Source organism: Streptomyces sp. NPDC091289 (assembly GCF_044757365.1).
Classification (GTDB): Bacteria; Actinomycetota; Actinomycetes; order Streptomycetales; family Streptomycetaceae; genus Streptomyces.
The window spans coordinates 115344-224451 of record NZ_JBIVUT010000014.1 but is presented as its reverse complement, the minus strand read 5'-3'; the positions used below and the strand labels follow the sequence as shown (position 1 = coordinate 224451).

Below are 109108 nucleotides of genomic sequence, written 5' to 3'. Positions count from 1 at the left end.
CCGCACCGCCCGCGTAGGGTCGATGACCATGACGACCAGCGCGGATACGGCTACGCACACGGAAGACTTCGGTGTTCTCGCGGACGGGTCGCCCGTGCGCCGGTGGACGTTGGAGCGGGACGGGGTCCGGGTGCGGGTCCTGACGTACGGCGCGATCGTGCAGTCGGTGGAGGCGCCCGGGCGGGACGGGTCCCGGGCCCCGGTGGCGCTCGGGCTGCCGGAGGTCGCGGGCTACGAGGAGTTTCCGGCCCCCTACTTCGGCGCGGTGGTCGGGCGGTACGCGAACCGGATCGGGGGCGCGTCGTTCGTCCTGGACGGGCGTACGCACCGGCTGACCGCCAATGAGGGCGGCACCCATCTGCACGGCGGGGCCCGGGGCTTCGACAAGCGGGTGTGGGACGCGGAGGCCGTGGCGGACGGGGTGCGGCTGTCCCTGGTGTCGGAGGACGGCGACGAGGGATATCCGGGGCGGCTCGACTTCTCGGTGACGTACACCCTGGGGCCGGGCGGGGAGCTGCGGATCGGCTACCGCGCGGTGACCGACGCGCCGACCGTGCTGAACCCGACGAGCCATCTGTACTGGAACCTGGCGGGCGCGGACAGCGGGAGCGCGCTGGGGCAGCAGTTGCGGATCGCGGCGAGGCACTTCACCCCGGTGGATGCGGAGTCGGTGCCGACCGGGGAGTTCGCGCCGGTGGCCGGGACCCGGTTCGACTTCCGGCGGATGCGGGCCGTGGGCGCGGGGTACGACCAGAACTTCGTCCTGGAGGAGCGGGCCCAGGGGGCGGAGGGTGTCGCCGCCGAGCTGTACGACGCCTGGTCCGGGCGGGTGCTGACCGTACGGACCACCGAGCCGGGGCTCCAGCTGTACACGGCCGACCACTTCGACGGGCGGCCGTTCGGGCCGTGCGCCGGGATCGCCCTGGAGACCCAGCACTTCCCCGACTCCCCGAACCGGCCGGAGTTCCCGTCCACGGTGCTGCGGCCGGGCGAGGAGTTCGTCTCGCGCACCGCGTACGCGTTCTCGGTGCGCTGAGGCCCTACCTCCCGCGGCGCTCCGTTCAGCGGGCCAGGCCCAGGGTGACACCGAGGCCGACCAGGACCGAGCCGATCGACCGGTTCAGCGCCTTCTGGCGGCGGAGCATCGCGCCGCGCAGCCGGGAGTGCGAGAAGAACAACGCGACCAGCGCGAACCAGCCGAGGTGGGCGAGGGACATGAACAGGCCGTAACCCGCCTGCTGCCAGAGGGCGGTGCCGGGACCGACGACCTGGGTGAAGGTCGCGACGACGAACAGGGTCGTCTTCGGGTTGAGGGCGTTGGTGAGGAACCCGCTGCGCAGCGCCCCGAACCTGGAGAGCCCCGGCCGGTCCGTCAGGTCGATGTCGAGGTCGGCGCGGGCCAGGAAGGTGCGCACCCCGATGTAGATCAGATAGGCGGCGCCCGCCAGTTTGACCGCGGTGAACAGGGCGGTCGAGGAGGCGATGAGCAGCCCGACGCCGAGCATCGTGTACGTGACGTGGACCAGGACGCCCGCGGCGACCCCGGCGGCCGCGAGGACGCCAGTGGTACGCCCGTACAGATAGCTGTTGCGGACGACCATCGCGAAGTCGGCGCCCGGGGAGACGACCGCGAGGACGGTGATGGCGGCGACCGCCAGCAGTTCGGTCATGCGGCCCGTACCTCCGTGCTGGCGGGCCCGGCGGGGCCGGTGGCGGGGCCCGCGTCCGGATCGACCAGCTCGCGGGCGAGGAGCGTGGCTCCGGCGACCGCTCCGGGCATCAGGAACACCGCGACGAACGGGACCAGGAAGGAGAGGGCGATCGGGACGCCGAAGCCGAGCACCAGCGACCGGCGGCGGCGCAGCAGGCCGAGCCGCTTCTTCAGGACCAGTCCCCGGCGCTGGAGCGCCACGCCGGTCAGTTCCTCGGCCAGGAAGTAGCCGGAGACGCAGATGCCGATCGCGGGCACGACGGTCTGGCCGACGACCGGGATGAAGCCGCAGGCGAAGAGGACGATCCCGAAGAGGGCGACGCGCAGCAGGATGCGTACGGAGTCGCGGGCGGAGATCCACAGCTCCTGCCAGAGCGGCAGTCCGGATTCGTGGACCTCGCCGCCTTCGCCGCGCTCGACCTCCTCGGAGAGCGACTCGTAGAACGGCTGGCCGACCAGGAGGGTCACGGCGGTGAAAGTGATGACGGCGAGGAACAGGCCGAAGACGAAGACGAGCGCGGTCAGTCCGGTGCGCAGCAGGCCCTGCCAGGGCGAGGACCAGTCGTCGGCGAACGGGGTCGCCCAGCCGGCGAGGTCGTCGGCGCCGTAACCGAGTCCGATGAGGGCACCGGCGTAGATGACCAGGGTGATGAGTCCGGGCAGCAGCCCGAAGCCGAACCACCGTCCGTGCTGGAGGACCCAGCGTTGCCCCTTCATCAAGTAGCCGAAGCCTGCGCCGAGATCGCTCATGGGCGTCAGCGTACTGGCGTGCGGAAAGCGGAGAGGACCGCACCCCGGGAAGGGGTACGGTCCTCGCGCAGAGGCGCCTGCCCGGTCAGGCGACCGAGAGCTCGACGCTGATGTTGCCGCGGGTGGCGTTCGAGTACGGGCAGACCTGGTGGGCCTTCTCGATGAGCGCCTGCGCGGTGGCGGCGTCGACGTTCGGGATGGAGGCGCTGATCGCGACCTCCAGGCCGAAGCCGCCGGCCTCGGTCTTGCCGATGGAGACCGAGGCGGTCACCGTCGAGCCGGAGATGTCGGCCTTCTCCTGGCGGGCGACGACGCCCAGCGCACCCTGGAAGCAGGCGCTGTAGCCGGCCGCGAAGAGCTGCTCGGGGTTGGTGCCCGCGCCGCTGCCGCCCATGGCCTTCGGCGGGTTCACGACGACGTCGAGCTGACCGTCGTCGGAGGAGACCCGGCCGTCGCGGCCGTTCTCGGCGGTGGCGACGGCGGTGTAGGCGACATCGATCTTCTGGATGGTCATGGTGTGACGATTCCTCCGGTTGGTGCGCCGCGACTCGCGCCCACGATCGCGACGGCCTGTGGATGAGCCTAACGCGTGGCCGGTGAGGGCAGGAGGTGGGTCAGACCAGGGAAACGATCATCTTGCCGGTGTTCTCGCCGCGCAGCAGGCCGACGAAGGCGTCGTAGCCCTGCTCGATGCCCTCGACCGTCGTCTCCCCGTACTTCAGCTCGCCCGAGGCCAGCCAGCCGGCGACCTCCTGGACGAACCGCGGCTGGAGGTCGGCGTGGTCGCTCACGAGGACGCCCTGGAGGCGCAGCCGCTTGCCGATGATCATCGCCATGTTGTTCGGGCCGGGGGTCGGCTCGGTGGCGTTGTACTGGGCGATCATGCCGCAGATGGTGGCGCGGCCGTGCACGTTGAGCGAGGAGATCGCGGCTTCGAGGTGCTCGCCGCCGACGTTGTCGAAGTAGACGTCGATGCCGTCGGGGGCGGCTTCCTTGAGCTGGTCGCGGACGGGCCCGTTCTTGTAGTTGAACGCGGCGTCGAAGCCGTACTCCTCGGTGAGGAGCTTGACCTTCTCGTCGGAGCCGGCGGAGCCGATGACCCGGGAGGCGCCCTTGAGCTTGGCCATCTGGCCGACCTGGCTGCCGACGGCGCCGGCCGCGCCGGAGACGAAGACCGCGTCGCCCTCCTTGAAGGAGGCGACCTCGAACAGGCCCGCGTAGGCGGTGAGTCCGGGCATGCCGAGCACGCCGAGGTAGGCGGAGAGCGGGGCGATGTCGGGGTCGACCTTGACCGCGTGCTTGGCGGGCAGGTCGGCGATCTCGCGCCAGCCGAGGCCGTGCAGGACGTGGTCGCCGACGGCGAAGCCCTCGGCGTTCGAGGCGATGACCTCGCCGACCGCGCCGCCGTCCATGGGGTGGTCGAGCTTGAAGGGCGGGGTGTAGGACTTCACGTCGTTCATCCGGCCGCGCATGTACGGGTCGACCGAGAAGTGCTTGTTGCGGACGAGGATGCGGCCTTCGGCCGGAGCGGCGACCGCGGCCTCACGCAGCGCGAAGTCCTCGGCCTTGGGCCAGCCGTGCGGGCGGGCGACCAGGTGCCATTCACGGCTGGACGTGGGAAGTGCTGCAGACATGGGCTCGGGTTCTCCTCAATGTCCTACGGGGGGGGAGCTTCCGCGCCGTACTGGCTACGGCACGAAAAGCTTCATGACATGAAACAACCATGCTCCTGAATATTTCATGATGTCAAGTAAATCGGTACGCTGTCGTCCATGGCCACTCGCACAGACACCCTGACCCTCGAGGTCGTCGAGCTCATCGGCACCGTCGTGGCGCGCTACCACGAGGAGTACGACCGGGCCGCCGCCGAGCACTCCCTCACGGGCGCACAGGCACGGGTGCTCGGGCTGCTCTCGCTGGAGCCCCTGCCGATGCGGAAAATCGCCCTCAGGCTGAAGTGCGAGCCGTCGAACGTGACCGGGATCATCGACCGGCTGGAGACCCGGGAGCTGGTCGAGCGCAGGCCCGATCCGGCGGACCGGCGGGTGAAGCTGGCCGCCGCGACGGAGAAGGGCCGGCGCACGGCCCGCGAGCTGCGGGACGCGCTGGACTTCGCCCGGGAGCCGCTGGCCGGGCTCTCCGACGCCGAGCGCACGGTGCTGCGGGATCTGCTGCGCCGGATGCTGGGCGAGGAGACCCCGTAGGCGTCGCGCCTAAGTGCACCACCACAGGAACCACGTGCAGGTCGGGGACGGTGTCGGGGTGGGCGTCGGCTCGGCCGGGGGCGGCGGGGGCGCGGGCGCGGTCGTCGGCTCCTCCGGGTCGCCCGGTCCCGGCGGGTCGGCGGGCGGGGTGTCGGGGGCGTCGGACGGGTCCGCGTCGTCGGGGTCCGGGGAGGCGGTGGGCTCGTCCGTGGCGGAGGGGCCGGGGCTCGGCGACCCGGTCGGATCCGTGGGGCTCCCGCTGCGGTCGTCCGCCGGTGAGGCGTCCGTGCCGGGGCCCGTGGTCGCGCCGGCCCGGGAGCCGACCGGGCCGGGGTCGCGGGGTGCTTCGGCGGACGGCTGCTTCGGCGCGGCGTCGGTGGGGCCGCCCGGCGTCTCGCGTACGTAGTCGGCGGCGGTGTCGTCCCGCCCGGGCTCCAGGGCCAGTTCCGCGAGGCTCAGCGCACCGGCCGCGAGGAGCAGCCCGAGGGCGGCGAGCAGGACGGTGCGGCCGCGCCGACGATGGCTGCCGCGGGCGGACCGTCCCGCTCGCCGCCGCGAACCGGGGCGGGTTTCGGGCCGCCCTCCGGCCCGGGCGCCCCGGCGGGCATCCCGCCGGGCATCCCGCCGCGCATCCCGTCGCGTGCCGCGTCGGGCTTCGGGCGCGTCGGCCGGGGCGGCCGTCCCGGCAAGCCCGTCCGGCCCGTCCGGAGCGGGCCCGGCGGACGCGGGTGCGGGCACGGCGTAGGGGCCCAGTGCCTCGGCGGGAGTTCCGCACCCGGCGCAGGCCAGGGCTCCGTTGAGATGCCGTCGGCACGGGTGGCAGTAATCCATGGCGCCCGCAGGTTAGGCGTGCACAGAACAACCGGGGAAGCCGCACAGGTGAGGATCCTGTGAGGAAGCTCGAATTCCAGGTACGCCCGGTCCGATACGTCGGGCACGCGGGAGGATGGGCCACATGACCGCTCCCGCCCCCTTCGGCCCCCTCCAGTTCCAGCTCGTCCTGCTGCGCCGGATGGCCGACCACCAGCCCGACCTGGTCGAGGAGGCCCGGCACGAACTGAGCGCCTCCCTCGCCGATATGCGGGAGGCCAACCGCCGCTGGCAGGCCATGGTGCGGGCGCCCCGGGGACGCGGATCGCTGCGGCGCTACCGCTCGGTCCTCGGCGAACCGGAGCTGACCCTGCCGCGCCGGGTCGGGGACCTGGAGTGCGAGGCGCTGCTGTGGCCGGTGCCGCTCTGGCCGGACCTGCGGTTCGAGGTGATGGCCGGTCCCGGCGGGGCCGTGTGGAACGAGTGGCTGGTCCGGGCCCCCGGCGCGGCGGGCCCGGAGCTCACCTCCGTAACGGATCTGCTCCCCTGGTCGTGCACCGTGGACGAGGCCGCCCGTGCCTTTCCCCCGGCCCGGCCGATGGAGGGCAGCGCCCCGACCCGGTGGGCGCTGGCCGTCACCGACCCGGCCGGCGGGCAGGAACGCGTCGCCGAGTTCACCTGGGGTCTGTTCCAGCGGCTGCTGCCGACCGGGTGAGCTGAGGAGCCGTCAGCTCCCGCTCCCCTTACGGCGCAGCTCAACGCGCGCGACGGGCCGGACGGCGCGACCATGCAAGGAGAGACCGGCTGCCGCCGGTGCCCACCGTCCGCGCGCTCGGGAGAATCGCCGTGACCGTCAGCCTTGAGCAGTTGCAGCGTTGCCATGTCGCCGTCGATCTCGGGGCCGCGAGGACCCGGGTGTACGTCAAGGGGCTCGGGCTCGTCGTCGACGAACCGAGCGTCGCCGCCGTCAACACCCGTACCGGCTCCCTCATCGCCGTCGGCGCGCTCGCCGAGCAGATGACCGGCCGCACCCCCGACTACATCCGGGTGGCCCGCCCCGTCTCCGGCGGCACCGTCGTCGACATCGAGATGGCCCAGCGGATGCTGCGTCATCTGCTGGGCGACAAGCTCCGCCGCCAGTTGCGCCGCAAGCCCCGGCTGCGCGCCGCCGCCTGCACCCCGCACGACGCCGATCCGCTGGCCCAGCGCGCGACGGTGGAGACCCTGGTCGGGCTCGGCGCCCGCCGGGTCGAGCTGGTGGACACCCTGATCGCGGCGGCCGTGGGCTGCGGGCTGCCGGTCGAGCAGCCGACCGCCACCATGATCATGGTGTGCGGGGCCGCCACCACCCAGATCGCGGTGCTCTCGCTCGGCTCGATCGTGACCGCCGTCCGGATCCCGGTGGGCGGCAACGCGATCGACGAGGCGATCATCCAGCATCTGCGCCAGCACCACGAGCTGCTGCTGCCGAGCCAGTCCGTGCGCCCGCTCCAGCTGGCGCTGCACGGCAACGGCCTCCAGCTCACCGGCCCCGCCCTCACCGAGATCCACGGCCGCGACGTGGCGACCGGGCTCGCCCGCTCGGTGCAGGTCGACACCGCCGCCGTACGGCAGGCCATCCACACCCCGCTCACCGCGGTGCTCGACGGCGTGGGCCGGGTGCTCCGCGACTGCCCGCCCGATCTGGTGGCCGACCTCGCGGACCGCGGGATCATGATGGTGGGCGGCAGCGCGCTGCTCCCGGGCCTCGACCAGATGCTGCGCGACGCGACGGGGATGCCGGTGCACATCGCGGAGCGCCCCGACGTCTGCTCGGTGCTCGGCCTGGGCGCGATGCTGGACGGCAAGGTGCAGCCGATGGTCCTCAACCCGCTGGCGGGGTGAGCCCGTCGGTACGGACCCGGCGGTGGCACGGCCGATGCGGACGGCGCGGGTGAAGGGGCCCCTGGAGCCCGGTCCGGCCGCGGCCGGGCGGCTGCCGATGCTGCTGGAGGCGGTCCTCAACGTCGGCAGCGACCTGGAGCTGGGCTCCACCCTCCAGCAGATCGTGGACACCGCCGCCGCCCTCACCGGGGCCCGCCACGGTGCGCTCGGGGTGCTGGACCCGGACCGGGACCGGATCGACGCGCTGTACACCGCCGGGATGACGGAGGCGGAGCGGCGCCACCTCGACCTCTTCCCGGACGGCCCCTCCGGGGAACCGGCCGCCCTGATCGAGGAGCCCCGGCAAGGCCGCACGCCGGGCCGCGCACCGGGCCGGACACGGGGCTGCCCGCCGGTGCGGAGCTTCCTGCGCGCCCCGATCCGGGTGCACACCGAGGTGTTCGGCCACCTCTACCTCGGCGGGAAACCGTCCGGGCCGTTCACCGACACCGACCTGGCCCTGCTGCGGGTCCTCGCGGCCCAGGCGGGCATCGCGATCGGCAACGCCCGGCTGTACGAGAGCGCCCGGCAGCGCGAGCGCTGGATCGAGGGGGCGGCGGCCGTCACCACGGCCCTGCTGACCGGTACCGACGCGGCCGACGCGCTGATGACGGTGGCCGAGCGGGCCCGGGCGCTGGCGGGCGCGTCGGCCGGGGTGATCCTCCAGCCGACGGAGGAGGGCGGGATGGAGATCGTCACCGCCTCCACGCCGGACGATCCGGCGGGCATCGTCGGCACGGTGATCGAGCCCGGCTCCCCCGTGCTGGTGCAGTTGCTCGGCGGCGAACCGGTCTTCATCGACGACTCGGCCACCGACCCCCGGATGACCACCGGCGTACGCTCCCGGTTCGGGCCGAGCATGATGCTGCCGCTGCAGAGCGGCGGGCGGCTCATCGGCACCCTCGCTCTGCCCCGGCGGCGCGGCGAGCGCCCCTACACGGACGTGGACCGGCTGCTGGCGACCCAGTTCGCCTCGCAGGCGGCGCTGGCCCTGGTGCTGGCGGACGCGCAGGCCGACCGGGAGCAGCTCGCGGTGTACGAGGACCGCGACCGGATCGCCCGTGACCTGCACGATCTGGTGGTCCAGCGGCTCTTCGCCACGGAGATGATGCTGGAGTCGACCCGGCGGCGGGCCACGTCGGAGTCTGAGGAGCCGGAGGAGCCCCAGGGCGCCGGCGACGGCGGGGAGGCGGAGGCCGGTGTGCTGCTGGGCCGGGCCGTGGACGAGCTGGACTCCACCATCCAGGAGGTCCGCACCGCGATCTTCGCCCTCCAGCAGCCGCCCGCCGAGGCCCCGAGCACCTTCCGGGGCCGGGTGCTGCGCGAGACCGGGGGCGCGGCGGCCCTGCTGGGCTTCCCGCCGTCGGTGCGGTTCACCGGGGCGGTGGACGCGCTGGTGGGCGAGGAGACGGGCCGGGAGCTGCTGGCCGCCCTGCGCGGGGCGCTGGCCGCCGCGCACCGCAGGCCCGGGGTCTCGGCCATCGAGGTGGAGGTGGACGCCACGGTCCGGCTGCCGGACGGGCGGACCGGGGTGCGGCTGGTGGTCTCGGACGACGGGCGCGGCGAGGACGGCCGGCCGACGACGGTGACCTGGCAGGCCCCGGTCTGAGAACGGGCGGGCCCCGGCCTCAGTGCTTCGGGGCCGCCCGCAGCGCGATCCGGGTGTTGGAGTGGGCGATGCCCGCCTCCCGCTTCAGCCGGCGCAGCAGGGTGTCCAGTGCTCCCGGGTCGGCGGCGGTGGCCCGTACGAGGTAGTCGTGGCCGCCCGTCACGTGCACCACCTCCGTGATCCCGGGCAGCATCAGCACCGAGCGCTCGAACTCCTCGTTCGTCGTGTCGAGGCGCAGCGTCACATCGATGAAGACGACCAGGCCCGAACGGGTGTCGGCCGCCGGGTCGACGATGACGGTGAAGCCGCGGATGACCCCGTCACGGCGCATCCGGCGGACCCGGTCGCCCGCCGCGTTGGCGCTGAGCCCCACGCGTACGCCCAGATCCCGGTACGAGATCCGGGCGTCCTCCTGGAGAATGCCGAGGATTTCCCTGTCCAGCCGATCCATACCGCGATTGTCCCAGCTTGCGGCGATATCGGCTGAGGGAAGCCGAGCGGACCCGAGGGGCGACCGCCGTCCCCCGGTCGGAGCAGTCCGGCGGGCCGTGCGGTGCCCCGCGCTCTTGACTTGCTGCTGTGGACACCTCCGTCAAGCAGCCCCCCGAGCCGCCCGCCCCGGCGGCAGCCGCGCCGTCCCCGGCCGCGTACCGCAATCTCGTCATGGCGACGGTCGGCTTCGCGCTGACCTTCTGGGCGTGGAACCTGATCGCGCCGATGTCCGGGGACTACAAGGACCGGCTCGGGCTCAGCTCGTTCCAGCAGTCGTTCCTGGTGGCCGTGCCGGTGCTCGTCGGGTCGCTCGGCCGGATCCCGGTGGGGGCGCTGACCGACAAGTACGGCGCGAAGCTGATGTTCCCGCTGGTGTCCGCGCTGACGGTCGTTCCGGTGCTGCTGCTGATCCCGGCGAAGAACTCCTACGGGGCGATGCTCGCGGTCGGCTTCCTCCTCGGGCTCGGCGGGACGACGTTCGCGATCGGTGTTCCGCTGGTCAACTCGTGGTTCCCGCCCGCCAAGCGGGGCTTCGCGCTGGGCGTGTTCGGGATGGGCATGGGCGGGGTGGCGCTGTCGGGCTTCTTCACGCCGCGCATCGCGAAGCACGGCGACAATCTGCCCTTCCTCGTGGTCGCGGGGGCGCTGGTGGTGTTCGCGCTGCTGGCCGCCGTGCTGGTCAGTGACCACCCCGGCCGGAAGATCCCCACGGACACCCTGGTGCACCGGCTCGGCGAGGCCGGGAAGCTGCGGGTGACCTGGGAGCTGTCCGCGCTGTACGCGATCGGCTTCGGCGGCATCGTGGCGTTCGGGGTCTATCTGCCGACGTATCTGAAGACCTGGTACGAGATGTCGCCGACCGAGGCGGGCACCAAGGCGGCCGGGTTCGCCCTGGTCACGGTCGTCTTCCGGCCGATCGGCGGCTGGCTGTCGGACCGGATCCATCCGGCGCTGGTGACGTCGGTGGCGCTGCTGCTGGCCGCGCTGATGGCGATCGTGCAGGCCTTCGAGCCGCCGCTGAACCCGGTCGGCACGATCGCGCTGCTGGCGATGGCGGCCGGGCTCGGCACCGCGAGCGGCAGTGTGTTCGCCCTGGTCTCGCAGGTGACGCCGCAGCCGAAGGTGGGCAGTGTGACGGGCATCGTCGGCGCGATGGGCGGACTGGGCGGCTTCGTGCCGCCGCTGGTGATGGGCGCGATCTACAGCGCCAAGGACAGTTACGCGATCGGCTTCATGCTGCTGTCCGATCTGGCGCTGGCGGGGTGCGTGTACGCGTACGGGCGGATGCGGAACATCCAGCGCGACGGGTAGGCCCCGGGGACGGGAGAACGGCCGCGTTCCCGCCGGAACGCGGCCGTTCGTGTGCGTGCGCCGGTGTGCGTGCCCCGGTGCGTGTCTCGGCGCGTGTCCCCGTGGGGCTACCGGCGCTGCCTCAGCTGCTGCTCGAACCGGTCCGCCCAGTACGCGGTCCGGTCGAGGTAGGCCGTCTCGGCGGCCTCCCCGGTCTTTCCGTAGGCGCCGTCGAAGGTCTCGTAACCGTGGCCCGGGGGCGGGCTGGAGGAGGCCGGTTCGATGGAGCTGCCCTCGTGCCACTCGTTGAACGAGGTGACGGAGACCCAGGTGGGGTCGCCGCCGATGGCCGGGTCGAGGGCGTTGGTCCACTCCAGGTCGTAGGAGGCGCCGTCCTCGCGGCCCAGGGTGGGGGTGGTGTTGCCGGGGACGGCTCGGTCGTCGACGTAGCCGGGGGCGACCGAGGGGGCCCAGACCAGGCCGTTGGCCTTGGCGTACTCCCCCGCCTGCTTCCAGCCCGGGGCGGTGGCCCCGGCGATGCCGTCGTAGGTGTAGATCCCGCCGAAGTGGTCGACCTTGGTGGTGTCGGTGGTCTGGGCGAGCACGATGGCGGTGTCCTTGACGGCGTCCAGCGCCGACCAGTCCTGGATCTTCAGGCTCTCGAAGATGTAGTAGGCGTTGCGGTCGCCGTTGGCCGCGTCCCGGTAGAACGCGGGGTGGTCGCCGAACTTCCCTTCCAGATAGGCGATGTCGTCGACGACGGAGGCGGCGGTGCGGTCCCCGTACGGCTCGATGTGCCAGGCGACCTCGATGCCGTGGCGGGCAGCGGCGTCCAGGACGTCACCGGCCAGGCCGTCCTCGTAACCGCCTTGGCCCCACCAGCTGTAGACGATGACGCCCGCGCCGGAGCGCTCGACCCACTCCATGTGCTGGTCGACGGCTCCGGCGATGTCACCGGAGTCGTACGGGCCGAGCTTGGGGTAGAGGTCGGCGCCGATGGAGTCGGGCGGGGTGTGACCGCCCTGCTGCCAGTGCCGCCAGCTCCCCGATTCCTCGGGGGTGCCGTACCAGGGGTAGTAGAAGAGGTGCACGTTGGACGAGCCCTCGGCCTCGGTGGCCGGGGTGCGGGTCAGGGTGAAGCGGTCCACGTCGAAGAGGGCGCCCGCTCCCCCGGTGAACCGCAGGAACAGCGGGCCCGTCCCGGCGGCGGCCAGGGAGGTGGTGACGTCGGTGAACGTCTCCCAGCCGCCGGTCGGGGCGACGTCCGCCGAGCCGAGGAGCGGCCCGGTGGCGGAGCCGGAGCGGACCTCGATGGTGCCACCCGCGCCGGCCGAGGAGACGGTGGCGGTGAAGGCGGTGGCCCCGGTGGTGTCGAGGGAGGCGTAGCCCGCCCAGTCGCCGTCGTCGATGTAGCCGAGGGTGGCTCCCCCGCTGGCGGCCGCGTGCGGGGCCGCCTCGACACCGGAGCCGGAGGTGTACGCCTCCGCCTCCGCGCTGTCGCCGCCCGGGTCCGGGCCCGGGTCGTCGGCGGAGCAGTCGGCCTCGACGGCTCCGGCCGCGTACTGGACGCCGCCGAGGAGCAGTTGGCGGAAGTCCGGGTCGGCGAAGGACTCGATGGTGTGGCCGAGTCCGGTGTAGAAGGAGCGGCCCTCCTGCTGCTGGTGGCACCAGGTGATGGGGTGGTCGCCGCCCATCTCGCCGCCGCTGTAGCTGGATTCGTCCAGGGACTGGAGTACGTGGACGCTGTCGCGGGGGTTGGAGCGGTAGTTGTACCACTCGTCGGTCCGCGTCCAGGTGTCGTCCAGGTGCGCGGTCGCCGGGTGGACGTGGTCCTCGGTGGTGAGGCGGGCCTCCTGGATCGCCGGGTGGCTCTGGAACCAGGCTCCGACGAGGTCCTCGTACTCCGGCCAGTCGTATTCGGTGTCGGCGGCCGCGTGGACGCCGACGAATCCGCCGCCGCCGTCCACGTATCCCTTGAGCGCGCTCTGCTGGGTGTCGTCGAGGACGTCGCCGGTGGTGGAGAGGAAGACGACGGCCTCGTACGTTGCGAGGTTCTGCGGGGTGAAGGCGGTCGCGTCCTCGGTGGCGGTGACGGTGAACTCGTTGTCCGCGCCCAGCTCTTGGAGCGCGGCGATGCCCGCCGGGATGGAGTCGTGGCGGAATCCGGCGGTCTTGGAGAAGACCAGGACCTGGTACGGATCGGCGGCGGCCGCCGCGCTCTGCACGCCGGGGCTCAGGAAGGCCGCCCCGAGGGCGAGGGCCACGGCGCAGGCGAGGCGGCGGATGCGGGATCGTCTCATCGGTCGCTCACCCCCGTCGCTCCTGTCGCCGTGCTCGACGTGCTCGACGTGCTCGACGTGCTCGACGTGCTGAACGTGAAGGCGTCCAGGTCGAAGAGGCTGCCCTGGCCCGTCGGGCCCGTGAAGACGAGGAACAGCTCGGTGGATCCGGCCGGGGCGTTGTTCACGTCCGCCGTGACGTCCACGTAGTTCTCCCAGCCTCCGGTCGGGGCGACGGCGAGGGACGACAGGAGCGTGCCGGTCGCCGATCCCGCCCTCACCTCCAGGGTGCCCCCGGCGCCGCCCGAGGCAACCCGTGCGGTGATGGAGGTGGCGTTGGACAGGACGTACGGCTCGAAGGAGACCCAGTCGCCGTCGTCCGTGTAGCCGACGCTCGCGCCGCCCTCGGCCGCGCCGTGCGGGGCGACCTCGATGCCGTTCTGGGCGGCGAAGTGCTCGCCCTGGCGGTGGCGGGGCTGGAGGATGGAGTCGCTGTGCGTGGTGAGCCCGCCCGCGTCGGTGTACTCGGCGTCGAAGACCCCGTAGATGTTGGCGGCGCTGTCGTGCTCCCCGTCGACGGGGACGTCGATGGTGCCGGAGCAGCCGTTCTTCGAGGTGATCTGGTGGCGGTGGCTGTCATGGCCGAGGAGGTAGGTGACCTTGACCTTGGAGCAGTCGATCGTGCCGTCCTCGGGGTCGCTGACGGTCACGGTGAAGGGGACGGAGTCGCCGAAGGAGAACAGCGAGCCGTCCGCCGGGGTGTCGAGGGTGACGGTGGGGGCGCTGTTGCCCGCCGTGACGACGAGGCTCGCGGTGCCGGTGAGCCCTTCGGGGTCGGTGACGGTCAGGGTCGGGTTGAAGGTCCCGGCGGTGGTGTAGGTGTGGCTCGGGTTCGCGTCGGTGGAGGTGGTCCCGTCGCCGAAGTCCCAGGCGTGGGTGAGGTTTCCGCCCTCGGGGTCGGCGCTGCCGGCCGAGGAGAAGGAGACCGCGAGCGGGGTGGGCCCGGAGGTCTTGTCGGCGGCGGCCTTGGCGACCGGGGAGCGGTTGCTGCCCGCGAGGTACTCGACGCGGTAGAGCGCCTGGTTGTTCGCGCCGGTGCCGTAGTCGAGGACGTACAGCGCGCCGTCGGGTCCGAACGCGGAGTCCATCACCTGGGTGCCGGTCCACGGGAAGGTGTCGATGGTCCCGGGTGATCCGTCGGCCTTCACCTCGACCGGCTTGATCCACTGGCGGCCGTACTCGGTGGCGAAGAAGCGGCCGTCGAGGGAGGCGGGGAACTTCACGGCCGAGTCGAGATCGGCGTCGAAGTTGTATACGGGTCCGGCCATCGGGGACTCGGAGCCGCCGCCGAACTCCGGCGGGGAGCCCGCGTCACCGGCGTACCGGATCCAGGCGGGCTGGGCGGGAGGCAGGGTGTCCTGGCCGGTGTTGCGGAAGGAGTTGTTGGCCGGGCCGGCGGCGCAGTCGTACTTCGCTCCGGCGGGGCCGCTGGGGAAGGTGTATTCGCCGTACGTCTCCGTGGGCGTGTTGGTGCCCGTGCAGTACGGCCAGCCGAAGTTGCCGGGCTCGGTGACGCGGTTGAACTCGACCTGGCCGCTGGGGCCCCGGTTCGGGTCGGTGGTTCCGGCGTCGGGGCCGTAGTCGCCGATGTAGACGGCTCCGGACTTCTGGTCGACGGACATCCGGAAGGGATTGCGGAAGCCCATCGCGTAGATCTCGGGGCGGGTGTTCGCGGTGCCGGGGGCGAAGAGGTTGCCCGCCGGGACGGTGTAGCCGCCGTCCGCCGTGGGGGTGATCCGCAGCAGCTTGCCGCGCAGGTCGTTGGTGTTGCCGGAGGACCGCTGGGCGTCGAACTGCGGGTTGCGGTCGGTGCGTTCGTCGATGGGGGCGTAGCCGGCCGACTCGAAGGGGTTGGTGTCGTCGCCGGTGGTGAGGTAGAGGTTCCCCTCGGCGTCGAAGTCGATGTCCCCGCCGACGTGGCAGCACTGGCCACGGTCGCTCTCGACTTCGAGGACGACCTTCTCACTGGCGGTGTCGAGGGTGCCGTCGGCCTTGAGGACGAAGCGGGAGAGGTTGAGGTGCCCCTTCCACGCCTCGAAGTCGGCCGCGGACCCGGTGGTGGGGGCGTCGCCGGGCGGGGTGTTCAGGAGCGGCGAGTAGTAGAGGTAGACATAGCGGTTCGCCGAGAAGTCCGGGTCGACGGCGATGCCCTGGAGACCCTCCTCGTCATGGGTGTAGACGTCGAGCTTTCCCGCTGTTTTCGTGGACCCCGCGGCGTCGGTCAGCCGGACCGTGCCGTCGCGGGCGGTGTGCAGCACGGACCGGTCCGGCAGCACGGCGAGCGACATGGCCTCGCCCAGTTCGGCGGCGCCGAGGGCGAGTTGGACCTGCTGGTAGTCGGCGGCGGGTATGTCGGCCGCGATGCGCGGGGCGCGGGCCTCGGGATCGGCGGCCAGGGCCGGTCCTGCGGCGGGGACGGCGAGCGTGGCCGCGAGGAGAGCGGCGAGGGCGGTGGCGTATCTGGACCACCGTGGGGGTGCGGGTGACATGGTCGTTCCTTCCTGACGGTACGTGGGGTCTGTCAGGCAAGGCGCTGTCGCGCTTTGCGACGTACGGGCCCCCGGCGGGCGGGGGCGTACGGCGTGCGGGGTCCCTGTGGACGGGCGTGCGGCGTGCGGGGTGCAGACGTGCGAGGACTGCGCCGGTGCACGGGCGCAGGCAGCTTTTTTCTCCTGGAGAGCGCTCCACTGCTCCCGCCAGGAAGGCTTTTTGCATGCTGGCAACGCACATTTAATTTGTCAAGGTCGTGTCAAAATTGCGATTGGGTGCTCCGTGCAGCGAGTTGGAAGGGCCCGAACCGGGCCCGGCCCACCCCGAAGCCCTAGGCTTTCCGGCGTGACCCTCCTTCTTCCCGCGCTCCAGTCCCCCACCGGCCCGGCAGCCTCCCAGGAGGCCGTCCGCTTCGGTGACCTCTCCCTGACCTACGGCCGGCTGGCCGGGGCCTCCGCCGCGCTGGCCGCCCGCATCGCGGACGCCGGCCGGGTCGCCGTCTGGGCCACCCCGACACCGGAGACGGTGATCGCGGTGGTGGCGGCGTTGCGGGCCGGAGTCCCGGCCGTGCCGCTCAACCCCCGCACGGGCGCGAGCGAGTTGGCGCACATCCTGGCCGACAGTGAGCCCACGGTCGTGCTGGCGGGGCCGGACGACGTACTGCCGGCCGCGCTGGAGAAGCTGCGGCGGGTGACGGTGGACGCGCGGGTGGAGACCGAGAATCCGACGGGACACGTGGAGCATGGGGGTGTCGAGCCGGGCCCCGAGTCACCCGCCCTGATCGTCTACACCTCCGGCACCACCGGCCCGCCCAAGGGAGCCGTCCTGCCCCGCCGGGCCATCGCCGCCTCGCTGGACGCCCTGGAGGATGCCTGGGGGTGGACCGGCGACGACGTCCTGGTCCACGCGCTGCCGCTGTTCCACGTCCACGGGCTGATCCTGGGCGTCCTCGGCCCGCTGCGCCGGGGCGGCTCCCTGCGCCACCTGGGGAAGTTCTCGCCCGACGGTGTGGCCCGCGAGCTGGGCTCCGGGGGCACCATGCTGTTCGGCGTGCCGACGATGTACCACCGGTTGGCGGAGGTGCTGGACGCACCCGCGGGTTCCGCGGGCTCCGCCGAACGGGACGTGCTGGCCGGGGCGTTGGCAGGGGCCCGGCTGCTGGTCTCCGGGTCGGCGGCGCTGCCCGTGCACGACCACGAGCGCATCGCGGCGGCGACCGGGCGGCGGGTGATCGAGCGGTACGGGATGACGGAGACCCTGATGAACACGGGGATCCGGGCGGACGGCGCCCCGCGCCCCGGCACGGTGGGCCCGCCGCTCGCCGGGGTGGAGCTGCGCCTGGCGGAGGAGGACGGCACGGTGCTCGACCCGGCCGGGGCGATCGGCGAGGTCGGCGAGATCCAGGTGCGGGGGCCGAATCTGTTCACCGGTTACCTCAACCGGCCCGACGCCACCGCCGCCGCGCACACGGCGGACGGCTGGTTCCGTACGGGGGACGTCGGCACGGTGGACGCGGACGGATACGTCACGATCGTCGGGCGCAAGGCCACCGACCTGATCAAGAGCGGCGGATACAAGATCGGCGCGGGCGAGATCGAGAACGTGCTCCTCGGCCACCCCGGGGTCCGGGAAGCGGCCGTGACCGGCGAGGAGGACCCCGACCTCGGCGAACGGGTCGTGGCCTGGGTGGTCGCGGCCGACCCCGACTCTCCGCCCCCGGCCGAGGAGTTGGCGGACCATGTGGCGGCTCAGCTGGCCCCGCACAAGCGCCCGCGCACCGTGCGCTATCTGGACGCCCTGCCCCGCAACGACCTGGGCAAGATCATGAAGAGGTCGCTCCATGCCTGACGAGAACCGTGCCCGCGCGACGGCTCGCGAGGCGATCGCGCTGCTCGTCGGTACCGCGGGCTTCACCGAGCACCGCCCGCCGCCGCGCCCCCTGCCGCCGGACGGTCCGCTCGGCTGGGCGGGGTACGACGCGGCGCGGGAGCGGGCCGCGGCCCGGACCGGCGAGGAGGAGTCCGTGGTGTACGGCAGCGGGGTCGTCGGGGACCGGGCATGCGTCCTGCTCTCCTTCGAATTCGGCTTCCTGGGCGGCTCGTTGGGCCGGTCGACCGGAGACCGGCTGGCGGCCGCGTACGAGCTGGCCCTGACCCGCCGGCTGCCCCTGCTCGCGCTCGTCGCCACCGGCGGCAGCCGCATGCAGGAGGGCATGGTCGCGCTCACCCAGCTCCAGCGGGTGGCCGCCGCCTCCACCCGGCTGCGGGCGGCCGGGCTCCCGCAGATCGCGGTGGTCCGCGACCCGACGACCGGCGGCGGCTGGGCCACGGTGGGGGCGGGCGCGGATGTGGTGCTGGCGCTGCCGGGCGCGCAGGTCGGCTTCGCCGGTTCCCGGGTGCGGCCGCCGGACGCGGATCCGTACGCGTACAGCGCCGAGGGGCAGTTGGCGGCGGGCCAGGTGGACGCGGTCGTACCGCGCGAGGAGCTGGCAACTACGGTGACGCACTGGCTGCGCGCGCTGGGCCCGCACGCGGCGACCGACGCACAGCCACCGTCCGACACCGGCCCGCACACGGTGGCCGGCGCACAACCCCCGCCCGACACCGGCCCGCACACGGTGGCCGGCGCGCACCACGCGGTCCCCGCCGCTCCCGTGCCCCGCGCCCTGTCCTCCGCACCGTCGGCCCCCGCCCGGCTCCCGGAGACCGGCCGGGAGGCGGTGGCGCGGGCCCGCGATCCGCGTCGGCCGCGCGCGGAGGCGTATCTGGCCGACTACTTCGCCGTACGGCTCCCCCTCCACGGGGACCGGAGCGGCTCCACGGACCCGGGGCTGCTGTGCGGCTTCGGGCTGCGCGCGGACGGCCGGCCGGTGGCGTACGTCGCCCAGTGCGGGACGCCGACCCGTCCGGCCGGATACCGCGCGGCGGCCCGGACCATCCGACTGGCGGACCGGCTCGGCATCCCCGTCCTCACCCTCGTCGACACCCCGGGCGCGGCCAACGACGCCGAGGCGGAGCGGGCCGGCGCGGGCGCGGCCATCGCGGACACCTTCGCGGCGATCGCGGCGGCCCGGGTGCCGGTGACCACTCTGGTGATCGGCGAGGGCGGCTCGGGCGGGGCGCTGGCTCTCGCGGCTCCAGACAACACCCATGTCACGGCGGACAGTTACTTCTCGGTCATCGCGCCCGAACTGGCCGCCGCGATCCTCAAGCGGCCGCCGGCCGAGACCGGCACCACCGCCGACCAGTTGCGGCTACGCCCGCAGGACCTCCTGGAGCTGGGCTTCGCCCGCTCGATCGTCGGGTGAGCCGGAGGCGTGGTCACGGCTGTGGGTCGCGGGCGTCGTACCGGGCGAAGGCGCGCCACTTCAGCGCGAGCAGGGCCACTCCGGTCACGCACAGGATGCCGCCGCCGGTGACGGCGACGGCGGGCGAGAGGAGGTCGGCGACGGAGCCCGCCAGGAAGTCGCCGAGGCGGGGGCCGCCCGCCACGACGACGATGAAGACGCCCTGGAGCCGGCCGCGCATCTCGTCGGGCACGGCCGCCTGGAGCATGGTGTTGCGGAAGACCATGGAGACGGTGTCGGCGCATCCGGCGAGGGCCAGGAACAGCAGCCCGAGCCAGAGGTTGCGGGTGAGCCCGAAGACGGCGATGGCGATGCCCCAGGAGCCGACGGCCAGCAGGATCGCGAGTCCGTGCCGCCGGATCCGGCCGAACCAGCCGGAGAACACCCCGCCGAGCAGCGCTCCGAGGGCCGGGGCGGCGACGAGCAGTCCGGTGGTCCGCGCGTCACCCCCGTACCAGAGGACGGCGACGACCGGGAAGAGGGCGCGGGGGTGGGCGAGAACCATCGCGCACAGGTCGGTGAAGAAAGTCATCCGCAGGTTCGGCCGGGTGCCGAGGAAGCGCAGCCCGTCCAGTACGGAGGCACGCTTACCCGTCTCGCCCTCCTTGCGGTCGGGCAGCATCGAAGGCAGCCGCCACATCGCGTACAGGGACGCGGTGAAGCAGACGGCGTCCACGGTGTACGCGGCCCGGTAGCCCCACCAGCCGACGATCAGGCCGCCCAGCATCGGGCCGACGAGCATGCCCGTCGTGCTGGTCATGGTGGTCAGCGCGTTGGCGGCGGGCAGTTGTTCGGCCGGGAGCAGCCGGGCGATCATCGAGGAGCGGGCCGGTGCGTTGAGGGCGAAGCAGACGGCCTGGAGGGCGACGATCGCGTACAGCAGGCCGACCCGTTCGATGCCCGCGACGGCCGCCGCCACCAGGACGACGGACAGGACGAACGACCCGGTGGCGCTGAAGAGTCCGAGCTTGCGCCGGTCGACGGTGTCGGCGACGGCCCCGCCGTAGAGCCCGAAGACGATGAGCGGCACGAGCGAGCAGAACCCGATGAGCCCCACGGAGAACGCGGACCCGGTGATGTCGTAGACCTGGAGCGAGACCGCCAGCGCCGTCATGCCCTGGCCGACCCAGGAGACGGTGTTCCCGAACCAGAGCCGCCGGTAGTCGGGCGAGGTCCGCAGGGGCGTCAGGTCGGCGAATATATGAGTGCGGTGTACAGGTGGTTCGCTCGTTTCGGTCACAGGGGATAGTAGCCAGCCCCTTCCCGGCGGGCCGGGGTCACCCCACCGGCTGCCGCACCAGCGAGTCCCACAGGGCCACGGCGTGGTCGACGGTGGAGCGGAGCCGCTCCAGGGGGACGCCGTCACGGGCCTCGATGGACAGGCCGTGCAGGATCGTGGCGTAGAAGGCGGCGACCGAGCGGACGTCCGTGTCCGGGGCCAGCTCCCCCTCCTCGACGGCCCGTTCGAGCCGCTTCTCCAGCTCCGTGACCGAGGCCCGCCGCCACCGGGCCAGATGCTCGGCGACCTGCTCGTTCTGCTGCGAACAGCTGGTGGCCGACAGGACGATCATGCAGCCGCTGGGCGTCGCCGGATCGGTGAAGGTGTCGATGTTGCCGCGCAGCATGGCCTCCACGGCGGCCCGCGCCGTCGGCGCCTCGCGCAGCGCCCGGTTGGTCGCCGAGCCCGTGGTGCTGTCGTAGAGCGCGACGGCCTCGCGGAACAACTGCTCTTTCGAGCCAAAGGTGTTGTACAGGCTGGCGGAGTTGATGCCCATGGCGGCGGTCAGGTCCGTGAGCTTCGTGCCCTCGTACCCGAACTCCCAGAACGTCTCCATCGCACGCCGCAGTGCGGCGGCGCGGTCGAACGCGCGCGGTCGGCCTCTTTCGGCCATCTCTGCCTCCTCGGGGAAGGGTTGCCCCTCGGGCATCCTGCCTGTTTAGTATTTCTGGATCGTCCGACCTAGATATACACCTCAGCATGAATGGAGCGAGATGCCTCAGCTTGCGGGCAAGGTGGCACTGGTGACCGGAGGAAGCCGCGGGATCGGTGCCGCGACCGCCCTCCGACTGGCGGAGGAGGGCGCGGACGTCGCCCTGACGTATGTGAGCGCGGCCGACAAGGCGCAGGAGGTCGTCAAGTCGATCGAGGCGTTCGGACGCAAGGGCCTGGCCATCCGGGCCGACAGCGCGGATCCGGCGGCCGTCGTCCGGTCCGTCGAGCAGACCGCGACCGCGCTCGGCCGGCTCGACATCCTGGTGAACAACGCCGGGATCTTCCCGTACGGCCCGATCGAGGGCGTGACGCTGGAGGAGATCGACCGCACGCTGGCCGTCCATGTGCGGGCCGTCTTCCTGGCCGCCCAGGCCGCCATCCCGCACCTGGGACACGGCGGACGCATCATCAGCATCGGCAGCTGCTGGGCCAACCGCGTGCCGGTGCCGGACGTGACGCTGTACGCCATGAGCAAGTCGGCGCTGATCGGCTTCACCAAGGGACTGGCCCACGATGTGGCGCCCAAGGGGATCACCGCGAACATCGTGGACCCCGGGCCCACCGTCACCGACATGAACCCGGACGGCACGGACGAGGCCGAGGAGGAGCGTCTGAGGACGGCGGCGAAGGTGCTGGGCGCGGGGGCCGACACCGCGAAGGCCGTGGCCTTCCTCGCCGGTCCGGACGCCCAGTGGATCACCGGCACCTCGCTGGCGGTCGACGGTGGCTACACGGCCTGACCGCGCGGCCGGCCCTCTGGAGTCCGTACGGGCCCTGGTCACCCCGTCCCACGAACCGCCGGGGTCGGTACAGCGGCGCCCGCCGCGGTCGGGGCCCGGCTCCGGCCCGCGTGCGTACACGGGCCGGAGCATGGTTCCGGGTGAGCGGGGCGGCGCTACCGCCAGGGCGCGGTCACTCGGCCGGGCGGGTGCCGGGCGGCATCTGCTCCGGAGGGTCCGGGTGCTTCCTCAGCCGGAGGATGGCGGCGATCAGTCCACCCCAGACGATGAGCATGGCGATGATCATCATGATGATGGCGCTGGTGGACATCAGCGGTCCTTCCGGTCGGCTGGCGACTCCATGTCCAGGTCGATGTCCTCACCACCGGCCGGCCATGGCATCAGAGTGAGGATCACCCCCACCAGCAGTGCTCCGATGGCGACGCTCCAGCCGGCGGAGAGCAGGAACCCGGTCGAGTAGCCCTCGTAGTTCTCTTCGAACTCGGTCCGCAGACTGTCGACCATCATCCAGCCCAGCACCAGCGGCGTGATGACACCGAGGCAGATTCGCCACCAGTGGCCGAGCCGGACGGCGGAGGTGGCGTCGGCGTTCTCCTGGAGGCCGGGGAGCTGCCGCAGCACCCAGACGATGACGATCAGTGCGACCAGGGCGGCCAGGGCGATGCCGTACTGGTTGATGAAGTGGTCGGACGCGTCGAGCAGATAGATGCCGGACTCGGTCGGGAAGAGCAGGACCGACACCAGCGCGATCAGACCGCCGATGCCCAGGACCGCCGGCATGCGGCGCATACCGGTCCGGTCCTGCACGGCGGAGACGACCACCTGCACGATGGAGATCAGTGAGGAGAGTCCCGCGATCACCAGGGAGCTGAAGAACAGCACGCCGAAGAAGCCGCCGAGCGGCATCTCCGAGATCACCGCGGGGAAGGCGACGAACGCCAGGCCGATGCCCGCGCTGGCGACGTCGTCGACGCCTACCCCCGAAGCGGTCGCCAGATAGCCCAGTGTCGCGAAGACCCCGATGCCCGCGAGGATCTCGAACGAGCTGTTGGCGAAGCCCGCCACCATCGCGGAGCCCGACAGGTCGGCCCGGCGGCCCAGGTACGACGCGTACGTGACCATGATGCCGAAGCCGATGGACAGCGAGAAGAAGATCTGCCCGTAGGCGGCGACCCAGACGCTGCCGTTGGCGAGCTCCGACCAGTTCGGCTTGAAGAGGGCGTCGAGTCCGGCAGCCGCCCCGTCCAGCATGAGCGCTCGGATCACCAGCGCGGCGAACAGAACGAAGAGCAAGGGAATGAAGATCCTGTTGGCCCGCTCGATGCCACGCCGGATCCCGAACGCCAGGATGACGAGCACGACCACCCACACGATGATGAGCGGCCAGAACACCCCGGGTACGAAGCCGTCCAGGAAGCCTGGTGTCTCCGGTGCCCGCAGGAAGTCGCCGAAGAGGAATGCCTCCGGGTCGTCACCCCACTGCCGACCGACGGAGAAACCCACATAGCGCACGGCCCAGGCGATGATGACGGCGTAGTAGGTGGCGATCACGAAGGAGATCGCGACCTGCCACCATCCGATGACCTCTGCCGGCCGGGACATCCTGCGCAGCGCGGCGGGGGGCGACAGGCGGTACTTCCGCCCGATGGTGTACTCCATGATCAGCAGCGGGATGCCCGCGGTGAGGAGTGCGATGAGATACGGCAGCAGGAAGGCGCCGCCACCGTTGTCGTAGGCGATGGCGGGGAACCGCCAGATATTGCCGAGCCCGATGGCCGAACCGATGGCAGCCAGCAGAAAGCCGGTGCGGTTGGACCATTGCTCACGTGGCTGCTCTGTCATATGCAGTCCTCGGGTCTCCTCATGACGCTGCGGGTCGAGCTGATGGCACGTTAGCGCGGAGAGGGCCCGTCGGCGCCGTGACCGGGCCCGGCAGACGAGAGCTGCAAGGACAGGGCTGCGGGCGAACTGTTGTCTCCGGAGGCCGAGGCCCGGCGCATACCCCGCGCGGAACTGCCGGAGGGTCCCCGACAAGGAATCAATCGGCCCACCCGCCTATTCACTCGCTGCCGACTCCATGGAAATGTTCCAGAATTCGGCGTAGCGGCCGCTTCCGCTCAGGAGCTCGTCGTGGCTGCCCTCCTCCACGATGTGACCGCCCTCCAGGAAGAGGACGCGGTCGGCCCGCTGCACGGTCCGCATCCGGTGGGCGACCATCACCACGGTCCGCCCGGCCATCAGACTCTCGATGCCCTCGTGCACGGCTGTCTCGTTGGCCGGATCGAGGGCAGAGGTCACCTCGTCCAGCAGGACGACGGGCACGTTCTTCAGTAACGCCCGGGCGATCGACACGCGTTGGCGCTCACCGCCCGACAGCAGCGCACCACCCTCGCCGACCTTCGCCGCCCATCCACCGGGCAGCCGCTCGATGACCTCGTCGAGCCGGGCCGCGGCCGCCGCCGCCCGGACGTCGGCCTCGTCGGCGTCGGGACGGCCGAGGCGTACGTTCTCCTCGATGGTGCCGTCGAAGAGATGGACGTCCTGGAAGACGATGGCGATCTGCGACATCAGCACCTCCGTGTCGATCTCGCGCACATCCACGCCGCCCACGCGTACCGCGCCGGAGTCCACGTCGTAGAACCGGGCGAGCAACTGCAGCAAGGTGCTCTTGCCCGCGCCCGACAGTCCGACCACGGCGAGCCGCTGCCCCTGGGGCACGGAGAAGGACACCTCGTCGAACACCGTGCGTTCGCCGTGCCGGAAGGTGACGGACTCGAACGCCAGGTCGTGGTCGACCGGCCGGACAGGCTCACGGGGTTCCGGCAGCGGCGCGATGCTCAGAACCTTGTCGAGCCGCTCCAGCTCGGACTGCGCGCCCCGGAGCCCGGCGCCGATATCCGACAGCGACAGCAGCGGATCGGCGCAGCGGGCCGCGAGCACCAGGATCGTCAGGACCTCCGCCGCACCGATGCTCCCGCCGAGGGCGAGGGAGGTGCCCAGCGCCAGCACCGCGGTGAAGGCCACCTGCACCGCGACCGTCAGGCCCACCGCGCCGGGCAGCATCGCCAGCACGGTACGCCGGGAGGAGCGCTGGACCTCCTGGAGCGAGTCGTCGAGCAGCCCGAAGCGCTCTCCGGTGCGGCCGCCGGCACGCAGCACCGGCTGGGCCTGGAGGTACTCGATGACGCGGTCCGAGGCCTCCTTGTCCCGTTCGTGGCGGTCCGCGTCGGTGCCGGCCATGGAGCGCGCGGTCCACTTCTGGATCGCCGCCACGGCGGGTGCGGCGATCAACGCGGCCACGCCCAGCTGCCAGTTGAAGGCGATCATCACGGCGACGATCGTCAGGGGGGTCACCAGGGCGGAGATGTACGGGGCCAGCAGGTGCGCGGCCACGCCCATCGCCCGAAGCAGGCCGCGGCCGGCCATGACGGAGACCTCGCCGACCCGTCCGGTGTTGTACCAGCCGATGGGCAGCCGGGCCAGGTGCTCGCCCAGCCGGTAGTACATGCCGTGCAGCATCGTGGTGCCGACGCGCATGCCGGAGAGGTCGCTGACGTAGCGCAGCACGGCGTAGACCGCGACCGCCGCCCCGAACGCGATCAGCCACGGCACGGCGTCGTCCGGCGTGCTGCCGAACAGTTCCCGCACCACCGGGACCAGCAGCGCGTAGGAGAGACCCTCGACCATCGCGGTGATCGTCATCAGGAGCACGGTGCGGCGCATCGCCCGGGCGTACTCGGGTCCGAGCACGCGCAGCAGGGTTCGAATCATCGGGGCTGTCCTCCTTGGGAACGCCAGAACTCGGCGAACTTTCCGTCCTGCGCCAGCAGTTCGGCGGGTCTGCCTCGCTCGACGATCGACCCGTTCTCCAGCATCACGACGGTGTCGGCGTCGGCGACCGTCTCCGGGCGATGGGCGATGACCAGGATCGTCCGCTCGCCGCCGAGGGTCGCCAGGGCCTGGCGGATCGCCTGTTCGGTCTGCGGGTCGGCGAAGGCGGTCGCCTCGTCGAGCACCAGGACGGGTGTGCCGGCCAGCAGCGCGCGAGCGAGGGAGATCCGCTGGGCCTCGCCGCCCGACAGCCTGACGTCTTCGCCGATCACCGTCTCGTAGCCGCCCGGCATGTCGAGGATGCGGTCGTGGATGTGGGCCAGTTGGGCGGCGCGCACCACATCGTCGCGCTCGGCGTGCGGCACCGCGAGCGCGATGTTGTCCGCGACCGAGGCGCGCAGCAGGCGGACGTCCTGGAAGACGAAGGAGACCGTGCGGTAGAGCTGCCGGCTGCCGATCTCCCGCAGATCGACGCCGCCCACCAGGACCGAGCCCCGGCTCGGGTCGAAGAACCTCGGCAGCAGTTGGACCAGGGTCGACTTCCCGCTTCCCGACGGCCCGACGAGCGCGGTGAAGGTCCCCGGCTCCAGCACCAGGTCGATCCCGCGCAGCACCTCGTGGTCCTCTTCGTAGCCGAAGCGGACGTCACGCAGTTCCACCCGGTGTCCCTGGGGCGCGACCGGGTGCGCGGGCTCCGGGAGCGACTCGACGTCGAGGACGTCCTTGATCCTGCCGACCGCGCGGCCCGCGGCCTGCATGTCGTCGAAGCCGTGGCCCAGGGCCGCCACGGGTGCGGTCAGCCCCAGGCCCAGCAGCAGGAAGGGCAGCAGGTCGGCGGGGGCCAGGCTCCCGGACGTGATCAGCGACGTACCGCCGATCAGGACGACCAGCAGCACGAACGGTGGCGACAGCGCCAGTTGCATCCCGGCGGCGACCAGGGACATGCCGCGCACCCACCGGAAGAACGTACCGACGAAGTCGTCGACGGCGGTGAGGAACTTCCCGTGGGCGCGCGCGGATCCGCCGAACGCCTTGACCACCGAGATGCCCTGCACGAACTCGACGACGGAGCTCGCGATCCGCCCCATGGCCTCGTCGAACTCCTCCTGCTCGCGTGTCCGGGCGGGAAGCATCAGCAGCGGGACCAGGAGGACGGCCATCGCCACGGGGATCAGCGTGATCAGCGTGAGGCGCCAGTCGATGGTGAACAGATAGACCAGCGACACCAGCGGCACCACGAACGCGGAGACGAGCTCGCCGGGCGCATGGGCGATGAGGGGGTGCACGGCGCTCACGTCCTCCCCCACCACCTTGGCCAGCTCACCGGTCTTGCGGCGGGAGTACCAGCCGATCGGCACGCGGCCGAGCCGGTCGGCGAGCTGCCGGCGGAGCGTCAGCTGCACCTGGCCGTCCAGCACATGACCGAGCCCCGAGGACGCGGCGGTGCACAGCAGTCGTACGAACAGGCCGGCCGCGCCCAGGATCACGACCGTCCAGACGTGCCCCTCGTCGATCGGGCCCGGCGCCAGCAGGGTGCGACCCAGCTCGACGACCGCCAGCAGCGGCGCGAGTCCCGCGAGAGCGCCGATCACCTGAAGGATCGCGACGGCCACGAACGTACGGACATGAGGACGCAGCAGCCCGGACAGGCCCCGCTCCTCCACGGAGTCGGAATCCGATGTCGGCGTGGACCGCTCCCCCGCCCCAACAGCGTCGATCGCGTTCATCACTCTCCAGTCGTACGCGTACGGATATCTCGGTATTCGGCTGTGGGGCGCCGTGGGCCCGGAGGTCGGGACTTGACGTTCGGCAGGGCCAGCGCGATCAGGGAGGCGACCACCATGACGCCCGCGCAGATCAGGAAGGCGACGCTGTACCCGTGAACGAGCGCCTCTACGGGATCGGAGTCGCCGACCGCGTCGGTGGTCGCGGTGGCGGCGATGGTGGTCAGCACGGCGAGGCCGACGGCTCCGCCGACCTGGCGGGAGGTGTTGAGCAGCCCGGAGGCCGCGCCGGCGTCCTCGGGGTCGACGTCGGAGGTGCCGGTGAGCGTGATCGACAGGAGCAGGAAGCCCAGGCCGATGCCGACGATCAGGGTCGGCCCGAGGATATGGGCCAGGAAGACCGGGGGACGGGCGGGCACCGCGGCCAGCCAGGCCATACCGGCCGCGACCACGAGCCCACCCATGATGATCAGGTTCCGGGGGCCGAGGACGAGGACGAGCTTGCGGGAGACGAAGCCGCCGACGATGACGACGAGGGTCACCGGAACCATGGCCATACCGGCTCGCAGGGCGCTGTAGCCGATGGCCTGCTGCAGGTACAGGGAGATGAAGAAGAAGGACGCGTTGAGGACCACTCCCAGCATGAGCATGATCAGGTTTCCGAGCACCAGACCGCGCAGTCGGAGCAGCGCCCGGGGGATGAGCGGCTGGGGGCTGGTCAGCTGCACGACCACGAAGCCCGCGATGAGGACCGCCGCCGCGCCGAGGGCGACCAGGACGCCGGCGGCCCCCCACCCGTCGGCCGACGCCTGCGAGAGCCCGTAGGTGAGCGTCCCGATGCCCAGCGTCACGCAGAGGCTGCCGGGGAGATCGAGCCGGACCGGCTTGGTGCCGACCCGGGCGGGGAGCAGGCACCAGAGCGCCGCGGCGAACAGCGCGATGCCGGGGGGAATGTTGATGAAGAGCACCCACCGCCAGCTCAGCTCGCTGGTGAGCACGCCGCCGAGGAGTACGCCGGCCGTGCCGGCGAACGCGATGGTGATGCTCCACAGGGCCAGGGCGCGCTGCCGCTGGGTCTCGTCGGTGTGACTCGTGGTGATGAGGCTCAGGCTGGTGGGCGTGAGCGCGGCGGCGCCGACACCCTGGATGAACCGGGACACGATCAGCATGGCCGGGTCGGCCGCCAGGCCGCCCGTGAGGCTGGCGGCGGTGAAGACGATCATGCCGAAAAGGAACACCCGTTTATGGCCGAACAGATCGCCCGCCCTGGCGGCCAGCAGTAGCAGACCGCCGAGAGTGACCAGATAGCCGGTGACGACCCACTGCTGCTGACCGACCGACATGTCCAGTGCGTCGTGCATCTGCGGCAGGGCCAGCGTGACGATCGTGGTGTCGAGCACCACCATGAAGAGCGCCACGCACGAGATGGCCACCACGACGCCGAGCGGCAGATTCGGCCGCAGGACCGCGGGGGTGGGTGGTAACGCTGAGGATGCAGACATGGCGCCTCCTGGTGAACATCGTTCACCGTGAACGTTGTTTACTGTGAACGGCGTTCACGCTAGCTATATGATTCGGGGGTTGTCAACGATGGAGCGACGCATGCTGCTGCGAAAAGCCGACGTGGTCGAAGGCGCCCTGGATTTCCTCGACACCGAAGGGCTCGACGGACTGACGATGCGCAAGCTCGGTGCTGCGCTCAACGTGCACGGAGGAGCCCTCTACCGGCACTTCCCGAACAAGGCGGCCCTGCTGGAGGCGATGGCCAACAAGCTCACCGAGGGGGTCGGGGCCCCCTTGCCCGAGGCTCCCTGGCGCGATCAGATCTATGTCCTGGGCCAGCGGTTCCGGACGGCCATGCTGGCGCACCGGGACGGGGCGCGCCTGGTCAGCGGCACCCATGCCACCGGCGCCAATTCGATCACCGCCGGGAGTCTCGTCGTCGACGTCCTCTGCGGCGCGGGCCTGGCCCCCGCCCAGGCCGGATCGCTGGCCTTCTCCCTCTACTACTACGTACTCGGTCACACCATCGACGAACAGAACCAGGCCCTCGCGCCGGACGAGGGGTGGCAGAGCGGTGAGAACCAGCTCGCGAGCGCGCTGCCGCCCCAGTACGCGGAGGCCTTCCACTCCCTCATGAACACCGACCCGGCGGAACGGTTCGCGTACGGGCTCAACACCTTCATCGAGGGCGTCGCGAGCCGGATCCCGTCGGCGCCCGCTACCGCGCCCCGGACACCCGCCCCCCACGCGTCCGATACCGGGCCACGATGACCTGGGCCTAGGCGGGGGCGGACCGGAGGCGGGGCATCAGGTCGAGGTGTCGGTGTTGGTCGGAGCCGAGCTGACGGCGCTCGTGACCTGGGTCAGCCCGAACCCGTCGGCCAGTGAGGGCTGCTGGGACGAGGCGTGTGCGGCGGGAGCGGTGAGCGACAGCAGGACGGCCGCGACCAGCACGCTCAGGACGCGCCTGAGGGACTCGGCCACGGTCAGGCTCCGGGGGTGACGGACTGGGCCGTCTCGAAGGCGGCCTGCTCCTGGTCGCCGAAGTTCGTCCCGGCCATGTAGGGGCTGGGGGCACGGGACTCGGCTTCGGCGATCGCGTCGAGGCCGCCGGTGCTGGACTGGGCGAAGTGCGAGGTGACACCGACCAGGACGCCCTCGCCGACAACCGGGTCGAAGTCCTTGAACCAGGGGCCGCCGCTGGCGCCGGGGCTGAGCTGGGTCTTCATCAGGTCGCTGTTGGTGTCCCACCACCACTCGCGGTTGATCCAGGACGGCCCCTGGCTGAACAGCAGCGAGCGTCCGTCGTAGATGCGCTGCTGTGCGGCGGGGACGTTGTTGACGTTCGGGGAGCCGTTGATCACCGCCGCGCCGGTGGTGGTGGAGAAGTTGGGGCCGCTGTAGCTCTTGAAGTTGACGGTGGGGTAGCCGAAGTTGGTGCGCGGCGTCTTGCGGACCGGGTTGAAGCCGATCGGCTGGCCGCCGCCCACGACCTCTTCGATCGGGCGGTCGTCGGCCGGGTTGTCGACGACCATCGCGGCCATGTCGTTGTTGTTGAAGTGGTTGGCCTGGGCCGCCCAGCCTTCGGTCCACCAGGCCCGGGTGGCCGCCCACACGCCGTACGGGGCGACGTCGGGGCCGATCGCCGGTCCGCTGTTCAGGTCGGTGCCCGGGGCGACGCGCGGCAGGTTCTCGCCCCGGAAGCCGGGGATGAACACCACGTTCGTCGCGATCTGGTTCAGCGGGCCGTTCAGGCCCCAGTTGACGCGCAGGCAGTGTGCCGCGGTGACCACGACGCTCTTGTTCCGGCTCTTGACCACGGTGGCGGTGCAGGCCGCGAGGCCATCGGCCGCACCCGCGCCGTCGACGTTGCGCATCCGCATCACCAGCTTGCCCGTCGTACGGGTGACCTTCCCGCCGCCGGCCCAGGGCCGGGCGGTGTCGTCCCATCCGGCCGCCGGAGCGACGGCCTCGGCCCCGTCGCCGTTGAGTGCGGCGGCCGACAGCCGGTTCAGGTTCCAGTACCCGACCTGCTCCTGGAGCCCGGTTCGGTAGTCGTCGCCGAGCGGAACGAGGCGAAGTTCGGCGGGGCCGGCGGCCTGCGCGGCCGGGGCACTGCCCAGGGCGGCCGCGGTTAACGCGGCGACCGTGACGGCCCGAACGGATATCCGCCGGCGGGTCAACTGACGTCTCCTCATGGCGTACTCCCCAGTAGGATTTACTGTCGGGCCGAAGCTAGCAGCCGGAACCGCTCCACATCAGGACAGAGTTTCAGGACACCGGCGTCACCCGGTTCGACCGGCGGGGCCGGAAGGGGGTTGCCAGCCGAGGACCGTGTCCAGGGCCCTCCGCGTGACCACCCGCGGCGTGGCGCGTACGGCGAGGTTCCGGATGGACGCGGCCAGGGGGTGGGAGAGCCGGGCGAGTTCTCCCATGCGTCGGGAGCGGCGGCTGATACGGGTGGTTCGCCGGTGTCTGGCCTGGGTGTAGGCGGCGAGCGCGGCCGGTACGTCGGTGTCGCGTGCCAGGAGGTGCGCCACGACGACCGCGTCCTCGATGGCCTGGCAGCCGCCCTGGCCCATGTTGGGCGTCATCGCGTGGGCGGCGTCACCGAGCAGGGCCACCCGGCCGGCGTGGAACCGGGGCAGGGGCGGGCGCAGTTCGTGGAAGTCGTGGTGGAGTATGCCGACCGGGTCGGGGTTCCGCCGGTTCAGCCGGTCCAGCAGCGCGGGTATCGGATCGTGCCACGCGCCGAAGCGTCGGGTCAGTTCCGCGTGGTGGTCGGCCGGGCGCGCGCCGGGGCCGGTGACGGCGGTGGCGTAGACGTAGATCCGGCCGTCGGCCAGGGGAACGACACCGAACCGCTCACCTCGCCCCCAGGTTTCGGTCGCCTGCTGAGGAGGCAGGCCGGCACCGGGCACCACCGCTCGCCATCCGGCCTCACCGGCGTGGGACAGCCCGGGGTGCCGGGGGAAGAGCTGTCCGCGGAGGGCGCTGCGCATGCCGTCGGCCGCCACGACGACGTCGGCTCGCAGGTCGCCCGCCGACGTACGCACGACCACGGCGCCCCCGGTGTCGTCCACACCGGTCACCGCTACGCCGAGGCGTACGACGCCGGGCGGCAGCGCGGAGGCGAGGGCGTCGACCAGGAAGCCGCGGTGCACGGCGCGCATCGAGAGCCCGTAACGGGTGGACACAGCGCCGCTGTCGGATCGGCTCAGCCACGCGCCGTCGGGCGTACGCAGCCCGATCGAACCGGGCAGTGCCTCACCCGCCCACACCTCGGGGCCCAGGCCGATCGAGTCCAGGGCGCGCAGTGCGTTGGGGGCGAGGACGATGCCGGCGCCGATACCCGTGAGGGCGGGAGCCCGTTCGCACACGGTCACGCGCCATCCGTGGCGCCCCAGGGCCACCGCCGCGGCCAGGCCCCCGATTCCGCCTCCGGCCACGACGGCATGACGAACCCCCATGTCGGCTCCCTTCCCCACCCATCCAGGCGCTTCCTCTACAGCCGTAGAGGCGAATGTCCCGCACTCTACACCTGTAGAGTGCGGGGTGTGCCCCTCCCTGATCGCCGAGACCTGATCGCCGACGCCGCCATCACCACGGTGGCCACCGCCGGGCTGCGCGGCTTGACCCATCGCGCGGTCGACGCCGCCGCGGGGCTGCCGTCCGGCAGCACGTCGTACTACTTCCGCACGCGTAGCGCCCTGATCAGCGCCTGCTATCTCCGCCTGGCCGAACTGTCGGTCGCCGACGTGGGCCGGTGGGAGGCGGAGCACGGGCCCACGGACCCGGACTCCGCCGCGGAGGCGCTGGCCGCGCTGCTGCACCACTGGCTGACGGTGGAACGAGACCGCCAGCTCGCCCGGTTCGAACTCAGCCTGGAGGCGACCCGTCGCCCGGAGCTGCGCGCCGACCTGCTGACCGCCGGCCTCGCCGCACGGTCCAAGGCCGCCTCCGTACTGGCGGCGCTCGGCGCTCCCCATCCAGCGTCGGCGGCGGACCTGCTCGTCGCCTGGACCGACGGCCTGTTGTACGACTGGCTCGCCGGCGCGACGGCCGGGACCCGCCCGGTGCCCGACGTGACCGAGCTGACCCCGGTCGTCCGGCGGATGCTTGCGGCCGTGCTCTCCACCTGACCGACGCCGACGCCCGCCTCCCGCGAGAACGGAAAAGCCCAGGTCACAGCCGTACGGAAGACGCCCCCGGAAATGCGTTTCCCCAGGCCAGAACGATTCTGCCTGGGGACGCTCGGTGGGGCGGGTGGGACTCGAACCCACGGCCGACGGATTATGAGTCCGCTGCTCTAACCGGCTGAGCTACCGCCCCGTTTCGGCGTGGCGCGTACAAGTGTGCGCACCGTCTGCCGCAGCATAGCCGGTCATACGATCTCTCGCTTCGGATGGCCGACTTCGCCTGATCTTGAGGACGGCGCTGCGTGCTGCCCGGTTGCAGGAGAGATCGAGGAGACCCGAAAGAGTTGCTCCGGAGCCCCTCGGGCGCCCCGGGAGGGCAGCGGCCGGGGACGCGAAAAAGGACCCCTAAGGGCCCTCTTCCGTTCCGCTCCCCCGACTGGACTCGAACCAGTAACCCTCCGGTTAACAGCCGAATGCTCTGCCAATTGAGCTACAGGGGATCGCGCTCCCCCGACTGGACTCGAACCAGTAACCTGCCGGTTAACAGCCGGCTGCTCTGCCAATTGAGCTACAGGGGATTGCTGCGTTGCTGCGAAATCTTACCTGCCTGGCGGCTGCCGGGCGGCGCGCGTTCGCTGCGACACATACATTAGCGCAAGCAGGGGGGTGCTCCGCCAATCGGTATCGCCCGGGGTGATCTCGGGTGCTCGCGGGTAGGCGGGCTGCACACGTCGCACCAAGCGTAGGAAGGGTGGCAGCCATGCGGTACCGGCTCACGTTCATCGCCGGAGTGGCCCTCGGTTACGTGCTCGGCACGCGAGCCGGGCGCGAGCGATACGAGCAGTTGAAGAAGTCGGCCCGGCAGTTCACGGAGAACCCCGCCGTGCGCAACGCCGCCGAGAGTGCCGCGCACAGCGGGCGGGACATCGCGGGCAAGGCGTACCACTCGGTCAGCGACAAGGTCGGGGACAAGGTGCCCGCCTCCGTCGCCGAGCGGGTCCGGTCGCTGCGGGAGCGCAGCAGCCACAACGGCGGCGCCGAGGACGACTGGGGGACCACGAACACCTGAGCGACGGGGGCCCGGCGGCCGAAGGCATCGGTTACGGGAAAGTCGCGGGGTGCGGCAGAATCTCCGTATGGGCATAGTCGCGGGGTTGGACAGTTCTTCCGCCTTCACTCACATCGTCGTCTGCGACACGGATACGGGCGCCGTGCTCCGGGAGGGGTACGCCGCCCACCCGGTCGAGGCCAAGGCCAGCGAGGTCGATCCGCAGGCCTGGCTGCTCTCGCTCGGTGAGGCGGCCTCCGGCGGGCTGCTCGAAGGCGTGCAGGCCATCGGGGTCTCCGCGCAGCAGCACGGGCTCGTACCGCTGGACCGGCAGGGCAATCTCGTGCGTCCCGCGCTGCTCGGCAACGACCGGCGGGCGCAGGTCGCCGCGGCCGATCTCGTCGACGCGCTGGGCGGGCGGCAGGCCTGGGCGGAAGCCGTCGGGGCCGTGCCGGGGGCCGCGCAGCCGGTGGCGAAGCTGCGCTGGCTGGCGCGGACCGAGCCGGAGAACGCCCAGCGGGTGGCCGCCGTGCTCCAGCCGCACGACTGGCTCGTCTGGCAGTTGCTGGGCCGGCCCGCCCGGCGGACCACGGACCGGGGCGCGGCCTCGGGCACCGGCTACTGGTCGGCCGGGTCCGCCTCCTACCGGCCCGATCTGGTCGAGCTGGCGCTCGGGCACTCCGCCGGGCTGCCCGAGGTGCTCGGCCCGGCCGACTCCGCCGGGATGACGCCCGAGGGGCTGCTGATCTCCGCGGGGACCGGCGAGACCATGGCCGCGGCCTTCGGGCTCGGGGTCGCGGTGGGCGACGCGGTGGTGTCGCTGGGGGCCTCCGGGTCCGTGATGGCGGTGCACCACGAGGCGCTCGCCGATCAGAGCGGCATGATCACCTCGTTCGCCGACGCCACCGGGATGCATCTGCCGGTCGTCCATCTCTCCAATGCTGTGCGTGCGTTGCGGGGGACCGCCGAGATGCTGGGGCTGGACGGGCTGGAGGAGCTGTCCGCGCTGGCGCTGAAGTCCACCCCGGGGGCGTCGGGGCTGGTTCTGCTCCCCTACCTGGAAGGCGAGCGCACCCCGCAGCTTCCGCACACCGCGGGCACCCTGAGCGGACTGCGGCGCGAGTCGATGAAGCCGGAGCACCTGGCGCGCGCCTCGTTCGAGGGGATGCTCTGCTCGCTGGCCGACGCCCTCGACGTACTGCGCGGGCGGGGTGTCGAGGTGCGGCGCGTCTTTCTGCTCGGCGCCGCCGCCGAGCTGCCCGCCGTGCAGGCGCTGGCTCCGGCGGTGTTCGGCACCCAGGTCGTGGTGCCGCAGCCCGCCCAGTACGCGGCGATCGGCGCGGCCCGGCAGGCGGCCTGGGCGCTCGGGGTCTCGCAGGGCTCCCTCGACCCGCGCACTCCCCCGGCCTGGCAGGGCGCGGCGGCCCAGGTGCTGGAGCCCGGCGACGAGCTGGCGGTCGGCGGTGCGGTGCGTCAGCAGTACGCGGCGACCCGGGACCAGATTCACCCCGGGGCCTTCGGCGGCGTCCACCCGGAGTGAGGCCGGGCGACGGTGTGCGACCGGAGCGCGTGGGGTTTCCCCGCGCGCTCCAGGTTTGACCCGGGCTTGGTGAAAAGGGTTCGCTCTCGGAGTACGGCGTACGCGAAACTGGGTCGGCCTCTGCCTTCCGCCGATTCCGAGAGACCCGCGTGCTCATAAAACTCCTGCGGACCCATCTGGGCCCGTACAAGAAACCCATCGTGCTGCTGGTGTTCCTCCAGCTGCTCCAGACCTGCGCCACTCTGTATCTGCCCAGCCTGAACGCCGACATCATTGACAACGGTGTCGTCACGGGCGACACCGGCTACATCCTGGAGTTCGGCGGTCTCATGATCGCCGTCAGTGTTCTCCAGGTGCTGTGCAATGTGGGGGCCGTCTATTACGGGGCACGGACCGCCTCCGCCCTCGGGCGTGATGTGCGGGCCGCCGTCTTCGACCGGGTGCAGTCCTTCTCCGCCCGTGAGCTGGGGCGCTTCGGGGCGCCCTCCCTGATCACCCGGACCACCAACGACGTCCAGCAGGTCCAGATGCTGGTCCTGCTGGCGTTCACGCTGATGGTGTCGGCCCCGATCATGTGCGTCGGCGGCATCATCATGGCGCTCGGCCAGGACGTGCCGCTCTCCGCGGTGCTGCTGGCGGTCGTGCCGGTGCTCGGTGTCTCGGTCGGCCTCATCGTGAAGAGGATGCGGCCGCTGTTCCGCACCATGCAGGAGCGGCTGGACGGTGTGAACCGGGTGCTGCGCGAGCAGATCACCGGCAACCGGGTCATCCGGGCCTTCGTCCGGGACGGGTACGAGGAGAAGCGGTTCCGGGGTGCGAACACCGAGCTGACCGATGTGTCGGTGGCGACCGGGCGGCTGATGGCGCTGATGTTCCCGACCGTGATGACGGTGGTCAACCTGTCGTCGGTCGCGGTGGTGTGGTTCGGCGCGCACCGGATCGACAGCGGCGGGATGCAGATCGGTGCGCTGACCGCGTTCCTCGCCTATCTGATGCAGATCGTGATGGCCGTGATGATGGCCACCTTCATGTTCATGATGGTGCCGCGCGCCGAGGTGTGCGCCGAGCGCATCGAGGAGGTGCTCGGCACCGATTCGAGCGTCGTGCCGCCGCTCGCGCCGGTCACCGAGCTGCGGCGGCACGGGCATCTGGAGGTGCGCGGGGCCGAGTTCCGGTATCCGGGTGCGGAGGAGCCGGTGCTGCGGGCGGTCGATCTGGTGGCGCGGCCCGGGGAGACCACCGCGGTCATCGGGTCGACGGGCAGCGGGAAGTCCACGCTGCTCGGCCTCGTACCCCGGCTGTTCGATGTGACGGACGGCGAGGTGCTGGTCGACGGCGAGGACGTGCGGACGCTGGAGCCGGTGCTGCTGGCGAAGACGGTGTCCCTGGTGCCGCAGAAGCCGTACCTCTTCTCGGGGACGGTCGCGACGAACCTGCGGTACGGGAACCCGGACGCGACGGACGAGGAGCTGTGGCACGCGCTGGAGGTGGCGCAGGCCAAGGAGTTCGTCGAGGCGCTGGAGCACGGGCTCGACGCGCCGATCGCGCAGGGCGGCACCAATGTGTCCGGCGGTCAGCGGCAGCGGCTCGCGATCGCGCGGACGCTGGTGCAGCGCCCGGAGATCTATCTGTTCGACGACTCGTTCTCCGCGCTGGACTACGCGACCGACGCGGCGCTGCGGGCGGCGCTCGGGCGGGAGACGGCCGGGGCGACCGTGGTGATCGTGGCGCAGCGGGTGTCCACCATCCGTGACGCGGACCGGATCCTGGTGCTGGACGAGGGCCGGGTCGTGGGGTCCGGAACCCATCACGAGTTGATGGACGGCAATGAAACGTACCGGGAGATCGTGCTCTCCCAGCTGACAGAAGCGGAGGCCGCGTAATGGCCGGTCCGGGCGGACGGATGATGGCCGGGGGCGCGCCCACCGATCGGTCGATGGACTTCAAGGGGTCGAGCAAGCGGCTGCTGAAGCGGTTCGGCCGGGAGAAGTCCTCGCTGTGGCTGATGCTGGCCGCGGTGACGGTGAGCGTCGGTCTCTCGGTGGCCGGGCCGAAGATCCTCGGCAAGGCGACCGACCTGATCTTCGCCGGTGTGGTCGGGCGCGATATGCCCGAGGGCACGACGAAGGCGCAGGCGATCGAGGGGCTGCGCGAGGAGGGCCGCGGCTCCATGGCCGACATGCTCTCGGGGGTGAACTTCACCCCGGGCGAGGGCATCGACTTCGGGGCGGTGGGGAACGTCCTGCTGGTGGCCCTGGTGATCTATGTCGGGGCCGGGCTGCTGATGCTGGTGTCGACGCGGCTGTCGATCCGGGTGATCAACCGGACCGTGTTCCAGCTGCGCGAGGACCTCCAGACGAAGCTGGCGCGGCTGCCGCTGTCGTACTTCGACCGGGCCAAGCGCGGTGAGGTGCTGAGCCGGGCGACGAACGACATCGACAACATCTCGCAGACGCTGCAGCAGACGATGGGCCAGCTCATCAACTCGCTGCTGACGATCGTCGGCGTGCTGGTGATGATGTTCTGGATCTCACCGCTGCTGGCCCTGGTCGCGCTGGTGACGGTCCCGCTGTCGGTGGTCGTGGCGACGCAGGTCGGCAAGCGGTCGCAGCCGCAGTTCGTGCAGCAGTGGCGGGTGACGGGGAAGCTCAACGCCCATATCGAGGAGATGTACACCGGGCACAACCTGGTGAAGGTCTTCGGCCGGCAGGAGGAGTCCGCGCGGGACTTCGCCGAGCAGAACGACGCGCTGTACGAGGCGGGCTTCAAGGCCCAGTTCGCCAGCGGTCTCATGCAGCCGCTGATGTTCTTCATCTCGAACATCAACTATGTGCTGGTCGCGGTGGTCGGCGGGCTCCGGGTCGCCTCGGGAACGCTGTCGATCGGTGACGTCCAGGCGTTCATCCAGTACTCGCGGCAGTTCTCGATGCCGCTGACGCAGGTCGCCTCGATGGCGAACCTGCTGCAGTCCGGCATCGCTTCGGCGGAGCGGGTCTTCGAGCTGCTGGACGCCGAGGAGCAGGACGCGGATCCGGAGGACGGCGAGCGCCCGAAGCGTCTTGACGGCCGGGTCTCGCTGGAGAAGGTCTCCTTCCGCTACGAGCCGGAGAAGCCGCTGATCGAGGATCTGTCGCTGAGCGTGGAGCCGGGGCAGACCGTCGCGATCGTCGGTCCGACCGGGGCGGGCAAGACGACGCTGGTCAACCTGCTGATGCGGTTCTACGAGGTGACCGGCGGGCGGATCGCGCTCGACGGGGTCGACGTGGCGAAGATGTCCCGGGACGATCTGCGGTCCTCCATAGGCATGGTGCTCCAGGACACCTGGCTGTTCGGCGGGTCGATAGCCGAGAACATCGCGTACGGCGCTTCGCGCGAGGTCACCCGGGAGGAGATCGAGGAGGCGGCCCGGGCGGCGCACGCGGACCGGTTCATCCGGACGCTGCCCGACGGGTACGACTCGGTGATCGACGACGAGGGCTCCGGGGTCAGCGCGGGCGAGAAGCAGCTGATCACCATCGCGCGGGCGTTCCTGTCCGACCCGGTGATCCTGGTCCTCGACGAGGCGACCAGTTCGGTGGACACCCGGACCGAGGTGCTGATCCAGAAGGCGATGGCGCGCCTGGCCCACGGGCGTACGTCGTTCGTGATCGCACACCGGCTCTCCACGATCCGGGACGCGGACGTGATCCTGGTGATGGAGAGCGGCTCGATCGTCGAACAGGGCACGCACGAGGCGCTGTTGGCGGCCAAGGGCGCGTACGCACGGCTGTACGCGGCCCAGTTCGCGGAGGCGCTGGCCGAGGTGGACTGAGGGTCGTACGGCCGGTGGATCAGTCGAGGTAGCCGCGGAGTTGGTCGGCGAAGGCGTGGTCCCGCAGCCTGCTGAGGGTCTTGGACTCGATCTGGCGGATACGTTCGCGTGTCACGCCGAAGATCCGGCCGATCTCCTCCAGGGTGCGGGGCCGCCCGTCCTCCAGGCCGTACCGCAGTTGGACGACCTTGCGTTCGCGTTCGCCGAGGGTGGAGAGCACCGCCTCCAGGTGTTCGCGCAGCAGCAGGAAGGCGGCGGACTCGACGGGCGAGGTGGCGTCGCCGTCCTCGATGAGGTCGCCGAAGGAGACGTCGTCCTCCTCGCCGACGGGGGCGTGCAGGGAGACGGGCTCCTGGGCCAGGCGGAGGACTTCGGTGACCCGCTCGGGCGTCAGGTCCAGCTCTACGGCGATGTCCTCGGCGGTCGGCTCGATGCCGCGTTCCTGGAGGAGCCGGCGCTGGACCCGCACGACGCGGTTGATCAGTTCCACGACGTGGACCGGGACGCGGATGGTGCGGGCCTGGTCGGCCAGCGCGCGGGACATGGCCTGGCGGATCCACCAGGTCGCGTACGTGGAGAACTTGTAGCCCCGGGCGTAGTCGAACTTCTCCACGGCCCGGATCAGTCCGAGGTTTCCCTCCTGGACCAGGTCGAGCATGGTCAGCCCGCGGCCCACGTAGCGCTTGGCGACGGAGACGACGAGGCGGAGGTTGGCCTCGATGAGGCGGCGTTTGGCCGTGCGGCCCAGCACCACCAGGCGGTCCAGGTCCCCGGCGAGGCGGGAGTCGAGGTCCGGGGTGCCCGCGAGGCGTTCCTCGGCGAAGAGCCCGGCCTCGACGCGGCGGGCGAGTTCGACCTCCTCGACGGCGGTGAGCAGCGGGATGCGGCCGATCTCGCGCAGATACTGCCGGAACAGGTCGGAGGTGGGGCCGCCGGAGTCCGCCCGGTTCCGCGGCTCCGGGGGGTCGGGGAGGTGCGTCGCTTCCACCATGACTGCCTCGGGTGCGTGTCCGGGCGGGCCGGCCGGGGTCTCCGGGTGGTGCAGAGCCCTGTTCTGCGCGGGAATGGCTGGGACGGCCGCGAGGGGCTCGGTCGTGGTCGTCACGGTCCGGGTCTGCACGGGGGCGACCTCCAGGTGATCGCTGCCGGATGACGGGGTGGAGGTCTGCCCGGCCCCCGGGGTGCTCCCCTGCGGACCGGCGTGCTCCGATGACTCAGACATTCCCCAGTGTGGGGTACGACACACGACTGTCACGAGGGGCGTGCGAGGACTTTCTGATTCCGGTCCGTCACCGGGTGGTTACCGGGCCATGGCGGGGCGCGGGTGGCTCAGAGCGCGGCGGCGCCGTGGGCGCGCAGGGACTGGGCGTACTGCTGGAGCACCCAGACCTCGTTCTGTGCGGCGGCCAGGTCCTGGGGGGCGACGTTGCTGCCGAGGCGGGCGAGGCTGCCCTGTACGTCGTCGATGCGGCGGTCCACGGCGCGCAGCCGGACGTGGACGAGCTGCATGCCGGCGTAGGTCTCGTCGATGGTCTTGCCGATGAAGACCTCGACGGCGAGCTCCGTGACGAGGCTGCGGACGGTGTTGTCGGGGGCCGCGTCCATGACGGCGACCAGATATTCGCGGTTGTCGGCGAGGCCCTGCTCGGCTCCGCCCGCCTCCTCGATGCACCGGCGCACGGCGGCGTAGGGCGGGGCGGTGAACTCGTCCACGCCGTAGGCGTCGAAGGCCGGGGAGACCAGGGCGGGCTTCTGGAGGGCCAGCTTGAGCAGCTCGCGCTCGGTGCGGTGGGCGGGGCTGCGGAGGTTGAGCGCGGGGCCGGAGAAGCCGGGGGCGGGGGCGGCCTGCTGCGGCGCGCCGCCGCGGGTGGACCGGGGGCCCTGGGGCCCGCCGCGGCCGCCGCGCTCCCCGTGGTCGCCGCCCTTGTCGCGGGCCCAGCGGGCGAGCTGGGCGACGCGGTGGACGACGAACTCCTGGTCGAGGATGCCGACGAATCCGGCGAGCTGGACGGCGACCTCGCGCTGCACGCTGCTCGTCTTGATCTTGGCGACGACTGCGGCGGCCTCGTCGAGCGCGGCGGCGCGTCCGGCCGGGGTCTCCAGGTCGTACCGGCCGACGATCTGGCGCAGCGCGAACTCGAAGAGCGGGGTGCGGGGCTCGACCAGGTCGCGCACGGAGTCGTCGCCCTTGGCGAGCCGCAGGTCGCAGGGGTCCATGCCGTCCGGGGCGATGGCGATGTACGTCTCGGCGGCGAACTTCTGGTCGTCCTCGAAGGCGCGCAGGGCGGCCTTCTGGCCGGCCGAGTCGCCGTCGAAGGTGAAGATCACGCGGGCGCTGCCGTTGTCCATGAGGAGGCGGCGCAGGATCTTGATGTGGTCGTTGCCGAAGGCGGTGCCGCAGGTGGCGATGGCGGTGGTGACCCCGGCGAGGTGGCAGGCCATCACGTCGGTGTAGCCCTCGACGACGACCGCGCGGCTGGCCTTGGCGATGTCCTTCTTGGCCAGGTCGATGCCGTAGAGCACCTGGGACTTCTTGTAGATCGGGGTCTCGGGGGTGTTCAGGTACTTCGGGCCGTTGTCGTCGTCGCGGAGCTTGCGCGCGCCGAAGCCGACGATCTCCCCGGCGGTGTCGCTGATCGGCCACATCAGCCGGCCGCGGAAGCGGTCGATGGGGCCGCGGCGGCCGTCCTGCGAGAGCCCGGAGGTGATGAGCTCCTTGTCGCTGAAGCCCTTGCCGCGCAGATAGCGGGTGAGGTGGTCCCAGCCGGCCGGGCTGTAGCCGACGCGGAAGTGGGTGGCGGCGTCCTGGTCGAAGCCGCGCTCGGCGAGGAACTTGCGGCCGATCTCGGCCTCGGGGCTCTCCAGTGCGCGGACGTAGAAGTCGGCGGCGGCCTGGTGGGCCTCGATCAGCCGGATGCGTTCGCCGCGCTGGTGGGAGGGGTTGTAGCCGCCCTCCTCGTACCGCAGGGTGATGCCCGCCTTGGCGGCGAGGCGCTCGACCGTCTCCGAGAAGGAGAGGTGGTCGATCTTCATCACGAAGGCGATCGTGTCGCCGCCCTCCTGGCAGCCGAAGCAGTGGAACAGGCCCTTGCCGGGGCTGACCTGGAAGGAGGGGGACTTCTCGTCGTGGAAGGGGCAGAGACCTTTGAGGTTTCCGCCGCCCGCGTTGCGCAGCTGGAGGTATTCGGACACGACGGAGTCGATCGGGACCGCGTCCCGTACCGCTTTCACGTCGTCGTCATTGATCCTGCCAGCCACGTGTGAAGTCTACGGGTGGGCTCGGACAACCTGGGCCCCGGCGGGCGGTCGGCCGGGGTGCGGGCCGTGCCGCCCACGCCCCGGCCGTGCGTCTCAGAGCAGGGAGTCCAGCGGGACCGACGGGTCGGCGAGGGCTTCCGGGTCGTGCTGCTGGCGGGCGCGGATCAGCTCCTGGATCGTTTCGGTGACATCCCACACGTTGACGTTCATCCCGGCCAGGACGCGGCGGTCCTTCAGCCAGAACGCGATGAACTCCCGCTTTCCGGCGTCGCCCCGGATGATCACCTCGTCGTAGGAGCCGGGCGGGGCCCAGCCGGAGTACTCCAGGCCCAGGTCGTACTGGTCGGAGAAGAAGTACGGGACGCGGTCGTACGTCACCTCCTGGCCGAGCATGGCGCGGGCGGCGGCCGGTCCGCCGTTCAGGGCGTTGGCCCAGTGCTCGACGCGCAGCCGGGTGCCGAGCAGCGGGTGGGCGGCGGCGGCGACGTCCCCGGCGGCGTAGATGTGCGGGTCGGAGGTGCGCATCGAGGCGTCCACGGCGATGCCGCCGCCGTGGGCGCGCTCGGCCATCTCCAGCCCGGCGGCCTCGGCGAGGGCGGAGCGCGGGGCGGCGCCGATCGCGGCGAGGACGTCGTGGGCGAGGTGCTCCTCGCCGTCGTCGGTGCGGGCGGCGAACACCATGCCGTCCTGGCCGGTGATCTCGGTGAGGCGGGCGCCGAAGTGGAAGCGGACGCCGTGCGCGCTGTGCAGTTCGGTGAAGATCTGGCCCAGCTCGGGGCCGATGACCTGGTGCAGCGGGGTGGGCTCGGCCTCGACGACGGTGACCTCGGCGCCGTAACCGCGGGCGGCGGCGGCGACCTCTAGGCCGATCCAGCCGGCTCCGGCGATGACCAGGTGGCCGTTGTCGCGGCCGAGGGCGGCGAGCACATTGCGCAGCCGGTCGGCGTGGGCGAGGCGGCGCAGGTGGTGGACGCCGGCCAGGTCGGTGCCGGGGATGTCCAGGCGGCGCGGTTCGGAGCCGGTGGCCAGCAGCAGCTTGTCGTAGTGGATGACGGTGTTGTCGCCGAGCTGCACGGTCCTGGCGTACCGGTCGAGCGCGGTGACCGGCTGGCCGAGGTGCAGCTCGATGTCGGCGCCCGCGTACCAGGGGCGTTCGTGGGTGAAGACGCTGTCGCGTTCGGCCTTGCCCTCCAGGTAGCCCTTGGAGAGCGGCGGGCGTTCGTAGGGGTGGTCGCGCTCGTCGCCGATGAGGATCACCCGGCCGGTGAACCCTTCGGCGCGCAGTGTTTCGGCCGCCTTCGCCCCTGCGAGTCCTGCTCCGACGATGACGAACGTCTGGTGTGCGTCGACCACGTGATGCCTCCTCAGTGCTGTGCTGCGCGGCGCCCAGCTGCGAGCGTCCCGCACGCAGCGTGATGGCGAAAGAGGGTGTGCCCCGGACAGGTCACACCCAGTGGTCAGATGTCCGGCCCCTTCCAGTCTGCCGGTCAGTCGCGACGGGCGGTGAGCGCGGCGTGCAGGGATCGTGCGGAGGCGTCGGTGAGGGCGGCGATCTGGTCGACGAGGACGCGCTTGCGGGCGTGGTCGTCGGGCGCCTGGTCGAACAGGGCGCGGAAGTGCGGTTCCAGGCCCTCGGGGGCGCGGGCGGTGAGGGCGGCGGCCAGCTCGGCGATGACGATGCGCTGGTCGGCGCGGAGGGTCTCCTGCTCGGCGCGCTGCATCACGTAACGGTCGGCCACCGCCTTGAGCACCGCGCACTCGTGGCGCACGGCGCGCGGGACGACCAGCTCGGCGCCGTACCGGCCGAGGCGGCCGGGGCCGTACACCGCGCGGGTCGCGGTCTCGGCCTCCGTGCAGAAGCGGCCGATGAGCTGGCTGGTGGCGTCCTTCAGGCGGGCCTGGGCCACGGCGGAGCCGTCGTAGCCGTGCGGCCACCAGTCCTGGTCGATCAGCCGGTCCAGGGCCTCGGACAGCTCCTGCGGGTCGGTGCCGGCCGGGACGTACCGGCCGATGGCGACGGCCCAGATCTCCTCGCGCTCCGGCTCGGCGTAGAGGCAGTTGGGGTCGATGTGCCCGGCGTGCAGCCCGTCCTCGAAGTCGTGGACGCTGTACGCCACGTCGTCGGACCAGTCCATCACCTGGGCCTCGAAGCAGGTGCGGTCCTCGGGGGCGCCCTTGCGGGCCCAGGCGAAGACCGGGAGGTCGTCGGCGTACACCCCGAACTTGGCCGAGTGCGGGTCGGTGGGGTGCGCGCCGCGCGGCCAGGGGTACTTGGTGGCGGCGTCCAGGGCGGCCCGGGTGAGGTTGAGGCCGACGCTGACGAGGTCGCCGGTGCGCGGGTCGCGGACGAAGCGCTTGGGTTCCAGGCGGGTGAGCAGCCGCAGCGACTGGGCGTTGCCCTCGAAGCCGCCGCAGTCGGAGGCGAAGTCGTTGAGCGCCTGTTCGCCGTTGTGGCCGAACGGCGGGTGGCCCATGTCGTGGGCGAGGCAGGCGGTCTCGACCAGGTCCGGGTCGCAGCCGAGGACCGCGCCGAGCTCGCGGCCGACCTGGGCGCACTCCAGGGAGTGGGTGAGCCGGGTGCGGGGGCTGGCGTCCCAGACGAGGGAGCGGGTGCCGGGCGTGACCACCTGGGTCTTTCCGGCGAGTCGGCGCAGGGCGGCGGAGTGCAGGACCCGGGCGCGGTCGCGCTGGAAGGCGGTGCGGCCGGGGCGCTTGTCCTCCTCGGTGTCGAAGCGCTCGGTGTCGGCGGAGCCGTAGGGGCCCGCTCCCCGACCGCTCCGGGTGCCGTGTGCACTGTGCGTACCGTGCGTGTCGTGCGCACCTTGCGTGTCGTGCGCACCTTGCGTGTCGTGCGTGCCGTGCGTGCCTTGTGCCGGTTCTGCCCCGTGTGCGCCCTGTGTGCCGTCCATGGTTCCGACAGTAGCGACCGGGACGGACAACGTGGCGTGAGCGGGCCCGGATGTCAGGCGGAAGCGAGCAAGCTCACCGCGTCGGCCGGGGCGCGGACGCCCTCTGCGGCGGACCGTGCCTGGTCGTAGCGGTGCAGCACGAGGCGGGCCATCGCCGGGTGCGCACCGAGCGGGGCGGCGGCCCGGTGCGGTGCGGCTTCGGCGGAAGCACTCGCGAAGCGGCCGGGGGCGGTGAAGTAGGAGGCGACGAAGGCCCGGTGGCGGCCGCGCGCGGCCAGCGCGCGCAGGGCGGTGGAAACGGTGGGCGTGGTGGCGGAGGCGTACGCGGGGACGACGGGGACACCGAGGCGTTCGGCGAGCATGCGGGCGGTGCGCCGGGTGTCCTGGGCCGAGTCGGGGTCGCGCGATCCGGCGGCGGCGAGGACCACGGCGGCGCCCCGCCCGCCCCGGTCGGCGGGGTCCCAGCCGGCCTCGACGAGCCGCCCGTACAGCGCCTCGACGAGCAGCGGGTGCGGCCCGAGGGGCGCGGCGATCCGGGTGCGTACGCCGGGGGCGGCGGCCGTCGCGGCGGGCAGGTCGCGCTTGACGTGGTGGCCGCGTCCCAGGAGCAGCGGTACGAGGACGGCTTCGGCCCCGCGCAGACCGTCGAGGGTGTCCGGGAGCAGCGGCCGGTTCAGCTCGATGTGGCCGAGCCGGACGTCGAGGCCGGGGCGCAGTTCGCGGACCCGGTCCAGGAGGGCCAGCACGGTGCGCGGGGCCTCCGGGTCGCGGCTGCCGTGCGCTACGGCGACCAGGGACGGGGCGGGTGCGCCGCGCCGGTCCTGCGCGGGGCGGTCGTACTGCCGGGTGCGGTGCATGGGCCTGCGGGTTCCGTTCCGGGAGACGAGGCTGAGCTGGGCGCCGAGCCGGTCGGTGATACGGGTGAGGAGCTGCGCGGTGCTGTCGGGCAGCGGGGGCGGCTGGTGAGGCTGTTCCGGGGCCTGCTCCGTCATGGACCGATGGTGCCGGTCGGAGGTTGCCGGGCCGTTGCGCGAGGGTCACGGGTGTTTTCCGCCGCCTCACCGCGGGGGTGGGAGCGGTGTGCGTACGCCGGTGTCGGATGCCACAACCGGCGCGGCGGGCGAACCTTCGCGGCATTCCGGTCGTCAAGGGGGGTGAAGGGGCGAACGGATGAGTGGGGGTTGGTTCGGGTGCGCGGGAAGAGCGGGAAGAGCGGGAAGTCCGCCGGTACCGGGGAGAGACGGACGGCGCTCGGTCGGTGGCGGGAAGGGTTCTGGTGGCCCGCCCTGCGGCTGCCGGGGCGGCCCGCCGTTCTGCGGCTGCCGCGCACCCGGCGGGTCCAGCGGCGGCTGGTGCAGGGGCTGATGGCCGCCTGTGTGCTGGCGCTCGTGCCCGCGACCTGGATGCGTCTGGAGGCCGGCGACCGGGTGGGCACGACGGCCGAGGCTCCGGTTCGGGAGGTGGCCGTGGTGTTCGGCGCCGGGCTGTGGAAGGGCCGGCCGACCCCGTATCTCGCGCACCGGCTGGACGCGGCGGCCGAGCTGTACCGCACCGGGAAGGTGAAGGTCGTCCTGGTCACCGGGGACAACAGCCGGGTGGAGTACGACGAGCCGGACGCGATGCGCACGTATCTCACCGGGCGCGGGGTGCCCGACGAGCGGATCGTGAGCGACTACGCCGGGTTCGACTCCTGGGACTCCTGCGTCCGGGCCAAGAAGATCTTCGGCGTCGACCGGGCGGTGCTGGTGAGCCAGGGCTTCCACATCCACCGGGCGGTCACGCTGTGCCGGTCCGCCGGGATCGACGCGTACGGCGTCGGGGTCGACGAACCACGGGACTCCGTCTGGTACTACGGCGGCGCCCGGGAGCTGGCGGCCTCCGGCAAGGCGGCCCTGGACGCCCTGTTCCGGCCCGACCCGCGCTTCCTGGGGCCGCAGGAGCCGGGCGTGACGGAGGCCCTGGCCGCCGGGGCACGCTGACGGGCCCGGGGCACGCCGACGACCCGCCCGGGCGCGGCGCGGGCCGCTTGCGCCGGGTGGGTGAGGCTCCTAGGGGGTGCGGCCGGTGGTCCACCGCCCTCCGGGGACGAGGACGCCGCCGGTCCGCAGCGAGCGGGTGACGGCGGTCGCGGCGAGGTAGACCCAGGCGCGCACGGACCCGCCGGTTGCCGGCGCCCCCTCGGCCGGCAGCTCGACCTCGCGGACGACCCGTTCGTACAGGTTGCGCGGGTGGCCGGGGCCGAGGTACTCCTCCAGGTGGTCCAGGAGCCCGAGCAGTTCCCCGTACACCCCGGGCGCGGCGACGAGCAGGGTGCCGTGGACGCGGCCGTGGCCGTCGATCGCGTACGGGTAGCCGGGGCCGTCGTAGAGCAGGGCCCGGGGCAGCACGGCCGGCCGCTCCCCCGCCGTACGGCCCCGGAGGAACAGGTCGTGGTTGGGTTCGCCCGGCAGGAGCGTCCCGTACACGAAGAAGGGCAGCTCGGCGGCGACGGGGCCGCCGGGGACGGGTGTGGTCACGGTCGCCGTCACAGGGCTGCCGGGGGCGCCGTCTCCGCCGTCACCCAGCCGAGGTAGCGGGCACTGCCCCGGATCACCGGCAGGGCGATGATCTCCGGTGTGTCGTAGTCGTGCTCCCGCTGGATGTGCTCCTCCAGTTCGTCGTAGCGCTCCGACGTCGTCTTGAGGAGCACCTGCCACTCCTCGGTCGTCTCGATGGCGTTCTGCCACCGGTAGACGGAGGTGACGGGGGCGGAGATCTGCGCGCAGGCCGCCAGCCTGGCCTCCACCGCCGACCGGGCCAGGGCCTGGGCCTTGTCCTCGCTGTCGGTCGTGGTCAGTACGGTCAGCCATGCCGGCGGCGCTGTCATCGTCGGTCTCCTCGGAATGCGGACTACGGCGGGCTCCCTGCCCGTGGGCCTTCGATCCGATTGTCGGCCCACGGGGCGTCAGGCGCCGTACGGACGGAGATTCCGGGCGTCGCGCAGGGCGGTGCCCCACCACACCAGCTGGTCCAGCAGCGTCTTGGCCGCCGCGTCGGCCGGCCCCGGGTCCAGATGGCGTCCCTGGTCGTCGAAGAGGGCGCCGGCGTTGTGGAAGGACACGGTGTCGCGGACGGTGACGGTGTGCAGTTCGGCGAAGACCTGCCGGAGCTGTTCGACGGCCCGCAGCCCGCCGGAGATGCCGCCGTAGCTGACGAAGGCGACGGGCTTGGCCTGCCATTCCGCGTTGTACCAGTCGATGAGGGTCTTCAGCGGTGCGGGGAACGAGTGGTTGTACTCGGGGGTGAGGACGACGAAGGCGTCGGCCGCCGCGAGCCGGGCGGAGACCGCGTCGAGCCGCGCCGCCTCCTCGGGCCCGGGGCTGAAGGTGATCGCGGCGGGCAGGCCGGCCTCGGCGACGTCGATCAGTTCGGTCTCGATGCCGGGGTGGCCCGCCGCGCGGGCCAGGAACCAGTCGGCGATGACGGGTCCGAAGCGGCCGTCGCGGTTGCTGCCGAGGATGACGGCCACCTTGAGGAGGGCGGACGATACGGAAGGCGTGGATGCTGCTGTGGTGTCCATGGCGTTGAGCTTTCTGCCTCAACCTTGGTTGAGGTCAAGCCCCGTCCGTCCGGAGTCCACCCGCCCGCGGACTCGGACAGCGCGCATACGGTGGCCGCATGACGACGTACCCGCCGAGCACACCCCTGCCGTACATCGAGTTCGACGGCCGCCCGGCCACCGAGGAGACCCTGCGGATCCCCGCGCTGTACGGCTACGGCCACTTCACCGCCCTCCAGGTGCGGGACGGGAAGATGCGCGGCCTCGGTCTGCATCTCGCCCGGCTGGACGCCGCGAACCGGGAACTGTTCGAACTGCCGCTGGACGGCGACCGGGTGCGGGAGCTGATCCGGCACGCCCTGGACGGCGCGGGGCTGCGGGACGCCTCGGTGCGGGTGAACGGTTATCTGCTGCCGCCCGGCGGGGCGCGCACGACCCTGATGGTGACGGTCCGGGAGCCCGCCGTCATGCCGGCCGGGGCGCGGAGCCTGATGTCGGTGCCGTACACGCGCACGGCCCCGCACATCAAGCGGCCGGGCGAGTTCGGGCAGACGTACTACGGGTTCCTGGCCGGGCGGGCGGGGTTCGACGAGGCGCTGCTGACCGCGCCGGGCGGCGTGGTGGCCGAGGGGGCGGTCACCAACATCGGCTTCTGGGAAGGGACTTCGGTGGTGTGGCCCGACGCCCCGGCGCTCACCGGCACCACGATGACCCTGCTGGAGCAGGGCCTGGCCCGGGCCGGGCGGCCGTCGGTGCGCCGCCCGGTGACGCTGGAGGGCCCGGACGGGGTGGGCCGCTACCGCGCCGCCTTCGTCTGCAACTCGCAGGGCATCGCGCCGGTGCGGCGGATCGACGGCACCGGGTTCGCGGTCGACGAGGAGCTGATGAGGGAGCTGGGCGCGGTGTACGAGAGCACTCCGGCAGACGCCGTGTGAGGCGCCCCGGGCAGGGGTCGGGCCCGGCCGGCCCGACTGTGCCGGACCATGGGGGCATGCAGATCCATATCGAGGCCTCGACCCTTCCCGGCCGCAGCTGTGGCCCGGACAGCGACTTCCCCGGGTACGAGAACATCCACGTCGGCGTCCAGCGCAAGGACCGGCCGGGCGAGCTGCTCGGCCTGCACCCCGGGGACGCCCCCTCCGCCTCGTGGGTGCTCGACTGCACGGCCACCGCGACGGCGGACGGGATCGAGGTGTCGGGTCCCTACGTCCAGAACCGGCTGGGCGGGCGGTTCGTCTATCTGTCGTGGGGCACGGTGGACGACGCCGGGGTCTTCACCATGTTCCGACGCGCCAAGCTGATGTTCAGCGACATCGATCCGGACGTCCTCGAAGCCGCCGCGCGCTCCGGGCATCTCACCGGGCGGCTCGGGCTCGTCGACGCCAAGGGGCAGCCGCTGTGCGCCCGGGTGCGTCCGCCGCAGATCATCTGGAGCGCCACCGAAGAAGCGTGAGCATCCCGTACGGCAGCGGCCGGAGGCGGATCCGACACCGCCCCCACCGGTCCAGGGGGGGGTTGGACCGGTGGGGGCGGGTGCCGTGGGGGGCGGGGATCCGTCCCGTGGGGGGTGTCTTGCGTGTGCCCGGGGCCCGCGAGGTCACACATGTGACCTGCGTCACATTCACTGTCCCCGCCTCACCCGATCGGCACCAGGACCGGAAGCGCGGACCGAACGGCCCAGTCGCACCGCCGCGACCTGCGGTGATCCATTCCGGCAAGGGTGCCGCGCCGGTCCGTACGGGTGAAAGCTGACCTGGCGTCAGAAGGCGTGGCGGGCCGCGCCCCCGTTGGCTCGGGGTCAGGACACACCCGCTCGCGCCGTCTGCCCGGAGGATCCCCATGCGCAGTCCTGCCCGCCTCGTGACCGGTACCGTCGGTGCCGCGTTCACCGTCATCGCGTTCGGTCTCACCGCCGCCGCTCCGTCCGCGTACGCGGGTGACTTCGGCCGTCTGGAGATCACCCCGGCGACCGCGGCCCCCGGCGCCACCGTCACCGTGAACACCACCGCCTGCGGCAAGAAGGGGTCGGGCATCGGCGACGCGAACTCCCTGGACGCCGGGGACTTCGAGGTACGCCCCGGCACCCACAAGGAGGTCGTGGTCGGCCAGTTCACCGTGCCGCACGACACCCGGCCCGGCACCTACGAGATCGTCGTCTCCTGCGACAACGGCAAGGACGCGGTCGGCGACCTCAAGGTGATCGGCGGCGGCAAGCACGACAAGCCCATCCACGACCGCCCGTCCGGCCATGTGCGGACCGGGGTCGGCGGCAGCGTCGAACCGAACTCCACGCAGGTCGCCCTCGGCGTCGGCGTGATCGGGCTCGCCGCCGTCGGCGGGCTGTGGCTGCTGCGCCGCCGCTCCGAGGGCACCGAAGGAAGCTGAACCCGCCGCTCCGCGGGCATCCGAGGAAGCCGAACCGTCGCTTCCCCTCTGACCGGGCGGGGCGCGTCCCCGAGCGCGCCCCGTCCGCCCCGGACCACCGACCGAGGACGACGCCGTGTCACCGAGCGCGCAGAAGGCCAAGGGCTGGCTGGTGGGCATCGCCGTGCTGTGCGGCATCTGGCTCGTCCAGAACGGCCCCGGCGGCCAGCTGATCCCGCCGCAGCCCTCCAGCGCCCAGGCCTTCGCCGCCGGGCCCCAGCTCCAGCCCGGCTCCCCGGTCGCCGAGCCGCTGGACCCCTCCGAGCCGGTCCGGATCCGTATCCCGAGCATCGAGGTGGACGCGCCGATGACCCGGCTGGGGCTGGCCGCCGACGGCAGCCTCGACGTCCCGCCGGACGAGAACCGCAACCTCGCGGGCTGGTACGGGGGCGGCGTGCCGCCCGGCGCGCGGGGCACCGCGATCGTCGCCGGGCACGTGGACAACGCGGACGGGCCGTCCGTCTTCTACGCCCTGGGGGCGCTGACCAAGGGGACCAAGGTCGAGGTGGTCCGCAAGGACGGGCGCACGGCCGTGTTCTCGATCGACGCCATCGAGGTCTACGACAACGACGACTTCCCCGACCAGCGCGTCTACGGCGACTCCCCGCACGCGTCGCTCCGGCTGATCACCTGCGGCGGCGGCTTCTCGAAGGAGACCGGCTACCAGGGCAACGTGGTGGCGTACGCGCACCTCACCGATGTGCGCTGACCTCGTCGATGTGCGCTGACCTCATCGATGTGCGCTGACCTCACCGGCGTGCGCTGAACACACCGCCCGGAAGCGCTACGCGTTCCACTGGTCGAACCCGAGCTTGGCGACCAGCGAGAACACCACCGTCAGCAGCACCGCCCGGACGAAGCCGCTCCCCCGGCTCAGCGCCATCCGGGCCCCGATCATCCCGCCCGCCAGGTTGAAGACGGCCATCACGGCCGCGAGCTGCCACAGCACCGTGCCCTGGTACGCGAACATCGCGAGCGCCCCCGCGTTGGTGCACACGTTGACGATCTTCGCGGTGGCCGACGCGGTCACGAGGTCCAGGTGGAGCACGGCGGTCAGGGCCAGCACCAGGAAGGTGCCGGTGCCCGGCCCGAACAGCCCGTCGTAGAAGCCGATCCCGCCGCCGACCAGCACGATCGCGGTGACGATCCGGGCCCGGGTGACCGGCCGGTCCGTGCCGTCGCCGGCCGCGGCCGTGCCGAAGGACGGGCGCAGCATCACGAAGGCCGCGACCCCGAGCAGCACGACCATGATCACCGGCCGGAGCGCCTCGCTGCTGATCCCGGCGGCGAAGAACGCCCCGGCCATCGACCCGGCGACCGCCATCAGGCCGACCCGCACCGCCAGCCCCACCCGCACCGGGGCCTTGCGCAGGAAGGTGACCGCGGCGCCCGAGGTGCCCACGATCGCGACGGCCTTGTTGGTGCCGAGGACATGGGCCGCCGAGACGTGCGGCAGGCCGAGCAGCAGCGCGGGCAGGAGCAGCAGTCCGCCGCCGCCCACCACCGCGTCGATCCAGCCCGCGGCGGCCGCGGCGAGGCAGAGAAGGATCAGGGTCGTCAGGGTTATGTCAGGCACGAACCGACATTAGACGCCTGTCGCCCATGCCTCCTCAACCGGTCCCTCACAGGGCCCCTGCCCGGCCGCTGAGCGCAAGGTTCCGCCCGGGAAACAGGCGGGATGCGGCCGGGTAACACCCCTCGCCCAGGCTCGGGGCATGAGGACAACCGACGGAGGCCACTGAGATGCCGGAGCCCACCTTCGAGCCGCGTACCACCGCCGCCGCCTCGAACAGCACCCCGAACTCCCTGGCGCACACCGCCGTTCCGACGATCGTGGTCGTCGGGCACGGCATGGTCGGCCAGCGGTTCCTGGAGGCCCTCGCCGACCGCGGGCTGACCCCGGCGGCCGGCGTCGCCCGGGTCGTCGTGCTCTGCGAGGAGCCCCGGCCCGCCTACGACCGGGTGCGGCTCACCTCGTACTTCGACGGGCGCGGCCCCGAGGAGCTCTCGCTGGTGGAGCCGGACTTCATGGACCGGCACGGCATCGAGCTGTACGTCGGCGACCCGGCGGAGAGCGTCGACCGGGCGGGGCGGACGGTGACCGCGCGGTCCGGGGCGGTGTTCCCGTACGACACGCTGGTGCTGGCGACGGGTTCGTACCCCTTCGTGCCGCCGGTGCCGGGGAAGGACGCCCGGGGCTGCTTCGTGTACCGGACCATCGAGGACCTGCTCGCGATCGAGGAGTACGCGAAGGGCGCGGCGACCGGTGCGGTGGTGGGCGGCGGGCTCCTCGGTCTGGAGGCGGCCGGGGCGCTGAAGGGGCTCGGGCTGTCCACCCATGTGGTGGAGTTCGCACCCCGGCTGATGCCGGTCCAGGTGGACGAGGGCGGCGGCGCGGCGCTGCTCCGCACCATCGAGGACATGGGGCTCGCCGTGCACACGGGGGTCGGTACGCAGGAGGTCCTGGCGGGCGCGGACGGCGCGGTGACCGGGATGGCCCTCTCCGACGGCTCCTCGCTCGACGTCGATCTCGTCGTCTTCTCGGCGGGCGTCCGGCCCCGGGACCAACTGGCCCGGGAGTGCGGTCTGGCGGTCGGGGAACGCGGCGGGATCGTCGTGGACGAGGAGTGCCGGACCTCGGACCCGGCGGTGTTCGCGATCGGCGAGTGCGCACTGGCCGCCGACGGCCGGGTGTACGGGCTGGTCGCGCCGGGCTACGAGATGGCCCTGGCGGCGGCCGAGGTCATCGCGGGCGGGCGCTCCGCGTTCACCGGGGCGGACCTGTCGACGAAGCTGAAGCTGCTCGGTGTGGACGTGGCCTCGTTCGGCGACGCGCACGGGGCGGCCGAGGGGTCGCTCGACGTCGTCTACTCCGACGCCCGGTCGGGCGTCTACAAGAAGCTGGTGATCGGGCCGGACGGGACCCTGCTGGGCGGGGTGCTGGTCGGGGACGCGGACCAGTACGGCATGCTGCGGCCGATGACGGGCACGGTGCTGCCGGTCGCCCCCGAGCAGCTGGTGCTGCCGGCCGGGGCGGGCGGCCCGGTGGCCCTCGGCCCCTCCGCACTGCCCGACGAGGCGGTGATCTGCTCCTGCCACAACGTGACCAAGGGCGCGATCTGCGAGCACAGCGCCCTGCCCGAGGTGAAGAAGTGCACCAAGGCCGGTACGGGCTGCGGCAGTTGCCTGAAGGTGATCGGGCAGCTGATGCCGCCGCCCGAGGACGCGGGGCTGTGCGGCTGCTTCCCGTACAGCCGCAGCGAGCTGTACGAGATCGTCCGCACCCTGGAGGTCACCTCCTTCACCGCCCTGCTCGACTCGCACGGCCGCGAGGAGGCACGCGGCGGGGACGGCTGCGAGGTCTGCAAGCCGACGGTCGGCTCGGTCATCGCCTCGCTGGCCCCCACGGTCGGCGCGAGCGGCTATGTGCTGGACGGCGAGCAGGCCGCGCTCCAGGACACCAACGACCACTTCCTGGCCAACCTCCAGCGCAACGGGTCGTACTCGATCGTGCCGCGCATCCCCGGCGGTGAGATCACCCCGGAGAAGCTCATCGTCATCGGCGAGGTGGCCCGGGACTTCGGCCTCTACACGAAGATCACCGGCGGCCAGCGCATCGACCTCTTCGGCGCCCGCGTCGACCAACTGCCGCTGATCTGGACCCGGCTGGTGGACGCGGGCTTCGAGTCCGGGCACGCGTACGGGAAGTCGCTGCGCACGGTGAAGTCCTGTGTGGGGCAGACCTGGTGCCGCTACGGCGTGCAGGACTCGGTGAAGATGGCGATCGATCTGGAGCTGCGCTACCGGGGCCTGCGCTCCCCGCACAAGCTGAAGTCGGCGGTCTCCGGCTGCGCCCGCGAGTGCGCGGAGGCCCGGGGCAAGGACTTCGGGATCATCGCCACCGCCCAGGGCTGGAATCTGTACGTCGGCGGCAACGGCGGGGCTACCCCGCGCCATGCGGACCTGCTGGCGCAGGATCTCTCGGACGCCGAGCTGGTCCGGCTCATCGACCGGTTCCTGATGTTCTACATCCGCACCGCCGACCGTCTCGAGCGCACCTCGGCGTGGCTGGAGCGGATCGACGGCGGCCTGGACCACGTCCGGGACGTGGTGGTGCACGACTCGCTGGGCCTCTGCGAGGAGCTGGAGCGGCTGATGGCCGACCATGTCGCGGGCTATCGCGACGAGTGGGCGGAGACCATCGACGACCCGGAGCGGCTGCGCCGGTTCGTCACCTTCGTCAATGCCCCCGACGCCCCCGACCCCTCGGTGAGGTTCGTTCCGGAACGGGACCAGATCAAGCCCGATCTGGAACTGCTCGCGGGACCCGTCCTCGCCGTCCGCACCCTCGAAGGGACCGCATCCTGATGGCCATGGCGACGATCACGACAGCGCGGGGCACCGGATCCGTCCGGCTCGCCCACGGAAAGACCTGGCTGACGGTGTGCGAGCGGGGGCTGCTGACCCCCGGGCGGGGGGTGGCGGTGCTGCTGCCGGACGGGGACCAGGCGGCCGTCTTCATGGACCGGGCCGGCCAGGTGTACGCGATCGGCAACCGGGACCCGTTCACGGGGGCGTACGTCCTCTCGCGCGGGCTGCTCGGCTCCGCGGGCGGGCGGCCGTTCGTGGCCTCGCCGCTGCTGAAGCAGCGCTTCGACCTGGCGACGGGGGCGTGCCTGGACGACGAGGAGGCGGCGGTACCGGTGTTCTCCGTACGGGCGGACTGACCGCGGGGGGGGATCTTGAGGGGCGCGCGGCCTGCGCAAGCCCTCCGCCGCCCGTTCACCTTCCCTTGACGCTCCGTCAACTCCGTACTCCTACAGTCCTGACGCGCGACCCGCCGGTCCGTCCGGAGCGGCGGGCCCACTCATGCGTGGAGTGATCGTGGAACGTCGGACCTTCTTGCGCACCGCGGTGATCGGCAGCTCGGCGGCGGCCTTCGGCGGCACGCTGTGGCGGGGCGCCGCCTTCGCCGACCCGGCCCAGCCGGCCCCCGGCCCGTACGGCGCCCTCCAGGCGGCCAACAGCGACGGCATCCAGCTGCCGAGCGGCTTCACCAGCCGTGTCGTCGCCCGTTCCGGGCAGACCGTGCCCGGCACCTCCTACCGCTGGCACAGCGCGCCCGACGGCGGTGCGACGTACGCCGACGGCTCGGGCTGGATCTACGTCTCCAACGCCGAGGTGTCCCCGAGCAGCGGGGGCGGGGCGAGCGCGGTGCGGTTCGACTCCTCGGGGACGGTGACGTCCGCGTACCGGATCCTGGCGGACACGAACAACAACTGCGCGGGCGGCGCCACCCCGTGGAACACCTGGCTGTCCTGCGAGGAGGTCACCCGGGGGTACGTCTACGAGACCGACCCGTGGGGTGTGGACGCGGCGGTGCGGCGGCCGGCGATGGGCCGTTTCAAGCACGAGGCGGCCGCCGCCGACCCGGACCACGGTTACGTGTATCTCACCGAGGACGAGAGCGACGGCCGCTTCTACCGCTTCCGGCCCACGACGTGGGGGGACCTGTCGAGCGGCACGCTGCAGGTGCTGGTGGCGGGCACGGCCACCTCCGGACCGGTGACCTGGGCGAACGTTCCGGACCCGGCCGGCTCCTCCACCCAGACCCGGCACCAGGTGTCCGGGGCGAAGGTGTTCAACGGCGGTGAGGGCTGCTTCTACGCGGCGGGCACCTGCTGGTTCACCACCAAGGGCGACAACCGGGTGTGGGCGTACGACGCGAACGCCTCGTCGATCTCGCTCGCCTACGACGACTCGCTGGTCACGGGCGGCACCGCCCCGCTGACCGGCGTGGACAACGTCACCCGGTCCGGATCCGGGGACCTCTACATCGCGGAGGACGGCGGGAACATGGAGATCTGCCTGATCACGCCGGACGACACGGTGGCCCCGTTCCTGCGGATCACCGGCCAGTCCGGTTCGGAGATCACCGGGCCCGCGTTCTCGCCGGACGGCGGCCGGCTGTACTTCTCCTCGCAGCGCGGGACGAGCGGAAGCTCCTCCGGGGGCATCACGTACGAGGTGAAGGGGCCCTTCCGCAGCTGACGGCGGTTTCGGCAGCGGACCCCTTCGGCCGAGGGCGACTTCCGCCGAGGGCGGTTTTCGGCCAAGGGTCGCGGCCGGGGCGCCTGCGGGCGGCGGGCCGGCCGGCGCGGGATGCCGCGCCGGCCCGGCGTACGGCCGGGGCGCCCCTCGGTCAGGCCTGGCCCTCGACGGCGGACGGGTCCATCCACATGACCTCCCAGATGTGGTGGTCGGGGTCCTGGAACGAGCGGCCGTACATGAAGCCCATGTCCTGCGTCTCGCCGGCCGGGAACCCGCCGGAGGCCAGCGCCGCGTCGGCCAGCTCGTCGACCTTCTCGCGGCTGTCGGCGCTGAGCGCGAGGATGACCTCGGTCGCCTTCGACGCGTCGACCACGTCCTTCTTGGTGAACTCCTTGAAGCGCGGCTCCGTCATCAGCATCGCGAAGATCGTGTCGCTGATGACCAGACACGCGGTCTTGTCGTCGCTGAACTGCGGGTTGGTCGTGAAGCCGAGCTTCCCGAAGAAGCCCACCGTGGTCTCCAGGTCCTTCACCGGCAGGTTCACGAAGATCATCTGAGCCATGGTCGTTTCCTCTTCCTCTGTCCCGGGGCGCCCTCGGTGGTCCGTCCGGCGCTTTCGATGGTTAGACGGCGGGGCCGCACAGAACTCATCGCCGTTCGGCGGACGGATGTGGGGACAGGCCCGGCGGGAGCCCCTCAGGGCAGGGCGAGCGGGGCGCCGCCCCGCAGCAGGGAGCCGCCGAGCGGGGTCAGCGTGTGCAGGACCGAGCTGCCGTGGCGCAGCGTCAGGACCAGGCCCGCCTCGCGCAGCACCGAGGCGTGCTGGCTGGCGGAGGCCAGCGACACTCCGGCCCGGCGGGCGAGCTCGCTGGTGGTGCAGCCGTTGCCGATGGCCTGGAGGACGGCCGAGCGGGTGTGCCCGACGAGCCGGCCGAGCCAGGGGCCCGGCTCGGCGAAGACCGGGGCGCCGGGGTTGGTCACCGGGTAGACGAGCACCGGCGGGAGCGACGGGTCCCGGTAGACGACCGGGGTGCCCCGGCAGAAGAAGGACGGCTGGAGCAGCAGCCCGCGCCCGTCCAAGTGCAGATCGCGGTCGACCGGGTAGTCCGCCTCCAGCACGGGTGAGCGCCACCGGATCATCGGCGGCAGGGTGGCCAGGAGCCCGTCCGCGCCGCCGTCCAGCAGGGCCCGGCCGCGGACGGCGCGCTCCGCCTCGACGCTGGCCCTGATGTGCGGCCAGTAGGGCTCGACGGCCGCGTGGTGGTAGCTGCGGAGGGCCCCGATGAGCCGGGAGAGCGGCTCGGCGCGGTCCTCCATGAGTGCGGCGGGCAGCGCCGCGCTCGTTCTTCCCGATCCCGCCACCCGCTGACCGACCGACCGGTCTGCCCGCTGCCGCACACGCCCGGCGGCCAGCAGCTCCAGCTCCGCCTGGACCCGGTCGGCGGGGGTGTCGCGCAGCGCCTCCATTCCGACGTCGAGCCCGAAAGGTTCGGCGCCTTCCTGGGAGGGCGTCAGGAAATCCGGGAAATAGCCGCGGGGCGGGACGACCGCCGCCAGCAGCTGTGCTTCACCATTCAACCGAGCCCGGGATTCCGTGCGCCATTTCCCGAACACCGACGAAGCACGCCGGTCCCTGAGCCGGTGAAAACTGAGAATGGTTTCCCACAACGCGTCCGGCCTCGTGGCCATCCGCACCCGCGAAAGGTCCAGCCTGGACACATGGATACGCAGCACTACTCCCCCACCTGTTGCATCCGCAATTGCCCCCACCGAAGGGTATGCGGACCGTCACAGGAGGTCACCACGGGGTTTCGGCCAGAAGTGAAAGGTGTCGCCCCGTTCCGCTTCACCCGAAAGGCTGTACGACGTCGGGTACGCATCCGGTGCCCACCGGATGAGCACGTGAAGGCCGTGGGGGGCTTTGTGTGTTCGGCGGCGGTGGGCGACGGTGCGGCTCCGTACCCGACGGGGGTAAGCCGGGTGCGGTCCATGGGTGGGGATCCATGGACCGCACCCCGGTCCCCACTCCGGTCCACCGGGCAGCCACCCGCATTTCTTTGCGCATTAAACGAAGCAATGTGCTCTGCGCCACATTCTTCGCGCGGCATTCGGTGCTCACTCCTGACGGCTTCCCCGTACCGCCGGTCATTTCCACGCACGCCACTTCCGTACCGCCGGTCACTTCCGGGCGCACCGGTCCCCTTACCGCCGGTCACTTGCCCGCCTGTGCAAGGCGAAGCGGCGGCACCCCCGCACAGGGTGCCGCCGCTTCTCGGTGGGCCTTCGAGGCCATGGTCGGTGGGCAGGGCTGTTCGTGCAGCCCTGCCCATGAGGCCCGGGGTGTTCGTGCACCCCGGACCGGTGAGCCCGGGTCAGCGGCTGTCACTGCCCCGGGACTCGGCTGCGGCCCGGCCGGCCTCGAGACGGGCGACCGGGATACGGAACGGCGAGCAGGACACGTAGTCCAGGCCCACCTCGTGGAAGAAGTGCACCGACTCGGGGTCGCCGCCGTGCTCGCCGCAGACGCCGAGCTTGAGGTCGGGGCGGGTGGCCCGGCCGGCCTCGACGGCGCTGCGGACCAGCGCGCCGACGCCGTCCTTGTCGATCGTCTCGAACGGGGAGACCCCGAAGATGCCCTTCTCCAGGTACGCGGTGAAGAACGAGGCCTCCACGTCGTCGCGGGAGAAGCCCCACACCGTCTGGGTCAGGTCGTTCGTGCCGAAGGAGAAGAACTGCGCGGCCTCGGCGATCTGGCCCGCCGTCAGCGCGGCGCGCGGCAGCTCGATCATGGTGCCGATGGTCAGCTTGAGGTCGGTGCCGGTGGCCGCCTGGACCTCGGCGATGACCCGGTCGGCCTCCTCGCGGACGATCTCCAGCTCCTGGACCGTGCCGACGAGCGGAATCATGATCTCGGCGCGCGGGTCGCCCTTGGCGTTCTTGCGCTGGGCGGCCGCCTCGGCGATGGCCCGTACCTGCATGGCGAACAGGCCGGGGATGACGAGCCCGAGGCGCACCCCGCGCAGGCCCAGCATCGGGTTCTGCTCGTGCAGCTTGTGCACCGCCTGGAGGAGGCGCAGGTCGTTCTCGTTGGCGTCCTTGCGGGACTCGGCGAGCGCGACGCGCACCGACAGCTCGGTGATGTCGGGGAGGAACTCGTGCAGCGGCGGGTCCAGGAGGCGGACGGTGACGGGCAGTCCGTCCATCGACTCGAACAGCTCGATGAAGTCGGCCTTCTGGAGCGGGAGGAGAGCGGCGAGAGCGGTCTCGCGCTCCTCGTCGGTGTCCGCCAGGATCAGCTTCTCGACCATCTCGCGGCGCTCGCCGAGGAACATGTGCTCGGTGCGGCAGAGGCCGATGCCCTGGGCGCCGAAGCGGCGGGCGCGCAGCGCGTCCTCGGCGTTGTCGGCGTTGGCCCGCACCCGCAGCCGGCGCACCCGGTCCGCGTACGCCATGATCCGGTGCACGGCGGCGACCAGCTCGTCGGCGTCGTCGGCCCCGGCGTGCATCCGGCCCTCGAAGTACTCGACGACCGGCGACGGTACGACGGGTACCTCACCGAGGTAGACCTTGCCGGTGGAGCCGTCGATGGAGACGAGGTCGCCCTCCTCGATCACCGTGCCGCCGACCGTCATCCGGCGGCGCTTGGTGTCGACCTCCAGGTCCTCGGCGCCGCAGACACAGGTCTTGCCCATGCCGCGCGCCACGACCGCCGCGTGCGAGGTCTTGCCGCCGCGCGAGGTCAGGATGCCCTCGGCGGCGATCATGCCTTCGAGGTCGTCGGGGTTGGTCTCGCGGCGGATCAGGATGACCTTCTCGCCGGAGCGGGACCACTTGATCGCGGTGTACGAGTCGAAGACGGCCTTGCCGACGGCGGCGCCGGGCGAGGCGGCGATGCCGCGGCCGAGCAGCTCGGTCTTCGCCTCGTCGTCGAAGCGCGGGAACATCAGCTGCGCGAGCTGCGCGCCGTTGACCCGCTGGAGGGCCTCGGCCTCGTCGATCAGGCCCTGGTCCACGAGCTGGGTGGCGATGCGGAAGGCGGCGCCGGCGGTGCGCTTGCCGACCCGGGTCTGGAGCATCCAGAGCTGGCCGCGCTCGATGGTGAACTCGATGTCGCAGAGATCCTTGTAGTGGTTCTCCAGCGTCTCCATGATCTGCATGAGCTGGTCGTACGACTTCTTGTCGATCGACTCCAGATCGGCGAGCGGCACCGTGTTGCGGATACCGGCGACGACGTCCTCGCCCTGCGCGTTCTGGAGGTAGTCGCCGTAGACGCCCTGGTGGCCGCTGGCCGGGTCGCGGGTGAAGGCGACGCCCGTACCGGAGTCGGGGCCCAGGTTGCCGAAGACCATCGAGCAGACGTTGACCGCTGTGCCGAGGTCGCCGGGGATGCGCTCCTGGCGGCGGTAGAGCTTGGCGCGGTCGGTGTTCCACGAGTCGAAGACCGCGTTTATGGCCAGGTCCATCTGCTCCCGCGCGTCCTGCGGGAACTCGCGTCCGGCCTGGGTCTCGACGATCTTCTTGAACTGCTTGACGAGCTTCTTGAGGTCGGCCGCGGCGAGGTCGGTGTCGATGCTGACCTTCTTGGCGTGCTTGGCCGCCTCCAGGGCCTCCTCGAAGAGGTCGCCGTCGACGCCGAGGACGGTCTTGCCGAACATCTGGATCAGGCGGCGGTAGGAGTCCCAGGCGAAGCGCTCGTCGCCGGACTGGGTGGCGAGACCGGCCACCGAGGCGTCGGAGAGACCGATGTTCAGGACCGTGTCCATCATGCCGGGCATGGAGAACTTCGCGCCGGAGCGGACGGAGACCAGCAGCGGGTCGTCGGCCTGGCCGAGCTGCTTGCCCATGCGCTCTTCCAGCGCCTTGAGGTGCGCACTCACCTCGTCGCGCAGCGCGGTCGGCGCGTCGCCGCTCTCCAGGTAGACCTTGCAGGCCTCGGTGGTGATCGTGAAGCCCGGAGGGACGGGCAACCCGAGGTTGGTCATCTCGGCGAGGTTCGCACCCTTGCCGCCCAGAAGATCCTTCAGATCCTTGTTGCCCTCGGTGAAGTCGTAGACGAACTTCTGGGGATCTTTGTTTTCCGACACGGGTCTCGACTCCTCGAGGACGCGGTGGCTGCCCTGACGGCGAGGAACATACCCAGATCGAAGGTGTATGGGTACGTCCACTTGGTCGTCATGCGGCCGCAACCACCCGTCCGCCAGCAGATCGAAAGGGCCGCCCGGCCGAAGCACCTGAGCTCTTGCCTTCACCTCCTGAAGACAACATGGCCGAAACTTGACTCTACCCGCTCACTTGAGCGGCTATCTCGCCAAGTGAGTCCACTTCTCGAAGCCAGCAGGGTGGCACTGAGTGCCACGTCTTCCAGAAGTGCAGCCATCTCCATTTCGCTCATCTGAGCGCAACCCCGATCAAGGGTGGCGTGAATCACGCTCGTTTCGGACCCCGGATTTCAGGATCCGGACGCCTCCGGACCCCTCAGGCAGTCGCCGAGCACCTCGAGGTCGACCTCTTCCAGGCTACGGGCGAAGGTCCGCCCCCGCGCGGGCTCCACCGGCAGCAGCGAGGGCACCACCAGCACCGCGCACCCCGCGGCGTGAGCAGATGCGGTGCCGTCCGGGGAGTCCTCGACGGCCACGCAGGCCGAGGCCGGGACGCCGAACCGGGCCGCCGCCGCCCTGTACGGGTCCGGATGCGGCTTGGTCCGTACGGTGTCGTCGGCCGACAGCGTGAAGGCGAAGTCCGCCCCGGCCAGCGACCCGGCCACCACCGCGTCCACCACACTCCGGGGCGAGGCGCTGACCAGGGCGAACGGCACCTCGGACCGCTCCAGAGCGGCCAGCAGCGCGGCGGCCCCGGGGCGCAGCGGGGCGCCCGCGTCGACCTTGCGGAAGAAGGACGCGGTCAGCTCGGCGGCCACGCCGTCCAGCTCGTCGGCCGCCGTGCCCGTGACACCGATCAGATGAGCGGCGGTGTCCGCGACGGCCCGGCCGACGATCTCCGGCGCGTCCGCGTCGGAGAGCCGGTGGCCGAGCCCGGCGGCGACCTCGTCGGCCGTCTCCCACCACAGCACCTCGGTGTCGACGAGGGTGCCGTCCATGTCGAAGAGCACGGCGGCGGGCGCGCTCATGCCGCCGCCTTCCCGGTCCGCCCGTCCGTCACGGGAACGGCGGGGGTGGTGGGGGCGGCGGGGACGACGAGCACCGGACGCGGCACGGGCGTGACCCGGGCCCGTACGCCGGGCAGCAGGTCGGCGGCGTCGCGGGAGGGCAGGTCGGCCTTGAGCGCGACGCCGTCCGGGAGGTCGAGCAGGACCCGGGTGACCGAGCCGAGGAAGGAGGCGGAGACGACGGTGGCCGCGCCCTCGGGGTCGGCCTCGGCGCGGATGTTCTCGGGCCGGATCAGGACGTCGACGGGCCCGCTGCCCGCCGGGATCTCGCCGTCGGCCGGCAGGGTGGCACCCGCGACCTCGACCGAGCCGGTCCCGGTCAGCCGGCCCGGCAGCCGGTTCATGGTGCCGACGAACTCCGCGACGAACGCGGTGGCGGGGCGTTCGTACAGCTCGGCCGGGGGTGCGCACTGTTCCAGGCGGCCCGCGTTGAGGACGGCGACCCGGTCGGCCATGGAGAGGGCCTCCTCCTGGTCGTGGGTGACGAAGATGGTGGTGATGCCGAGCGACAGCTGGAGGCGGCGGATCTCCTCGCGGAGCGCGAGCCGCACCTTGGCATCGAGTGCCGAGAGCGGTTCGTCCAGCAGCAGCACCCGGGGCCGCAGCGCGAGGGCGCGGGCCAGGGCGACGCGCTGCTGCTGGCCGCCGGACATCTGGTGCGGGAAGCGTCCGCCGTGGTCGGGCAGCCCGACCAGGTCGAGGAGTTCGGCGGCGGTGGCGTGCCGCTCGGCGGTGGACACCTTCCGTACGCGCAGGCCGAAGGCCACGTTGTCGCGGGCGTTCAGGTGCGGGAAGAGGCTGTAGGACTGGAAGACCATCCCGGCGTCGCGCCGGTTGGCGGGGATGCGGGTGATGTCCTCGCCGTCCACCAGGACCTCGCCGGAGTCCGGCTGCTCGAACCCGGCGAGCACCCGCAGCGCGGTGGTCTTGCCGCAGCCGGAGGGGCCGAGGAGGGCGAGCAGTTCGCCGGGTTCGGCGGTGAGGTCGAGCCCGTCGAGGGCCACGGTCGGGCCGAACGCCCGGCGCAGCGAGCGGAACTCCACCCGGGCTCCGGTGGCGGCGCGCCCGTCGGCGGCCGACGCGGCCCGCGCCGGGTCGGGGCGTCGGGCGGCGGCGGTGGACGGGGCTGGCAGGGCTGGCAGGGCTGGCAGGGCTGACATGGGTGCTACTCCTTGCCGGGTACGGGGGTGGGGGCGGCGGAGACGGCGGCGGACGAACCGGTTCCGGCGCGGGAGAGGACGAGCAGCAGGGCCCAGGTGATCAGCAGGCTGAGCAGGGACACCGCGACCGACATCCGGGCCTCGGCACCGGAGACGGAGACGATCCACACCGCGAAGGGCCGGAAGCCCAGCAGCGAGGCGACGGTGTACTCGCCGAGCACCAGCGCCAGGGTGAGGAAGGAGGCCCCGGCGAGCGAGGAGCGCAGATTGGGGAGGATGACGCGGAGGATCACGTACAGCCGCCCGGCCCCGCAGTTCCGGGCCGCCTCCACCAGCGTCGGCACGTCGACCGCACGGAGTCCGGCGTCCAGCGAGCGGTGCACGAACGGCAGCGCCAGCACGGTGTAGGCGAGGACCAGCACCACCGGGAACGACTCGTTCTGCACGGCGAGGAAGGTCTGGTAGAGCGGGGTGCGGGAGAAGTGGTCGGGCCCCCAGCGCAGCACCGTGGCGATCCCGGTGACCAGCGCGATCGGTGGCACCACCAGCGGCAGCATGCAGACGACCTCGACGACGGCGCGCAGCCGGGGCGGCCCGAGCCGGACCGCGACCAGGGCGGGCACGACGAGCAGCAGGGCCAGCGCGATGGTGGCGGCGGCGAGGGAGAGCGAGAGGAACAGGCTCTCGGTGAAGCCTTCGGCCGACAGGATCCCGCTGTACGCCTCGAAGGTGATGCCCTGGTTGGGCACCTGGACGGTGAAGACGAACGAGGAGACCAGCGGGGTGAGGAAGTACAGCCCGGCGACGGTGAGCACGGCCCCGCGCCAGTAGCGCGGGCGGCGACGGGCCGTCCTCACCGGGGTGGCGACGGGAGCCGTGGATACCGGGTCCGTGGAGAGGGGGGTCAGCGCAGCCATCGGGAACTCCGTCGCTGGAGGGGCAGGTAGACCGCCATCACCAGTCCGGCGATCACGATCATGTCGAGGCTCAGCGCCAGGGCGACGTTCTCCTGGCCGACCAGGACGTTGCCCGAGAGCGCGTCGGCGATCTTCAGGGTGACCAGCGGGACGGAGCCGCCGACCAGCGCGGCGGCCGTGGCGTGCGCGGCGAAGGCGCTGCCGAAGAGCAGGACGAAGCCGCCGAGCAGCGAGGGCGCGAGAACCGGCAGTCCGACGTGACGCCAGAACTGCCAGGTGGAGGCCCCGGTGTTGAGCGCGGCCTCCTGCCACTGCGGGCGCAGCCCGTCCAGGGCGGGGACGACGACGAGCACCATGAGCGGAACGAGGAAGTAGAGGTAGATGACGGTGAGCCCGGTGAAGGAGTAGAGGTTCCAGCCGAGGGCGTCCAGGTGCCCGATCTCCGTGACGACCCCGGAGATGCCGAGGGTCGCGACGAAGGCGAAGGCGAGCGGGATCCCGCCGAAGTTGGCGAGCACCCCGGAGGCGGTGAGCACCGCGCCGCGCAGGGCGCCGCGCCGGGAGGTGACGACGGCCTGGGCGATCAGCACCCCGAGCACGGTGGCGAGCGCGGCGGTCAGCGCGGACAGTTGGACGCTGCCGGTGAGCGAGGTGAGGTAGGGCCCCTGGAGCGAGCGCGCCAGATGCTCGCCGGTGAGCTCGGTGGTGCCGGCGACCGGGTCGGTGCGGGTGAGCGCCCCGTACAGCAGGGCCCCGGCGGGCAGTCCGAAGCAGAGCCCGGCGAAGACGAGCAGCGGGAGCGCGCCGAGCCAGGCGGGGGGCGGCCGGCGGCGGGCGCGGCCGCCGGCGCTCACGGTGGCCGCCCCGGGACCCGGGGCGGCGGTCGGGTGGGAAGGGGGCATCAGGAGACGGCCTTGTCCCAGTTCTCGGCGAGGGTGGCGTTGGCCTGGTCGAGCTCCTCGGAGCTCGGGAAGGCCGGGGTGCCCTCGACCTGGGGCAGCTTGGCGACGAAGGTCTTGTCGGCGGTGCCGTCCTCGGTCATGGCGGGCAGCAGCACGGGGCGGGCGTAGCCCTTGAGCCAGAGGTTCTGGCCCTCGGCGCTGTAGAGATACTCCATCCACAGGCGGGCGGCGGCCGGGTGCGGGGCCTCCTTGTTGATGGCCTGCGAGTAGAACTGGGCGTAGACGCCGTCGGCCGGTACGGAGACCTTCCAGTCGACGCCCTTGCCCTTGAACTGGTCGGCGTACCCGGCGTTCAGGTAGTCCCAGTCGATGCTGATCGGCGTCTCGCCCTTCTCGACGGTGGCCGGGGTGGACTCGACGGGGATGAAGTTGCCGCTCTTCTTCAGCTTGCCGAAGAAGTCGATGCCGGGCTGGATGTCGCCGAACGAACCCTTGTTGGCGAGGGAGGCCGCGTAGACGCCGCCGAACGCGGAGCCGGACTTGGTCGGGTTGCCGTTGAGGGCGACCTTGCCCTTGTACTCGGGCTTCAGCAGGTCGGCGAAGGTCTCGGGGCAGGTCGTGATGCGGGCGGCGTCGCAGCCGATGGAGACATAGCCGCCGTAGTCGTTGTACCAGCGGCCGTCCGCGTCCTTCTGGCTGTCGGGGATCTTGTCCCAGGCGGTGACCTTGTACGGGGCGAAGAGGTTCTCGGCGGCGCCGCTGCGGGCGAAGGCGATGCCGAGGTCGAGGACGTCGGGGGCGCGCTTCTGGCCCTTGCGGGACTTGACGGCGGCTATCTCGTCGGAGCTGGAGGCGTCCGGGGTCTCGCTCTTGATCTTGACCTTGTACTTGGCCTGGAAGGCCTTGATGACCTCGCCGTAGTTGGCCCAGTCCGGCGGCAGGGCGATGACGTTCAGCTCGCCCTCCTTCTCGGCGGCGGCGACCAGGTCCTCCAGCCCGCCGAAGTCGGCGACCGAGGTGGCCTCGGTGGACTTCACCCCGTTCACCCCGGTCGCGGCCTTCTCCTCGGGAGCGGCGCCGCACGCGGTGAGCGCGGTGAGGGCGGCGGTGGAGAGGGCGAGCGCGGCAACGGCACGGCCGTTGGCGCGGATACGGGGGCGGGGTCGGGCTCTGCGCACGGTGTGTCTCCCGGGAGCGAAGTGAGTGCCACTTGTTCATACAAGCTGGCATCAGTTCGCCCGCCCCAGGTGTCCGGACGGTTAACGTCCGATGTCCGGTGCCGCAAGAGCCGAGGAAGAGGAAAGCCGGTGATATCGGGGTTGTGGTAGATACGGGACCGTGCGCGGCGACGGCCCGAGGGGGCGTTAAAGTGAGTTTCCGGACCGTGGCGCAAACACTTCCCTGTGCACAGCACGGATCCATATCAGTCGACCGACGGGGGGCGCGTGGGCCGTTCACGCTACGAGGAGATCGCCGAGTCGCTGCGACAGGCGATCCGGGGCGGCGTCTGCCCGCCGGGCTCCCGGCTGCCGTCCGAGAGCGAGCTCGCCGCCCGCTGGTCCGTCTCGCGCGGCACGGTCCGCCAGGCGGTGGCGCTGCTGGCGTCCGAGGGCCTGATCGGCTCCCGGCAGGGGGCCCGCAGGGTGGTCCTGCGCCAGGAGCGCCGGCAGAGCTTCGAGCAGCTCAACAGCTTCGCGCAGTGGGCGCGGGCAATGGACTGCGAGGTCTCCAGCCGGATCCTGGCCCGCACCACCCGCCCCGCGACCGACGAGGAGGCGGCCCGCCTGGACACCGCCCCGGGCAGCGAGGTGCTGTACGTACTGCGCCTGCGACACCTGGACGGCGAGCCGGTGATGGTCGAGCGGACGGTGTACGCGGAGTGGGTGGCCCCGGTGGTCCGCGCGCTGCCCGAGGACTGCGTCTCGATCATGGACAGCATCGCGGAGCGGGCCGGCATCGTGGCGCACTACGGCGAGCACCTGATCGACGCGGTCGCGGCGGGCAGCGAGGACGCCCGGCTGCTGGGGGTGCGCCGGGCCAGCCCGCTGCTGCGGCAGCGGCATCTGACGTACACGGCGGCGGGCCGGGCCATCGAGTGGACGGACGACCGCTACCGGGCGGGCAGCGTCGTCTTCACCGTGATGAACTCCGCGTCGGCGGCCCCGCTGGAGCGGCGGGCGGGCCCGGACGTGGGCGGCTGAGACTGTCCCGTACGCGTACGGGCTGAGCCTCTCGTACACGTACGGGCTGAGCTCTCGTACGCGTACGCGTACGGGCTCGGCTCCGATGACGCGTACGGGCTCAGCTCTCGTCGAACGCGTACGGGCTCAGCCGCCGGAGGTGTCCAGCTCCGCTTCGGCGCTGATGCCCGAGCAGTCGTACGGGTCCTTCAGCCAGCCGTCCGGCAGGACGACCCGGTTGTTGCCCGAGGTCCGCCCGCGCGGCCCGTCGGCGCCCTCCGGCCAGGACTGGTCGAGGTCCAGCTCGTGCAGCTGGCCGCTCAGCTCCTCCAGCGAGGAGGTGATCGCCAGCTTCTTGCGCATCTCGGAGCCGACCGCGAAGCCCTTGAGATACCAGGCCACGTGCTTACGGAAGTCGATCACGCCACGGGTCTCGTCGCCGATCCACTCCCCCAGCAACGTCGCGTGGCGCACCATGACGTCCGCGACCTCGCGCAGCGCGGGCGCGTGCCGTTCCGGACGCCCCTCCATGGCGTTCACCAGGTCGGCGAAGAGCCAGGGCCGCCCCAGGCACCCGCGCCCGACCACCACCCCGTCGCAGCCGGTCTCCCGCATCATCCGCAGGGCGTCGTCGGCGCACCAGATGTCACCGTTGCCGAGGACGGGAATCTCCGGGACGTGCTCCTTGAGCCGGGCGATGGCGTCCCAGTCGGCGGTGCCGCCGTAGTGCTGGGCGGCGGTGCGGCCGTGCAGGGCGACGGCGGTGACGCCTTCCTCGACGGCGATGCGGCCCGCGTCGAGGAAGGTGATGTGGTCGTCGTCGATGCCCTTGCGCATCTTGATGGTGACGGGGAGGTCACCGGCGTTGGAGACGGCCTGATGGAGGATGGCACGCAGCAGGGGCCGCTTGTACGGGAGCGCGGAGCCGCCGCCCTTGCGGGTGACCTTGGGGACCGGGCAGCCGAAGTTCAGGTCGATGTGGTCGGCCAGATTCTCGTCGACGATCATCCGGACCGCCTTGCCGACGGTGACCGGGTCCACTCCGTACAGCTGGATCGAGCGCGGCGTCTCGGCCGCGTCGAAGTGGATGAGCTGCATGGTCTTCTCGTTGCGCTCGACCAGCGCCCGCGTGGTGATCATCTCGCTGACGAACAGCCCCTTGCCCCCGGAGAACTCCCGGCACAGCGTCCGGAACGGGGCGTTGGTGATGCCGGCCATCGGGGCCAGCACGACCGGCGGCTGCACGGTGTGCGGGCCGATGCGGAGCTGCGGGAGGGCGGGGGCGAGCGTGGTCATTGCTCCATTGTCGCGTACGCCGGACGGGTGGCGGTCCGGGCGGCCCCGGCGGGCCCGCGAGTCAGGGGGCAGGCGAGTGCCCGCCTGGGCTGCCGGAGCCCGAGTATGTGGCACATCCTGGTCCCCCGGAGTCCGCGTCCGCCCGGCGCGGGCGACAAGCCACGAGGTGCACATGGCCCATCTGTTCCTTTTCGGCTGCTTCCTCCTGCTCGGCGTTGTCAGTTCGCTGGCGGCCCGCGTCGGGTACCGGGGCAGGGTCGGCGACAGGTCCGTCGGATACGAGGTTCCGGCGAAGGTGACGTCGGACCCGGCGCTACGGGAGCGGGCGAACAGCCTGGTGGCGTTCTGGTGCACGGGGGCCGCGATGCTCGGCTTCGCTCCGCTGGTGCCCCTCGGGAGCGTCATCCTGAGCGACGGCGGGAAGGCGGTCTCCACCTGGGGGCTGGTGGCGTTCGCCGCCTACGGCCTGGTCGTGGCGACGGTGGGGGCCTACCCCTTCGAGAAGATCAAGCAGCTCGGCAGCACCACCGAACGCTGAGCCACTCACTCGTACCGGTACTTCAGGGAGTCCGCCTCCGCCTGCTCGATGTCGGCGATCGTCAGCTCCGGCATCCGCAGCTGGGCCAGTGTCACCTCGGCCGAGGTCGGCTGTGCGTCCTTCGGCAGCCACTGCTCCGGCTTCCAGGCGCCGCTGCGCAGAAGCGACTTGGGGCAGTGCGGGTAGACCTCCTCGATCCCCAGCACCAGCGCGCTGGCCGGCGGCTTGCCCACGGCGGTCAGCTGGGACAGCAGCTCCGGGCGGGTCGAGACGCAAGCCCGGCCGTTCACCCTGAGCGTCGTGGTGCGCCCCGGGATGACGAACAGCAGCCCGGCCCGTCCGGTGGCGATGACGTTCTGCAGGGTGTCCAGCCGCTTGTTGCCGGTCGCGTCCGGTATCGCCACCGTCCAGGCGTCCAGGACGGCGACGAACCCGGCGGGCCCGCCACGCGGGGAGACGTCACAGTTGCCCTCGGCGTCCGCGCTGGCGATCAGGACCAGCGATGAGCAGCCGATCAGCATCCGGGCCTGATCGGTGAGTTCGGTCATCTGCTTGCGCAGCGCCGCGTCCCTGGGGAGCTCGTAGGCTTGGCGCAGCGCCTCCTGGTCCGTCAAAGCGTCGAGGCGGAGCGAGTCGAAGGCACTGCCGGCAAGGGATGTCGTCATGTACCCGACCTTAACGAGCCACGCGCACATGAAGTGGCGCGCGGATTCGGCTCAGGCGAGGCGCGAGGCGCCCCACGCCGCCTCGATCATCCGGAAGATCTCGTCCACCGCGGTCTCCGGATCGGCCGCCTCGCGGGCCAGCGAGTAGGCGTCGATCGCGAACCTCGCGATGGTCCGGCAGGCCGTCGACGTCTCCGGTACGCCGAGATCGGCGGCGATGACGGCGGCCAGCGACTCCGCGTGGCGCAGCCGCATCGACTCCTCGTACTCCCGCAGCGCCGGTGACGCCTCGATCAGGTTCCGGACCGGGGCGGCCTCGGGCGCCGTGCAGTGGCGCACCAGGGCGTGGATCTCGTGGCGCAGCGCCGGAATCAGCGGCTCACCCGGCGCCCGGTCGGCGACCGCCCGCACGAGACCGCGCTCGAATCCCTGGTCCTGCTCGAAGACCAGCGCCTCCTTCGCCGCGAAGTGGGAGAAGAGCGTGGTCACGGCGACGTCCGCCTCGGCGGCCACGTCCCGGATGCCGACGTCGTCGTAGCCGCGTTCCAGGAAGAGGCGCAGAGCGGCGTCGGCGATCTTCTGGCGGGTCGCGGCCTTCTTGCGCTCGCGGCGTCCGGGCGGCTCGATCATGCGCTGACACTAGCAAATACAAAACAACAACAGATTCAAAACCCTAACGGTTAGTGTTACGGTCGACGGCATGAAGAAAGTGAGCTTCGCCGCGTTCGGCGGCCCCGACGTCCTGCGCCTCATAGATGCCGAGGAGCCCCACGCGGGCCCCGGCGAGATACGCGTCTCCGTACGCGCCGCCGGAGTGAACCCGGTCGACTGGCGCATCCGCGAAGGCCAGGTCCTGGGAGCGCACCCGACCCAACTGCCGTCAGGAGTGGGCCTCGACGCCGCCGGAGTGGTGGACGAGGTCGGCGAGGGGGTCGAAGGAGTGGAGGCCGGCGACCACGTATTCGGCGAAGGCTCCAGCACCTACGCCGAGTTCGCCGTGCTGTCGGCCTGGGCCCGGATGCCCGAGGGTCTGACGTTCGAGGAGGCGGCGGGATACCCGTCGGTGGTGGAGACCGCCCTGCGCGTCATCCGGGAGGTCGGCGTGCGGCCCGGCCAGACCCTGCTGGTCAGCGGAGCGTCCGGCGGGGTCGGATCGGCGGTCCTGCAGATCGCGCGCGACCGGAGCATCAGGGTCATCGGCACGGCCGGCGCCGCCAACCAGGACTATCTGCGCGACCTGGGCGCGCTCGCCACGACGTACGGCGATGGCTGGGTCGAGCGGGTGCGTGAACTCGGCCATGTCGACGCGGCGCTCGACCTGGCGGGCTCGGGCGTGATCCGCGAGCTGGTCGAACTGACCGGTGATCCACGGAAGGTGATCACCATCGCGGACCTGGACGCGCCGGAGTCCGGCGTCCGCTTCTCCGGCGTGGCAGGCAGCGTGCCGGACGCGCTGGCCGAGGCCGCCTCGCTCATCTCGCGCGGCAGGCTGCACATCCCGGTCGAGAAGTCCTACGCGCTCGCGGAGGCAGCCGCCGCGCACGCCGACAGTCAGGCGGGCCATACGCGGGGCCGCCGCGTCATGGTCATCCCACGCGGGACAAGGTCACCGCAGTGACCACATCGGGCACCGGGGCACGGTCGGCGACAGATCCGCCGGATACGGGGTCCCGGCAGAGGTGAAGTCGGCCCCCGCGCTACGGACCCCGCGCTACGGAATCGGGCGAACAGTGGCGAACAGTCTGGTCATGGTGACGGCGGGGGGGTATCCGTTCGAGAAGATCGAGCACCTCGGCGGATCCACCGGACACCGCGACGCGAGGCGCTGAGGCGCGGGGACAGGACGGAAGCATGCTCGATTACGACGACGAGGCCCGGCACTACGACGTGTCCCGCGGTGGCGAACCGAGGGCCCGGGCGGCAGCGGACGCGGTGGAACGACTCCTGCCGCAAGGACCTTGTGCGGTCCTGGACATCGCGTGCGGCACGGGCATCGTGACCGAACGGCTGCGGCGTCCGGAGCGGACCGTGGTGGGCGTCGACCGTTCGCCCGGCATGCTGGGCCTCGCCGCACGCCGGTTGCCGGGAAGCGTCGTACGCGGCGACGCCACAGCACTGCCCTTCGCACCGAGGACGGTGGACGCCGTCGTCATCGTCTGGCTGCTGCATCTGCTCCCGGACCCCGCACCCGTGCTGGCCGAGGCGGCCAGGGTGCTGCGGCCCGGCGGGGTGCTGATCACCACCGTCGACAAGAACAACGCGTACTTCACCGAGGACAGCGACATCGGCGAAGCCACTGCGGACCTGCGACGCCGGTACGCACCCCAGGCGCCCGACCGGTCCACGTGGGTGCTCGACCGGGCGGCGGAGCTGGGGCTGAGCATGGCCGGCCGGACGGTGTTCCCCGGTACGGGGCAGGGCCGCAGCCCTCGCAGATGGCGCGAGGTGATCGACGCGGGTGACATTCCCTGGTGCGCACACGCGCCTCAGGACCGGGTGGCCGACGTGCGCCGACGACTCGCCGCACTGCCGGACCAGGACATGGCCCGCCCGGACCCGATGTACCGCCTCATCGCCTTGAAGTCGTAACACCGCAACGGCAGTTCGCGGCCGACGGCCCAGGGCCGCGCGGTCAGCCGCCGGCGGAGGCGCCCTGCGCCTGCGTGACCGAGTCGACGTACTTGATCAGCAGACGGGCGAGCTGCCGCGCCAGTTCTGGACCAGGTGATCCCGGCGGCACGTCAGAAGACGGACAGCCCGGTGAGCGTGGTGAACCGGTCGAGGGCCGACACGCCCGCCACCGAGTTGCCCCGCCGGTCCAGCCCCGGGCTCCATACGCACAGGGTGCACACACCGGGCACGATGGCGATGATCCCGCCGCCGACACCGCTCTTGCCCGGCAGCCCGACCCGATAGGCGAACTCTCCGGCCGCGTCGTACGTCCCACAGGTGAGCATCACCGCGTTGACCTGCTTCGCCTGGCTGCGGGTCAAGAGCGCGGAACCGTCGGCGCGGACCCCGTGCCGGGCCAGGAACCCGGCGGAGAGGGCGAGGTCCGCGCAGGACGCCTCGATGGAGCACTGCCGGAAGTACGCGGAGAGCAGTTCGGGGATCGGGAGCGTGATGTTGCCGTACGACGCCATGAAGTGGGCCAGCGCGGCGTTGCGGTCGCCGAAGGCCGCTTCGGAGGCGGCGACCTCCGGCATGAAGTCGATGGCAGGGTTGCCGCTCTCCGAGCGCAGCAGCTCCCGCACCTGGCCGGCCGCGTCCCCGGTCAGGGACTGCAGCCGGTCGGTCACCACGAGGGCGCCGGCGTTGATGAACGGGTTACGGGGAATCCCGTTCTCGTACTCCAGCTGCACCAGGGAGTTGAACGGGTTGCCCGAGGGCTCACGGCCCACGCCCCGCCAGAGCTGCTCGCCGTCCAGGGAGAGCGCCAGGGCCAGCGCGAACACCTTGGTGATGGACTGCGTCGAGAACGGCTGCCGCCAGTCGCCGACACCGTAGACGGTCCCATCGGGCTCCGCGACGGCCATGCCGAATCGCCGGGGGTCGGCATCGGCGAGCATCGGTATGTAGTCGGCGGGGCTGCCGTGGTCGTCGAGGGCGGCCATCTCATCGGCGATGCGGCTGATGACCGCGCTGAAGCGGTACGAGCCGGCGCGCGGGACGGCGCTGCCCGCCCCGGGGTCGGCGGAGGCGTGGGACACGGCGATTTCCTGACGGGAGAGGAACGAGGAGGCCCGGCGGGCGGGAGACCGCCCATAGTCTGACCCGCCCACCGGAACCAGCCAAACACCTCCGCCGCCGCGACTCCCGGCAGCCCCGGTACGACTCGCTACTGCTGACCGCCGGACGGCGGCGCGCCGGTCGGGGCACCGCTGGGCGGCTGCCCTCCCGGGCCTCCGCCGCTCCCGCCTTCCGGCCCTCCTTCCGGCCCTCCTCCCGGTCCTCCTCCCGAGGCGTCGCCTCCGGTGGGCTCGGTGCTGGTGTCGATGGGCACGGTCAGGGTCGCCGTGTAGCCAGCTTCCGGTGAGCCGGTGGTGGCGGCGAGCTGGTGGACACCGCCGTCGTCCCCGAAGACGTTGTCGGTCTTGAGGGTGAGCTGGGCGAGGTTCTCGACGGAGGACTCGTAACCAGCCGTGGCGAAGACGCTGTCGCAGGCCTTCTTGGGGAGCGCGAGTTGTGAGGTCGACAAGCGTTTGTCGTAGTCGGTGACGGAGTCGAGGCCGGGGTAGATCTCAAAGTGCACATGCGGCCAGCGTCCTGGGTAGCAGGCGGGGAAGACGCTGACGAACTTCACCCGGCCCCGGCTGTCCGCCACCTGTACGCCGCGGAGGTAGTTCTCGTTCTCGACCCCTTCGGAGTACAGCGAGTACTTGCCGTCCCGGTCGCACTGCCAGGCGTAGATGGCCGCGCCGGCCATCGGCCCGCCGCCTTCGACGATGTCCAGCACGGTGAGTTCGAAGGTGAAGGGGATTCCCCGGGCCGTCGTGCCGGAGTCTCCGAAGCTCGACCGGATGTCCTGGCGGACGATGCCGTCCTTGTCCAGAACGTTGACGCCGTTCGTTCCGTCCGCGGGGTAGGGACCGTTGGTCTCGTCGGGGATCTCGGTCAGCGATGAGGCCGCCGACGCGGAGGAGGAGGCCGAGGCGGTGGCGCGGTTCGCAGGCGTGGAGTCCGAGCCGCACGCCGCCAGAGCGGCCATACCGCCGACCCCGCCGAGGAAGCCCAGGACCTTCCTGCGCGAGTGCAGTGTGCCGAGGTCGAACCCCAGGCCCTGATCGACGACCTCCTCCCCCGGATGCGGCAGCGGACGCCCCTCGTAGGCGGGGCCTACGGACGTCGTGCCAGGTTTCGGCTTCCTCATCGCGTGCCTTCCGTCAGCGGTGCCGGGACGACGGGTGCGTCGGCCCCGCAGGCCAGCATCGCCGCTGAACCCATGACGGACCTCGGCATCGCCTGTGCGCACGCTGAGAAGGCCGGCTTCCCCATGGTGATGCGCGGCTGTACAACCTGGTGTGGATCTCGACTGTCTGTAAGGCGCCGGAGGGATGATCCTTCGGCGCCTTTCCGTACGGAGATCGGGGATCAGGTGGCGAAGCAGGTCTGGAGAGTCGTCGTGGCCGGTGGTGCGGCGGCGGTGTTCACGGCCGTGGCCGCGGTGCCGGCCGGGGCGGCCGAGGGTGGGGTCTCGTTCACCCGTGTCCAGGTGAACGGCGGCAAACCGATCGTGATCGGGACGACGAAGGAGGTGGCGGTGCCCGCCTCCTTCCGGATGACGACCAAGCACAAGTGGAAGTGGCCGGCGGTGTTCCTCTACCGCAGCGGTGCCGACGACCGGCTGTGGCACGCCATCGAGACGAGCGACTGCATCAAGCCGGGCTCGGGCGTCTGCGACATCAAGGAGACGATGTACTTCGACCCGAGCCTGTACGACATGCGCAACAGCGAGGCCGGGGTCTGGAAGGTCGCGGCCGAGGTGCACTTCAAGGCCGGCGGCGGCGACATCGACGCCAAGGGACTGACGGTCCACGTCAAGCGCAACTCCCGCCTGACCGTCAACGCCGCGCCCGAACCGGTGGCCAAGGGCAAGACCATCACCGTGACCGGAAAGGTCACGCGGGCCAACTGGCAGACCCGGAAGTACGCCGCCTACGGGGGCCGCCACGTGAGCCTGCAGTTCAAGCCCTCCGGCTCCGCCACCTACACCACGGTGAAGAAGGTGTACGCCAACGGCTCGGGCAACCTCAAGACGACCGTGAAGGCCTCCAAGACGGGGACGTGGCGCTGGGCGTACGGCGGCAACACCACCACCGGGCCGTCGAAGTCGCCCGGGGACAACGTCGTGGTGAAGTGATGGCCGCCGTGCCGACGGGCGGGCGGGGGCCGGTCCGTCGGTAACGGCTGCGACAGTCACGACGGTCATGGCGTCGGGGTCGGGGTCGCGGTCGGCCGCGAGCGCGGTGGGCTCTGCCCCGGGCGCTGTGCGTACACGGCCTTGGGTGGCCCCTCATGGACCACCCCACCGATGACCTGGCGTTGCTGGAGTTGCTGTGCTCCGCCGACGAAGGGCGGGTCCCCGGCGAACTCGAGTCGTCAGGCCCTCACGAGAACGCTCCCGACGCGGCCGTGGACATCTACGGGGTCGACTGCGGCCGTCTGCTTCTCACTCTCTGGCGCGGCCGGCTGCATGAGGTGATCTACCAGACCCCCGCGGAGTCCGGAGAGGACGCGGCGCGGCGCAACGACCGGCTATTCGCGCACTACGGACAGGGCGAGGGCTGGAACGAGATTCTCGACAACGGTTTCGGCAAGACCTATCGGGGCGCCGATCAGCGGCGGTACGCGCTATGGAGCTACGTCATGGACTTCATGACCTTCGGCACGATGGAATTCCATCAGGTCAAGTAGTAGCCGAAGAGCCTGACCGACCGCGAACCGCAGCCCCGGAGTGCCGAGAGGGACAAGTTCACGAGAAGGACAGCGACAGAAGGACAACTCAGGGGGCGGACGGCTCGATCTCTCCCGCAAAAACGATGACCTGGTCGATGAGGCTCCGTCGCAGATGGACGACGTCCGTTCCCGCCAGGCGGGGGCCTCCATCCGGCGTGGTGAAGCCCCACTGGTACCGGGCCCACTCATCAGGCATGTCCACCGCTGAGCAACGCACCATCGTGCCGGTCCCCGCCGGGTGGCGCCGGATGTCCAGCACGAACCGCTCGACCGCCGCGATTCCTTCGCTGCGCCCCAACGGCCCCCAGAAGACCACGTCTGAGGTCAGGGCCTGGGAGAGCAGGGCGGTCACATAGCTGTCGTCCGAGGCGTTGAAAGCGGAGATGAACGTGTCGATCGCGGAGCGTGCCGTCTCTTCCTGCATGCTCCAGTAATACCAGCCGTTACGCGTGCGCTCGTCCCGCGAGCCGCCTTCCGATCACGGTGGACGCGCGATCCAGGACATCTGGCCCTCTTCGGACGCGGCCACCTCGTCAAACGCCCGGAGACCCTGGTGGTGTGATCAGCCGCAGCCGATCCGCAGGAACCGGGAGGGCCTCAGGCGCTCGAGCGCCGTATGTGCAGGTGGCCATCGAGGGGGAAGGAAGGCGGCGCCGCGGGCAGGACGCTGTCGAAGTCGTACCGGCTCTTCTGCGCGACCTGGCACGATGCCAGGTTGTCCACCTGGTGCAGGAGTTCGAGACGCTCCAGCCCGTCGGCTTCGAAGGTGTCGAAGGCCCAGTTGGTGAGGGCCTCCAGAGCGCGGGGGGCCACTCCCGTCCCGCGAGCGTGCGCCGCGGTCCAGTAGCCCACCTCGGCCGCCGGTTTGCCGTGGGCGACTTCCTTGAGGACCACATTGCCCATCAACTGTCCGCGCCCTGAACCGGGTTGTGCCGCAAGGACGGCGAAGCCGAACCGGTCTCCCGCTGCCCAGCCCTGCTGCTGGGCCCGCACCCACCGTGCCCCGTCAGCATCGTTGTCCACGGCAGAGCTCGCCCACTGGCGCAATCCGGGATCCCGGCTCACCTCGACCAATGCAGCAACGTCCGCCATGCGCCAGGGGCGAAGAACGAGAGCGGGAGCGGCCGACGTCGCGGCCACCTGAAGGACAACGGGGGCATTCATGAACCCACCATGTGCGGCGGTGTTCTCAGCCGGCTCCGGCCGCGTCCGCCGCATGCCGCCTTGCGGCCGTACCGTCATCGCTGCGTCCGGACGCGCAGAGCCTGGACGGACCAGTCGAGCACGGGAGCCAGGCTCTCCGGGGCCGGCCAGCCGTTGACCACTGCGAGCAGCCGAAGGTATCGCTCCCTGCGGGGGTCGTTCACGCTCTCCAGCCGAGTCGCCAGCCGACGGCGAAGCTCGACGTCGTCGGGGCGGCCGAGGAGGCGCGCGTAATGCGCCGTGAACGCCGCGACGATCGGATCGGCCTGGGGCGAGGCCGGATCAATGCCGGTGGTCACGGCCGGGCCGGCCTCGTCACGGACGGCTGCGGCGATGTCGCGGCGCGGGCCCCTCATGTCGCTTCGGGCCTGGTCGACTGCCGTGTCCTCGACCATCCGCCGCACCATGGCGCGGAAATCCGGGTCCAGGGACATCTCGGCCAACTCCACCCACGCCTGGACCTGCTCCGCCTCCGGGTTGTCGGGCAGCTCGGGGGTCATCGAGCGCATGGCAGCCTCGAATGCGGGGGCGGCGTCGAGGCCGCCGAAGACGGCGTCGAGGAAATCGCCGATCAGACGTCGGCGTTCGTCCTGGGAAAGCTGGGCCAGTCGGTGCATGAGTTCCGTCTCCTCGGGTGTGGACCCGCGCTCGGCCACCGCCGTCAACACCGCGCGCCGCAGGCGCAGGACCCGGATCTGCACCGCCAGTGCTTCGGCGTGCGCCGCGGCGACCTCGGGAAGCGAGAGTTCGCGGTCCACGACCTTGCGGATCGTGGGAAGGTCCAGTCCCAGCTCGCGCAGGGTCCGCACGAGGTCCAGGCGTGCGGCGGCATCGATGTCGTAGAGGCGGTAGCCGGCCGGGCTGCGGTCCGTCGGCGCCACGATTCCGCGATCGGAGTAGAACCGAATGGTCTTGACCGTGAGCCCCGTCCGCCGGGCAAGCTCGCCGATCGAGTAGAGCGTGTCGCCGTCCATGCCCCCCACCTTTGCGTCTCCCCCTACGGGAGACTCAAGCCCCTTCGCCTGCCGGCGGCCAACCCCCGAGCAGCAGGATGCCCCACCATGCGCGGCACGGTGGGGCGTCCTGCTGCTCTGTTCGTCAGACGGTGTCGAACGTCCCGCCCCGGACGCCCGCGACAAACGCGGAGAAGGCGGTGACGGGGACGGCGACCACGGGGCCGTCCACGACCTTGGAGTCACGGACCGGGACGATGCCGCGCGTGACGGCGAGGTTGGCGGCGACCTCGACGCAGTCGCCGCCGTTGTTGCTGTACGAGGACGTGAACCAGCACGGGGATTCGGGCATCACGGGCGTCCCTTCGCCGTAGGAGGCACCACCATGCACGATGCTGCGGGCCGGGCACCACAGCGCCTCGGGGCGGTCATGCGTCGAAGGCGTACTCAAGGACGTATGCAGCCGCGTCCAGGACCATTTCGTTGACCTCCACGACACGCCCCTCCTCCGCGAATGCGGTCCGACAGATCAGCATGACGGGCGTCCCGGCCGGAAGACTGAGCTTCGCTGCCTCCTCGGGCAGCGGCATACGTGAGCGGATCTCCTCCCGGAAGTGGACCGGGCCGTGGCCCAGGTCGGCCAGCCGAGCATAGATGCCACCGGGTCCAGTGTCCGGCTCGGTGATCGGCGAGCCCTCGACCAGAGACGCCGGGAGGTACGACGTCGAGAGCAGTACAGGTTTGCCGTCCAGGACAAACCGGCGACTCCTGACCCAGGCACGCTCCCCCGCACCGAAGCCGAGCACGCGCGCCGCATTCTCCGAGGCGGCACCCTCCCCGACTTCCACCTGGTCGACCACCAGGTCTCGATCCCCAAGGTCTGCGTCCCAGACGGAACGTCCAGATCCCCACTGTTCCCGTACCAACCTCGGAATCCCGCGACGCCTCAGCGGTTGGAATGCCCGTACGAAGACTCCAACACCCTTCCGAGCTTCCGTCAGGCCTTCGCTCTGGAGCACCCCCAGGGCCTGCCGAACCGTCATGCGCGCAACGCCGTACTGCGCCATGAGGTCATTCTCACCGGGAAGGCGGCACCCAGGCTCCAGCACCCCTGACTGGATCTCCGCCTTCAAGGCTTTCGCGATCCGCTGGTACTTGGGCTCTCGGCCAGTGGCGTCGGTAGCCATCTACGGGTTTCCTCTCCTCTCCGGGCAGCCTAGTCGCGCTAGGCACTCACGCGACATCCGGGAGGCCACGCACGTCGGCTCACGCTTCCGACCTGGGCATTGTGGGTGATCCGTGAGTCGACTCACGCGACATGCCTCACCTGGCGAGCGGCACGGAACCGAACAGGTCTGGGCAGACACAGTTGACATCTCTAGAGATGCCTAGTTCTCTAGAGATGCCAGTCGACGTAGTCGCACCCCGCGCCTTGCTCGGGCTCCGCGCTGCGCCAACACGAGGAGCGATCGATGTGCGGCGAGAAGTTATGCCCGAATAGCGACGAACCCCCTGCCCTCCCCGGCCCCGGGACCCTCATGGTCGACACCAGCCGCGCCGACCGCGTGGGCGAATTCCGAGGGGTCGCCGGCCCCTACTGGTCGCTCCGGCCCGTCGGGGGCGGCGCGGAGTGGGAGGTCGAGCCCCGCCACGTACGCCCCGCACTCCTCATAGAGCAGCTCCGCGCCCGTACCGCGCGCCTCAACGCCCGTAGCCGGGGTGAGGTCCTGTGACTACGAGCCCCCTCGCCGAACTCGTCCGCATCGAGTCCGACCCCGCCTACCGGGCCCTGTTCTGCGCCGAGTTGGACGCGGCCATCCAGGACCGCTTCGCGAACCGCGCCGCCATCGTGGCGGAAGTCCAGGCGGCGGCCGACCGGCTGCGGGCACTGATCCTGCACGGCGAACCCGGGCGGCCCGCATGACGCGCGGGACGGGGTACGCCGCCGAGGTCACCGTCTCCGACGGGCAGCGGTTCGCCTCGCTCGGCGGGGTCGTCGTACGGAACCGGCGACTCGTCCTCCTCTGGCTCCGGCGGCAGGCCCTCCGCCTGGCCAACGGTCATGGGCTGCCGCTCGCTCCCGAGCCCGTACGGCCGCCGACCGGCGACGTACTGCCGGTCCGGTTCCACGGCTCGGACGCGCCCGAGGAGTTGCGCCGCTGGGCCACCCACGGCGCGCACCAGGACCACGCGATACGGGCCCTGGAGGCCGGGTTTCCCGCGCTGTTCACCGTTCTCGATCCGGCCGTCGGGCTGAGCCTGACGCTCGCCGGGTGGCGCGGTCACCCGGCCGACCGGTAGTCCCGCCACACGAACCGGAGTTGAACGCCGTGCTTCAGTGCACCGCCGTCACGTTACTTCCACCCGACGCTGTGTCGCGGCTCCTCGCCCCGGGGGTGAACGGCCCCGACGACCCGGAGCCGTACGTCCTGTGCGAACTCGGCGAGCACGACGGTACTCACACCGACCCGCACACGGAACACGCCGCCTACCTCCGGCCGGGCAGGACTCCCGACTCCCCCGCCCTGTGGTTCTTCTGGGCCGGCAGCGGCCCCGAACGCACCCACCGGGCCGAGCCCGCGCCCTGGTGCCCCGCCGTCCTCCGCCGGCTCGATTCAGGCCTCGTACGGCGGTGCGCGCTCTTCGACCACCACTCCCCGTCCCACTCCTGGGACGTGACCGACCCGCTCGGCGACCTGATCGCGGAGCGGCTCGTCTCAGGCGACTCCCCGAAGGGTGACCCGTCCCCGTGAACCAGTGCACCGCAGTTGCGTTACTGCCGCCCCCGGACCATGTGGTCGCCCTGTCGGTCCCCGGACATCGCCCGGAAGCCGGACACGTGCTGTGCGAACTCGGCGAAGGCCACGACGGCGATCACGCGGCCATGCTGTGGGACGAGGGCGGCCGGCCCGGACGCGGCGTCTGGGCCTGGTGGAACGCGGAGCGCGCCCGACTGGCCCCGCTCCCCTGGTGTTCCGCCCTCGACACCCGTAACGAAGCGTGCGGGCTGTTCGGCGGGCACCCGGCCGGGCACAGCTGGGAGGTCACCGACCCCACGGACGAGGCGATCACACAGGAGATCGCGCATCAGCACCCCTACCTGTTCCCCGGGTAGGGCCGGATCACCGGTCTCGCTCCTCTTCATCGAGGAAGCGGCCCCCGACGCCCACGAAGAACGCCGCAGCTCCGACCAGGCCGACGAACAGCCTCGGGAAGAAGCCCGATACGAGGTCGGTGAAGAGCACACCAGTGATCAGCATGGACAGCGCGAGGCCCTTCACGGCTCCCCAGCGCACCAGGGTGACCGGCCAGATCCTTTGCGGCTGCCAGATCCTCACCTGCCGGGTGTTGTCCAACGGGGTCCCTTCACCTCCGGCCTCCACGCCCAGACTGCCGGGCTGCTGCGGCTCGTGGATGTCGACGTGTCCGTACACCGCGTGGCCGCTGTCGAAGACCACCACGGCAGGGCAGGCCTTCCACCTCCGAACCGGACGGCCCTTGGCTTTGACCACAAAGCGCTTCACCCTGCGGGCATCCCAGGCGAGCCATACGTGTCGGCCCTCAAGAGCCGAACGGACCGCCGTGAACTCCGGCTCCACGCCTTTGAATTGCATGACCAGTGCGGCACCCTGGATTCGGCCGGAGCGGAACGTGCCGCGCAGTGCGCGGGATCCGGGCAGATTCAGCGTTTTCGGGCGACGGCCACCGCCGGCCCCCACCACGACGATTCCGATGATGAACAGCCAGGCGACGAGGGCGAAGCCGAGCTGCGTACCCGAGAGCGCCCGTTCGGCGAACAGCCGCTCCACATCCTCGTTGTAGCCCTCGGTGCGGCCGGCCACGTTCTCCCGACTCGGTCCCGCATAGCCCTTGATGCCGGGCTTGTCCGGAACGTAGATGACCGGTATCCGATCGCCCACTCTGAACCGGGTCCAGCCGGCCGGGGTGGTATGCACCGTACGAAGCCTGCCGCCCGCGTCCGCCTTCGCCCCTGGCATGTCGAACGTCAGTGACTGGTCGTAGATCGTGTAGTCCCCGGATCGAATGGTATGCGTGTACTCACTGGTGATGGTCAGGGTCGCGACCACCGCACCGGCGTCCTTCAGCTTCCTTATCTCCGGCGGCGCCTCGGTGTCGGCCATGGCCAGCACAAAGCCGCTCACGACGACCCAGGTGTAGGCAGCCACGGCGACCAGCAGGAAACGGGCCCGCCCCGGCTGCCGGGGCAGGACGGCCGGCAGTTGAGCGGTGTCGTGGTGCGCGGCACCGCCCGGGACGGGCTCGTCCAGTACATGCCGGAACACCTCGTCGTAGGTGAGCGGAGGCGTACGGATGCGGTGGACCGCCACCACGCCGATCCCGGCGACAGCGACCCCCAAGCAGGCCATGAGCAGCCAGAACCGCTGACTGTGGCCGCCCCAGAAGACCAGCAGCAAAACCGCCGCCAGAATCGCCACCGACCCGGCGCCCGATGAAGCCGCCAGCAGCACCGGCAGCCGCTGCATCTGCTGTTCCCGCGCAGCCCTGTCCATCGTCCGCCCCCGTTGTCATGTCTTGCTCTCGTGCCGTGCCGTGCCGTGCCGCCTGCCGCCGCGCCGATCCTGCGCGTGTGAGTGTTCGTCAACTGTCGCACGCACAGGCCAGAGCCTTACAGAGTGCCCTTACGCGAGAGGTAATCGCCTCAACCTGCCTGCGTCGGCAAGACTGTTGATCGCTCCGCTCCACCGGGGCGCTGCCACGACGGAGAGGTTTCAGCCATGTCCACCACCGCCGCATCTACGAACACCCGCACCGTGGTCGAAGAACTCCTGCGCCGGATCGGCGAAGGCGACCCCGAGCGCATTGCCGAGCTGTACGCCGAGCGGGGTGACTGGAAGCTGTCCTGGCCGGAGGGCGAGCACGGTCGTACGGCCACGCCGTGGATCCGTCACCGCTCCACCCGGGCCGACGCGGCCGCCCACTACCGCGAGCTGGCCGAGCACCACGTGCCGGAGCTCGCGGCGACCGTGGTCGAGCGCATCCTCATCGACGGGGACGAGGCGGTCGTGCTCGGCGAGATCCGCCAGACCGCCCGGCCCACCGGACGTGCGTACCGTGCGCGGTTCGCCCTGCACCTCACCGTCGAGGACGGCCTGGTCACCCGGCACCATGTCTACGAGGACAGCCTCGCCGTCGCCCAGGCATTCGAGGCGGGTGATCGGTAGAGGTCCATCGGAGGGCCTCCGGACGCTCCGGAGGCGGCGCGGTGGCCCTAGGTGGTCATAGTTCCCCCGCGAAGAAGCCCGTACTGGCGACCGCGAGCAGCAAGTAGGTGCCCGGGAAAGCGATGTTGTGGAAGACGCGTGCGCGGACGTGGGCCAGGACCGCGCCGACGAAGAACGCGACCAGCCCGACTCCTGCTGCGAGGCCCAGCCCATGGAGACCCGCAAGACCGGCGACAAGGCCGGCCGCGCCCGCGAGTTTCAGGGTCGCCAGATACGGCACCGCCGCGGGCGGGAGTCGGACCTCAGCGGAGTTCGCCATGACGAAGGGCGCCCGTGCGTAGTCCGCGACCGCGATGAACACGTTCGCGGCGGCGCACACCACCGTGGTGATGAGCAGTACGGAACTCACGCGGTCCACTTCCCCACCGTGGTGCGCGGGGGCCGGGCGGTCCGTCGTGCCGGCTTTTGTAGGCTCATGGCGTTCTCGTCTCCTCGGGGAGGGGCGGACAGGAAAGGGTTCGACCGACCGTCCTGACGTCCGCCGGTCCCGGAAGGTGACACCCATGCCGATCACGGTCGAAGAGTTCGAGGCCGTACGACCGCATCTCCTGTCGGTCGCCCACCGCATGCTGGGTTCGGCCCACGATGCCCAGGACGCCGTCCAGACCGCATGGCTGCGGGCCGCGACCGCCCGGTCCTCACGATCGTCGGCACCCTCGATCGGGAATCCGGCGGCCTGGCTCACCACCGTCACCGCCCGGGTCTGCCTGGACGAACTGCGTGCCCGACGCCGACGCAACGAAGCACCGCTGCTCGCGGACGCCGTTCCGGCCGCCGAACTGGCCGCCGACGAGGCCGTCCTCCGTACCGAGGACGTCTCCCGGGCCCTCATGGTCCTGCTGAGCCGGCTGACCCCGCCCCAACGGGTCGCGTACGTCCTGCACGACCTGTTCGCCACGCCGTTCGACCAGGTCGCGGAGGTGCTGGGCGGGTCCGTCGCCGGTGCCAAGAAGCACGCCAGCAGGGCCCGCCTGCGCCTCACCGGCCCCCGGCAGGCCGCGGAGCGGGCCCCGGAGTGGGCCCCGGAGCAGACCGGACGGCCGGACCAGCAGGTCGTGGACGCCTTCATGGCGGCGGCCCGGACCGGGGATACGCGCAGGATGATCCAGCTGCTCGCGCCCGACAGCGTCCGCGATGCCGAGGCCGCGCTCCTGCCCCGTGGCGGGCGCACCACCGTGACCGGCGCCGTCGACATCGCCACCGAGACCGCGCACTTCCGCGATCGTATTCAGGCGGCCTGCGGGCTCGTCGTCAACGGCAGACCGATGTATCTCATCGCCCCGGGCGGGCACCCCTTCGCCACCATCGAGATCAGCACCGCCGGCCGGAAGGTCACGAGGATCGCCCTGCGTCCGGCACGGGCCGACGACGTGTTCGCGGCCCCTTCGGCGGGCCGGGACCGCCTCACCGGGCCGTAGCCGCCGGCCGGAAGCCGACACCGATCGCCGACAGGTCCGCCTCGTACGCCCCGTGGCGGCGGGCGCACCTCGCCAGGTCGCGGTCGTGGCGGAAAGCGCCGCCCCGCGTGATGTGACGGTCGAAGGCCCAGTCCTCGGTCTCCGGGACCTCGGCGGGCGCGCCGGGGTAGGGGGCGTAGCGGGTGGAGGTCCACTCGTCGGCGTTGCCCGCCATGTCCAACACGCCGAAGGGGCTCGCGCCTTCGGGGAACGAGCCGACCGGCGTGGTGGTGCCCACGCCCAGGTCCACCAGGTTGGCCAACCCCGTGCGGTACTCATCGCCCCACGGGAACTCCCGGCCGTCGTCCCCCCGCGCGGCGCGCTCCCACTCGTCCTCCGTGGGCAGGCGTACGTCGAGGCCGAGGCGTTCCCCGAGCCACCGGCAGTACGCCGTCGCCTCCTCCCACGCGATCCCGATGACCGGGTGGTCCGGCGAACCCTGCGGGGCCGGTCGTCCGGTGGCCGCCGCGAAGCGTGCCCACTGGTCGACCGTGACCGGTGTACGCGCGATCCGGAACGCCTGTACGTGGATCTGCGCAGCCGGGGTCTCCTTCAGATACCACGCCGCCGGTACCCCGGTGTCCTCGTAACGGCGGGCCACCGCCGGTATCTCGTCGACGGGCGTACCTCGACGCAGCGGCCCCGCCGGGACGTCGATCCATTCCACCTGATCCACTCGCACTCCCGCTCCTGCTCCCGCTCGCATGTCTTCTCCTGATCTTGGTACCACTGCATGATCGCTTCGGTGTGACACATGCCGGTCCGCTCAGGCCGCGACGGGCTTGGCCAGGTCCACCACGCCCTCCTCCGGGGCGTCGGGCAGCGGAACGTATCCCTGCCGCCGGTAGAGGGCGAGGTTGCGGTGGCTGGCCGCGCCGGTCGACAGGACGATGCGGCCGCCTTCCTCGCCCTCGGACTCGGCCCGGCGCAGCAGCCAGCGGCCCACGCCGAGTCCCCGCAGGTCGGGGGCGACGGCGAGCCGTCCCACGTGCAGGTCCGCGCCCGTGCGGCGGGTGCGGACCATGCCGAGCAGCCGGCCGTCCCGCCAGAGGCCCGTCGTGTGCCAGTCGGCCAGCCAGGCGCGGACGTCGGCCGGTGACTCGTGGAGTGCCGGGATCGCCAGGGTGTCGTTGGCGAGTGCCTCCTCCATCCAGCAGGCGCGCTGAAGCACTGTCACCTCGGGGGCGTCGTCCGGGCCGAGCCGGCGCGCGTACGAGCCGGGGAGCGGGCCCTCGACGGACGCCGCGTGTTCGCGCTCGCGCATCGGGGCCAGGGCGTGTGCGACCCGGACCAGTTCCGCCAGAAGGCCCTGCGCCGCGTCCGCGTGGCGTGCTTCGGGGGCCAGTCGGTCCTCCCGCATCGCGTCCGCGATGCGCAGGGCGACGGTCGCCCCCAGGGGGACCAGCCGCAGGGTGGTCACGACCTGTTTGGCGTGCTGGACCGCGCGGGTGCCGGCCGAGGTGTGGCCGTAGCTGACGAAGCCGACCGGCTTCCAGGCCCATTCGGGGCCCAGGTAGTCGAGGGCGTTCTTGAGCGTCGCCGGCATGCCGTAGTTGTACTCCGGCGTCACGACGACGAAGCCGTCCGCGCCGTCGACGATCCGGCTCCAGCGGCGGGTGTGCTCGTGGTGGTGGACCCCGGTCGACGGGTGTTCCTCCTCGTCCAGGAACGGCAGGCCCAGATCACCGATCGACTGGGTCACGAGGTCCACGCCGAGCCGCTCGGCGTCGGGTGCGAGCGTTTCGGTCAGCCACTGCCCGACGGCGGGGCCGAGCGCGTTGGGACGGGTGCTGCAGACCAGGACGAGGATGCGCGGGTTCTTCGTTTCCATGGAAACGAAATTAGCCGGTAGATTGATTCCATGTCAACGAATGAGGCGGATTCCCCGGTCGACTGGCTCTCACCCGACGAGGAGCGCACCTGGCGGGCGTATCTCCGGATGGTCACCGCCGTCCGGATCCGCACCGCGCAGGACCTGGCCGCACTCGGCCTGTCCGAGCCGGACTACGAGGTGCTCAGCACCCTGTCCGAGCACCCGGACGGCACCGGCACACTGCACGAGCAGGCCGCCAAGATGGGGTGGTCGCGCAGCCGCCTGTCCCGGCACGCCTCCCGCATGGAGGCGCGCGAACTCATCCGGCGCGCCCCCGACCCCACCGACGGTCGGGGCTGCCTCCTCGTCCTCACGTCGACCGGCTGGGACACGCTGCGGGACGCCGCCCCCGGCCACGTCGCCTCCGTGCGCCGGCACTTCGTCGACCGCCTCGAACCCGCGGAGCTCGCGGCCCTCGACGCGATCGCGCGGAAGCTCACCGCCGAGCGGTAGGGGCGGCCGAAGCCCCCGGAACGCGGCGTGGGCCCGGATCACGGATGATCCGGGCCCACCGTCGTACGGGTACTGCTCAGGTATCAGCTCTGCGCGGACGACGCGTCCTGCTCGCCCGGCTCGGCGGTCGTGGCCGCCTGCGCCTCGGCGCGCTCGCGCATCTTGCGGACCAGTTCCTGCTTCTTGTCCTCAGCGGCCTTGCGGTCGGCGCCTCGCGCGGAACCCGCGCCCTGCTGTTCGGCGCGGGACAGCTTCTTGCGCTGTCCGCCGACGCCGAGCAGATTGTTACGGCTCTTGGCCATGGCGTTCTCCCCTGTGGGGTGTGAAGTGAGTCAGGTGAAGGTGATCGGGGCCGGTCACGCCGGCCCCGGGCCGCGGCGGGGTGTTCGCACCCGCCGCGCTCTCACTCGTAGATCTGGAAGAACGAAGACATACGGGAACCGTACCGCGCTCCCCGCGAGCGCCGCACCAGGTTTTCAGGCCGTCGCGGGCCTCAGGCCGTCGGGCCGTACGCCGGAGCCTCAGGCCGTCGGGTCGACCGTCGCCTGATGGGCCTCGGCCAGATGCTCCTCGGCCTTCAGCCAGGGCAGGAACTGCGCCGATCGGCGCCACGCGCAGGTGGAGCAGGTCAACTGGCGGGTCATGCCCGACTTCCGTACCTGCACGACGTGTTCACGGCCGTGCTGGTCCCATCTGCTGACCTTGCTGGTGGTGATGGACGGCATGGCGTACCTCCCGGAACGGTGGCGGGGGCTCCGGTGGACTGTACGACGAAGCCCCCGGTTCCGTACCCGGAACCGGGGGCCTCACGCACAGGTGCGGGTGTCAGCAGCCGAGCAGACGGGCGCCGAGGTACGCCTGGATCTGGTCCAGGGAGACGCGCTCCTGCTTCATGGTGTCGCGCTCGCGCACGGTCACCGCGTTGTCGTCGAGGGTGTCGAAGTCGACGGTGACGCAGAACGGGGTGCCGATCTCGTCCTGACGGCGGTAGCGGCGGCCGATGGCGCCGGCGTCGTCGAACTCGATGTTCCAGTTCTTGCGCAGGTCGCTCGCCAGGCCCTTGGCCTTCGGCGAGAGCTGCGGGTTCCGGGACAGCGGCAGGACCGCGACCTTGACCGGGGCCAAGCGCGGGTCCAGGCGCATCACGGTGCGCTTCTCCATGACGCCCTTGGCGTTGGGCGCCTCGTCCTCGACGTAGGCGTCGAGCAGGAACGCCAGCATCGCGCGGCCCACACCGGCCGCGGGCTCGATGACGTACGGCGTCCAGCGCTCGTTGGCCTCCTGGTCGTAGTACTGGAGGTCGGTGCCCGAGGCCTCGGAGTGCGCCTTGAGGTCGTAGTCGGTGCGGTTGGCCACGCCCTCCAGCTCGCCCCACTCGCTGCCGCCGAAGCGGAAGCGGTACTCGATGTCGGCGGTGCGCTTGGAGTAGTGGGAGAGCTTCTCCTTCGGGTGCTCGAACCAGCGCATGTTCTCCTCGCGCATGCCGAGGTCCGTGTACCAGTTCCAGCGCTGGTCCATCCAGTACTGCTGCCACTCCTCGTCCTCGCCCGGCTTGACGAAGAACTCCATCTCCATCTGCTCGAACTCACGGGTCCGGAAGATGAAGTTGCCCGGAGTGATCTCGTTCCGGAAGGACTTGCCCATCTGCGCGATGCCGAACGGCGGCTTCTTGCGCGAGGTCTGGAGCACCTGGCCGAAGTTGGTGAAGATGCCCTGGGCGGTCTCGGGGCGCAGGTAGGCGACCGAGCCGGAGTCCTGGGTCGGGCCGAGGTGGGTGGAGAGCAGACCCGAGAACTGCTTGGGCTCGGTGAACGTGCCCTTGTTGCCGCAGTTGGGGCAGTTGAGGTCGGCGAGGCCGTTGACCGGCGGCTTGCCGTGCTTCTCCTCGTACGCCTCCTCCAGGTGGTCGGCGCGGTAGCGCTTGTGACAGGAGGTGCACTCGGTGAGCGGGTCCGAGAAGGTGGCGACGTGGCCCGAGGCGACCCAGACGTCCGGGGCCAGGATGACCGACGAGTCGAGACCGACCACGTCCTCGCGCCCGGTGACCATGTAGCGCCACCACTGACGCTTCAGGTTCTCCTTCATCTCGACGCCCAGCGGCCCGTAGTCCCAGGCGGCCTTCTGGCCACCGTAGATCTCACTGCAGGGGTAGACGAAGCCACGGCGCTTGCTCAGGCTGACGATGGTGTCGATCTTGTCGGCGGCCACGGTGCTCTCTTCATTACGACGGCGACGAACGGCGAATGACTCAGGTTACCGGCGCGTGCACCCCCTGGATCAAATCGGTAAGGCCCCGGAGGGGGCCGTGCGCCGCCACCTCGTGATCTTCCGGGCATCTCATCAGCCTTGTTGACAATCGTTTCCACTTTTGTTGAAAATGACTGTCATGAACGTACGTCGCTTGATACCCACCACCGCCGTCGCCGGAGCAGTCGTCCTCGGTCTGACCGCTCTCTCGGCCTGCTCCACCTCCGACGCCGCGGACGGGAGCAACGGCGGCAAGCTGAAGGTGACGGCGTCGTTCTACCCGATGCAGTTCCTGGCCGAGAGGATCGGCGGCGAGCACGTCGCCGTCACCAGCCTCACCAAGCCGGGGGTCGAGCCGCACGACCTGGAGCTCACCCCCCGCCAGATCGGCTCCATCAGCGAGTCCGACTACGTGCTGTACCTCAAGGGCATCCAGCCCGCCGTGGACGACGCGATCAAGCAGTCCGGTGTGAAGAACACCGTCGACGCCGCGACCCTCACCACGCTGGAGAACCACGGTTCCGAGGTCAGCGGCCACGATCACGGTCATGACCATGAAGGCGAAGAAGAGCACGGCGACGAGCACGGGCACGAAGAAGACGCCCACGAGGAAGAAGCCCACGAAGAGGGCGACGGTCACAACCACGGCGAGGAAGGCGGCGCCGACCCGCACATCTGGCTGGACCCGGTGAAGTACGCCGAGGTCGCCAAGGGTGTCGGCACGTCCCTGGAGAAGGCCGACCCCGACCACGCCGCCGACTACAAGAAGAACACCGCGGCCCTCGTCGCCGAGCTGGGCGAGTTGAACACGGCGTACGAGACCGGGCTGAAGAACACCGCCACCAAGACCTTCATCACCACCCACTCCGCCTTCGGCTACCTCGCCGAGCGCTACGGGCTCACCCAGCAGGGCATCGCGGGCATCGACCCCGAGGCCGAGCCGAGCCCCGCCCGGATCCAGGAGATCCACACCATCGCGGAGAAGGAGAAGGCCACCACCGTCTTCTTCGAGACGCTCGCCAGCGACAGGACCGCGAAGACCCTCGCGAAGGACACCGGACTGAAGACCGGCGTTCTGGACCCGCTGGAGGGAATCACGAAGAAGTCCCAGGGCGCTGACTACATCGAGGTCATGGAGTCCAACCTCGCCGCGCTGCAGAAGGCACTCGGCGCGAAGTGACCCGCAGCACCCTGTGGACCCGCACCACCCCTGGATCGGAGGCGCTCGTGCCGGAGCGTGAGAGCACCACCCGCGAGGCCCTGGCCGTCGACCGCGTCGGCCACGAGCCCGTCATCGCCCTGCGCGGCGCCACGGCCACCCTCGGCGCGCGCCCCGTGCTGCGCGGCGTGGACCTGACCGTGCACCGCGGCGAGGTCGTCGCGCTGCTCGGCGCCAACGGTTCCGGCAAATCCACCGCCGTACGGTCCGTCATCGGGCAGGTCCCGCTGACCGGCGGCACCGTCGAGCTGTTCGGCACCGAGCTGCGCCGCTTCCGCCGCTGGGGCCGCATCGGCTACGTCCCGCAGCGCACCACGGCCGCCGGCGGCGTGCCCGCCACGATCCGCGAGGTCGTCGCCTCCGGCCGGCTGTCCCGTACGGGGCTGCGGTGGCCCGGGAGGGCGGACCGGGCGGCCGTGGACCGGGCCATAGCCCTGGTGGGCCTGGCCGACCGCGCCAAGGACTCCGTGAGCGCGCTGTCGGGCGGCCAGCACCAGCGGGTCCTGATCGCCCGCGCCCTGGCCGCCGAGCCGGAGCTGCTGATCATGGACGAGCCGATGGCCGGGGTGGACCTGGCCAGCCAGGAGATCCTCGCCTCGACCCTGCGCGAGCAGGTGGCGCTGGGCACCTCCGTCCTGCTCGTGCTGCACGAGCTGGGCCCGCTGGAGCCCCTGATCGACCGGGCCGTCGTCCTGCGCGACGGCTGTGTGACGCACGACGGGCCGCCGCCCGAGGCGCTCGGCCAGCACGCCCTGCCCGGCCACGACCACGTACACCCCCACGCGGCCGCCGAGCCCGTCCGGACGGGACTGCTGACCTGATGCTCTTCGAATTCCTCAACCCTCCCTTCATGCAGCGGGCGCTCATCGCGGCCGTGCTGGTCGGCATCACCGCGCCCGCCATCGGCATCTACCTGGTGCAGCGGCGGCAGGCCCTGATGGGCGACGGCATCGGGCACATCGCGATGACCGGCGTCGGCCTCGGCTTCCTGCTCTCCACCAGCCCGGTCTGGATGGCCACGGCCGTCGCGGTGGCCGGTGCGGTCGTGATGGAGCTGATCCGCTGGTACGGACACACGCGCGGCGACCTCGCCCTGGCGATGCTGTTCTACGGCGGCATGGCGGGCGGCGTCATGCTGATCAACCTCTCCGACACCGGCTCCAACGCCAACCTGACCTCGTACCTCTTCGGCTCGCTGGCCACGGTCTCCGAGTCGGACGTCATCGCCATCTGTGTGCTGGCGGCCTTCGTGGTGCTGGTCACGGTGGGGCTGCGACGGCAGCTGTTCGCGGTCAGCCAGGACGAGGAGTTCGCCCGGGTGTCCGGGCTGCCGGTGCGGGTGCTGAACCTGCTGATCGCGGTGACCGCCGCCGTGACCGTGACGGTCGCGATGCGGGTCGTCGGCCTGCTGCTGGTCAGCGCGCTGATGGTGGTGCCGGTGGCGGCCGCGCAGCAGATCACCAAGTCCTTCAAGGTCACCTTCGTGCTGGCCGTGGTGATCGGCACGGCCGTGACCCTGACCGGCACCGTGACCTCGTACTACCAGGACGTTCCGCCCGGCGCGACGATCGTGCTGCTGGCCATCGCGGTGTTCGTCGCGCTGACCGCGCTCGCCGCTCCGCTCGCGCGACGCCGGGCGCGGGCGAGCGAGGTGAAGGGGGCCGAGTGCACCCTGGAAGTACCGGCAGCCCGCCGGGACCGGGACGACGTACGCGTATGACGGGTGTGAGCGCATGACGGGTGTGACGGCCGTCACGGCTGTCCCGTCCGTGCGTGTGACGACGTCGCACCGTACGTGTTCGCCGGCGGCACCCGGCCGGGCTGGCACAATGGCCCGACACATGTACGGGCGACACGAGGAGGCACCTGTGGCCACGGCGCCGATCAGTGGCACGAACGCAGCGCCGGTACGCGGCCGGTCCACCCGGCAGCGGGCGGCGGTGGCGGCGGCGCTCGACGAGGTCGATGAGTTCCGCAGCGCCCAGGAGCTGCACGACGTCCTCAAACACCGCGGCGACTCCGTGGGCCTGACCACGGTCTACCGGACCCTGCAGTCCCTCGCCGACGCGGGTGAGGTCGACGTCCTGCGCACCACCGAGGGCGAGGCCGTCTACCGGCGGTGCTCGACCGGTGATCATCACCACCACCTGGTCTGCCGGCTCTGCGGCAAAGCGGTGGAGGTCGAGGGGCCGGCCGTCGAGCAGTGGGCCGAGATGATCGCCGCCCAGCACGGCTATGTGAACGTCGCGCACACCGTCGAGGTCTTCGGCACCTGCGCGGAGTGCGCCGCAAGCAAGGCGTAACGAACGGAACGAACGCCGGAGAACGAACGAGAAGAGGCGGGTCCGGGGCGTGTACAACGCCCCGGGCCCGCCTCTTTCACGTCACTTTTCAACCTTTTTACGTCACTTCTCGACTGCCTCCGCCGCGCCGAAGCGGCGGTCGCGCTGGGCGTACTCCAGGCAGGCCCGCCACAGGTCCCGACGGTCGAAATCCGGCCAGAGAACGTCCTGGAAGACCATCTCGGCGTACGCGCTCTGCCAGATCAGATAGTTCGAGGTGCGCTGCTCGCCGCTGGGGCGCACGAAGAGGTCCACATCCGGCATGTCCGGGTAGTACGTGTACTTCGCGAAGGTCTTCTCGTTCACCTTGGACGGGTCGAGCTTCCCGGCCGCCACGTCCTGGGCGATGCGCTGCGCGGCGTCCGCGATCTCGGCGCGGCCGCCGTAGTTGACGCAGAAGTACAGCGTCAGCTTGTCGTTGTCCTTGGTCTGCTCCTGGGCGACCTGGAGCTCCTGGACGACGGACTTCCACAGCTTGGGCATGCGGCCCACCCAGCGGATACGGATGCCGAGCTCGTCCATCTCGTCGCGGCGGCGGCGGATCACGTCGCGGTTGAAGTTCATCAGGAACTTCACCTCGTCCGGCGAGCGCTTCCAGTTCTCGGTCGAGAAGGCGTACAGCGAGAGGTTCTTCACGCCCATCTCGATACAGCCCTTGAGCACGTCCATGACGACGCCCTCACCGACCTTGTGGCCCTCGGTGCGGGGCAGACCCCGCTCCTTGGCCCAGCGGCCGTTGCCGTCCATCACGACGGCGACGTGCTGGGGCACCAGCTCGCCGGGGATCTTCGGAGGCGTCGCGCCCGTGGGGTGCGGCTCGGGGGTCTTGTACGTGCGCCGGTTACGGCCGCCGAGGATCCCGCGTACTGCCATGAGCTTCTCAGTCTCCCTGTGTCACTTCTCCACGCACCGCGTCGTCTGCCCGACGCACCACGTCATTTCTCCACGTACCGCAGTGAGCGCAGTCCACGCTCCAGATGCCAGTGCAGATAGGCGGACACCAGCCCGCTCCCCTCCCTGACATGACGCGCCTCGCACGCGTCCGCCGTCGCCCAGTCGCCGCTGAGCAGTGCGCTCAGCAGGGCCAGGGCCTGTGCCGAGGGTACGACGCTGCCGGGGACCCGGCAGTCACCGCATATGACGCCCCCCGCCGCGACGGAGAAGAACCGGTTCGGACCGGGCATTCCGCACTTGGCGCAGTCCTCGAAGCTGGGCGCGTACCCGTTGACCGCGAGCGAGCGCAGCAGGAACGCGTCCAGGATCAGATGGGGGGCGTGCTCGCCCCGGGCGAGGGTGCGCAGGCCGCCGACGAGGAGCAGATACTGCTGGACGGCCGGTTCGCCCTCGTGGTCGGTGAACCGCTCGGCGGTCTCCAGCATCGCGGTGCCCGCGGTGTAGCGGGCGTAGTCGGCGACGATCCCGCCGCCGTACGGCGCGATGGTCTCGCTCTGGGTGCAGAGCGGCAGCCCGCGGCCGACCAGCTCGCTGCCGCGTGCGAAGAACTGCACGTCGACGTGGGAGAAGGGCTCCAGGCGGGCGCCGAACTTGGACTTGGTGCGGCGCACCCCGCGGGCGACGGCGCGCACCCGGCCGTGGCCGCGGGTCAGGATCGTGATGATCCGGTCGGCCTCGCCCAGTTTCTGCGTACGCAGCACGATGCCGTCGTCCCGGAACAAGCTCATGGGCCCATTGTCGCCCACCCAGGGCCGACGGCGGGGGGCCGGTGGGCTTCTTTACCGGGCTACGAGGGCTACGAGGGCGTACGGGCGGCCGCCGCCAGCAGCCGGGCGGTGTCGTCGGCGGGGAGCTGGAGGGCGCTGCCGACGGTGGTCAGCACCTGGCGCTCGGCGGCGCAGTAGGGGCCGTCCGCGAGGGCGATGCGGGCGCCCTGGAGGAGGACGGACTCGCGGCCGGCGGTGGCCAGGTGCGGGGCGAGCGGGGCCAGCACCTCGTGCAGCTCGATGGCGAGGGTCGGGCCGCAGGCCTCGGCGGCCGGGTCGGTGCCGGAGCCCTGTCCGGTGTCGGCGGCCAGCACCTCGACGACGGTGAACAGCTGCTCCTGGGTGCAGTCGTCGAGCCCGGCGTCGCGCACGGTGGCGACGGCGGCCTCCAGGACCGTGCGGGAGGTGGTGCCCCCGGCGGCGAGGACGGCCAGGGTGACGGTGTGGACGGCCTCGCGGAGCATCGAGGAGAACCGGGTGGTGGTGGGGTGGTCCAGGGCCTCAGGGGCGTAGTGGGCGAGGCAGGCGGCGCACTCGACGACCGGCTCGGTCTCGCCCCGGCGGACCAGGGGGACGCCGAGGACGGTGAGGCGGCGGCGGCCGGTGAGCCGGCGGTAGTTGCGGTCTCCCCCGCAGCCGGGGCAGAAGAAGGCGCCGTCGCCGACGGCGTCCCAGATGGTGCGTACGCCGCAGAGGACCGGCCTCAGAGCGCGTTGTCCTTTGGCTGACCGCACGTCGCACACCTCCGTAACGCTCCGGCAACATTGCCGTGTGTTGGACGTGATGTTAGCCACATGCGTGATGTGGCGTCAGCCTCTGGGACGTCACAACCCTCGGATATGGCCGAACCCCGACCACCCGGAGCGGGCGGTCGGGGTCCGTCAATGCTGTCGTACGGGGTCGAACCGGACGTCCGTACGAAGAGGCGGGCGCGTGGGTCCGGGCGGCCCCGGGCGGGTCAGCGGGCCGCGCGGTTGACCGCGGAGACGACCGCCTTGAGCGAGGCGCGGGTGGTGTTGGCGTCGATGCCGATGCCCCACAGGACCTTGCCGTCGATCGCGCACTCGATGTACGAGGCGGCCTGGGCGGAGGCGCCCTCGCTCATCGTGTGCTCGGTGTAGTCCAGCAGCCGGGCGTCGATGCCGATGGCCTGCAGCGCTTCGAAGAACGCGGAGATCGGGCCGTTGCCGGAGCCGGTCAGGACGGTGTCGGCGCCGTCCACGACCGCCTCGACGGTCAGGGTGTCGGTGCCGTCGGTGTCGGAGGTGGTCTGGCCGGAGCGCAGCTGTACGCGGCCCCAGGCGTTGTCCGGGTTGGGCAGGTACTCGTCCTGGAAGGTGGTCCAGATCTGCGTCGGGGTGACCTCGCCGCCCTCGGCGTCGGTCTTGGCCTGAATGATCCGGGAGAACTCGATCTGCATCCGGCGCGGCAGGTCCAGCTTGTGGTCGTTCTTCAGGACGTACGCGATACCGCCCTTGCCGGACTGCGAGTTGACGCGGATGACGGCCTCGTAGGAGCGGCCGACGTCCTTCGGGTCGATCGGCAGGTACGGCACGGCCCACTCGATGTCGTCGACCGTCTTCCCCTGGGCCGCCGCGTCCTTCTCCATCGCGTCGAAGCCCTTCTTGATGGCGTCCTGGTGGGAGCCGGAGAAGGCGGTGTAGACCAGATCGCCCGCGTAGGGGTGGCGCGGGTGGATCTCCATCTGGTTGCAGTACTCGCTGGTGCGGCGGATCTCGTCGATCTGCGAGAAGTCGATCTGCGGGTCGACGCCCTGGGAGAAGAGGTTCATGCCCAGGGTGACCAGGTCGACGTTGCCGGTGCGCTCGCCCTGGCCGAACAGGCAGCCCTCGATACGGTCGGCGCCGGCCATGATGGCCAGCTCGGCGGCGGCGACGGCGGTGCCCCGGTCGTTGTGCGGGTGGACCGACAGGCAGACGAACTCGCGGCGGGACAGGTTGCGGGACATCCACTCGAAGCGGTCCGCGTGGGTGGAGGGCGTCGAACGCTCCACGGTGGCGGGCAGGTTGAGGATGATCTCGCGGCCCTCCTCCGGCTGCCACACGTCGCAGACGGCCTCGCAGACCTCCAGGGCGAAGTCCAGCTCGGTGTCGGTGAAGATCTCCGGGCTGTACTGGTAGCCGAAGGTCGTCTCCGGGCCCAGGATCTTCTCGGCGTACTCCATGACCAGCCGGGTGCCGTCCACCGCGATCTGCTTGACCTCCTCGCGCGAGCCGCGGAAGACGACGCGGCGGAAGGTGGGGGCGGTGGCGTTGTACAGGTGGACGGTGGCCCGGTGCGCGCCGACCAGCGACTCCACGGTGCGCTCGATCAGCTCCTCGCGGGCCTGCGTCAGGACGGAGATCGTCACGTCCTCGGGGATCGCGCCCTCTTCGATGATGGAGCGGACGAAGTTGAAGTCGGTCTCGCCGGAGGAGGGGAAGCCGACCTCGATCTCCTTGTAGCCCATCTTCACCAGCAGGTCGAACATCTCGCGCTTGCGGGCCGGGGACATCGGGTCGATCAGGGCCTGGTTGCCGTCGCGCAGATCGGTGGACAGCCAGCGGGGCGCCACGGTGATCCGGTTGTCGGGCCAGGTGCGGTCGGCGATGTCGACGGCCTCGTAGCCGGCGTACTTGTGGACCGGCATCCCGGACGGCTTCTGCAGCTGCGTCGCGTTGGTGATCGGGGTGGGGCGGCCGACAGAATTACCGGAAGGGTTCACGGTGTTACCGGCAGGATTCACGGTGGTCATGGCGTAGGGCTCCTCGGTCCAGCGGGGGTCGGCCGACTGTGTCGCTGCAGCACCAGACTCCGCGGGGAGGGGGTCGGCCTACGACTACAGGCCCTCGCCGCGGCAGCTAAGGAGAAGCAGCCCGAAACGCATGATGCGACGAGCGTAACCGAGTGTGGCCCGTGGTGTCGGTCCGTATCAGTATGCGGGACCGGGCATCGATGAGGGGTAAACAGTGACTCATCACTCCATTTCGTCAATCATCGTCGCAACCAGTGACAGCACGGTGACGGAGTGCCACAGTCGTTGTATGCACCTTCGAACCGACGGCGAGCTCCACCCCGTCTTCTGCACCATCGTTCCGCCCCACGTCCTCGATCACCTGTCCCGGTCGGCCGACGCCCGGCTCGCGGATCCGGCCCGCCGCACCCTGGAGGCCGACGGGCTGCGCCGCAACCGCCGCCGGCTGACGGCGCTCGCCGCCGCCCCGGCCGCACCGACCGCGGGCGCGGTCCCCACCAAGCCCCACCGCACCCTGTACGACTGCGAGAACGGCACCACCCTGCCCGGCCGCCAGGTCCGCGACGAGGGCGAGAAGCCCACATCGGACGCCAGCGTCAACCGCGCGTACGCCGGCCTCGGCGCCACCTTCGAGCTGCTCCTCTCGGCGTACGGGCGCAGCTCGATCGACGGCAAGGGCCTGCCGCTGACCGGCTCCGTGCACTACGGCCAGGAGTACAACAACGCGTTCTTCGACGGCGAGCAGATGGTCTTCGGGGACGGCGACGGCGAGATCTTCCTCGACTTCACCGTCGCGGTCGACGTGATCGCCCACGAGCTGGCCCACGGCCTGACGCAGTACACCGCCAACCTCCGCTACGAGGGCCAGTCCGGCGCGCTCAACGAGTCCGTGTCCGACGTCATCGGCTCCCTGGTCAAGCAGTACTCGCTGGGCCAGAGCGCGGAGCAGGCCGACTGGCTGATCGGGGCCGGGCTGCTGGCGCCCCGGGTCAGCGGGGACGCGCTGCGCTCGATGAAGGCCCCGGGCACGGCGTACGACGACGACGTCCTCGGCAAGGACCCGCAGCCGGGTTCCATGGACGACTACATCGAGACGGAGGAGGACAACGGCGGGGTCCACCTCAACTCCGGCATCCCCAACCGCGCGTTCTACCTCCTGGCCACCGCGCTGGGCGGCAACTCCTGGGAGCGCGCCGGGCAGATCTGGTTCGACGTGCTGACCGGCGGCGAGCTGACGGCGAACGCGGACTTCGCGGAGTTCGCCCGGCTGACGGTCGCGGCGGCGGGCGACCGCTTCGGCGAGCGCGACGAGCGGGAGGCGGTTCTCAAGGCGTGGTCGGAGGTGGGCGTTCCGACCCGGACGTGACCCGGCCCGCGAGAAGCCGGGGTCGGTGAGGTCGGGACAGGTGGGGACGAGACAGGTGGGGTTGAGTGCGCGTACGGCCCCGGATAGACAGGACCCATGCGTATTCAGGTCAGCCGGACCGGCGGCTTCGCCGGCATCGCCCGCCGCCGTGCGATCGACACCGAGGGCCGGGCGGACACCGCGGAGTGGCGGTCCCTCGCCGAGGAGGCGCTCGGCGCGGCGCGGGACACCTCGCCGACCGGGGTGCCGGACGGCTTCCGCTACGAGATCACGGTCGACGGCCGCACCGTGTACTGCGCTGACCCCGATCTGACCGGGGCACAGCGCACGCTGATCTCACGCGTCCTCGAGGAGGGCGCGTGAGATCAGCAGCGGGTCCGTGAAGTGCTAGAACCCGAGCTTCCGCAGCTGCTTGGGATCGCGCTGCCAGTCCTTGGCGACCTTCACATGCAGGTCCAGGAAGACCGGCGTGCCGAGCAGCGCCTCGATGTGCTTGCGGGACTTGGTGCCGACGTCCTTCAGCCGCTGGCCCTTCGGGCCGATGATGATGCCCTTCTGGCTGGGCCGCTCGATGTAGACGTTGGCGTGGATGTCCAGCAGCGGCTTGTCCGCCGGGCGGTCGGTGCGCGGCAGCATCTCCTCGACGACGACCGCGATGGAGTGCGGCAGCTCGTCGCGTACGCCCTCCAGCGCGGCCTCGCGGATCAGCTCCGCGACCATGACCATCTCCGGCTCGTCGGTGAGGTCGCCCTCCGGGTAGAGCGGCGGGCTCTCGGGGAGCAGCGGGGCGATGAGGTCGGCGAGCAGGCTCACCTGCTGGTCCTTGACCGCCGAGACCGGAATGATCTCGGCCCACTCGAAGCCGAGCTCGTCGGCGAGCGCGGAGACGGCGAGGAGCTGTTCGGCCAGCGCCTTGGACTCGACCAGGTCGGTCTTGGTGATGATGGCGATCTTGGGGGTCTTCTTGATCCCCGCGAGCTCCTTGACGATGTACTTGTCGCCGGGGCCGAGCTTCTGGTCGGCGGGCAGGCAGAAGCCGATGACGTCGACCTCCGCCCAGGTCGTCCGCACGACGTCGTTGAGCCGCTCGCCCAGCAGCGTGCGCGGCTTGTGGAGGCCGGGGGTGTCGACCAGGATCAGCTGCGCGTCGGCACGGTGCACGATGCCGCGCACCGTGTGCCGGGTGGTCTGGGGGCGGTTGGAGGTGATCGCCACCTTCTGACCGACGAGAGCGTTCGTGAGGGTGGACTTGCCGGCGTTGGGGCGGCCCACGAAGCAGGCGAAGCCTGCCCGGTGGGGGGAGGTGGTCTCCGCTTGCGGGTCAGCGGATTCTTGGTTCGGGCGAGCGCTCATGGCGACCATTCTCCCCGATCGCGGCGGCGCCGCCGCACAGCGGGCCCGGCGAGGTGCCTCACGGGCGCCTCAGGCCGTACGCGTACGGCGTCGGCGGGCCCGTGCCCACAGGGCCGTTCCGGCCGCGACGAGCACGGCGAGCAGCCCGGCCACGAGCCACGGCACGGCCAGGAACGTCACGGCCGCCGACTCCCGGGTGCCCTTCGCGGTGGCGGTGAGTTCGACCTCGGCCCGGTCCAGCTGCGGTGCGCCGTCCCAGGTCTCGGTCAGCCGGACCTGCTGGCGGGGCAGCAGCTCGGCGGGCAGCTTCGTCAGGCCGCGCTCCAGCAGGGTCCGGCCGAAGAGGCCCTCGGCGCGCAGGGCGACGGCGGGGGCGAGGGTGACGTTGCCCCGGTTGTGCAGGGTGTACGAGATGACGGCGCGGCTCCTGCCGGTGCCCGGGACCAGCGGACGGTCCTGCTCGATCCGGATGTCCTCGACGGAGAGCGCGGGCACGGTGGGCCCGTTCACACGGAGGTGGATCCGGGCGCCGACGGCCCTGCGGACCCCGACGGCCAGGGCGCCGCGCCGGGTGGCCTCGACGCGTTCGTCCAGGGCGATCAGGGCGCCGGGGTGGTCGCCCGGCTCGGCGTTCTCCGGGACGGTGACGGTCAGGGGCACGGTGACCGAGGCCTTGGGGCCCACGGTGACGGTGTCCCGGTCGGTGCGGGCCCAGGCGCCGATGGAGCGCTGCTTCTCGTTCCGGTCGCGGACCGCGAAGCCGCCGTCGCGCGGGGTGTTGTAGGCGTCGGCCGCGTACAGCCGCAGGGTCAGCGGCTTCGCGGTCTTGTTGGTGACGGTGATCTTGTCGGTGAGCGTGGTGCCGGGGGCGGCGGAGAGGTAGAGGGAGGGGCGTTCGCCGGACGGGCCGGACGCGGGCTGGACGGACCAGCTGCCGTTGTCGGCCGGGTGGGCGGCGGGCGCGCCGAGGAACAGCAGGAGGGCCCCCGTCAGGAGGAGTACGGAGAGCTTGCGCACGGTGCGGGACCCCCAGGACGTGTCCGGGTGGAGTGGGCCGGCCGGGTGCGCGCCCGGCCCACGGTGGATCAGGAGCGGGCCTCAGATGAGGGCGGCCCGTGCTCCCGGGCGGTGCGAGCGGGCCTCGTGGAAGACCGGCCTCACGTGAGGGTGAGGGTCAGCACTCCCGCGTAGGAACCGGCCCCGGTGAAGGCCGGCACATCCAGGGAGAGACCCGCGTCCACGCTGAACTCCCCTCCGGTGGCCGCCCCGTCGGGCGTGGACGCCAGGGTGGCCCCGGCGCCGCCGACCGTTCCGGCGCTGCCCGCCGCGCAGGTGCTCGGACTGCCGGGCTTCGTGGCGCAGGACGGGGTCCAGCCGAGGGCGTCGGCGCTGATCCGCGCCCCGCCCGGGCCCTTGAAGTCGGTGACCTTGCCGGTCAGGGACCAGCCCGCGGGGCCGCCGCGGAAGTCCTCGACGGTCACCGTGCGCAGCTCACCGGTGGAGGCCCCGCCCCGGCCGAAGTCGACCCCCGACAGCTGGACGCTGTCGCCGGCCTGGGTCATGGACAGGGTGCCCGCCCGGACGGTCGTGGTGAGCTCCTGGCTGCCGTCGGGGAGCTCGCCGCCCCCGGTGACGGTGTACGCCTGGGGGCCCGCGCCCTTCTCGGCGTCCCAGGCGCCGCCCTCGTAGGCGACGATGCCGGTGGTGTCCGGGTCGCTGACGGTGAGCCGGGCGGTGAAGGCCCCGGATCCGTCGGCGGTGGCCGATGCGGTGTCGCCGGTCTGCGCGCCGCCGTCGCGGCCCGCCACGGTGATGCCCGCGCCCGGGGTGAACTTCGTGCCGGTGACGGTGACCTCGTCGCCCGGCTGCCCGGAGGCCGCGGAGAGCTGGATGGCGCGCTCGTTGACCTGGCCGCCGCCGTCGGTGGCGACGACGGTCTCGGACACGGGGGCGGGCGGGTCCGTCACCGTGCAGGGGGTGTCCAGCTCCATGATGTAGCTGGTGTGGATGTTGTAGTCGCCGGGCGACAGGGTGATCTCACCGGGCGCGGTGACGGTGAACGTGCCCGTCATGGAGAACGACGGGAAGGTGCCCTTGCCGGGGACCGGGTCGTTCTTCTGCGGCCCGGCGACGGTGACGTCACCGCTCTGCGCGCCGCCCAGGGTGACCTTCCCGGTCGGCGTCATGATGTCGGCGGGCAGCGCCAGGTCGACGGGGTTGCTGGCGGCGGGCTCGACCACGGTGTAGGTCACGGCGACGGTGTCGCCGACCTGCGGGGTCGCGTTGTCGACGGTGATCCGCGCGGTCGTGGTGCCGTCGATGGGCGGGATGCCCGCGATGGGCGGCGGGATGCAGTGGGTGGGGAAGTCCACCGCGACGGAGGCCGTCGCGGCGGCCTGCGCCGGACTGCCGAGCAGCCCTCCCCCGGTGACGACGAGCGCGGTGATGCCCAGGGCGGCGGCCAGGCGGCGCCGCGGGTCGGTGGATCTTCGCATGGTCGGTCGCATGAATTCGGTGCCCTCCTGCGGAAAGCGGCACGGCGGCTCTTCCGTACCGGCAGGGGGCCATTGATGACCCGGGCGAAAAAGAAGTCAATGCAGACGAATCGCGGCGACTGATGGCCCATCAGATGATGGCAGGATCGGCGCTCCTGGTCGGGCGCCCGCCCCGGGCTCTGCGGGATCAGCCCGCCGTGACGCGGACCCGCAGCGTGCCGTCCGGACCCGCGAGCAGCACCGGGGTGTCCGGTCCGCCCAGGTCCCGCACGGCGGCCCGGTCGTCGTCGGAGGGGACCTCGGCGGCGGAGACGACCGCCGCCGCCTCCAGCGAGGTGGCGCCGCTGGCCACCGCCATGGCGACGGCAGTCTGCAGGGCGCTGAGCTTCAGCGACTCCAGCGCCACCGTGCCGGCGACATACGTGCGCCCGGTCTCGTCGCGTACGGCCGCGCCCTCGGGCACACCGTTGCGGGCGCGGGCGCTGCGCGCCAGAGTGACGATCTTGCGGTCCTCGGCGTCGAGGCCGGTGGTGTCGGTGGTGTCGGTCATGGCACGAGCATACGAAGCGGGCGGCGGGCCCGCGCAGGTCACCCCGGCACCGGAAGCGCCCAGCCGTACGGGACCGCTCACCCCGGCACCGGATACATCGACCCGCGCCGCCCCTCGGGCGAGGTGAGCCACTGGAGCCTGGCCTCGCAGTCGGTGTCGGGCAGCGGGGTGTGCAGCACGATCGCCAGGTCCGGCCGGGCGGGCACCCGCAACTGGGTGGCCTCCAGGGAGAGGCGGCCGACGAGCGGGTGCTCGACCTCCTTGCGGCTCTGCCCGGCGGGGGCGATGTCGCGCCGCTCCCACAGTTCGGCGAAGAGAGCGCTGGCCGCCCTCGCCTCCTCCACGACGGCCCGGAAGCCGTCGTCGTCCGGGCACTCCGAGCAGGACGCCCGGAACTGGGCCACCACCTGCGGGGCGAGCGCCGCCCAGCCCTCCCCCGTCCGCGCGCGGTAGACCGGGTCGGTGAAGAAGGCGACCAGACAGTTCTGCCGGATGCCCGGGCGCATGCCGAGCACCGCGGCGGCCGCGTCGTTGTACAGGACGATGTTCCAGTAGCGGTCCATGATGTGGGCCGGGTAGGGCATCCAGGCGTCGATGAGCCGGGTCAGCCCCTCGCACATGTCGACGTCGGCCGGATCGACCTCGGCCGGTGGCGGGTTCAGCCCGGCCAGCACGTACAGATGGCGGCGCTCGGCGCTCCTGAGCCGCAGGACACGGGCGACGGAGTCCAGCACCTGCGGCGAGACGGTGATGTCGCGGCCCTGCTCCAGCCACTGGTACCAGGAGACGCCGACCCCGGCGAGGACCGCGACCTCCTCACGGCGCAGGCCCGGGGTACGGCGGCGGGCACCGCCCTCCGGCAGGCCCGCCTCGGCCGGGGTGACGCGGGCCCGGCGGCTCATCAGGAACTCGCGCAGTTCGGCGAGTCGGTGTGCCTTCGTGTCGTCCGTCGCCTGCCGGGCCGGTGTGGCCACGTACTCCCCCTGTGTCCGTGTGTGCGCCTGCCTGGTGGTGCGGGCAACAGGATAAGTTCCCGCTCCCCACGGTTATTCCGGCCGCCGCAGGGTGGGACGCATGGCGATAGAAACCCCACCCACCTCTGCTTCCCCTGTTTCCCCGTCGGCCCCCACGCTCCCGGCTTCCGCCCCGCCCAGGCTGTCGGGCCGGGCCCGGCTGGTCCTCTTCGTGCTGTGCGCCGCCCAGTTCATGGTGGCCCTCGACTTCTCCGTGCTGAACGTGGCGCTGCCGGTGCTCGGCCGGGACCTGGGGCTGAGCACCACGGGCCTCCAGTGGGCGATCACCGCGTTCGCGCTGCCGTCGGGGGGCTTCCTGCTGCTCTTCGGGAGGATCGCCGATCTGTACGGGCGGCGCAGGCTGTTCCTCACCGGGCTCACCGTCTTCGGCGCCTCCTCCCTGCTGGCGACGCTGGCCTGGGACCCGGCCTCCTTCCTCGCCGGGCGGGCGCTCCAGGGGCTGGGGGCGGCGGTCATCGTGCCGACCGGGATGTCCCTGCTGACCACCACGTTCCCGGAAGGTCCACTGCGCGACCGGGCGCTCGGGATCAGCGGGACGCTGCTGTCGCTCGGTTTCACGGTGGGCATGGTCGCGGGCGGGGTGCTGACCGACACGCTGGGCTGGCGCTCCACGATGGGCCTGCTGGCGCTGGCCTCGCTCGTGGTGCTGGCGGTGGCCCCGAAGGTCCTGGAGGAGTCGCGTACGAAGGACCGGCCCCGGCTGGACGTACCGGGCGCGGTGAGCGTCACCGGCGGTCTGCTGGCGCTGATCTACGCGCTGTCGACGGCGGCGGAGCGCGGCTTCGGCGGCGCGGACGTGCTGGTCACGCTGGTCCTCGGCATCGTCCTGCTGGCGGCGTTCGTCGTGGTGGAGTCCCGCTCGGCGGCCCCGCTGGTGTCGCTGCCGATGCTGCGGCGGCGGACGGTGGCGTTCGGCAACCTCGGCGGTCTGATGACCTTCTCGATGATGAGCACGGTCGTCTTCGTCCTGACCCTGTACCTCCAGGAGGTCCTGGACCTCTCGCCGTTCGCCACCGGGCTGGTCTTCGGCGTGCAGGGCGGGCTGTCGGTGGTGGCCGGGATGTACGCGCCGAAGGTGATCGGCCGGATCGGCGCCCGCCGGACCCTGGCGCTGTCGCTGCTCGGCCAGGGCCTGTTCATCGGCGCGCTGCTGGGCCTGGGCACGGAGTCGGGCGTGTGGCTGGCCACGGCGGCGGTGTCGCTGGCGAGCATGTGCCATCTGGGCGCGATCATCGCGTACGGGCTGACCGTGACGTCCGGCATCCCGAACGAGCAGCAGGGCCTGGCGACCGGTCTGGTCACCACGACCCAGCAGGTGGGCCTCACGGTCGGCATCCCGCTGCTGGGGGTGCTGGCCACGACGCAGGACAGCCTCTTCGACGGCGTACGGACGGTGGTGGCGGTCACCGCGGCGATCCTGCTGGCGGCGGGCGCGGCGGTGGCGACGGGGCTGCGCCGCGGCTGACCTTCCTGCCGGTACGAGGACGGGCCCGCTCCCCACGGGGGAGGAGCGGGCCCGTTCGCGTATGCGTCCCTACGGCCGGTCCAGGCGCAGCCGTTCCGCCTTCGGGAGTCCGGCGACCACCAGGTCGTAGGAGTCCTCGACCATCTCGCGCAGCAGCCGGTCCGGGACGCCGGAGACGGTCACCGTGTTCCAGTGCCGCTTGTTCATGTGCCAGCCGGGCACGATCGCGGGGTGCGTCTCGCGCAGCCGGATCGCCTCGTCGGGATCGCACTTGAGGTTGATCGTGAGCGGCCGCCCGTCCAGCGCGGTGAGCGCGAACATCTTGCCGCGCACCTTGAAGACGGAGGTCTCGGGACCGAACGGGAACTCCTCCACGCTCGCGTTGAACTCCAGGCAGAAGGCCCGCAGCCGCTCCGGTGTCATTCCGCTTCCTTCTCCTCGGTCTGCTTGTGCTCCGGCTCCACCAGCACGGTGACGATCTTGTTCCGGCGGCCGGCCGGGGATTCGGCGGTGAGCCGGAGCCTGCGGCCGTCGGGCAGCTCGACCATCGCCGACGCGCCGGCGATCGGGACGCGGCCGAGCGCCTTGGCGAGCAGGCCGCCGACGGTCTCCACGTCCTCGTCGTCGTACTCGTCGAGGCCGAAGAGGTCGCCGAGGTCCCCGATGTCGAGCCGGGCGGTGACCCGGTAGCAGCCGTGCTCCAGCTCCTGGACGGGCGGCAGCTCCCGGTCGTACTCGTCGGTGATCTCGCCGACGATCTCCTCCAGGATGTCCTCGATGGTGACGATGCCCGCGGTGCCGCCGTACTCGTCGATGACGACCGCGACATGGCTGCGGTCCTGCTGCATCTCGCGCAGCAGGTCCCCGGCGTTCTTCGTGTCGGGGACGAACGCGGCCGGGCGCATCGCGGTGGAGACCGGGTCGGCCTCGGACTCGCGGTTGATGTGCGTCTTGCGGACCAGGTCCTTCAGATAGACGATCCCGACGACGTCGTCCTCGTTCTCGCCGGTGACCGGGATCCGGGAGAAGCCGGAGCGCAGGGCGAGGGTGAGGGCCTGGCGGATCGTCTTGTAGCGCTCGATGGAGACGAGGTCGGTGCGCGGCACCATGACCTCGCGGACCAGGGTGTCGCCCAGCTCGAAGACGGAGTGCACCATGCGGCGCTCGTCGTCCTCGATGAGCGACTCCGCCTCGGCGAGGTCGACCATGGCGCGCAGCTCGGCCTCGCTGGCGAACGGGCCCTTGCGGAACCCCTTGCCCGGGGTCAGCGCGTTGCCGACGAGGATCAGCAGCTGCGGGATCGGCCCCATGATCCTGGCCAGCGGCAGCAGGACGTACGCCGATGCCGTGGCCGTGTTCAGCGGGTGCTGGCGGCCGATGGTGCGCGGGGAGACGCCGATGGCGACGTAACTGACGAGGACCATCACGCCCATCGCGACGGCCAGCGCCTCCCAGGTCTCGGGAAGCTCCTGGAGGCAGGCGTAGGTGACCAGGACCCCGGCCGACATCTCGCAGGCGACCCGCACCAGCAGGGCGACATTGAGATAACGGGTCGGGTCGGCCGCGATCTGCGCCAGCTTCGCGCTGCCGCGCCGCCCGGAGCGT

At 71.5% G+C, this 109108-nt stretch carries 108 protein-coding genes and 3 tRNA genes (2 of these 111 only partly in view); 45 read left to right on the top strand and 66 right to left on the bottom strand.

Annotated elements, in window-relative coordinates; genetic code table 11:
• Window positions 1–17 carry the final stretch of an SGNH/GDSL hydrolase family protein gene (locus tag ACIQPT_RS20665; protein WP_401157328.1) on the top strand. It extends 892 nt beyond the left edge of the window, so 17 of the gene's 909 nt are visible here — the last part of the coding sequence; its start codon lies beyond the left edge, outside the window; its stop codon occupies window positions 15–17.
• A gap of 11 nt (window positions 18–28) precedes the next feature.
• On the top strand, window positions 29–1036 hold the full coding sequence (locus tag ACIQPT_RS20660) for an aldose epimerase family protein (protein WP_401157327.1): 1008 nt from the start codon (window positions 29–31) through the stop codon (window positions 1034–1036).
• 25 nt (window positions 1037–1061) lie between these two features.
• On the opposite strand, the gene ACIQPT_RS20655 is transcribed toward ACIQPT_RS20660, so the two are convergent.
• The 4 genes from ACIQPT_RS20655 to ACIQPT_RS20640 all read right to left on the bottom strand — a co-directional run bounded on the left by ACIQPT_RS20655 (window position 1062) and on the right by ACIQPT_RS20640 (window position 4095).
• Window positions 1062–1670: a LysE family translocator gene (locus ACIQPT_RS20655; protein WP_401157326.1), complete on the bottom strand. Its 609-nt coding sequence runs from the start codon at window positions 1668–1670 to the stop codon at window positions 1062–1064.
• The gene (locus ACIQPT_RS20650) at window positions 1667–2461 is read right to left on the bottom strand and encodes an EI24 domain-containing protein (RefSeq protein WP_401157325.1); all 795 of its coding nucleotides are present in this window, start codon (window positions 2459–2461) and stop codon (window positions 1667–1669) included. Before ACIQPT_RS20650 ends, ACIQPT_RS20655 begins: the two co-directional genes overlap by 4 nt.
• Window positions 2462–2546: 85 nt before the next feature.
• Complete coding sequence (locus ACIQPT_RS20645) at window positions 2547–2975, bottom strand: organic hydroperoxide resistance protein (protein ID WP_073801584.1); 429 nt, start codon at window positions 2973–2975, stop codon at window positions 2547–2549.
• Window positions 2976–3075: 100 nt separating this feature from the next.
• Window positions 3076–4095, bottom strand: coding sequence for an NADP-dependent oxidoreductase (locus tag ACIQPT_RS20640; protein WP_401157324.1), 1020 nt, complete (start codon window positions 4093–4095; stop codon window positions 3076–3078).
• A 138-nt stretch (window positions 4096–4233) separates the two neighbouring features.
• On the opposite strand from ACIQPT_RS20640, the gene ACIQPT_RS20635 reads away from it, so the two are divergent.
• Window positions 4234–4665, top strand: a complete 432-nt coding sequence (locus ACIQPT_RS20635; RefSeq protein ID WP_137233270.1) for a MarR family winged helix-turn-helix transcriptional regulator — start codon at window positions 4234–4236, stop codon at window positions 4663–4665.
• A 9-nt stretch (window positions 4666–4674) separates the two neighbouring features.
• Here ACIQPT_RS20635 and ACIQPT_RS20630 read toward each other — a convergent pair whose 3' ends face one another.
• Window positions 4675–5496, bottom strand: coding sequence for a hypothetical protein (locus ACIQPT_RS20630; RefSeq protein WP_401157323.1), 822 nt, complete (start codon window positions 5494–5496; stop codon window positions 4675–4677).
• Between the two features lie 124 nt (window positions 5497–5620).
• On the opposite strand from ACIQPT_RS20630, the gene ACIQPT_RS20625 reads away from it, so the two are divergent.
• The 3 genes from ACIQPT_RS20625 (at window position 5621) to ACIQPT_RS20615 (ending at window position 9007) form a co-directional block, all read left to right on the top strand.
• Window positions 5621–6190 carry a hypothetical protein gene (locus ACIQPT_RS20625; protein ID WP_401157322.1) on the top strand — a complete coding sequence of 190 codons (570 nt, stop codon included), beginning with the start codon at window positions 5621–5623 and terminating at the stop codon, window positions 6188–6190.
• Between the two features lie 131 nt (window positions 6191–6321).
• Window positions 6322–7359, top strand: coding sequence for a rod shape-determining protein (locus ACIQPT_RS20620; protein WP_401157321.1), 1038 nt, complete (start codon window positions 6322–6324; stop codon window positions 7357–7359).
• Window positions 7360–7456: 97 nt separating this feature from the next.
• Window positions 7457–9007, top strand: a complete 1551-nt coding sequence (locus ACIQPT_RS20615; RefSeq protein WP_401157351.1) for a GAF domain-containing protein — start codon at window positions 7457–7459, stop codon at window positions 9005–9007.
• A 19-nt stretch (window positions 9008–9026) separates the two neighbouring features.
• Here the strand turns inward: ACIQPT_RS20615 and ACIQPT_RS20610 are convergent, their stop codons facing one another.
• Complete coding sequence (locus ACIQPT_RS20610) at window positions 9027–9458, bottom strand: Lrp/AsnC family transcriptional regulator (protein ID WP_030078115.1); 432 nt, start codon at window positions 9456–9458, stop codon at window positions 9027–9029.
• A gap of 128 nt (window positions 9459–9586) precedes the next feature.
• Here ACIQPT_RS20610 and ACIQPT_RS20605 point away from each other — a divergent pair, with 128 nt between their 5' ends.
• Window positions 9587–10810 carry a nitrate/nitrite transporter gene (locus tag ACIQPT_RS20605; protein WP_401157320.1) on the top strand — a complete coding sequence of 408 codons (1224 nt, stop codon included), beginning with the start codon at window positions 9587–9589 and terminating at the stop codon, window positions 10808–10810.
• A gap of 107 nt (window positions 10811–10917) precedes the next feature.
• Here ACIQPT_RS20605 and ACIQPT_RS20600 read toward each other — a convergent pair whose 3' ends face one another.
• Entirely contained in the window at window positions 10918–13089 is a 2172-nt protein-coding gene (locus ACIQPT_RS20600; RefSeq protein WP_401157319.1) for a ThuA domain-containing protein, read from the bottom strand.
• Complete coding sequence (locus ACIQPT_RS20595) at window positions 13086–15617, bottom strand: PQQ-dependent sugar dehydrogenase (RefSeq protein ID WP_401157318.1); 2532 nt, start codon at window positions 15615–15617, stop codon at window positions 13086–13088. Before ACIQPT_RS20595 ends, ACIQPT_RS20600 begins: the two co-directional genes overlap by 4 nt.
• 346 nt (window positions 15618–15963) lie before the next feature.
• On the opposite strand from ACIQPT_RS20595, the gene ACIQPT_RS20590 reads away from it, so the two are divergent.
• Both ACIQPT_RS20590 and ACIQPT_RS20585 read left to right on the top strand, forming a co-directional pair.
• The gene (locus ACIQPT_RS20590; protein ID WP_401157317.1) at window positions 15964–17466 is read left to right on the top strand and encodes an acyl-CoA synthetase; all 1503 of its coding nucleotides are present in this window, start codon (window positions 15964–15966) and stop codon (window positions 17464–17466) included.
• Window positions 17459–18925 carry a carboxyl transferase domain-containing protein gene (locus ACIQPT_RS20585; protein ID WP_401157316.1) on the top strand — a complete coding sequence of 489 codons (1467 nt, stop codon included), beginning with the start codon at window positions 17459–17461 and terminating at the stop codon, window positions 18923–18925. The genes ACIQPT_RS20590 and ACIQPT_RS20585 overlap by 8 nt, the downstream gene beginning before the upstream one ends.
• Before the next feature lie 13 nt (window positions 18926–18938).
• Here the strand turns inward: ACIQPT_RS20585 and ACIQPT_RS20580 are convergent, their stop codons facing one another.
• Window positions 18939–20204: an MFS transporter gene (locus ACIQPT_RS20580; protein ID WP_401157315.1), complete on the bottom strand. Its 1266-nt coding sequence runs from the start codon at window positions 20202–20204 to the stop codon at window positions 18939–18941.
• Between the two features lie 37 nt (window positions 20205–20241).
• Window positions 20242–20856: a TetR/AcrR family transcriptional regulator gene (locus tag ACIQPT_RS20575; protein WP_401157314.1), complete on the bottom strand. Its 615-nt coding sequence runs from the start codon at window positions 20854–20856 to the stop codon at window positions 20242–20244.
• Window positions 20857–20956: 100 nt separating this feature from the next.
• On the opposite strand from ACIQPT_RS20575, the gene ACIQPT_RS20570 reads away from it, so the two are divergent.
• Window positions 20957–21697: an SDR family NAD(P)-dependent oxidoreductase gene (locus ACIQPT_RS20570; protein WP_401157313.1), complete on the top strand. Its 741-nt coding sequence runs from the start codon at window positions 20957–20959 to the stop codon at window positions 21695–21697.
• 172 nt (window positions 21698–21869) lie between these two features.
• Here ACIQPT_RS20570 and ACIQPT_RS20565 read toward each other — a convergent pair whose 3' ends face one another.
• From ACIQPT_RS20565 to ACIQPT_RS20545, 5 genes are all read right to left on the bottom strand, one after another.
• A complete protein-coding gene (locus tag ACIQPT_RS20565) occupies window positions 21870–22007 on the bottom strand; it encodes a methionine/alanine import family NSS transporter small subunit (RefSeq protein ID WP_401157312.1) in 138 nt (45 codons plus the stop codon).
• A complete protein-coding gene (locus ACIQPT_RS20560; RefSeq protein ID WP_401157311.1) occupies window positions 22007–23539 on the bottom strand; it encodes a sodium-dependent transporter in 1533 nt (510 codons plus the stop codon). Before ACIQPT_RS20560 ends, ACIQPT_RS20565 begins: the two co-directional genes overlap by 1 nt.
• A 213-nt stretch (window positions 23540–23752) precedes the next feature.
• Entirely contained in the window at window positions 23753–25468 is a 1716-nt protein-coding gene (locus tag ACIQPT_RS20555; RefSeq protein WP_401157310.1) for an ABC transporter ATP-binding protein, read from the bottom strand.
• Window positions 25465–27255, bottom strand: a complete 1791-nt coding sequence (locus ACIQPT_RS20550; RefSeq protein WP_401157309.1) for an ABC transporter ATP-binding protein — start codon at window positions 27253–27255, stop codon at window positions 25465–25467. Before ACIQPT_RS20550 ends, ACIQPT_RS20555 begins: the two co-directional genes overlap by 4 nt.
• Complete coding sequence (locus tag ACIQPT_RS20545) at window positions 27255–28754, bottom strand: DHA2 family efflux MFS transporter permease subunit (RefSeq protein WP_401157308.1); 1500 nt, start codon at window positions 28752–28754, stop codon at window positions 27255–27257. Before ACIQPT_RS20545 ends, ACIQPT_RS20550 begins: the two co-directional genes overlap by 1 nt.
• Window positions 28755–28854: 100 nt before the next feature.
• Between ACIQPT_RS20545 and ACIQPT_RS20540 the strand changes: the two genes are divergently transcribed.
• A complete protein-coding gene (locus tag ACIQPT_RS20540; protein WP_401157307.1) occupies window positions 28855–29526 on the top strand; it encodes a TetR/AcrR family transcriptional regulator C-terminal domain-containing protein in 672 nt (223 codons plus the stop codon).
• A 36-nt stretch (window positions 29527–29562) separates the two neighbouring features.
• Here ACIQPT_RS20540 and ACIQPT_RS20535 read toward each other — a convergent pair whose 3' ends face one another.
• The 3 genes from ACIQPT_RS20535 to ACIQPT_RS20525 form a co-directional block, all read right to left on the bottom strand.
• Window positions 29563–29739, bottom strand: coding sequence for a hypothetical protein (locus ACIQPT_RS20535; RefSeq protein WP_401157306.1), 177 nt, complete (start codon window positions 29737–29739; stop codon window positions 29563–29565).
• A gap of 2 nt (window positions 29740–29741) precedes the next feature.
• Window positions 29742–30953: a trypsin-like serine peptidase gene (locus ACIQPT_RS20530; protein WP_401157305.1), complete on the bottom strand. Its 1212-nt coding sequence runs from the start codon at window positions 30951–30953 to the stop codon at window positions 29742–29744.
• Between the two features lie 87 nt (window positions 30954–31040).
• Window positions 31041–32225 carry an FAD-dependent monooxygenase gene (locus tag ACIQPT_RS20525; RefSeq protein ID WP_401157304.1) on the bottom strand — a complete coding sequence of 395 codons (1185 nt, stop codon included), beginning with the start codon at window positions 32223–32225 and terminating at the stop codon, window positions 31041–31043.
• An 87-nt stretch (window positions 32226–32312) separates the two neighbouring features.
• Between ACIQPT_RS20525 and ACIQPT_RS20520 the strand changes: the two genes are divergently transcribed.
• A complete protein-coding gene (locus tag ACIQPT_RS20520; RefSeq protein ID WP_401157303.1) occupies window positions 32313–32897 on the top strand; it encodes a TetR/AcrR family transcriptional regulator in 585 nt (194 codons plus the stop codon).
• Window positions 32898–33013: 116 nt separating this feature from the next.
• Here the strand turns inward: ACIQPT_RS20520 and ACIQPT_RS20515 are convergent.
• The 3 genes from ACIQPT_RS20515 to ACIQPT_RS20505 form a co-directional block, all read right to left on the bottom strand.
• Window positions 33014–33087: transfer RNA gene (locus ACIQPT_RS20515), tRNA-Ile, on the bottom strand.
• 234 nt (window positions 33088–33321) lie between these two features.
• Window positions 33322–33394: transfer RNA gene (locus ACIQPT_RS20510), tRNA-Asn, on the bottom strand.
• 5 nt (window positions 33395–33399) lie between these two features.
• A tRNA-Asn gene (locus tag ACIQPT_RS20505) sits at window positions 33400–33472 on the bottom strand.
• A gap of 182 nt (window positions 33473–33654) precedes the next feature.
• Here ACIQPT_RS20505 and ACIQPT_RS20500 point away from each other — a divergent pair.
• From ACIQPT_RS20500 to ACIQPT_RS20485, 4 genes are all read left to right on the top strand, one after another.
• Window positions 33655–33963, top strand: coding sequence for a YtxH domain-containing protein (locus tag ACIQPT_RS20500; protein WP_401157350.1), 309 nt, complete (start codon window positions 33655–33657; stop codon window positions 33961–33963).
• 67 nt (window positions 33964–34030) lie between these two features.
• On the top strand, window positions 34031–35482 hold the full coding sequence (locus ACIQPT_RS20495; RefSeq protein WP_401157302.1) for an FGGY family carbohydrate kinase: 1452 nt from the start codon (window positions 34031–34033) through the stop codon (window positions 35480–35482).
• A gap of 149 nt (window positions 35483–35631) precedes the next feature.
• A complete protein-coding gene (locus ACIQPT_RS20490; protein ID WP_401157301.1) occupies window positions 35632–37365 on the top strand; it encodes an ABC transporter ATP-binding protein in 1734 nt (577 codons plus the stop codon).
• A complete protein-coding gene (locus ACIQPT_RS20485; protein WP_401157300.1) occupies window positions 37365–39293 on the top strand; it encodes an ABC transporter ATP-binding protein in 1929 nt (642 codons plus the stop codon). The genes ACIQPT_RS20490 and ACIQPT_RS20485 overlap by 1 nt, the downstream gene beginning before the upstream one ends.
• Window positions 39294–39312: 19 nt before the next feature.
• On the opposite strand, the gene ACIQPT_RS20480 is transcribed toward ACIQPT_RS20485, so the two are convergent.
• From ACIQPT_RS20480 to ACIQPT_RS20460, 5 genes are all read right to left on the bottom strand, one after another.
• On the bottom strand, window positions 39313–40413 hold the full coding sequence (locus tag ACIQPT_RS20480) for an RNA polymerase sigma factor (RefSeq protein ID WP_401157349.1): 1101 nt from the start codon (window positions 40411–40413) through the stop codon (window positions 39313–39315).
• Window positions 40414–40622: 209 nt separating this feature from the next.
• Entirely contained in the window at window positions 40623–42551 is a 1929-nt protein-coding gene (dnaG, locus tag ACIQPT_RS20475) for a DNA primase (protein WP_401157299.1), read from the bottom strand.
• Window positions 42552–42644: 93 nt separating this feature from the next.
• Window positions 42645–43904 carry an NAD(P)/FAD-dependent oxidoreductase gene (locus ACIQPT_RS20470; protein WP_401157298.1) on the bottom strand — a complete coding sequence of 420 codons (1260 nt, stop codon included), beginning with the start codon at window positions 43902–43904 and terminating at the stop codon, window positions 42645–42647.
• A gap of 134 nt (window positions 43905–44038) precedes the next feature.
• On the bottom strand, window positions 44039–45460 hold the full coding sequence (locus ACIQPT_RS20465) for a deoxyguanosinetriphosphate triphosphohydrolase (RefSeq protein ID WP_401157297.1): 1422 nt from the start codon (window positions 45458–45460) through the stop codon (window positions 44039–44041).
• 53 nt (window positions 45461–45513) lie between these two features.
• The gene (locus tag ACIQPT_RS20460) at window positions 45514–46452 is read right to left on the bottom strand and encodes a sirohydrochlorin chelatase (protein ID WP_401157296.1); all 939 of its coding nucleotides are present in this window, start codon (window positions 46450–46452) and stop codon (window positions 45514–45516) included.
• 294 nt (window positions 46453–46746) lie between these two features.
• On the opposite strand from ACIQPT_RS20460, the gene ACIQPT_RS20455 reads away from it, so the two are divergent.
• The gene (locus tag ACIQPT_RS20455; protein ID WP_401157348.1) at window positions 46747–47439 is read left to right on the top strand and encodes a vancomycin high temperature exclusion protein; all 693 of its coding nucleotides are present in this window, start codon (window positions 46747–46749) and stop codon (window positions 47437–47439) included.
• 69 nt (window positions 47440–47508) lie between these two features.
• Here ACIQPT_RS20455 and ACIQPT_RS20450 read toward each other — a convergent pair whose 3' ends face one another.
• The 3 genes from ACIQPT_RS20450 to ACIQPT_RS20440 form a co-directional block, all read right to left on the bottom strand.
• A complete protein-coding gene (locus ACIQPT_RS20450) occupies window positions 47509–47988 on the bottom strand; it encodes a gamma-glutamylcyclotransferase family protein (RefSeq protein ID WP_401157295.1) in 480 nt (159 codons plus the stop codon).
• Window positions 47985–48326 (bottom strand): divalent-cation tolerance protein CutA, encoded by a 342-nt coding sequence (gene cutA / locus ACIQPT_RS20445; RefSeq protein WP_401157294.1) that lies wholly within the window; start codon window positions 48324–48326, stop codon window positions 47985–47987. The genes ACIQPT_RS20450 and cutA overlap by 4 nt, the downstream gene beginning before the upstream one ends.
• A 78-nt stretch (window positions 48327–48404) precedes the next feature.
• A complete protein-coding gene (locus ACIQPT_RS20440; RefSeq protein ID WP_401157293.1) occupies window positions 48405–49019 on the bottom strand; it encodes an NADPH-dependent FMN reductase in 615 nt (204 codons plus the stop codon).
• Between the two features lie 98 nt (window positions 49020–49117).
• Here ACIQPT_RS20440 and ACIQPT_RS20435 point away from each other — a divergent pair, with 98 nt between their 5' ends.
• The 4 genes from ACIQPT_RS20435 (at window position 49118) to ACIQPT_RS20420 (ending at window position 52131) form a co-directional block, all read left to right on the top strand.
• Window positions 49118–49933, top strand: coding sequence for an aminotransferase class IV family protein (locus ACIQPT_RS20435; RefSeq protein ID WP_401157292.1), 816 nt, complete (start codon window positions 49118–49120; stop codon window positions 49931–49933).
• Window positions 49934–49989: 56 nt separating this feature from the next.
• Window positions 49990–50451 carry a DUF5990 family protein gene (locus tag ACIQPT_RS20430; RefSeq protein WP_401157291.1) on the top strand — a complete coding sequence of 154 codons (462 nt, stop codon included), beginning with the start codon at window positions 49990–49992 and terminating at the stop codon, window positions 50449–50451.
• 386 nt (window positions 50452–50837) lie between these two features.
• Window positions 50838–51383, top strand: a complete 546-nt coding sequence (locus ACIQPT_RS20425; protein ID WP_401157290.1) for a hypothetical protein — start codon at window positions 50838–50840, stop codon at window positions 51381–51383.
• Between the two features lie 115 nt (window positions 51384–51498).
• The gene (locus tag ACIQPT_RS20420) at window positions 51499–52131 is read left to right on the top strand and encodes a class F sortase (protein WP_401157289.1); all 633 of its coding nucleotides are present in this window, start codon (window positions 51499–51501) and stop codon (window positions 52129–52131) included.
• A 75-nt stretch (window positions 52132–52206) separates the two neighbouring features.
• Here ACIQPT_RS20420 and ACIQPT_RS20415 read toward each other — a convergent pair whose 3' ends face one another.
• The gene (locus ACIQPT_RS20415) at window positions 52207–52998 is read right to left on the bottom strand and encodes a TSUP family transporter (protein WP_401157288.1); all 792 of its coding nucleotides are present in this window, start codon (window positions 52996–52998) and stop codon (window positions 52207–52209) included.
• A 167-nt stretch (window positions 52999–53165) separates the two neighbouring features.
• Between ACIQPT_RS20415 and nirB the strand changes: the two genes are divergently transcribed.
• The 3 genes from nirB (at window position 53166) to ACIQPT_RS20400 (ending at window position 57473) form a co-directional block, all read left to right on the top strand.
• Complete coding sequence (gene nirB / locus ACIQPT_RS20410; protein ID WP_401157287.1) at window positions 53166–55790, top strand: nitrite reductase large subunit NirB; 2625 nt, start codon at window positions 53166–53168, stop codon at window positions 55788–55790.
• Window positions 55790–56149 carry a nitrite reductase small subunit NirD gene (gene nirD, locus ACIQPT_RS20405; protein ID WP_401157286.1) on the top strand — a complete coding sequence of 120 codons (360 nt, stop codon included), beginning with the start codon at window positions 55790–55792 and terminating at the stop codon, window positions 56147–56149. The genes nirB and nirD overlap by 1 nt, the downstream gene beginning before the upstream one ends.
• A gap of 157 nt (window positions 56150–56306) precedes the next feature.
• Complete coding sequence (locus tag ACIQPT_RS20400) at window positions 56307–57473, top strand: alkaline phosphatase PhoX (RefSeq protein ID WP_401157285.1); 1167 nt, start codon at window positions 56307–56309, stop codon at window positions 57471–57473.
• Between the two features lie 151 nt (window positions 57474–57624).
• Here the strand turns inward: ACIQPT_RS20400 and ACIQPT_RS20395 are convergent, their stop codons facing one another.
• From ACIQPT_RS20395 to ACIQPT_RS20360, 8 genes are all read right to left on the bottom strand, one after another.
• Entirely contained in the window at window positions 57625–58035 is a 411-nt protein-coding gene (locus ACIQPT_RS20395) for a VOC family protein (RefSeq protein ID WP_401157284.1), read from the bottom strand.
• 134 nt (window positions 58036–58169) lie between these two features.
• A complete protein-coding gene (locus ACIQPT_RS20390) occupies window positions 58170–59207 on the bottom strand; it encodes an ArsR/SmtB family transcription factor (protein ID WP_401157283.1) in 1038 nt (345 codons plus the stop codon).
• A gap of 638 nt (window positions 59208–59845) precedes the next feature.
• Window positions 59846–62557, bottom strand: coding sequence for a pyruvate, phosphate dikinase (gene ppdK, locus ACIQPT_RS20385; RefSeq protein ID WP_401157282.1), 2712 nt, complete (start codon window positions 62555–62557; stop codon window positions 59846–59848).
• A 365-nt stretch (window positions 62558–62922) separates the two neighbouring features.
• Complete coding sequence (locus ACIQPT_RS20380) at window positions 62923–63600, bottom strand: HAD family hydrolase (RefSeq protein ID WP_401157281.1); 678 nt, start codon at window positions 63598–63600, stop codon at window positions 62923–62925.
• On the bottom strand, window positions 63597–64799 hold the full coding sequence (locus ACIQPT_RS20375) for an ABC transporter ATP-binding protein (RefSeq protein WP_401157280.1): 1203 nt from the start codon (window positions 64797–64799) through the stop codon (window positions 63597–63599). Before ACIQPT_RS20375 ends, ACIQPT_RS20380 begins: the two co-directional genes overlap by 4 nt.
• 5 nt (window positions 64800–64804) lie before the next feature.
• Entirely contained in the window at window positions 64805–65716 is a 912-nt protein-coding gene (locus tag ACIQPT_RS20370; RefSeq protein ID WP_401157279.1) for an ABC transporter permease, read from the bottom strand.
• Complete coding sequence (locus tag ACIQPT_RS20365; RefSeq protein WP_401157278.1) at window positions 65704–66618, bottom strand: ABC transporter permease; 915 nt, start codon at window positions 66616–66618, stop codon at window positions 65704–65706. The genes ACIQPT_RS20370 and ACIQPT_RS20365 overlap by 13 nt, the downstream gene beginning before the upstream one ends.
• A complete protein-coding gene (locus ACIQPT_RS20360) occupies window positions 66618–67796 on the bottom strand; it encodes an ABC transporter substrate-binding protein (protein WP_401157277.1) in 1179 nt (392 codons plus the stop codon). The genes ACIQPT_RS20365 and ACIQPT_RS20360 overlap by 1 nt, the downstream gene beginning before the upstream one ends.
• 267 nt (window positions 67797–68063) lie before the next feature.
• Between ACIQPT_RS20360 and ACIQPT_RS20355 the strand changes: the two genes are divergently transcribed.
• Entirely contained in the window at window positions 68064–68819 is a 756-nt protein-coding gene (locus ACIQPT_RS20355; protein WP_401157276.1) for a GntR family transcriptional regulator, read from the top strand.
• 126 nt (window positions 68820–68945) lie between these two features.
• Here ACIQPT_RS20355 and dusB read toward each other — a convergent pair whose 3' ends face one another.
• Entirely contained in the window at window positions 68946–70094 is a 1149-nt protein-coding gene (dusB, locus tag ACIQPT_RS20350) for a tRNA dihydrouridine synthase DusB (protein WP_401157275.1), read from the bottom strand.
• 172 nt (window positions 70095–70266) lie between these two features.
• Between dusB and ACIQPT_RS20345 the strand changes: the two genes are divergently transcribed.
• Window positions 70267–70632 carry a hypothetical protein gene (locus ACIQPT_RS20345; protein ID WP_401157274.1) on the top strand — a complete coding sequence of 122 codons (366 nt, stop codon included), beginning with the start codon at window positions 70267–70269 and terminating at the stop codon, window positions 70630–70632.
• A gap of 5 nt (window positions 70633–70637) precedes the next feature.
• Here ACIQPT_RS20345 and ACIQPT_RS20340 read toward each other — a convergent pair whose 3' ends face one another.
• Both ACIQPT_RS20340 and ACIQPT_RS20335 read right to left on the bottom strand, forming a co-directional pair.
• Window positions 70638–71297: an MSMEG_1061 family FMN-dependent PPOX-type flavoprotein gene (locus ACIQPT_RS20340; protein ID WP_401157273.1), complete on the bottom strand. Its 660-nt coding sequence runs from the start codon at window positions 71295–71297 to the stop codon at window positions 70638–70640.
• A 51-nt stretch (window positions 71298–71348) separates the two neighbouring features.
• Window positions 71349–71927: a TetR/AcrR family transcriptional regulator gene (locus ACIQPT_RS20335; protein ID WP_401157272.1), complete on the bottom strand. Its 579-nt coding sequence runs from the start codon at window positions 71925–71927 to the stop codon at window positions 71349–71351.
• A gap of 70 nt (window positions 71928–71997) precedes the next feature.
• On the opposite strand from ACIQPT_RS20335, the gene ACIQPT_RS20330 reads away from it, so the two are divergent.
• Window positions 71998–72915 carry an NADP-dependent oxidoreductase gene (locus tag ACIQPT_RS20330; RefSeq protein WP_401157271.1) on the top strand — a complete coding sequence of 306 codons (918 nt, stop codon included), beginning with the start codon at window positions 71998–72000 and terminating at the stop codon, window positions 72913–72915.
• 233 nt (window positions 72916–73148) lie between these two features.
• Complete coding sequence (locus ACIQPT_RS20325; protein ID WP_401157270.1) at window positions 73149–73886, top strand: class I SAM-dependent methyltransferase; 738 nt, start codon at window positions 73149–73151, stop codon at window positions 73884–73886.
• 152 nt (window positions 73887–74038) lie between these two features.
• Here the strand turns inward: ACIQPT_RS20325 and ACIQPT_RS20320 are convergent, their stop codons facing one another.
• Together ACIQPT_RS20320 and ACIQPT_RS20315 are read right to left on the bottom strand one after the other, a co-directional pair.
• The gene (locus ACIQPT_RS20320; RefSeq protein WP_401157269.1) at window positions 74039–75007 is read right to left on the bottom strand and encodes a glutaminase; all 969 of its coding nucleotides are present in this window, start codon (window positions 75005–75007) and stop codon (window positions 74039–74041) included.
• A gap of 128 nt (window positions 75008–75135) precedes the next feature.
• Window positions 75136–76167, bottom strand: a complete 1032-nt coding sequence (locus tag ACIQPT_RS20315; protein WP_401157268.1) for a 3,4-dioxygenase subunit beta — start codon at window positions 76165–76167, stop codon at window positions 75136–75138.
• A gap of 225 nt (window positions 76168–76392) precedes the next feature.
• On the opposite strand from ACIQPT_RS20315, the gene ACIQPT_RS20310 reads away from it, so the two are divergent.
• Window positions 76393–77157, top strand: coding sequence for a hypothetical protein (locus ACIQPT_RS20310; protein ID WP_401157267.1), 765 nt, complete (start codon window positions 76393–76395; stop codon window positions 77155–77157).
• A gap of 155 nt (window positions 77158–77312) precedes the next feature.
• Window positions 77313–77711 (top strand): hypothetical protein, encoded by a 399-nt coding sequence (locus ACIQPT_RS20305; protein WP_401157266.1) that lies wholly within the window; start codon window positions 77313–77315, stop codon window positions 77709–77711.
• An 88-nt stretch (window positions 77712–77799) separates the two neighbouring features.
• On the opposite strand, the gene ACIQPT_RS20300 is transcribed toward ACIQPT_RS20305, so the two are convergent.
• The 5 genes from ACIQPT_RS20300 to ACIQPT_RS20280 all read right to left on the bottom strand — a co-directional run bounded on the left by ACIQPT_RS20300 (window position 77800) and on the right by ACIQPT_RS20280 (window position 81096).
• On the bottom strand, window positions 77800–78177 hold the full coding sequence (locus ACIQPT_RS20300; RefSeq protein WP_401157265.1) for a nuclear transport factor 2 family protein: 378 nt from the start codon (window positions 78175–78177) through the stop codon (window positions 77800–77802).
• 173 nt (window positions 78178–78350) lie between these two features.
• A complete protein-coding gene (locus ACIQPT_RS20295) occupies window positions 78351–78917 on the bottom strand; it encodes a GNAT family N-acetyltransferase (protein WP_401157264.1) in 567 nt (188 codons plus the stop codon).
• Window positions 78918–78991: 74 nt separating this feature from the next.
• A complete protein-coding gene (locus ACIQPT_RS20290) occupies window positions 78992–79930 on the bottom strand; it encodes a MerR family transcriptional regulator (RefSeq protein WP_401157263.1) in 939 nt (312 codons plus the stop codon).
• Window positions 79931–80054: 124 nt separating this feature from the next.
• Complete coding sequence (locus ACIQPT_RS20285) at window positions 80055–80264, bottom strand: DUF397 domain-containing protein (RefSeq protein ID WP_401157262.1); 210 nt, start codon at window positions 80262–80264, stop codon at window positions 80055–80057.
• A 73-nt stretch (window positions 80265–80337) separates the two neighbouring features.
• Window positions 80338–81096, bottom strand: coding sequence for a GntR family transcriptional regulator (locus ACIQPT_RS20280; RefSeq protein WP_401157261.1), 759 nt, complete (start codon window positions 81094–81096; stop codon window positions 80338–80340).
• A 285-nt stretch (window positions 81097–81381) separates the two neighbouring features.
• On the opposite strand from ACIQPT_RS20280, the gene ACIQPT_RS20275 reads away from it, so the two are divergent.
• Genes ACIQPT_RS20275 through ACIQPT_RS20255 form a run of 5 tightly spaced genes read left to right on the top strand, consistent with a single transcriptional unit; the run spans window position 81382 to window position 83024 of the window.
• Window positions 81382–81642: a hypothetical protein gene (locus ACIQPT_RS20275; RefSeq protein WP_401157260.1), complete on the top strand. Its 261-nt coding sequence runs from the start codon at window positions 81382–81384 to the stop codon at window positions 81640–81642.
• On the top strand, window positions 81639–81833 hold the full coding sequence (locus ACIQPT_RS20270; RefSeq protein WP_401157259.1) for a hypothetical protein: 195 nt from the start codon (window positions 81639–81641) through the stop codon (window positions 81831–81833). The genes ACIQPT_RS20275 and ACIQPT_RS20270 overlap by 4 nt, the downstream gene beginning before the upstream one ends.
• A complete protein-coding gene (locus ACIQPT_RS20265; RefSeq protein ID WP_401157258.1) occupies window positions 81830–82210 on the top strand; it encodes a hypothetical protein in 381 nt (126 codons plus the stop codon). Before ACIQPT_RS20270 ends, ACIQPT_RS20265 begins: the two co-directional genes overlap by 4 nt.
• A gap of 29 nt (window positions 82211–82239) precedes the next feature.
• Window positions 82240–82662, top strand: a complete 423-nt coding sequence (locus tag ACIQPT_RS20260) for a hypothetical protein (RefSeq protein WP_401157347.1) — start codon at window positions 82240–82242, stop codon at window positions 82660–82662.
• Window positions 82659–83024 carry a hypothetical protein gene (locus ACIQPT_RS20255; protein ID WP_401157257.1) on the top strand — a complete coding sequence of 122 codons (366 nt, stop codon included), beginning with the start codon at window positions 82659–82661 and terminating at the stop codon, window positions 83022–83024. The genes ACIQPT_RS20260 and ACIQPT_RS20255 overlap by 4 nt, the downstream gene beginning before the upstream one ends.
• A 7-nt stretch (window positions 83025–83031) precedes the next feature.
• Here ACIQPT_RS20255 and ACIQPT_RS20250 read toward each other — a convergent pair whose 3' ends face one another.
• Window positions 83032–84441 carry a hypothetical protein gene (locus ACIQPT_RS20250; RefSeq protein WP_401157256.1) on the bottom strand — a complete coding sequence of 470 codons (1410 nt, stop codon included), beginning with the start codon at window positions 84439–84441 and terminating at the stop codon, window positions 83032–83034.
• A 225-nt stretch (window positions 84442–84666) separates the two neighbouring features.
• Between ACIQPT_RS20250 and ACIQPT_RS20245 the strand changes: the two genes are divergently transcribed.
• A complete protein-coding gene (locus tag ACIQPT_RS20245) occupies window positions 84667–85113 on the top strand; it encodes a nuclear transport factor 2 family protein (RefSeq protein WP_401157255.1) in 447 nt (148 codons plus the stop codon).
• Window positions 85114–85168: 55 nt separating this feature from the next.
• Here the strand turns inward: ACIQPT_RS20245 and ACIQPT_RS20240 are convergent, their stop codons facing one another.
• Complete coding sequence (locus ACIQPT_RS20240; RefSeq protein ID WP_401157254.1) at window positions 85169–85522, bottom strand: DoxX family protein; 354 nt, start codon at window positions 85520–85522, stop codon at window positions 85169–85171.
• A gap of 154 nt (window positions 85523–85676) precedes the next feature.
• Here ACIQPT_RS20240 and ACIQPT_RS20235 point away from each other — a divergent pair, with 154 nt between their 5' ends.
• Entirely contained in the window at window positions 85677–86591 is a 915-nt protein-coding gene (locus ACIQPT_RS20235; protein WP_401157253.1) for a sigma-70 family RNA polymerase sigma factor, read from the top strand.
• Here ACIQPT_RS20235 and ACIQPT_RS20230 read toward each other — a convergent pair.
• Both ACIQPT_RS20230 and ACIQPT_RS20225 read right to left on the bottom strand, forming a co-directional pair.
• On the bottom strand, window positions 86578–87336 hold the full coding sequence (locus tag ACIQPT_RS20230; protein ID WP_401157252.1) for a formylglycine-generating enzyme family protein: 759 nt from the start codon (window positions 87334–87336) through the stop codon (window positions 86578–86580). The two genes, ACIQPT_RS20235 and ACIQPT_RS20230, sit on opposite strands and share 14 nt — an antisense overlap.
• A gap of 60 nt (window positions 87337–87396) precedes the next feature.
• Window positions 87397–88461, bottom strand: coding sequence for a GNAT family N-acetyltransferase (locus ACIQPT_RS20225; protein WP_401157251.1), 1065 nt, complete (start codon window positions 88459–88461; stop codon window positions 87397–87399).
• 30 nt (window positions 88462–88491) lie between these two features.
• Between ACIQPT_RS20225 and ACIQPT_RS20220 the strand changes: the two genes are divergently transcribed.
• Window positions 88492–88956, top strand: coding sequence for a MarR family winged helix-turn-helix transcriptional regulator (locus ACIQPT_RS20220; protein WP_401157250.1), 465 nt, complete (start codon window positions 88492–88494; stop codon window positions 88954–88956).
• 83 nt (window positions 88957–89039) lie between these two features.
• On the opposite strand, the gene ACIQPT_RS20215 is transcribed toward ACIQPT_RS20220, so the two are convergent.
• From ACIQPT_RS20215 to ACIQPT_RS20205, 3 genes are all read right to left on the bottom strand, one after another.
• Complete coding sequence (locus ACIQPT_RS20215; protein WP_401157249.1) at window positions 89040–89258, bottom strand: DUF6243 family protein; 219 nt, start codon at window positions 89256–89258, stop codon at window positions 89040–89042.
• Window positions 89259–89477: 219 nt separating this feature from the next.
• Complete coding sequence (locus ACIQPT_RS20210; RefSeq protein WP_098024396.1) at window positions 89478–89681, bottom strand: hypothetical protein; 204 nt, start codon at window positions 89679–89681, stop codon at window positions 89478–89480.
• A gap of 100 nt (window positions 89682–89781) precedes the next feature.
• The gene (locus tag ACIQPT_RS20205; RefSeq protein WP_401157248.1) at window positions 89782–91164 is read right to left on the bottom strand and encodes a glycine--tRNA ligase; all 1383 of its coding nucleotides are present in this window, start codon (window positions 91162–91164) and stop codon (window positions 89782–89784) included.
• A gap of 178 nt (window positions 91165–91342) precedes the next feature.
• On the opposite strand from ACIQPT_RS20205, the gene ACIQPT_RS20200 reads away from it, so the two are divergent.
• The 4 genes from ACIQPT_RS20200 (at window position 91343) to ACIQPT_RS20185 (ending at window position 94725) form a co-directional block, all read left to right on the top strand.
• Window positions 91343–92383, top strand: a complete 1041-nt coding sequence (locus ACIQPT_RS20200) for a metal ABC transporter substrate-binding protein (RefSeq protein ID WP_401157247.1) — start codon at window positions 91343–91345, stop codon at window positions 92381–92383.
• Between the two features lie 47 nt (window positions 92384–92430).
• Window positions 92431–93243, top strand: a complete 813-nt coding sequence (locus tag ACIQPT_RS20195) for a metal ABC transporter ATP-binding protein (RefSeq protein ID WP_401157346.1) — start codon at window positions 92431–92433, stop codon at window positions 93241–93243.
• The gene (locus tag ACIQPT_RS20190) at window positions 93243–94142 is read left to right on the top strand and encodes a metal ABC transporter permease (RefSeq protein WP_401157246.1); all 900 of its coding nucleotides are present in this window, start codon (window positions 93243–93245) and stop codon (window positions 94140–94142) included. Before ACIQPT_RS20195 ends, ACIQPT_RS20190 begins: the two co-directional genes overlap by 1 nt.
• A 148-nt stretch (window positions 94143–94290) precedes the next feature.
• Entirely contained in the window at window positions 94291–94725 is a 435-nt protein-coding gene (locus tag ACIQPT_RS20185; protein WP_352241429.1) for a transcriptional repressor, read from the top strand.
• A gap of 102 nt (window positions 94726–94827) precedes the next feature.
• Here ACIQPT_RS20185 and ACIQPT_RS20180 read toward each other — a convergent pair whose 3' ends face one another.
• From ACIQPT_RS20180 to leuA, 4 genes are all read right to left on the bottom strand, one after another.
• Window positions 94828–95637 carry an isoprenyl transferase gene (locus ACIQPT_RS20180; protein ID WP_401157245.1) on the bottom strand — a complete coding sequence of 270 codons (810 nt, stop codon included), beginning with the start codon at window positions 95635–95637 and terminating at the stop codon, window positions 94828–94830.
• A 62-nt stretch (window positions 95638–95699) separates the two neighbouring features.
• Complete coding sequence (gene recO, locus ACIQPT_RS20175) at window positions 95700–96446, bottom strand: DNA repair protein RecO (protein ID WP_026237355.1); 747 nt, start codon at window positions 96444–96446, stop codon at window positions 95700–95702.
• A 68-nt stretch (window positions 96447–96514) separates the two neighbouring features.
• Window positions 96515–97219 (bottom strand): TerB family tellurite resistance protein, encoded by a 705-nt coding sequence (locus ACIQPT_RS20170; protein ID WP_401157244.1) that lies wholly within the window; start codon window positions 97217–97219, stop codon window positions 96515–96517.
• A gap of 224 nt (window positions 97220–97443) precedes the next feature.
• A complete protein-coding gene (leuA, locus tag ACIQPT_RS20165) occupies window positions 97444–99240 on the bottom strand; it encodes a 2-isopropylmalate synthase (protein WP_401157243.1) in 1797 nt (598 codons plus the stop codon).
• Between the two features lie 289 nt (window positions 99241–99529).
• Between leuA and ACIQPT_RS20160 the strand changes: the two genes are divergently transcribed.
• Together ACIQPT_RS20160 and ACIQPT_RS20155 are read left to right on the top strand one after the other, a co-directional pair.
• On the top strand, window positions 99530–100606 hold the full coding sequence (locus ACIQPT_RS20160; protein WP_401157242.1) for a M4 family metallopeptidase: 1077 nt from the start codon (window positions 99530–99532) through the stop codon (window positions 100604–100606).
• 96 nt (window positions 100607–100702) lie between these two features.
• Window positions 100703–100969, top strand: a complete 267-nt coding sequence (locus tag ACIQPT_RS20155; RefSeq protein ID WP_401157241.1) for a protealysin inhibitor emfourin — start codon at window positions 100703–100705, stop codon at window positions 100967–100969.
• Window positions 100970–100993: 24 nt separating this feature from the next.
• Here the strand turns inward: ACIQPT_RS20155 and era are convergent, their stop codons facing one another.
• The 5 genes from era to ACIQPT_RS20130 form a co-directional block, all read right to left on the bottom strand.
• On the bottom strand, window positions 100994–101968 hold the full coding sequence (era, locus tag ACIQPT_RS20150) for a GTPase Era (RefSeq protein WP_401157240.1): 975 nt from the start codon (window positions 101966–101968) through the stop codon (window positions 100994–100996).
• A 60-nt stretch (window positions 101969–102028) separates the two neighbouring features.
• Window positions 102029–102976 carry a WxL protein peptidoglycan domain-containing protein gene (locus ACIQPT_RS20145; protein WP_401157239.1) on the bottom strand — a complete coding sequence of 316 codons (948 nt, stop codon included), beginning with the start codon at window positions 102974–102976 and terminating at the stop codon, window positions 102029–102031.
• Window positions 102977–103116: 140 nt separating this feature from the next.
• On the bottom strand, window positions 103117–104466 hold the full coding sequence (locus ACIQPT_RS20140; RefSeq protein ID WP_401157238.1) for a beta-xylosidase: 1350 nt from the start codon (window positions 104464–104466) through the stop codon (window positions 103117–103119).
• Window positions 104467–104641: 175 nt separating this feature from the next.
• Window positions 104642–105004, bottom strand: coding sequence for a cytidine deaminase (locus tag ACIQPT_RS20135; RefSeq protein WP_401157237.1), 363 nt, complete (start codon window positions 105002–105004; stop codon window positions 104642–104644).
• Between the two features lie 77 nt (window positions 105005–105081).
• Complete coding sequence (locus ACIQPT_RS20130; protein WP_401157236.1) at window positions 105082–105978, bottom strand: helix-turn-helix transcriptional regulator; 897 nt, start codon at window positions 105976–105978, stop codon at window positions 105082–105084.
• Between the two features lie 100 nt (window positions 105979–106078).
• On the opposite strand from ACIQPT_RS20130, the gene ACIQPT_RS20125 reads away from it, so the two are divergent.
• Entirely contained in the window at window positions 106079–107503 is a 1425-nt protein-coding gene (locus ACIQPT_RS20125) for an MFS transporter (RefSeq protein ID WP_401157235.1), read from the top strand.
• A gap of 69 nt (window positions 107504–107572) precedes the next feature.
• On the opposite strand, the gene ACIQPT_RS20120 is transcribed toward ACIQPT_RS20125, so the two are convergent.
• On the bottom strand, window positions 107573–107926 hold the full coding sequence (locus ACIQPT_RS20120) for an MmcQ/YjbR family DNA-binding protein (RefSeq protein ID WP_401157234.1): 354 nt from the start codon (window positions 107924–107926) through the stop codon (window positions 107573–107575).
• Window positions 107923–109108: the 3' portion of a hemolysin family protein gene (locus ACIQPT_RS20115; RefSeq protein WP_401157233.1), read on the bottom strand. The gene runs 113 nt beyond the window's last position; 1186 of the gene's 1299 nt are visible here — the last part of the coding sequence; the start codon falls outside the window, past its right edge — the gene reads right to left on this strand; it ends in the stop codon at window positions 107923–107925. Before ACIQPT_RS20115 ends, ACIQPT_RS20120 begins: the two co-directional genes overlap by 4 nt.

What these genes read in the sequence shown, in the direction of transcription:
- ACIQPT_RS20660 (WP_401157327.1), top strand. Translation starts at nt 29, where the DNA reads ATGACGACCAGCGCGGATACGGCTACGCACACGGAAGACTTCGGTGTT.
- ACIQPT_RS20655 (WP_401157326.1), bottom strand. Translation starts at nt 1,670, where the DNA reads ATGACCGAACTGCTGGCGGTCGCCGCCATCACCGTCCTCGCGGTCGTC.
- ACIQPT_RS20650 (WP_401157325.1), bottom strand. Translation starts at nt 2,461, where the DNA reads ATGAGCGATCTCGGCGCAGGCTTCGGCTACTTGATGAAGGGGCAACGC.
- ACIQPT_RS20645 (WP_073801584.1), bottom strand. Translation starts at nt 2,975, where the DNA reads ATGACCATCCAGAAGATCGATGTCGCCTACACCGCCGTCGCCACCGCC.
- ACIQPT_RS20640 (WP_401157324.1), bottom strand. Translation starts at nt 4,095, where the DNA reads ATGTCTGCAGCACTTCCCACGTCCAGCCGTGAATGGCACCTGGTCGCC.
- ACIQPT_RS20635 (WP_137233270.1), top strand. Translation starts at nt 4,234, where the DNA reads ATGGCCACTCGCACAGACACCCTGACCCTCGAGGTCGTCGAGCTCATC.
- ACIQPT_RS20630 (WP_401157323.1), bottom strand. Translation starts at nt 5,496, where the DNA reads ATGGATTACTGCCACCCGTGCCGACGGCATCTCAACGGAGCCCTGGCC.
- ACIQPT_RS20625 (WP_401157322.1), top strand. Translation starts at nt 5,621, where the DNA reads ATGACCGCTCCCGCCCCCTTCGGCCCCCTCCAGTTCCAGCTCGTCCTG.
- ACIQPT_RS20615 (WP_401157351.1), top strand. Translation starts at nt 7,457, where the DNA reads ATGCTGCTGGAGGCGGTCCTCAACGTCGGCAGCGACCTGGAGCTGGGC.
- ACIQPT_RS20610 (WP_030078115.1), bottom strand. Translation starts at nt 9,458, where the DNA reads ATGGATCGGCTGGACAGGGAAATCCTCGGCATTCTCCAGGAGGACGCC.
- ACIQPT_RS20600 (WP_401157319.1), bottom strand. Translation starts at nt 13,089, where the DNA reads ATGAGACGATCCCGCATCCGCCGCCTCGCCTGCGCCGTGGCCCTCGCC.
- ACIQPT_RS20595 (WP_401157318.1), bottom strand. Translation starts at nt 15,617, where the DNA reads ATGTCACCCGCACCCCCACGGTGGTCCAGATACGCCACCGCCCTCGCC.
- ACIQPT_RS20585 (WP_401157316.1), top strand. Translation starts at nt 17,459, where the DNA reads ATGCCTGACGAGAACCGTGCCCGCGCGACGGCTCGCGAGGCGATCGCG.
- ACIQPT_RS20575 (WP_401157314.1), bottom strand. Translation starts at nt 20,856, where the DNA reads ATGGCCGAAAGAGGCCGACCGCGCGCGTTCGACCGCGCCGCCGCACTG.
- ACIQPT_RS20570 (WP_401157313.1), top strand. Translation starts at nt 20,957, where the DNA reads ATGCCTCAGCTTGCGGGCAAGGTGGCACTGGTGACCGGAGGAAGCCGC.
- ACIQPT_RS20565 (WP_401157312.1), bottom strand. Translation starts at nt 22,007, where the DNA reads ATGTCCACCAGCGCCATCATCATGATGATCATCGCCATGCTCATCGTC.
- ACIQPT_RS20560 (WP_401157311.1), bottom strand. Translation starts at nt 23,539, where the DNA reads ATGACAGAGCAGCCACGTGAGCAATGGTCCAACCGCACCGGCTTTCTG.
- ACIQPT_RS20555 (WP_401157310.1), bottom strand. Translation starts at nt 25,468, where the DNA reads ATGATTCGAACCCTGCTGCGCGTGCTCGGACCCGAGTACGCCCGGGCG.
- ACIQPT_RS20550 (WP_401157309.1), bottom strand. Translation starts at nt 27,255, where the DNA reads ATGAACGCGATCGACGCTGTTGGGGCGGGGGAGCGGTCCACGCCGACA.
- ACIQPT_RS20545 (WP_401157308.1), bottom strand. Translation starts at nt 28,754, where the DNA reads ATGTCTGCATCCTCAGCGTTACCACCCACCCCCGCGGTCCTGCGGCCG.
- ACIQPT_RS20540 (WP_401157307.1), top strand. Translation starts at nt 28,855, where the DNA reads ATGCTGCTGCGAAAAGCCGACGTGGTCGAAGGCGCCCTGGATTTCCTC.
- ACIQPT_RS20530 (WP_401157305.1), bottom strand. Translation starts at nt 30,953, where the DNA reads ATGAGGAGACGTCAGTTGACCCGCCGGCGGATATCCGTTCGGGCCGTC.
- ACIQPT_RS20525 (WP_401157304.1), bottom strand. Translation starts at nt 32,225, where the DNA reads ATGGGGGTTCGTCATGCCGTCGTGGCCGGAGGCGGAATCGGGGGCCTG.
- ACIQPT_RS20500 (WP_401157350.1), top strand. Translation starts at nt 33,655, where the DNA reads ATGCGGTACCGGCTCACGTTCATCGCCGGAGTGGCCCTCGGTTACGTG.
- ACIQPT_RS20495 (WP_401157302.1), top strand. Translation starts at nt 34,031, where the DNA reads ATGGGCATAGTCGCGGGGTTGGACAGTTCTTCCGCCTTCACTCACATC.
- ACIQPT_RS20485 (WP_401157300.1), top strand. Translation starts at nt 37,365, where the DNA reads ATGGCCGGTCCGGGCGGACGGATGATGGCCGGGGGCGCGCCCACCGAT.
- ACIQPT_RS20465 (WP_401157297.1), bottom strand. Translation starts at nt 45,460, where the DNA reads ATGGACGGCACACAGGGCGCACACGGGGCAGAACCGGCACAAGGCACG.
- ACIQPT_RS20460 (WP_401157296.1), bottom strand. Translation starts at nt 46,452, where the DNA reads ATGACGGAGCAGGCCCCGGAACAGCCTCACCAGCCGCCCCCGCTGCCC.
- cutA (WP_401157294.1), bottom strand. Translation starts at nt 48,326, where the DNA reads ATGACAGCGCCGCCGGCATGGCTGACCGTACTGACCACGACCGACAGC.
- ACIQPT_RS20440 (WP_401157293.1), bottom strand. Translation starts at nt 49,019, where the DNA reads ATGGACACCACAGCAGCATCCACGCCTTCCGTATCGTCCGCCCTCCTC.
- ACIQPT_RS20435 (WP_401157292.1), top strand. Translation starts at nt 49,118, where the DNA reads ATGACGACGTACCCGCCGAGCACACCCCTGCCGTACATCGAGTTCGAC.
- ACIQPT_RS20430 (WP_401157291.1), top strand. Translation starts at nt 49,990, where the DNA reads ATGCAGATCCATATCGAGGCCTCGACCCTTCCCGGCCGCAGCTGTGGC.
- ACIQPT_RS20425 (WP_401157290.1), top strand. Translation starts at nt 50,838, where the DNA reads ATGCGCAGTCCTGCCCGCCTCGTGACCGGTACCGTCGGTGCCGCGTTC.
- nirB (WP_401157287.1), top strand. Translation starts at nt 53,166, where the DNA reads ATGCCGGAGCCCACCTTCGAGCCGCGTACCACCGCCGCCGCCTCGAAC.
- nirD (WP_401157286.1), top strand. Translation starts at nt 55,790, where the DNA reads ATGGCCATGGCGACGATCACGACAGCGCGGGGCACCGGATCCGTCCGG.
- ACIQPT_RS20395 (WP_401157284.1), bottom strand. Translation starts at nt 58,035, where the DNA reads ATGGCTCAGATGATCTTCGTGAACCTGCCGGTGAAGGACCTGGAGACC.
- ACIQPT_RS20380 (WP_401157281.1), bottom strand. Translation starts at nt 63,600, where the DNA reads ATGAGCGCGCCCGCCGCCGTGCTCTTCGACATGGACGGCACCCTCGTC.
- ACIQPT_RS20375 (WP_401157280.1), bottom strand. Translation starts at nt 64,799, where the DNA reads ATGTCAGCCCTGCCAGCCCTGCCAGCCCTGCCAGCCCCGTCCACCGCC.
- ACIQPT_RS20370 (WP_401157279.1), bottom strand. Translation starts at nt 65,716, where the DNA reads ATGGCTGCGCTGACCCCCCTCTCCACGGACCCGGTATCCACGGCTCCC.
- ACIQPT_RS20365 (WP_401157278.1), bottom strand. Translation starts at nt 66,618, where the DNA reads ATGCCCCCTTCCCACCCGACCGCCGCCCCGGGTCCCGGGGCGGCCACC.
- dusB (WP_401157275.1), bottom strand. Translation starts at nt 70,094, where the DNA reads ATGACCACGCTCGCCCCCGCCCTCCCGCAGCTCCGCATCGGCCCGCAC.
- ACIQPT_RS20345 (WP_401157274.1), top strand. Translation starts at nt 70,267, where the DNA reads ATGGCCCATCTGTTCCTTTTCGGCTGCTTCCTCCTGCTCGGCGTTGTC.
- ACIQPT_RS20340 (WP_401157273.1), bottom strand. Translation starts at nt 71,297, where the DNA reads ATGACGACATCCCTTGCCGGCAGTGCCTTCGACTCGCTCCGCCTCGAC.
- ACIQPT_RS20335 (WP_401157272.1), bottom strand. Translation starts at nt 71,927, where the DNA reads ATGATCGAGCCGCCCGGACGCCGCGAGCGCAAGAAGGCCGCGACCCGC.
- ACIQPT_RS20330 (WP_401157271.1), top strand. Translation starts at nt 71,998, where the DNA reads ATGAAGAAAGTGAGCTTCGCCGCGTTCGGCGGCCCCGACGTCCTGCGC.
- ACIQPT_RS20325 (WP_401157270.1), top strand. Translation starts at nt 73,149, where the DNA reads ATGCTCGATTACGACGACGAGGCCCGGCACTACGACGTGTCCCGCGGT.
- ACIQPT_RS20315 (WP_401157268.1), bottom strand. Translation starts at nt 76,167, where the DNA reads ATGAGGAAGCCGAAACCTGGCACGACGTCCGTAGGCCCCGCCTACGAG.
- ACIQPT_RS20305 (WP_401157266.1), top strand. Translation starts at nt 77,313, where the DNA reads ATGGACCACCCCACCGATGACCTGGCGTTGCTGGAGTTGCTGTGCTCC.
- ACIQPT_RS20300 (WP_401157265.1), bottom strand. Translation starts at nt 78,177, where the DNA reads ATGCAGGAAGAGACGGCACGCTCCGCGATCGACACGTTCATCTCCGCT.
- ACIQPT_RS20295 (WP_401157264.1), bottom strand. Translation starts at nt 78,917, where the DNA reads ATGAATGCCCCCGTTGTCCTTCAGGTGGCCGCGACGTCGGCCGCTCCC.
- ACIQPT_RS20290 (WP_401157263.1), bottom strand. Translation starts at nt 79,930, where the DNA reads ATGGACGGCGACACGCTCTACTCGATCGGCGAGCTTGCCCGGCGGACG.
- ACIQPT_RS20280 (WP_401157261.1), bottom strand. Translation starts at nt 81,096, where the DNA reads ATGGCTACCGACGCCACTGGCCGAGAGCCCAAGTACCAGCGGATCGCG.
- ACIQPT_RS20275 (WP_401157260.1), top strand. Translation starts at nt 81,382, where the DNA reads ATGTGCGGCGAGAAGTTATGCCCGAATAGCGACGAACCCCCTGCCCTC.
- ACIQPT_RS20265 (WP_401157258.1), top strand. Translation starts at nt 81,830, where the DNA reads ATGACGCGCGGGACGGGGTACGCCGCCGAGGTCACCGTCTCCGACGGG.
- ACIQPT_RS20250 (WP_401157256.1), bottom strand. Translation starts at nt 84,441, where the DNA reads ATGGACAGGGCTGCGCGGGAACAGCAGATGCAGCGGCTGCCGGTGCTG.
- ACIQPT_RS20245 (WP_401157255.1), top strand. Translation starts at nt 84,667, where the DNA reads ATGTCCACCACCGCCGCATCTACGAACACCCGCACCGTGGTCGAAGAA.
- ACIQPT_RS20235 (WP_401157253.1), top strand. Translation starts at nt 85,677, where the DNA reads ATGCCGATCACGGTCGAAGAGTTCGAGGCCGTACGACCGCATCTCCTG.
- ACIQPT_RS20230 (WP_401157252.1), bottom strand. Translation starts at nt 87,336, where the DNA reads ATGCGAGCGGGAGCAGGAGCGGGAGTGCGAGTGGATCAGGTGGAATGG.
- ACIQPT_RS20225 (WP_401157251.1), bottom strand. Translation starts at nt 88,461, where the DNA reads ATGGAAACGAAGAACCCGCGCATCCTCGTCCTGGTCTGCAGCACCCGT.
- ACIQPT_RS20220 (WP_401157250.1), top strand. Translation starts at nt 88,492, where the DNA reads ATGTCAACGAATGAGGCGGATTCCCCGGTCGACTGGCTCTCACCCGAC.
- ACIQPT_RS20215 (WP_401157249.1), bottom strand. Translation starts at nt 89,258, where the DNA reads ATGGCCAAGAGCCGTAACAATCTGCTCGGCGTCGGCGGACAGCGCAAG.
- ACIQPT_RS20210 (WP_098024396.1), bottom strand. Translation starts at nt 89,681, where the DNA reads ATGCCGTCCATCACCACCAGCAAGGTCAGCAGATGGGACCAGCACGGC.
- ACIQPT_RS20200 (WP_401157247.1), top strand. Translation starts at nt 91,343, where the DNA reads ATGAACGTACGTCGCTTGATACCCACCACCGCCGTCGCCGGAGCAGTC.
- ACIQPT_RS20190 (WP_401157246.1), top strand. Translation starts at nt 93,243, where the DNA reads ATGCTCTTCGAATTCCTCAACCCTCCCTTCATGCAGCGGGCGCTCATC.
- ACIQPT_RS20180 (WP_401157245.1), bottom strand. Translation starts at nt 95,637, where the DNA reads ATGGCAGTACGCGGGATCCTCGGCGGCCGTAACCGGCGCACGTACAAG.
- recO (WP_026237355.1), bottom strand. Translation starts at nt 96,446, where the DNA reads ATGAGCTTGTTCCGGGACGACGGCATCGTGCTGCGTACGCAGAAACTG.
- leuA (WP_401157243.1), bottom strand. Translation starts at nt 99,240, where the DNA reads ATGACCACCGTGAATCCTGCCGGTAACACCGTGAACCCTTCCGGTAAT.
- ACIQPT_RS20160 (WP_401157242.1), top strand. Translation starts at nt 99,530, where the DNA reads ATGCACCTTCGAACCGACGGCGAGCTCCACCCCGTCTTCTGCACCATC.
- ACIQPT_RS20155 (WP_401157241.1), top strand. Translation starts at nt 100,703, where the DNA reads ATGCGTATTCAGGTCAGCCGGACCGGCGGCTTCGCCGGCATCGCCCGC.
- era (WP_401157240.1), bottom strand. Translation starts at nt 101,968, where the DNA reads ATGGTCGCCATGAGCGCTCGCCCGAACCAAGAATCCGCTGACCCGCAA.
- ACIQPT_RS20140 (WP_401157238.1), bottom strand. Translation starts at nt 104,466, where the DNA reads ATGCGACCGACCATGCGAAGATCCACCGACCCGCGGCGCCGCCTGGCC.
- ACIQPT_RS20135 (WP_401157237.1), bottom strand. Translation starts at nt 105,004, where the DNA reads ATGACCGACACCACCGACACCACCGGCCTCGACGCCGAGGACCGCAAG.
- ACIQPT_RS20125 (WP_401157235.1), top strand. Translation starts at nt 106,079, where the DNA reads ATGGCGATAGAAACCCCACCCACCTCTGCTTCCCCTGTTTCCCCGTCG.
- ACIQPT_RS20120 (WP_401157234.1), bottom strand. Translation starts at nt 107,926, where the DNA reads ATGACACCGGAGCGGCTGCGGGCCTTCTGCCTGGAGTTCAACGCGAGC.